Genomic DNA, 111,198 nt, shown 5'->3' with positions numbered 1-111,198 from the left:
TAATAGCTGGTCTTGGTGCCTGTGCGCTCCCATTTCGTGCGGACATAGATGGTCAGGCGCTTGCCGGTGATCGGGTGCGTCCATTGACGCGGCCCGCGGATGCGGCGGGGGCCGACAGCGCGGTTGACGGCTTGTCCGAAGCGCGCGCCCGGCACCCCGGCCCAGAGGCCGAATTCGAGATTGGCCGCGCTGCTTGGCGAGAGCGACACCGGCATGTCGGGGACGCAGCCGGCAAGGGCCGTGACCGCGCCTGCGGCGGCGGTGGTCAGGACGAAACGCCGTGTGAGATGCGGGGGTGAGAAACGCTGGGTTGTCATGATCGGGTCCTTTTCGCTGCGCGGGAGTGTCGTGGCGTGATCGCTGGCCTGACAACGCACCGGCCCCGGCGAAAATTCCCCGGGTTCAAGGATTTCAAGACAAAGCTATGATAAGTAACGACAATATTTTTCGGGATAGGACCCACGCGCCGCGCTGTCAGGCCGGGGCGATCGGCGGAGCCGCTCTCTCAGCGCTTGCGGCGCAGGCGGATGACAACGTCGACGCTGGCGATTTCGGCGCCTTCGGGGGCGCGGGGCAGGCGGGCGATCTCCAGATCCTCCGCGGGCGCGTCGGTCAGCCGGTTCTCGTCTTCCCAGTAGAAATGCGGGTGGTCGTGGGTGTTGGTGTCGAAATGGCTCTTGGTGCCGTCGACCGTGATCTCCTGCAAGAGACCCGCGTGGCAGAACGCCTTGAGCGTGTTGTAGACCGTGGCGAGCGACACGCTTTCGCCGGACGCGCGGGCGCGGGCGAAAAGGCTCTCTGCGGTGACATGGCGGTGTTGTCCGTCGCCCACCAGAAGCCGCGCCAGCGCCACGCGCTGCCGGGTGGGCCGCAGCCCGACCGAGCCGAGCCAGTCCGAGGCGATCTCAGATGCGATCTTGGTGGAACGCGATGCGCTGTGCACGGTCATGACAGATCCTTCCGTCTCATTGACTGCATATTAAGGCGGCAGGGCACCGGATTTCAAACAAAAACCTCTGTCGCGAAAGATGCGCGCAGATGCGGCGCAGGGTTGCAACGGGGAATTGCCCGGTGTTACAGGGTTTGAAATATTAGCCCTCTGACCTTGACCATGAAAGGGTCGCCCGAATGGCCGAATATCCGAGCAGTTTCGACCGCGATGCCCTGTTGAAATGCGCGCGCGGAGAGCTTTTCGGGCCGGGCAACGCGCAACTGCCCGAACCGCCGATGCTGATGATGGACCGGATCACCGAAATTTCCGGCGATGGTGGCGCGCATGGCAAGGGGCACGTGGTGGCCGAGTTCGACATCCGCCCTGACCTTTGGTTCTTTGGGTGTCATTTTCCCGGCAATCCGATCATGCCGGGCTGTCTGGGCCTTGATGGGCTGTGGCAGCTCACCGGCTTCAACCTTGGCTGGCGCGGCTGGCAGGGGCGGGGCTATGCGCTGGGCGTGGGCGAGGTCAAGCTGACCGGCATGGTGCGCCCGGACCGCACGATGCTGACATATCACGTGGATTTCACAAAGGCGGTGCAGACAAGGCGTCTGACCATGGGCGTGGCCGATGGCCGCGTCGAAGCCGATGGCGAAGTGATCTATCAGGTCAAGGACATGAAGGTGGCGCTCAGCGAGAACTGAGCCACCATGGCAATGAAGGAGGGGGCGATGCGTCGAGTCGTGGTGACCGGGCTGGGGATCGTGTCCAGCATCGGCAATAATGCCGCTGAGGTTCTGGCCTCGCTCAAGGCGGGCAAATCCGGGATCCGGTTCAACGAGGACATGGCCGAGCACGGGTTTCGCAGCCGTGTTTCGGGGATGATCGACCTCGATATCGCCGAGCATGTGGACAAGCGCGCGCTGCGCTTCATGGGCGGGGGGGCTGCCTATGCCCATATCGCCATGGGTCAGGCCATCGCCGATGCGGGCCTTGAGGAGAGCGACGTGGTCAACCCGCGCACGGGCGTGGTGGCCGGCTCGGGCGGGCCGTCGACCAGCGCGATGCTGGCGGCGCATCAGACGGCCTTGCAGACCGGATCGACCAAGCGGATCGGGCCCTTTGCCGTGCCCAAGACGATGTGTTCCACGATCTCGGCCAATCTGGCCACCGCCTACAAGATCAAGGGACTGAACTATTCGATCACCTCGGCCTGCACCACCTCGCTGCATTGCATCGGCCACGCCGCCGAGCAGATCATGTTCGGCAAGCAGGACGTGATGTTCGCGGGCGGCGGCGAGGAACTGGACTGGTCGCTGTCGTGCCTCTTTGACGCCATGGGCGCGATGTCGTCGAAATACAACGACACGCCCGAGACCGCGAGCCGCGCGTTTGACGCGGGGCGCGACGGGTTCGTGATCTCGGCCGGTGGCGGGATCGTCGTGCTGGAAGAGCTGGAGCGCGCGAAGGCGCGGGGCGCGAAGATCTATGCCGAGGTGACGGGTTACGGTGCCACCTCGGACGGGGCGGACATGGTGGCACCTTCGGGCGAGGGCGGCGAGCGGGCGATGCGCCTTGCACTCGAGACCCTGCCGGAGGGGCGAAAGGTCAGCTATATCAATGCGCATGGCACCTCGACGCCCGTCGGCGACGTGGGCGAGGTGGAGGCGGTGCGGCGCATCTTCGGGCGTGGCACCACCCCGCCGATCAGTTCCACCAAGTCTATGGCGGGTCATAGTCAGGGGGCCACCGGCGCGCAGGAGGTGATTTATTGCCTTCTGATGTTGCAGGACGATTTCATCGCGCCCTCCATCAATGTCGGAACGCTCGATCCGGCGCTCGATCCGGCCGAGATTGCCACTGCCCGTGTGGATAATGCGGGGCTTGATGTGGTGATGACCAACAGTTTCGGGTTCGGCGGCACCAACGGCTCGATGCTGCTGAGCAAATATCGGGGATGAAACGCAAATGACACTCTCGATGCAGGGCAAGCGCGGGCTGATCATGGGCGTGGCCAATGACCGCTCGATCGCATGGGGCATTGCCCGCGCGATGCGCGCGGCGGGGGCCGATCTGGCCTTCACCTATCAGGGCGAGGCCTTTGGCAAGCGCGTGGCACCGCTGGCCGAGAGCCTCGGTTCGGATCTTCTGATCGATGCGGATGTGACCGACGATGCCTCGCTCGACGCAGGATTTGCCGCGCTGGCGCAGCGCTGGCCGACGATCGATTTCGTCGTCCATGCCATCGCCTATTCGGACAAGTCCGAACTGACGGGTCGGTTCCTCAACACCAGCCGCGCAAATTTCAAACATTCGCTGGATATATCGGCCTATTCCCTGATCGAGGTGGCGCGCCGCGCCTATCCGATGATGAAGGCGGAGGGCGGCACGCTTCTGACGCTGACCTATCAGGGATCGAACAAGGTGGTGCCGAATTACAACGTGATGGGCGTGGCCAAGGCGGCGCTCGAATCGGTGACCCGCTATCTGGCCAATGACCTTGGTCCCGACGGGATCCGCGTCAACGCGATCAGCCCCGGCCCGATGAAGACGCTGGCGGGCGCGGCCATCGGCGGCGCGCGCAAGACCTTTCGCCACACCGAGTTGAACGCGCCGCTGCGCGCCAACGCGACGCTCGAGGCCATCGGCGGCACCGCCGTCTGGCTGGCCTCGGATGCCGGGGCCCGCACCAGCGGCGAGGTGATCCATGTTGATGGCGGGTATCACATCCTCGGGATGCCGCAGGCCGAAAACCTCTGACGCCGCAACGCGGCCCGGATTGCGCCGCATTTCCGCCATGTGCGGGCAATAGCCTGCCGCAATGTCCATGATCCACGCCCCCCGCACTCCGCGAGAGGAGATTTATGCCGCCCGCGCGCGCAAGGCGCGGGGCTGGGCGTGGAGTGTGCGCCTGATGCTGGTGGCCTGTGTCGGCGTGGCAATCTGGCAAGAGCCGCAAATCTGGCCCGAGGCCCACGCCACCATGCAGCGCGGCGCAGAGACCGTGGCCGGGATGATCGACGAAAATGACAAGCTGCGCGGTGTGATTGCCCGATGGACCGGCGAGCACACGGGCGGCAGCAGGGAAGGCTATGCCGACAAACTTGCGGGTGTGCTGTCGCGCTGAGGACATGCCGCGCTACTCATCCTCGCAACACCCCGGTTGATGTCCCTACCGCTCGACCCTTGCCACGATTCTCAGCCCTATCATCGGTCCAACCAGATCGGCAAAGCCCGACGCACCGAAATCGTGGCGGTCGATCGCGCCGGTCAGCAGCACCGTCAGGCTGTCGAGCGTGGCCGGATCGGTGTCCGGCGTGCGGTAGAGCGCGGCGGTGAGGGTGACGGGGCGGGTGACGCCACGGGCGCTCAGCAGCCCCTCGATCCGGGCGGCGCGGGGCGTGCCGGTTATCGCGGTGGAGCGGAAGGTGATCGCGGGGTGGTTCGCGGTATCGAGCACCTGCGGCCCCTGCATCGCCTGCGTGGCGAGGAAGAATCCTGCCCGTGCGCCGCGCGCGTCGAGCGTCACCGTGACCGTGCTTGCGGTGATGTCGCGCAGATCGAGGCGGATATCGGCGGCAGCCACGGGCATGGTGCCGCGATTGTCCGCGCTGGCGAGATCATAGGTGAAACCGACGGAAGAGGCCGCGACATCAAGCCGCCAGGCCTCGGGCGCGGCGGTGGCGGGCGGGGCCAGAAGGCACAGGGCGAGGGCAAGGCAGCGCATCATATGTCAGGATACGCGCCGCGCGGGCAAACGGATGTCACGTTTGCTTGAGCGCCCAGTCGCCGGGCCGGCCCGAGAGGTGCCAGTCGGCGGGGGGCGCGCTGCGGTCGCGGCGGCGCGCGAGATGCCAGCGGTCGGCCTGCGGCGTGTGGTCGGGGGCCATGTGCCAGCGGCTCTCGACCCCCGGCGCGCCGCCCTCACCGGGGGTGAGCAACAGGCCGAGGGGGGGATGAGGCGCGCGCGCCGCACCTTCCCCGGCGGCCAGATGCAGGCGACGCACCGGGGTGAGGCCGGGCGGCGCGGGCAGGTCGGCCACGACAAGCGGCACCGCGCCGCTGCGCAGCGCCTCCTCCATGCACCAAAGCAGGTCCGTGGCCCGATCCGGGGCGGCGAAGAGAAAGCGCTCTGGTCCCGCGAAGGGGCGGATGCCGTCAGGATGGGGCCGGTCGCAAAGCCAGCGCGGCGCAATCCAGAGCACCGGTCCGGCAAGCGCGCCCGCAATGAGCATCGCGAACGTATGGCGCGCGGGGCCGCACCCCTCATGCACCCGCCCGAGCGTGAGCGGCACTGCGCCGACAAGCGGCAGCGTGGCGCGTGGCGCGCGGGCGAGAAGCGGGGCGTTCATGGCGGCAAGCATAGAGTGTTCACTAAATGTTCTCAAGTGGCGCAAGATTGCCCTGCCGATGATTTCCACACACTTTCCCCCGTGCAATCCGGCGCGGGGGTGCTTATCTGAGCGGCATGAGACATATGCGATACCTGATGGTTCCCGTCCTGTGGGCGGCGATGGCCCTCCCGGCGGCGGCGGAAAAGCTCTCGCTCGGGGAAATCTCGACCTATCTCAACGGTCTGCGCACCGCTCAGGGGCAGTTCACGCAGGTGAACGAGGATGGGTCGGTCAGCACCGGTCGCATCCTGCTCAAGCGTCCCGGTCGGGTGCGGTTCGAGTATGACCCGCCCGAGTCGGCGCTGGTGGTGGCCGATGGCGACACGGTCGGAATCGTCGATCCGCGCTCGAACGAGCGGCAGGGCTATCCGCTGCACCGCACGCCGCTCAAGATCATCCTGGAGCGCAACGTCAATCTGGGGCGTGCGAAGATGGTGACCGGCCATGTCAGCGACGGCACCACCACGACAGTGCGCGCGCAGGACCCCGACAACCCGGATTACGGCAGCATCGACCTCGTGTTCACCGCCGATCCGGTCGAATTGCGGCAATGGATCATCAACGACGCCAATGGCGGGCGCACCACGGTGATTCTTGGCGATCTGGCCAAGAATGTGAGCCTTGCAGACGAGAACTTTGTCATCCCCGGCAAGGACCGGATGCGGATCGACCGCTGATCACACGAGGCCGCGCCCCGCGCGGCAGGTGCCAAGCTGCGCGCGGTAGCGTTGCGCGCGCGCGTCCACCTCGGCCGAGACCCGCACAAGCCAGGGCTTGGCATTGTAGCTGCCGCGCGCAAAGCCGCTGCGCCCCTCGTGATAGGCCAGATACTGGCTGCGCGCATCGTCGGGGGAAATTCCCAACCGTTCGGTGGATTGGGCCATGTACCAGCCGATGAAATCCGCCGCGTCGTGGATATCCGTGCGCTGCGCGCCGAAACGCCCGCTGGCGGCAAGGTATTCCTCCCATGTGCCGTCAAGCGCCTGACTGTAGCCATAGGCCGAACTGATCCGCCCCGTGGGGATCACACCGAGCGACCAGCGATAGGGCGTGCGCGCATCCGAGATGAACTTGCTCTCCTGATAGATCGTCGCCATCTGGACATGCGCGGGCACGCCCCAGCGGCGCTCGGAGGCGCGGAAGGCGCGGGCATATTCGGGCCGCTCGTCCAGAATCGCACAGGCATTGTCAAGATCGCGCGGCGAGGTGCCATAGCCCGAGCCGCCGCCACAGGAGGACAACACGAAAAGCACCAGAACGGTGCGAAAAATCCTGCTCATCTGCCTCTCGCTTTCGCGTTTGTTTTGGTAAAGTCTAACGGATTTGTCGCTTGGGGGAAATCACGAATCCGTCCCGGCGGCTATTTCGGGGCTGTCACGCCCGCGTTCACAGACTGTTTCCGGCGGTGTTGCGAGCGGCATTGGACAAACCCGGCTTGCAGCGGTAAATATCTGTGCTAGGGCAATGCAAATGATCAAGACACACGCAAAATACGGTCTGGGCCAGGTGGTGCGCCATCGGAAACACCCTTTTCGGGGGGTGATCTTCGATGTCGATCCGCAGTTTTCCAACACCGAGGAATGGTATGCCGCCATCCCCGAGGAGAGCCGCCCCGAGCGTGAACAGCCGTTCTATCACCTTCTGGCCGAGAACGAGCAGAGCTATTACGTGGCCTATGTCAGCGAACAGAACCTTGTCGCCGACTATTCAGGAGAGCCGGTTGATCACCCCGATATCCCCGATCTCTTCGGTCCGTTCGAGGACGGGCATTACCCGCTGCATTTCCAGTTGAACTGAGGCGGGGTTTCCCCCGCCCCTCTGGTCAGTAGCCGAGCGCGCAGCCGTCCTTGCGCGCGTCGCTGCCACCCTCGAGCAACCCGTTTTGGTGGATGCGGATCGCCTGTGCGCCGCCAAGCGGTTCGGGCGGGACGATCACCTCATGGCCGAGATCAGCGAGGGCCTGTGCCACCTCGGGGGCAAAGCCGCGCTCGAGCTTGAGCCCCGCCGGATCGGCGAAGGCGCGCGGCGCGTCGATGGCCGTCTGCACATCCATGCCGAAATCGACGATGTTCGAGACAAGCCGCGCGTGCCCCGTGGACTGGTAGGAGCCGCCCATGACACCGAAGGGCAGGATCACGCGGCCATTTTCCGCCAGCATGCCGGGAATGATCGTGTGCATGGGCCGTTTGCCGCCTGCCAGCTCGTTGGGGTGGCCTGCCTCCAGCGTGAAGCCCGCGCCGCGGTTTTGCAGCAGGATGCCGAATTTTTCCGACGCGATGCCCGAGCCGAAGCCGTGGAAGATCGAATAGATGAACGACACCGCCATGCGGTCGCGGTCCACCACGGTGATATAGATCGTGTCGCGATGCACCGCCTCGGTGAGCGGTTGCGCCGCCGCCATGGCGCGTTTCGGGTCGATGAGGGCGGCAAGGCGCGCCGCCGTCTCGGGCGAGAGCATGTGATCCAGCCGCGTCATGTGGTCCGGGTCGGCGATGAAGCGGTTGCGCGCGTCATAGGCAAGCTTGGTGGCCTCGGCCTCGATATGGAGACGTTCAGCCCCGAGCGGATCCATGGCGGCCAGATCGAAATGCCCCAGGATGTTCAGCAGCAGAATCGCCGTCGCCCCCTGGCCGTTGGGCGGATGCTCGACCAGCGTCGCGGTCTTGTAATCGCCGCTCACCGGGTCGGTGTAATCGCTCTCGGCGGCGGCGAAATCGGCGGCCTCATGCACGCCGCCAAGTGCGCCCAGCGCGGCAAGCATGTCCTCGGCCACCTCGCCCTCGTAAAAGGCGGCGCGCCCGTCTTTGGCAATGCGGCGCAGCACCTCGGCCTGACCGGGGGCGCGGAAAATCTCGCCCGTGGCGATCGGTTTGCCACCCCGGCTGAAATGGCTGAGCCCGTGGCCTTGCAGCGCCTCTCCCGCGCGCGGCCAGTCGAAGGCCACCCGCGGCGCGACCGGCACCCCCTCTTCGGCATAGCGGATCGCAGGGGCCAGCAGCGCGTCGAGGCCAAGCCGCCCGTGATCGGCGGCAAGCCTGCAAAAGGCGTCTATCGCGCACGGAACGGTGACGGCGTGGGCGCTGTGGAGCGGCACGGTCGCGTGCCCCGCCGCGCGCAGCGCTTCGGCGGAGGCGGCGGCGGGCGCGCGGCCCGAGCCGTTGAGCGCGCGGATCGTGTCAGAACCGGGCGTGGTGAAAAGCGCAAAGCAATCGCCGCCGATGCCCGTCATCTGTGGCTCGCAGAGGCCCAGCAGCACGGCCCCCGCGATCGCCGCATCCATGGCATTGCCGCCCCGTTCGAGAATGTCGATGGCGGTCTTCGCGGCGAGCGGGTGCGAGGTGGCGCACATCCCGTTCGTCGCATAGGTGCCCGATCGCCCCGGCCTGTGAAAATCGCGCATGGTCTCGTCTCCCGTAATCCCGTTTCGGAGCGCACGTTAGGACGGCGCTCGGGGAATGCCAATGCGGTGTGGAGAGGTTTTCGGACCGGGGGAAGGACCTCGACGCCGCGCACTGGGTGGGGGCAATGACGCGCGACGCCGAGGGAAGCCATATGCAGCTACAGGCACGCTTATGGCGGTGCTCTGCGGCGGCTCTGCGGTGCCAATATGGTCTTTTCTGGACGGGCACACGCGAGGGTTGAAAGATGCGTCTCAGGGGTTGCGTTCCGCCTTGTTTTCGGGGGCAAACCGGAGCGACAGGTGATTTTCCCCGCCCTCGCGCGCGTAGTGCAGCCCGCACGTCAGCGTGCGAATCAGGAACCAGCCGAATCCCCCCTCGGGCAGGGTATCGCGGTCCCCGGCGAGGGGCGGCGGATCGCCCCGGGGCGGTGTCAGTCCGGGCAGGGGCGCGCCGCGATCGCGCAGGTCCACCCCGACACCGTCCGGTGCGAGCGTCATGTCGAGTGCGATCTCGTCCTTTGGGTCCAGACTGGCGTGCTCGACCACGTTGTTGAGCGCCTCGGCCAGGACAATCTCGATCTTGCCACATGCGGCATCGTCGAGACCCCGTCCAGAGAGCCAGCCGCGTATCTCGGCCAGCAGGGCGCGCACGGCCATGCCGTCAGCCGCGATCCGCCGGTGAAACGCCTCCGCCATCTGTCTCCCCTCTTGCGTGGATGCGCCGCGCTCAGCCCGTGGCGCGGCGCAGCGGGGCCTCGGCATCCTCGTGGATGACAAAGACCGTGTCCATGCGCGTGAGCCGGAACACCTTGGCCACATCGGGCGTGAGCCCCGCCAGATCGAGCCTGCGCCCGGCCCCCATCTGTTTCATCGCCGCGACAATCGCGCCAAGCCCGCTCGAATCGACAAAGCGCACCTGCCCGAGGTCGAGCACGACATGATCGGGCCCGTCGGTGGTGGCCGCGCGCATCGCCTCCTTGAACCTGAGTGCGCCGACGGCGTCGATGCGCGGCTCCGGCACCGTGATGATGCGCACCTTTTCGTGACTGGTTACCTCGAGTTTCATCCTGCCTCCGCTACGTAGTAATACAAGGAAGGCTAGACCCGATTCCTTTCCATCCGGTAAGCACGGGCCAGGTTTTCACAAGGAGGGGCAAGAATGCGGGAAGTGGTGATCGCGGGGGCGGCGCGCACGCCCATGGGCGGCTTTCAGGGCGATTTCGACGGGGTGCCGGCGGCGGAACTGGGCGGTGCGGCGATCCGGGCGGCGCTGAGGGATGCGCGCGCCGCTACGGTGGATGAGGTCCTGATGGGCTGCGTGCTGCCTGCGGGGCAGGGACAGGCCCCGGCGCGGCAGGCCGGATTTCTGGCCGGATTGGGCGAGGAGGTGCCCGCCACCACGCTCAACAAGATGTGCGGCTCAGGCATGAAGGCGGCGATGATGGCCTTTGATCAGATCGCGCTGGGCCAGGCAGACACGATGATCGCGGGCGGCATGGAATCGATGTCGAACGCGCCATACCTCTTGCCCAAGATGCGCGGCGGGGCGCGGCTGGGCCATGCCGCAGTGATCGACCACATGTTTCTCGACGGGCTGGAGGATGCCTATGACAAGGGCCGCCTGATGGGCACCTTCGCCGAGGATTGCGCCGAGAAATACCAGTTCACGCGTGAGGCGCAGGACGCCTATGCGCTCGGCTCGCTGGAAGGGGCTCTTGCAGCGGAGAGATCGGGCGCGTTCGAGGGAGAGATCGCGCCGGTGACGATTCGCACGCGCAAGGGCGAGGTGACGATCAGCACCGATGAGCAGCCCGCCAAGGCGCGCCCCGAGAAGATCCCGCAGCTCAGACCGGCGTTCCGCGAGGGCGGCACGGTCACGGCGGCCAATTCCAGCTCGATCAGCGACGGCGCGGCGGCGCTGGTCATCGCCGCGCGCGAGACGGCAGAGGCGCGCGGCCTCACTATCCGCGCGCGCATCCTCGGCCATGCCAGCCACGGACAGGCGCCGGGCTGGTTCACCACCGCGCCGGTTCCGGCGGCGCAAAAACTGCTCAAGCGCCTCGGCTGGGGCGTGGGCGATGTCGATCTCTGGGAGGTGAACGAGGCCTTTGCCGTGGTGCCCATGGCCTTCATGCACGAAATGGGGCTGCCGCGCGAGAAGGTGAACGTCAATGGCGGGGCCTGCGCGCTTGGCCATCCCATCGGGGCCTCGGGGGCGCGGATCATGGTGACGCTGCTCAACGCGCTGGAAAAGCGGGTGCTGAAACGCGGCGTTGCCGCCATCTGCATCGGTGGCGGCGAGGGCACGGCGATTGCCATCGAACGGGTCTGAGTTTCTTCTGGCCTGAAATATCCCGGGGGTGTGGGGGCTGGCCCCCACTTGACCCTGCGTGTGGGGGCTGGCCTCCACGCCCACTTCGAGAGGAGCGCGCCGATGCGTATCGACTACCCCGCCACCACCCGCGCGATCCTGTCGCTGACCGAGGGCGAGAGCGACGAGGTCGCGCTCATGGCCACGGTGGTGTGCGAGTTGCACCATGCCGATGACCGGTTCGACTGGACCGGGTTCTACCGGGTGACCGGGCCGGAAATGCTCAAGATCGGGCCGTATCAGGGCGGGCATGGTTGCCTTGTGATCCCGTTCTCGCGGGGCGTCTGCGGGGCGGCGGCGCGCACGGGCGAGGTGCAACTCGTCGATGACGTGGAGGCGTTCGCGGGCCATATCGCCTGTGCTGCGTCCACGCGCTCGGAAATCGTGTTGCCGGTGTGGAATGCGGCGGGGGCGCTGATCGGTGTGCTCGATATCGACAGCGACCAGCCTGCGGCCTTCGACGGGCGGGACGTGGCCGGGCTGTCAGAGATCCTGCGATCGGTGTTCGGGATGCGTCAGGGCAGTGATCCACGCGCGGCCGATGTCCCGGCTGCGGGACGCGGGGGGATGGGCGAGGATACCGGATAGGACCGGCGGCGCGTCACGTCGCGCCTTGGTCCGCGTGACCGGGATCAGGCGCGTGCAGGTGCTGTCGATCCCTGTGCCGGATCATCGGTATCCGTCGCGCCCGTGAAAGGGGCGCAGAGGGCCGAGTTGCCGTCCGGTGTTCTGACCCCATATCACAAACGTGTAGGATGCCCTACCGCAGGGCGGATAGTTGCGGTAACTTCAGACGGCACTGGCCGGTGGACCCTGACGTGCGCTGAATGGTCTCGGCGCGTGGTGTCGGTCGGATAAGGAAACCAACCATGTCGTGTCACCGCCTTGCCCTTGCCAGACCTCACCGGGTCTTTCTGGTGGGTCATGGCCGTGCTCGCCACTCTGTCCAAAGCCCGTCGGCCTGAATGATCAGGGGGTCGATTTATGCTGCGGTCGTGGCCATTGTGCTGTCGTTGCTTCTGCACGGCCTGGGGCTGCGCGTCACCTCCAGCGAGGATCAGGCGGCCCCGGAAGACGGTGCCGGTTCGGAACTGGCCGATGTCGGCAGCGCCTTCGAGGATCTGGCCGAACCCACGGCTGCGTCTCCCGCGCCGGAGCCTGCCCCGGTGCCCGACCCACCCGAGGTGACGCCACCCGAACCGGTGACCGAGGACCCCCCCACGACCCAGGCGCTGGTGGCCTCCGACAATCCCCAGGATGTCCTCGCGCCCGATACCGGGTCGGTCGATGTGGTGGAACCGGACGCTGCCGATCCGTCCGGGAGCGATGAGCCCGTGTCAGAGACCGCACCCGACACCGCAGAGCCAGCGGGCGGCGAGGATGACACCGTCGCGGATGCGCCGGTCCTCACGCCGCCCGAGGCCGAGACGCAGGCAGATGCACCCGAAGGGACAGAGGTGGAAACTCCCGATCCGGCGGAGCCGATGGACAGCGACGCAGCCCCCCTGTCAACCGCCGAAACCGTGCAGCCCGTCGCGCCCGCGCCCGCCCCGTCCGCAAGCCCCGCGCTCATCCCGGAACCCGAGGTGCTACGGCCCGATCAGTCGGAGATTGCGGTCGCCCCCGCGCCCGAGACCCCCGAGACCCTGACCGCCGAGGACAGCGAGGAAGAAACGGGCCCGGTTGTCACAACGTCCTTGCGCCCGCCAAAGGAGCGGCCGTCCATGGCGACCGCAGGTGTGAGGGATGGCGCGCAAAGCGGGCGCCTGAACCGGACGATCGAATCCCCGCTGACCAGCTACAGGCGCACCGGCATTGATCCGTTTGCCGCCGGTCGCGGGGCCGCGCGGTCCGGGGCGACCGGCTTCAGCGGGTCGCGCAACCCCGGCAATGCAATCTCGGGCAATTACGCCGGTCAGATTCTGGTTCAGCTCAACCGCTTTCCGGCCGTCGATCCCTCGGCGCGCGGGTCGGCGCAGGTGTCATTCGGGATCAATCCCGACGGCTCTGTGGCCTGGGTCAATATCCTGAGCAGTTCCGGCCCTCCGAACATCAGGCGTGCCGCTGCCGCTCAGGTCAGGCGCGCCGCCCCGTTCCCGCCAACGCCGGATGGCACCAGCCAGACAATGGTTTTCTCGTATCAAAGAAGGTGATCTCATGGACGGATTCACAAGTCCCGGACGCTCCGGGCACCAAACCGGCGCCGCGCGCAAGGGGCGATTCCGGTCGCGGCGGGTGGCCCGCAGACCCGAGCTTGACATGCCAACCGCCGCGCCTCTCAACTGGTCGGGGCGGTGCGATCACATGAGGAAGATGCAGATGAAGATGATGCGACTGGCGGGCGTGGCGCTTGGTGCCGGCCTTTGCTTTGCCACCGGAGCGGTGGCACAGGACGCGGGGGCGGGCGCGGCTGTCGCGATCGAGTTGAATGCGGTGAAGTCCAATGAGGGCAGTTGCACGCTGAGTTTTCTGGTGACCAACGGACATGCCGGACCGATCGAAAAGGCGGTGTATGAAACCGTGCTGTTCGACAGCGCCGGTCAGGTGGAGCGGCTGACCCTGTTCGATTTCGGCGCGCTGCCGTCCGGTCGCCCCCGGGTGCGTCAGTTCACCATCACGGGTGTCACCTGCGACGGCCTGAGCCGCGTCCTGATCAACGGGGCCAACACCTGTCAGGCCCCGGATCTGGCCGCGAACGCCTGCGAGGCGGGGCTGATCCTCGGGACGCGCACCGGGATCGAGGTGATCGGATGACACAGGTTCTTGAAGGCCTGCGTCGGGTCGCCGATCTCGGCGGGCCGGTCGTGATGATCCTGCTGGCGGTCTCGGTCGTGACCCTGGCGACCATCCTCTACAAGCTATGGCAGTTTTTCGCGGTCGGGGTGGGGCGGCACCGGGCCCTGAAAGAGGCCGTCAACGCCTGGGACCGGGGCGACCGGAGCGCCGCCCTGCGCGCGCTCAGGCAATCCAGAAGCTACCTTGCGCCTGTGGTCGAGATGGCCTTTTCCTCGGAGCCGCAAGACGCCAAGCGGCTGGAGGCGGAAGCCGAGGTGCGCTTCGCCCGGCTGGAGGGCGGGTTTCGCCTGCTGGACAGCGTGGCACAGCTTGCCCCGCTTCTGGGGCTTTTCGGCACGGTTCTGGGCATGATCGACGCGTTCCAGTCGCTTCAGGAGGCCGGGGCGCAGGTCGATCCGTCGCTTCTGGCGGGCGGTATCTGGGTGGCGCTGCTGACCACGGCGGCGGGCCTTGCGGTGGCAATGCCCACGGCCATGGTGCTCAGTTGGTTCGAGGGGCGCATGGATGCCGAGCGCGTGACTGCCGAACGGGCGATTGCCGCCGTCCTGCACCCGCAGGGTCAGCGTGGGGCCGACCGACAAGCCGCGATGGAGCCCGCCCATGCGTAGGCAGGCCCGGCGGCGGCGCCTGTCCATGACATCGTTGATCGATGTCATTTTCCTCTTGCTGCTGTTTTTCATGCTGTCCTCGACCTTCTCGCGCTTTGCCGAGGTGGAGTTGTCCTCCGCCAATGCGGGCGGTGCCGACAAGGCCGACGTGCGGCGGAGCTTTCTTCAACTGGGGCAGGAGAGCCTGCGCGTGAACGGTCAGGAGGTCGGGCTGGGGGCCCTGAAGGACCAATTCGCCGACATGGCCCCCGACGCGGACGGCTTGCAGGTGATCGTCAGCCTGGCTGTCGATGTGACGGCGCAGAGGCTGACCGATGTTCTTGTCATCCTGCGCGGCATTGACCGGCTCAGCATCAGCGTGTTGGGGTCGTGATGCGCAGACCCAGACATCGCTCGCGGATCGAGCCCACGATTGCCCTGATCAATGTGGTTTTCCTGATGCTGGTCTTTTTCATGGTCGCAAGCACCATTGCGCCGCCGATGGACCGGGATCTGAGGCTCGTGAGCACGTCCGATCTCGATGGCCGTGCGCCGCCCGATACGCTTGTCGTGCACCCCGACGGCCGGCTGACCTATCGGGGCGCGCCCGTCGCCTCGGCGCAGGCCTTCCACGCCGCACGCCCCGAGGAAGAGCGCGACGTGGTGCGGATCGTGCCCGACAAGGCCTTGTCTGCGATCACCCTGGTCGATCTGGCACGCGACCTGCGCGCGTCAGGGGCCTCGCGCGTCATGATCGTCACCGAACGCGGGCTGGACTGATCCCCGTCAGGTGCGGCAGGTTTGCGCGCAACTGACAAGACATGCGGCGGTCAGAACCATTGGCCCGGTTCCATCAGCCCCAGATCGAGCAATTGCCGGGAATGCCACTCGAACGGCACGGAATTGTGCCATTTGAAACTGTGGATATCGAAGGTGGAGCCGGGATTGCGCTTGAGCGCCTTGGCGGTGCGGAACGAGACCAGCGCAGCGGTCAGGTTGTTGTGCCATTGGCAGGCATAGGTGTTGTATTCCTCGTCCGAGAACGTGTCATCGTCGCGCAGGCGCAGCCCCGGTGCGGCCCGGAAAAGGGCGATGCGGTCGATCTTGCGCCGGTGTGCGGGGATATGTTCCTCGTAGCGCCAGCGCAGCCCGCCGAAGAAATCAAGCTGCCGCTCGCGGGGGTGGTTGTGGTTGGCCGGATCGGGACGGCCAAGCGCATAGTAGCCCGAGCGGTCCATATGCGCCTCTTCGAGGCAGACCGCGTTGCGGTGGCGGTCAAGGTCGGGGGCGTAGAGGTCGATCACGTAGGTGAGCATCGCGGCGCGCCGTTCCTCTGTGTGAAAGGCCAGCAATTCGCCCACGGTGCGCGTCTCGCAGAACGGGTAGAACAGGTATTCGGCGTTGTAGCAGTAATAGAGCCAGAGGCCGGGGGCCTTGTCGATCACGGCGTTGACCGCCTCGGTGACCGTGCCGCCCGCCGCAAGATCGTGGCGGATGCGGGTTAGTCTCGGATCCCCGGCCACATCCGGGGCCACGTCGAAAACGTCCGGCGCAAGGAACAGCACCGATTTGAACCCCAGGTCGAGGTGGTGGCGCAGCGTCGAGTCAAGCTCGGTCGTGTCCTCCGCAAAGACCATGGCCACCGGTCCCTTGGCGAGCGCCGTGCCGGGTTGCGCGAGAAACGCGGTGAGCGTCGGTGCCGTCATGTGATCCGTCCTGACCGGTTTGCCGCAGAATCGCCAATCCCGGCGGGCATTGCAAGAGGGGGCGGGCGTGATGTAGGAACGCGACCTGAACCCAAGGCCGGGAGGCGGGCGCATGGCGGCTCCGAAGAAGCTTTATATCAAGACCTATGGCTGTCAGATGAACGTCTATGACAGCGAGCGCATGGCCGAGGCCATGGGCGGCGCGGGCTATGTGGAAACAACGGATCCGGCGGATGCCGACATGATCCTGCTGAACACGTGCCATATCCGCGAGAAGGCCGCCGAGAAGGTCTATTCGGAACTGGGCCGGTTCCGCGCGCTGAAGGACGAAAAGCCCGATCTGAAAATCGGCGTCGCGGGGTGCGTGGCGCAGGCGGAGGGGGCGGAAATCATGCGCCGCCAGCCGCTCGTGGATCTGGTGGTGGGGCCGCAAAGCTATCACCGCCTGCCGCAGATGGAGGCGCGGCTGCGCGCGGGGGAAAAGGCGCTCGACACCGATTTCCCGCTGGAGGACAAGTTCGACACCCTGCGCCACCGACCAAAGGCCGCGCGCGGCCCGACCGCGTTCCTGACCGTGCAGGAGGGCTGTGACAAGTTCTGCGCCTTCTGCGTGGTGCCCTATACCCGCGGGGCCGAGGTGAGCCGCCCGGCCGCGCGCGTGCTGGAAGAGGCGCGCGATCTGGTGGAACGGGGCGTGCGCGAGATCACCCTGCTGGGGCAGAATGTGAATGCTTATCACGGGGCGGGCGAGGGGGGCGACTGGAGCCTCGCGCGGCTCATCTGGGCCTTGAATGACATCGACGGGCTGGAGCGCATCCGCTTCACCACCAGTCACCCCAATGACATGAGCGATGACCTGATCGAGGCGCATGGCACATGCCCCAAGCTCATGCCCTATCTGCATCTGCCGGTGCAGTCCGGTTCTGATCGCATCCTGAAACGGATGAACCGCAAGCACACCGCCGAGGGCTATCTGCGGCTGATCGAGCGCATCCGCGCGGCGCGGCCCGATATCCTCATTTCGGGCGATTTCATCGTGGGCTTCCCCGAAGAGACCGAGGCCGATTTCCAGGCCACGCTCGATCTGATCGAGGCCGTGGGCTACGGGCAGGCGTTCTCGTTCAAATATTCCACCCGCCCCGGCACCCCGGCGGCGGAGCGCGCGCAGGTGGATGAGGCCGAGAAATCCGAGCGGCTGCACCGGTTGCAGGCGCTGATCACCCGCCAGCAACGCGCCATTCAGGATGCGATGGTGGGGCGTCGCGTGGGGGTCCTTTTCGAAAAGCCGGGTCGGATGCCGGGGCAGATGGTGGGCAAATCCGACCATCTGCACGCAGTGCATGTGACAGGCGGAAACCTGAACGTGGGTGATCTGATGCAGGTGGAAATTGTCGAGAGCGGGCCAAACTCGCTTGGCGGCCGAATCCCCGCCGCCTGAGACGGCCAATTGGGGCAAATTTGCGGCGCGCTAGAGATTGTTTCCTCTCTCGCCACAATATCTGGTGGAATTTGCTTCACTTCGAAGGCAAATTTGTTAAACTTGGCCTGCATTTGATATAACGATGATCCGAAAGGGAATATCGTTCAAGAAGTGGGGGACGGGGATAGTGACTAAGAAACGGTCTGATATTCTGCACAGTCTTGTCGGCGCGGCTGTCATCGGGGCGCTTGCGCTTTCGGCGGTTGCCAGCACGGCGCAGGCGCAGGAGCAGCGGCAACGCACCGTGGTGGGTGAGCGCTATATCCCGACGATCTGGATCGATCCGGACGGCTGTGAACACTGGGTCATGGATGACGGGGCCGAAGGCTACATGAGCCCGCATGTCACCCGTCAGGGCATTCCGGTCTGCCGCGAGGTGAACCTGTGCGGGGTGGTCAATACCGACCAGCTTTTTGCCACCGACAGCGCGCGGATCAGCCCCTCGGGACAACAGCGGTTGCGAGAGTTCTTCCAGTCTGCCGGGGCCGTGTCCTATACCATCGTCGGACATACCGACAGCCGCGCCTCGGATGAATACAACATGGGCCTGTCGCTGCGCCGCGCAAATGCCGTGGCGTCGGTCGCGCGCAGCACCGGTGCCAGCATCTCGGACGTGCGCGGCTACGGTGAGCGGATGCCCAGAGCGACGAACAATACCGCCGCGGGCATGGCGGAAAACCGCCGTGTCGAAATCATGTGCTGGCGCTGAGGGGTCCCTGCTATGAGCATTGTCAAAATCGTTTTTGCCCTGCCCGTTGTCGGGCTTCTGGCGGCCTGCACAGGTGGGCACGGCACCGTCGGTCCCGACAAGAGCCTCGACCGGGGCACCGACCGCAAGCACCTGAGCCAGCTTCGGGCCGGTATCTGGGTCGATCCCAACGGGTGCGATCACTGGATCATCGATGACGGGGTCGAGGGATATCTTTCGGCACGGATGGACCGCTACGGCAAGCCGGTCTGCTCGGGCATCGCCCCGCCCACTGTGGCGACCGGGCCGTTCAAGAAGGGCAGCCGGATCGCCGATACGCTCTGAGAATGGCATGGCGAGGGATGACGAGAACGGGGCGCAGGCGCGCCCCGTTCTTTTTCCGCTCCCACGCTTGCGCCGCGCGGCGCATATTGGCACTGTGGGACAGACATCCGACTCTGGGAGATTTGTTTGGGAACCAGCGCACCGCCCCCCGCCCCCGACATGACCGCGATGCATCAGGCTGCGGTCGAGTTTCCCGATAACAAGCTCCTGATCGACCTGTGCGGCGAATATGACCGCAACCTTGCCGAGATCGAGCGCGTCCTGGCGGTTCAGATCGTGCGGCGTGGCAATCAGCTTGCGGTGCTGGGTGAGGACGGCGCGGTTCAGGCGGCGGTGGCGGTTCTGGAGGCGCTTTATGCGCGGCTCGAGGCCGGCAAATCGGTGGAGCGCGGCGATGTGGACCGTGAATTGCGCATGGGCGGAGGTGAGGACACAGGCACCCTTGACGGTGATCAGCTTGAGATGTTTCGCGGCTCCTCGGTCGAGATCAAGACACGCAAGAAGCTCGTGGAGCCGCGCACCGAGGCGCAGAAAGCCTATGTCAAATCGCTCTTCGCGCATGAACTGGCCTTTGGCATCGGGCCTGCGGGCACCGGCAAGACCTATCTGGCCGTGGCGGTCGGCGTGAACATGTTCATCGAGGGCCATGTCGACCGGATCATCCTCAGCCGTCCGGCGGTGGAGGCGGGCGAGAAACTGGGCTATCTGCCCGGCGACATGAAGGACAAGGTCGATCCCTACATGCAGCCGCTCTATGATGCCCTGAACGATTTCCTGCCCGGCAAGCAGGTGCAGAAGCTGATCGAGGAAAAGCGCATCGAGATCGCGCCCCTGGCCTTCATGCGCGGGCGCACGCTGGCCAATGCCTTTGTCGTGCTCGACGAGGCGCAGAACGCGACATCCATGCAGATGAAGATGTTTCTCACCCGTCTGGGCGAAGGCTCGCGCATGGTCATCACCGGCGACCGCACGCAGATTGATTTGCCGCGCGGGGTGCCCTCGGGGCTGGCGGATGCCGAGCGGCTTTTGACGCATATCCCGCAGATCAGTTTCAATTATTTCACCGCGAAGGACGTTGTGCGCCACCCGCTGGTGGCCGCGATCATCGAGGCATATGAGGCGGATGGCTAGGCCATGCCCGTCGAGGTGATGATCGAGGACGAACGCTGGCGGGCGGCGGGGCTGGAGGCGCTGGCGGCGCGCGCGGCAGAGGCGACACTGGCGCATCTGGGTCTGGTGCCCGGCGACTGGGAAATCAGCCTTCTGGCCTGCGATGACACCCGCATTGCCACGCTCAACGCCGAGTTCCGGGGCAAGCCCGCGCCCACCAATGTATTGAGTTGGCCCGCCGAGGATCTGTCGCCCGCGCGCGCAGGCGACAGACCTGTGCCGCCGGAGCCGGGGGAGGATGGCTTTCTCGGTGATATTGCCATATCCCATGACACCTGCGCGCGTGAAGCGGCGGAGGCGGGATGTCCATTCGCCGATCATGTCACGCATCTGACCGTTCACGCGGTGCTGCATCTGCTGGGCTATGACCACATCCGTGACCCGGATGCCACGCTGATGGAGGCAACCGAGGTGGCGATACTTGGCAAACTGGGTGTTCGTGACCCATATTAGCACATGATGGGGCAGGACCCCGGCACCTGAGAAGAGATGGATGGGCGAGAGTAGCGACGGATCTCCTACTGCGGCGCAACGCGCGCAGCCGGAGGACATGACCGGGACCGAGGAAACGGGCGGGTTTTTCCGCCGGGTTTTCGGCATCTTCAACCCGCAGGATGACAGCGAGGACGGGGCGGGCACGTTTGGCAGCCCCGTGCCCGGCATGGGCAATCTGCGCGACATGGCCGTGGAGGATGTGGCCATCCCCACCGCCGAGATTGTCGCCGTTCCGGTCGATATCGGGATCGACGATCTGGTGCAGGTGTTCCGCGAGAGCGGCATGACGCGCCTGCCGGTCTACGAGGGCACCCTCGATTCGCCGCTTGGCATGATCCACCTCAAGGATTTCGCGCTCAAGCACGGGTTCAACGGCAAGGGGGCGGGTTTTGCGCTGCGCAAGATGTTGCGACCGCTGCTGTTTGTGCCCCCGTCCATGCCCATCGGGGTTCTGTTGCAGAAAATGCAGGCAGAGCGGCGGCATATGGCGCTGGTGATCGACGAATATGGCGGGGTGGACGGGCTTGTGACCATCGAGGACCTGATCGAACAAGTGGTGGGCCAGATCGAGGACGAGCACGACACCGACGAGGATGCGCTCTGGACCGAGGAGGCGCCGGGCTGTTACGTGGCGCTGGCGCGCACGCCGCTCGATCAGTTCGAGGCCGAGATCGGCCTGTCGCTGACAGAAGCCGACGAGGTGGACGAGGAAGAAATCGACACGCTGGGCGGGCTGGTCTTCATGCTGCTGGGGCGGGTGCCGGTGCGCGGCGAGGTGATCGAGCATCCCGCCGGGCCGACCATCGAGGTGGTCGAGGCCGATCCGCGCCGCATCAAGCGTGTGCGTGTGCGGCTCAAGGCCCCGGCGCATGGCTGAGGCGGTGCTGGCGCGGGCAGCGCGCTGGTCCTGGCCGGGACGCCTGACGCTCTACTGGGGTTTGGGGGCGCTGGCGGCGCTTGGGCAGGCCCCGTGGGGCCTTTGGCCGCTGACGGTTGTCGGGATGGCTGCTTTTTACGGACTTTACCGGCGGGCGCAGGGTTGGCGCGGGGCGGCGGTGCTTGGCTGGATGGTGGGCACGGGGCATTTCCTGCTGGCGCTGCACTGGATCACCGAGCCGTTCATGGTCGATGCCGCGCGCCATGGCTGGATGGCGCCGTTCGCGCTTCTGGGGCTGGCAGCGGGCATGGCGCTTTTCTGGGGGGCGGGGCTGGCCCTCGCCCGCGCCTTGGGCGGAGGAGCGGCAGGTTTCGTGGCCGGACTGGGTCTGGCCGAGATAGCGCGCGGCTGGCTTTTCACAGGGTTTCCCTGGGCGCAGGCGGGTCACGCGCTGATCGACACGCCGCTGTTGCACTGGGCGTCGTATCTGGGCGCGCCGGGGCTGCTCGTGCTCGTTCTGGGGGCGGGGGTTGCGCTCTGGCACGTGGTGGCGGGGCAACGGGGGCGCGGCGCGCTGGCGCTTGGCGGGCTGGCCGCGCTCTGGCCGTTGGGGGCCGCGCTCACGCCTGAAGCGGGGGCAGAGGCGGGCGCGCGGGTGGTGCGCCTCATCCAGCCCAATGCCGCGCAGCACGAGAAATGGGACCCCGACAAGGTTCAGCTTTTCTTTGACCGCCAACGCGCCTTTACGGCGGCGGGCGCTGTGCCCGATCTGGTGGTCTGGCCGGAAACGGCGGTGCCGGTCTGGCTCGAGAACGCGGGCGAGACGCTTGAGGCGGTGGCGGCCTCTGCGCGGGGCGCGCCGGTGGTGCTGGGGATCCAACGCTCGGAAGGGCGGCGGGTTTTCAACTCACTGGCGGTGATCGAGCCCGGTGGCGTGGTCAGCGAAGTCTACGACAAGCACCATCTCGTGCCCTTTGGCGAGTTCATGCCTTTCGGGGATTTTCTCGGCAGTCTGGGTATCTACGGTCTCGCGTCGAATGAGGGGCAGGGCTATTCCTCGGGTCCGGGCGCGCGGCTTCTCGATCTCGGGCCGCTTGGGCGGGCGCTGCCGCTCATTTGCTACGAAAGCGTGTTCGCGCGCGATCTGCGGGCAGCGCCGGGGCGGGCGGATATGATCCTGCTCATAACCAACGATGCCTGGTTCGGGAAGGTTTCCGGGCCGTATCAACACCTTGCCCAGGCGCGTTTGCGCAGCGCCGAAATGGGCCTGCCGATGATCCGGGTCGCCAATACCGGCGTTTCGGCGATGATCGACGCGACCGGCAAGCTTACCGAGTGGATCCCGCTGGGAGAGGCGGGCTGGCGCGACGCAGCCCTGCCGCCGCCTTTGCCCGAGACGGTCTATGCGCGGCTTGGGGACGCTCCGATGCTGGTTTTCCATGTTCTTTTGCTGGCATTGTCACTCTGGCGCAACAGGCGGCGCGCGCGCACAGTTGGCGATTGACGCGCGGGGTGCGTGGGCGTATCGAGCGCCAATCCCGTCACAACGGCTTCCTGGCGTGACGGATGTATCCAACGGAGCGTTTTCATGGCACGACAGAACTATCTTTTCACCTCCGAATCCGTTTCGGAGGGGCACCCGGACAAGGTCTGTGACCGGATTTCGGATGCGGTCCTCGACGCATTTCTGAGCGAAGAGGCCAATGCGCGGGTCGCCTGCGAGACGTTCGCCACCACCAATTGCGTGGTGGTGGGCGGCGAGGTCGGGCTGTCCGACAAGTCGCGCCTTGCGGAATTCATGGGCCGGATCGACGGGATCGTGCGGGAGTGCGTTCGTGACATCGGCTATGAACAGAAAGAATTTCACTGGAATACCTTGCAGTTGCACAACATGCTTCATCCTCAGTCGGCGCATATCGCCCAAGGGGTGGACCGCGACGGGGCGGGCGATCAGGGGATCATGTTCGGCTATGCGGTCGATGAGACGCCCGAACTCATGCCCGCGCCGATCCTCTATGCCCACGCCATTCTCAAGCGGTTGGCCGAGGTGAGAAAATCGGGTATCGAAAAGACGTTGGGACCCGATGCCAAATCACAGCTGACGCTGCGCTACGAGGGTGGCAAGCCGGTCGAGGTGACGCAACTCGTGCTCTCGACGCAACACTCGGACGAGGCGCAGACGAGCGACGACATCCGCGCCATCGTCGAGCCGTATATTCGGGAAGTGTTGCCGAAAGAATGGCTTACGGAGCATACCGAATGGCATGTGAACCCGACGGGGACTTTTGTCATCGGCGGACCGGACGGCGATGCGGGCCTCACGGGGCGCAAGATCATCGTAGACACATATGGTGGCGCGGCCCCGCATGGCGGCGGCGCGTTTTCGGGCAAGGATCCGACAAAGGTCGACCGATCAGCGGCTTACGCGGCACGCTATCTCGCCAAGAACGTGGTGGCGGCGGGGCTGGCGCAACGTTGCACGCTTCAGGTCAGCTATGCGATCGGCGTGGCCAAGCCGCTCTCGATCTATGTGGATACGCACGGGACCGGGCAAGTGGATGAATCCGCGATTGAAAAAGCGGTGGCCGACTGCATGGACCTGACCCCGCGCGGCATTCGCGAGCATCTGGACCTCAACAAACCGATCTACGCGCGCACCGCCGCCTATGGCCATTTCGGGCGCGCGCCGGAGGCCGATGGCGGGTTTTCGTGGGAGCGGACCGATCTTGTCGAAGCTTTGAAAAAAGCCGTCTGATCAAGGTTTTGGCGCGCGAACTTCGCGCGCCACTTTAGGTATCATGAGTGATCGCAAGCACCCCACCGGCGCGCCCTGGCGCAATTTTCACGGGCGGTTCAAGGGCAAGACCCTGAAGCCACGCCAAGCGGCGTGGCTGGACGAGGACCTCTGTGCGCTCTCGCCCGGTGCGGTTGATTGGGACGTCAATCCCGACCGAAATCCCATTGATCTGAAAGAGTATTTCGGAGACCGGGAGATATGGCTCGAGATCGGGTTCGGCGGTGGCGAGCATATGGTGCATCAGGCCGTGACCAACCCCGATGTGGGGATCATCGGCTGCGAACCCTACATCAACGGGGTGGCGATGCTCCTCGGCAAGATCCGGGCCTCGGGGGCGAAAAACATAGCGGTTTATCCCGGCGATGTCCGCAACATGTTCGATGTCCTGCCCGAGGGATCGATCTCGCGCAGCTTTCTGCTCTACCCGGATCCATGGCCGAAAAAGCGCCATCACAAGCGGCGTTTCGTCACCGGGGGTTATTTGACTCCGCTTTCCAGGATCATGAAAAAAAGAGGTATTCTTCGGGTGGCCACGGATATTCCCGACTATGTGCGCCAGACCCTCGAAGAGGTGCCGCGCCACGGGTTCGAATGGCTGGCAGAGGGGCCTGCCGATTGGCGCGCTCCGTGGAGTGACTGGATTTCAACGCGCTATGAGCAAAAAGCCCTGCAAGAGGGCCGCGCGCCGCAGTACCTGACCTTCCGCAAAACCTGAGACTGGCGGGCGCGTCACGCTGCCAGCTTGTCTCCAAGCCGTCCCAGCATGTCGAGACAGTGCTGCAACTGGTCGAGCGCCACGTATTCGTCGGGCTTGTGCGCCTGGTCGATGGAGCCGGGGCCGCAGACCACCGCCGACATGCCGTAGCTCTGGAAAAGCCCCGCCTCGGTGCCGAAGGGCACGAGATCGGCCCCGTTCGCGCCGGTGAGTTCCAGCAGGATATCGCGGGCCTCGTTGAGGGTGGTCGGCTCCAGCCCGTCCACTTCGCCGATCACCTCGGTCACAATCTCGGCTTCGGGGCAGATGGCGCGCATCCGCGGCAGCAGCATTTCCTCGCAATAGCGGCGCAGGTCCTCCTTGACGAACGCCGCATCAACAGCCTGCACCGGGCGCATTTCCCATTCCACGGCGGCGTTGGAGGCGATGACGTTATGGGCCACGCCCCCCTTGAGCGAGCCGGTGTTGATCGTGGTCCAGGGCGGATCGAACCGGCTGCTGGCGGGCGCACGGGCGCGCAGCGCCTCGGCCAGTTCCAGCAAGCGGTTGACATAGCGCACCGCGTATTCGACCGCGTTCACGCCCCGGTCGGGGGCAGAGCCGTGGCCCGCCTGACCGTGAAACCGGGTGGTGTATTCATAGCAGCCCTTGTGCCCCTCGATCACGCGCATCATGGTCGGCTCGCCGATGATCGCCACGCCGGGGCGCAGGCCACGGGCGCGCAGGCTCTCGACCAGGGCCTGCGCGCCGAAACAGCCCACTTCCTCGTCATAGGTGAAGGCAAAATGGACGGGGCGCGCGCGCACCTTCTCGGCGAAGAGCGGGGCCATGGCCACGGCGGCGGCGATGAAGCCCTTCATGTCGCAGGTGCCGCGCCCGTAGAGCCGCCCGCCCTCCTCGGCCAGCTCGAACGGGTGGGTGGCCCAGTCCTGTTCGGCCACCGGCACCACGTCGGAATGACCCGAGAGCACGATACCGCCATCCACCTCGGGGCCGATGGTGGCGAAGAGGTTGGCCTTGTGGCCGATCTCGTCGTGAAAGATATCGACCCGCGCGCCGCAGCTTTCGAGCCGGTGCGCAAGATAGGCGATCATGTCGAGATTGCTGACCTCCGAGATGGTCGGGAAGGCGATGAGGTCGCGCAGGAGCGAGACGGTATCGGCAAGATGCGTGCGCATGGACCCTCGGGACATTGATGACTGTCGCAGAGTGGAAAGCCGGGGCGGCCACGTCAAGAGGCGCGCGCGGCACCCTGTTGCAAAATGGACTCAGGTTAGCGGCCCTGGCGGCACCAAACGACAACCAGAGCGCGAAAAACGCGAAAATGGTTCAGACGACGAACAAAACTCTGGCGAGATCGGGCAAATATGGCTATTTTGAGCCCACATAAAAAGCGCGAAATTGCGCGTGTATCTGAGGCAAGAGTGGTGGTGTCATGAAGGCGATTGATTATGTCGTCCGCACAAATGCGGGCATTTCAAGCCATGGTTCGGTTCCGGGGCAGGACGGTGTGACCGTCATTCCCGCCGGGAGCGGCCAGGAAATTTCCCTGAATCTTCGGCAGACGGAAATCGGTGGCTACAGCCGCGATGGCCAGAACCTCGTGATTTCGCTCTCGGACGGGCGGATCGTGGTGCTGGAGGGGTATTATGGTGCGGGCGGGCAGGCGGAGAGCCGGCTTTTCATCAGCGCCGACGGCTATCTCAACGAGGTGACGCTGATCGAGGGGGTCGATGGGGCCGTCTATGCGCAGTATGGACCGACGGCGCAATGGGGCAAGTGGAGCCCTGATGACGAGCTGATTTTCCTTGGCGGCAGCGATGTGGCGGCGGTGACATCGGATCAGGACGTGTCGATGCTGGGCGCGGCGCTCCTGGGCGGGGGCGGTCTCTTGGGGGCCGGTGCGGCGGGGGCCGCGGGCCTTGGGGCGGCGGCGCTGGTTGGCGGCGGCGGTGGCGGCGGCGGCGGCGGCGGGCGTGAGCGGATCGAGCCGTCGGTGAATGAGCCGGGGCCGATCGTCATCGGCGGTGACGAGGTTGTTGACCCTTCGGTCACGATCACCGGGCGGGCCGAGCCCGACTCCGAGGTTGTGGTGACGGTCGGCGACCGTGAGGTGACGGTGGCGGCCGATGAGAATGGCGACTGGGTTGCGGAGTTTTCGGGCGGAAATTTCCCGTCCGACGGGCTGCATGATGTCACGGTGATTGTGACCGAGCCGGACGGCCGCGAGACGGTGCTCGATGGCCCGGCGGTGGAGATCGACCTGACCCCGCCTGCGGTCAGCGTGGATGAGGGGACGGCGGCGAGCGGACATGTCGTCAATCTGGTGGATCACGGCGATGGCGTCGAGATCGGCGGCACCGGCGAGGCGGGTGCCGCGATCACCGTGGTCATCGAGGGCGCGCGCGCCGAGACGGTGGTGGGGGCCGATGGCCGCTGGCAGGTGGTGTTCGACCCCGCCGACGTGCCGGGAGGCGAGCGTGACGTCTCGGTCGAGGTCACGGCGCGCGACAGTTTCGGCAACTCCACGGTGGTGACCGAACAAGTGATCATCGACACGGTGCCGCACCCGATCACGATCAACGGTGGCGCGGTCGGTGGCGATGGCGTGGTGAATTTCACCGAGGCCGCAGGCGGGGTGTCGGTCACCGGCACATCGACGCCGGGCGCGGTGGTGACGGTCCGCGTCGAGGGCGTGGCGCGTGAGGTCACGACCGGCGCGGATGGCACCTGGACGGCGATCTACGAGGCGGGCAGCCTGCCTGCGGGCGAGTATCTTGCCACGGTGACGGCGCATACGGTCGATGCCGCCGGAAACGAGAGCAGCACAAGCGGCAGTTTCAACGTCGATACGCTGGTCAACCGCTTCGAGATGGTTGGCAATCCGGGTGGTGCGGATGCCGTGATCAACGCCGCCGAGCAGCCCGAGGGCTTTGTCATGTCGGGCCGGGTGGAGCCGGGATCGAACGTGGTGGTGAGCTTTGCGGGGTCGCAGGTGACTGCCGTGGTGAGCGCCGATGGCACCTGGACGGCGACGTTCGGGGCGGGCCAGATCCCGCTTGGCACCTATGGCGGCGAGGTGGTCGCGGTGGCGACCGACGCGGCCGGCAACGTCAGCGAGTTGCGGCAGGCGGTGTCGGTGGATACCGACCCCAATGCGCTTGGCCTCAACGCGGGCGCGGTCGGCGGCGACGGGGTCGTGAACCTTGCCGAGACGGGCGGCTCTGTGGCCGTGACCGGCACCTCCGAACCGGGGGCGGTGGTCGAGGTGAGCTTTGCAGGGATGACCCGCACGGTGGTCACCGATGACGCGGGCAACTGGACCGCCGGTTTCGACGGTAGCCGGATCGCGCGGGGCGAATATGATGCGCCGGTTCGGGCCATGACCGTGGACGCGGCAGGCAACCGCAGCGAGGTCAATGGCACGGTGCGGATCGATACCGAGGTGCGCGATTTCACCTTGCAAGGCACGCCGGGTGGCGCGGACGGCGTGATCAACGCCGCCGAACAGGGCGGCGGCTTTACGCTCAACGGGCGGGTCGAGCCGGGATCGAGCGTGGTGGTGAGCTTTGCCGGATCGCAGGTCAATGCCGTGGTGAGTGCCGATGGCACCTGGAGCGCCACGTTCACCGGCGCGCAGATCCCCGGCGGCACCTATGGCCAGGATGCGGTTGCGGTGGCCACGGACGCGGCGGGCAACACGTCCGAGTTGCGCCTGCCGATCCTCGTGGATACCGAAGCCGGGCATCTCACGCTCAACGCCGCCTCGATCGGCGGGGACGGGGTGATCAACGCCGCCGAAGCGGATGCGGGCGTGCGCGTCACCGGCGAGGCCGATCCGGGCGCGCGTGTCATCGTAAGCCTGGACGGGGTGGAGCATACGGTCATCGCCGATGGCGCGGGCCGGTGGCAGAGCACCTATGCCAGCGGCGAGATCACACGCGGCACCCATGATCCGGTCGTGACTGCGCGCACCGTCGATGCGGCGGGCAACGAGGCGCGGGTCGAGGGCACGGCGCACGTCGATACGGTGGTCGAGAACCTGAGCCTGCGTGATCTCAATATCGCCATCGGGGCGGATGGGCGCGACGTGATCAACAACGACATCGCCACCGGCGGTTTCAACGTGACCGGCACCATAGAGCCCGGCAGCCGGGTGTTCATCACCATCGACGGGGTGCGCCATGAGGCCGTTGTCGATGCGGCGGGCAACTGGACCGCGCGGTTCGGGCCGGGTGAAATCGCGTCGGGCGAGCGGGTGGCGGGCCTTCTGGTGGAGGTCACGGACCGCGCGGGCAACACCGCGACGCTGAGCGATACGGTGCAGGTCGATACGCTGGTGAACCGGCTTGACCATGCCGGGCCGGTGACAGCGGATAATGTCGTGAACCTCTCCGAGGCGGCATCGGGTCTGACGCTCACGGGGCGCGTGGAGGCGGGATCGACCGCACAGGTCGCGGTCTTTGGCGGGCTCTATGATGCGGTGGTGGATGGTGTCGGCAACTGGTCATTGGTGGTGCCCGCGGGCGAGGTGCCGGTGACCGAGGGCTCGGTCGGGATGGTCGTGACCGCGACCGACTGGGCCGGGAATACGGCGGTGATCAATGACGGGTTCACGCTCGACATGATCGCGCCGGACACGCCGGGGATCGTTGGTTATTTCCGGCAGGGCAACGGCTATCGCAATGCCACGGTCGAGACCGGCGATGACGCGATTTCCATCCACCGGGTCGATGCGGGCGGGGCGGTGAACGAGCTTGACCTTGGCGTGCAGGACAACCCGTTCACCGGCGAGACGGATTATTTCTTTCTCGACGGTGCCGGGCGGCCGCAGGCCATCCCGGACGGCTCGCAGCTTGTGGTGACGGCGACGGATGCTGGGGGCAACGCCGCCTCGACCTATGTGGTGCTTGATGAGACCGCGACGCAGGTGGTCAATGTCGCCAACCCCAATCTGGGCGCGTTCAATATCGAGACCATCGACCTTCGGTTCGGGGATCAGGCGCAATTGACCCTGACCGAGGCGCAGATCCGGGCGCTGTCGGAGAATGGCGATACCGTGCTGGTGCAGGGCGGGGCGGATGACCGCGTGACGATCACCGGCGCGCAGGCGCAGGGCGCGACCACGGTGGATGGCCAGAGCTTTGACATCTACACGCTGGGCAACGATGCCACGGTGGTTGTGGACAGCGACATCCAGGTTGTCACCTGAGACGATACCGGGGCGCGCCGTGCGGATGGGCGGCGCGCCTCCAATGACAGGCCCGAAGCGGTCAGGGGGCAGGGTATGGTGAGGGTTGCAAGAGGTCTGGCGGCGGCGGGCACATGCCTGATGCTGGCGGGCTGTCTTGGGGCAGGCAGCGGCGGTGGCGCGGAGGTCTCGCGCTTTGGTGCGGGCCCGGACAGCGTGCGCGCCCTGCAAGGCGAGGCCTCACCGCTCATCAACGATCTGCGGGCACGGCGCTCGGCCTTGCCCGAGGGCGGCAGTTTCCACGAGGTGGCGCGCGCGGTGCTCGACGGCTACAGCCGCAGCGCCGAATCCGATCTCCTGAGCGCGCGCCTGCGTGCCGAGGCCGCATCCAAGAACTGGCTGCCCAGGATCGGGCCCAATATCAGCCTCACCAGCCTGAGCGACGTGGTGGGCCAGCTCATTATCGAGCAGGTCCTTTTTGACAATGGACGCAAGAAGGCCGAGCGCGCCTTTGCCGCCGCGGATGTGGAGGTGGCGGCGGTGACGCTGTCGCAGGATGTGAACAACCGTGTTCTGTCGGGCCTCACGCTGTATCTCGAGGCCGAGCAGGCACGCGAGCGCCGCGCGCTTGAGGCGCAGACGCTTGAGGATATGGCGCATTTCGAATGGATCATGTCCGAGCGCGTCAAGGGCGGCGTGTCGGATGTCTCGGACCTGACGGTGCTGCGCACGCGGCTGGCCGAGATCCGCGAGGTGATGGCCGCGCAAGCCGAGGCCGAGCGCACGGCGCTGGCCGAACTGGCGGCGATGGCGGCGCGGCCCATGGACGGGGTGCGCGGGCTGAGCGAGGTGCGCGTGGCCGAGGGGCCGGTTGCGCTGTCGGTCCTGCGCGCCGAGGCCGAGGCCGAGCGCGATGTGGCCGAAGCGATGGTGGCGCGGGCGGGGTTCCTGCCCGGCGTGGTCGCGGGCGGCACGGTGGGCGGCGGCAGCACGGATTTCGCGGTGCGGCTGCGCACCGAACAGCTTTGGGGCCTCGGCACCGGCGCGGAGTTGCGCGCGCTCGAGGCCGAAAAGGAGGCCGCCACGCGGCGGAGCGCGCAGGCCGCAGAGGACAGCGACCGGGTGGTGCGGCGTCTGGATGCGCGGCTTGACGCGCTGACGCGGCAGGCCATCGAGGCGGGCGCGTTGCGCGATCAGGCGCGCGCCAACCTGGACCTCTTCCAGCGGCAATATGACGGCGGGCAGCGGCAGGTGATGGATGTGGTCGGCGTTTATGAAACCTTTGCCGAGCGGCAGGCGCGGGCGCTGGCGCTGAAATACGAACTGGCGCGCGCGCGGCTGGAGCTTGCGGCGCATCTGGGGGTTCTGGCGGACGGGAGCCGGATGTGACCGACGCGCCCGCCAATCTGAGCGTGATGCCGGGGGGCGGCGCGGGCAGGCCCCTCGCCACGCCCGGGGGCGGGCGGCTCGGGGCGCGCGTGCGCCTGGCAAGCGCGCACGTGACCCTTCTGGGGCAGCGCGCTGTCGAGGTCGATCTGCGCGAGGCCATGGCCGGGATTGACCCCGCGCCCGAGGCGCTGGCGGCGGGGCTGCGCGCGGCGGGGCTGAGCGTGCACGAAACGCGTGTCGCGGCCCCGGCACCGGACCTGTGGCCCGCGCTGGCCGAGATGACCGGCGGGCGGCTGGTTCTGGTGCTGGAACAGGCGCGCGGGATCGTCACGGTCCACGAGCCGGAGGCACCTGATGCCCGCGCGGAGGTGCCCGAGGCCGAATTCAGGCGCCATTTCGCGGGCCGGGTGCTGCGGGCCGAGGCCCCGGCGGCCTCGCTCGATCTGCCTGACGCGCCGAAGCACTGGTTCTGGGGCGAGTTCGGCGCGCTCAGGCGCCATGTCGCGGAAATAGCTCTGGGGTCTTTCGTGGCCAATCTGCTGGCCGTGGCGGTCGCGCTCTTTGCGCTTCAGGTCTATGACCGGGTGATCCCGCACCAGTCGGAGGCGACGCTGTGGGTGCTGGCGGGCGGTGCCGCGCTGGCGCTGCTTTTCGAGGGCGCGCTCAAGACCGCGCGCGCGCAGATCCTTGACGGGGCCGGACGGCAGGTGGAATTGAACGTGCAGCGCCTGCTGATGGATCGCATCCTGGGGATGCGTTCGGAGCTGGCGGGCAAGGGGCCGTCGCAGCTCTTCAGCGCGATGCGCGAATTCGGTTCGGTGCGCGAGTTCTTTACCGCCGCCACCATCGGAACGCTGACCGATCTGCCCTTTGTGGTGCTGTTTTTGTTGCTGGTCGCCGGGATCGCGGGACCGGTGGTCTGGGTGTTGATTGCCGGCGCGGTCGTGATGGTGCTGCCGGGTCTGCTGATGCAGCGGCGAATGATGCGCCTGACCGAGGAGATGCAGGGCGCGGGCGTGCGCAGCGCGCGCCTTCTGCACGAGGCGGTGTTCGAGCTTGACACCCTCAAGACGCAGCGCGCCGAAGACCGGTTTCGCAGACTCTGGGCCGAGTTGACGGCGCTTCAGGCGCTGAAATCGAGCGAGCAGCGACGGCTGGGGTCGGCCCTGACGGCCTGGTCGCAGGGGATGCAACAGGCCACCTATATCGCGGCGGTGATCGCCGGGACCTATCTGGTCTTTGCCGGTCAGTTCACGGTCGGCACGCTGATTGCGGTGGGGATCCTGTCGGGGCGCACGCTGGGGCCGTTGACACAGCTTTCGGGCACGCTGGCGCGGTGGTCGAATGTGCGCACGGCGCTGACGGGTCTGGACCGGATCGCGCTGGCCGAGCAGGATCAGGCCGAGGGGCGCAGCTATCTGCGGCGCGCGCGGCTTGACGGGGGCTATCAGCTTCACGAGGTGCAGTTCAGCTATGAGGAGGGCGCGGCCCCGGTGCTCGATATCGCGGGGCTGGCGATCCAGCCCGGTCAGCGGGTGGCCGTGCTGGGCACCAACGGATCGGGCAAATCGACCTTTCTCAAGCTGCTGTCGGGGCTTTATGCGCCGACACGGGGGCGCATCCTGATCGACGGCACGGATATGGGTCAGATCGCCCCGCGCGACCTGCGTCGCGGCATCGGCTATCTGGGGCAGGATGTGCGGCTCTTCGCGGGCACATTGCGCGACAATCTCAACCTGACATTGATGGAGCGTGACGATGACCGGCTGATGGCCGCGCTCGATTTCGCGGGGTTGGGGCTCTTCGTGCGCGGCCATGCCAAGGGGCTTGATCTGGAGATCCTCGATGGCGGGCAGGGCCTGAGCCAGGGACAGAGGCAGTCGATCGGCTGGGCGCGGCTGTGGTTGCAGGATCCGCGCGTGTGCCTGCTCGACGAGCCGACGGCGGCGCTTGACCAGACGCTCGAGCGCACGCTGGTGAGCCGGCTCGAGACATGGCTGGAGGGGCGCACGGCGGTGATCGCCACGCACCGGATGCCGATCCTGAGCCTGACCACGCGGACGCTGATATTGCAGGCGGGGCGCATGGCGGTGGACGGGCCGCGCGATCAGGTTCTGGCGCATCTGGCGCAGGCGGGCGCAGGGGGGGCGAGATGAGCGACGCGGGCGGACAGACGCGCAGCGCCACCGGCATGATCGCCGATCTGAATGCGCGGATGGGGGGGCCGAGCCTGACCATCTGGCTTTGCGCGCTGGCGGTGTGGGCCTTTGTCCTCTGGGCGTCGCTTGCCTGGGTGGACGAGATCGTGCGTGCGCCGGGTGTGTTCATCTCGAACTCGCGGCCGCAGATCATCCAGAACCTCGAAGGCGGGATATTGGCCGAACTCCGGGTGCGCGAGGGCGATGTCGTCGAGCGCGGGCAGGTTCTGGCGCGGCTCCATGACACGCGGTTCATGACCGAGGTCGAGGACCTGCGCGCACAGATCGCGGGGCTGGAGGTGCGCCAGTTGCGGCTGGAGGCCGAGCTTGCGGGGCAATACGATGTAACGGTGCCTGCGGCCCTGGCCGCGCGGGTGCCCGAGATGGTGGCCTCGGAGCGCACGCTCCTGAAGGCGCGGCAGGAGGATTTCGTCCAGCGCAGTGAGGGGGCCAAGCGCGTGCTGGAACAGGCGGCGGAGGAAAAGCGCCTGCTGGAACGGCTGCTCGATCAGAAGATCGTGGCGCTGATCGAGGTGACGCGGGCGCGCAAATCCCATGCCGACGCCGCCAAACGCTATGAGGAGATCGTCACGCAGGCCGAGCTTGAGCGCGCCGAGGCCTATGCCGAGACGTTGCGCGAGCTGGCGACGCTGCGGCAGACCCTGCGCGCCAGTCAGGATCAGTTGGACCGCACGGTTCTGCTGAGCCCGATGCGCGGCGTGGTCAACACGGTAAAGATCACCACGATCGGCGGCGTGGTGCGGCCCGGCGAGGAGATATTGGAGATCATCCCGCTTGACGAGGCGCTGCATGTCGAGGCGCGCGTCGCCCCGCGCGACATCGCAAACATAAGGCGCGGTCAGGAGGCGACGATCAAGCTCACTGCCTATGATTACACGATCTGGGGCACGTTGAAGGGGCGGGTGGATTTCATCTCGGCGGACACGTTCAAGGATGAGCGCGCGCGCGACCCCGATGGCGATCCGCATTACAAGGTGACGCTGCGGGTGGACATGGACGCGCTCACCCCCCGGCAGGCGGGGATAGAGATCAGGCCGGGGATGCAGGCGGAGGCGGAATTGCACACCGGCGAAAAGACGGTCCTGCAATACCTGCTCAAGCCGCTTTACAAGAGCCAGCAGGCGCTGCGCGAACCTTGACGCCTTGGGGCCTTAAGCTTGCCGGATTCGCAGGCTAAGGTGCGCGCATGGACGGGTTTGCGACAGACAGCGGCACGAGGCGGCACGGGGGCGGATCATGAGCGTCGTTCGCCGCCGCCGCGTGTTCTATATCCCCGGCTATGACCCGATCCCGCCGCGCCGCTACCGCGAGCTTTACCGCAAGGAGGCCGCCGCGCAGGCACAGGTTTCGGGCCACGAGATCGCGCTTGCGCCCGCGCAGGGCAATGCGCGGTTCGGCTGGGAGGTGCGCGCGCGGATCGAGGGACTGCCGGTCGAGGCCCGCGTCGAGGTGCTGGTCTGGTCCGACATCGTCAAGGGCAGCATGGATCAGGGGATCCTGGCCACCTATCTGCAACTTTTGCGCACGGCGGCGGCCTATATCGGCACCGGCGCGCTCTTTCGGCTGATGCGGCTGCGCAAGGGGCCGGTGATTGCGGCGCTCTATCCGGTGGGATTCCTGCTTGTGCAACTGGGGCTGGCGCTCTTGGCCGCGTGGCTGGCGGGCCGCGCGCTGGCGCTCTGGCATCCGTGGGCGGCTTGGGCTGGTCTCATGGCCGTGCCGCTGGTGCTGGAGGGGTTCCGGCGGCTCGATGGCCGGTTCTTTGCCTGGTATCTCATGCACGACTACGCTTATTCCGCGCGCTATCTGGGGGCCAATCCGCCCGAGCTTGAGGCGCGGCTGGCCGCGTTCGGCGACGCCATCGCCGAGGCGCTCTCGGGCGAGAGCGACGAGGTGCTTCTGGTGGGGCATTCGTCGGGGGCGCATCTGGCGGTCTCGGTGCTGGCCGATCTCATTCGCGCGGGGCGCGTGCCCGACAAAGGCCCCGCGCTCGGCTTCCTGAGTCTCGGGCAGGTGGTGCCGATGGTCTCGTTCCTGCCGCGTGCCTGGCGGCTCCGGGCCGATCTGGAATTTCTGAGCACGCGCGACGAGGTGTTCTGGCTCGATGTGACCGCCCCCGGCGATGGCTGCGCCTTTGCGCTGTGCGATCCGGTGGCGGTGTCGGGCGTGGCCCCTGCGGGCAAACGCTGGCCGCTGGTCATCTCGGCGGCCTTCACCCGGACGCTGAGCGCGGAGCGGTGGCGCGCCTTGCGGTGGCGGTTCTTCCGGCTGCATTTCCAGTATCTGTGCGCCTTCGATCACCCCAACGGTTACGATTATTTCGCGGTCACGGCGGGGCCGCAGACGCTGGCCGCGCGGTTTGCGGGGCGCGCGCCCTCGCCTGCGCGGATCGAGCGGGCAGTGTCGGGCTATCGGAGCGTGGCGCCATGATCCCGCCCAAACCGCCCGCGCGCGCGGCGCGGGTGTCGCTCTGGCGTTACATGCGCCTCTTTCGGGACGATATCCTCTCGGCGCAGCCCGCACGCCTCTACCGGGCCTGGATGGCCGAGTTCCGCACGCCGTTCTTCCGCTCTTACCTCTGCAACGATCCGGCGCTGATTGATCTGGTGCTGAAGGAACGGCCCGGCGACTTTCCCAAGTCGGAACGGGTATCCGAGGGGTTGCGCCCGCTCCTGGGGCGGTCGGTTTTCGTCACCAACGGCGCGGAGTGGCGGCGGCAGCGGCGCATCATCGACCCGGCGTTCGAGGGCGGGCGGCTGCGCGACACCTTCCCGGCGATGGTCGCGGCGGGGCAGGGGGCGGTGGCGCGACTGGCGGGCCGCGCGGATGGCGCGCCGGTAGAGATCGAGGAACATACCAGCCACGCGGCGGCCGATGTGATCTTTCGCACGCTTTTTTCGCTCCCGATCGAGAACGCGACGGCGGCGCAGGTCTTTGCCGAGTTCAAGGCGCATCAGCGCACGCAGCCGGTGCTGAACCTTGCCGCCTTCGTGCCGCTGCCGCGCTGGTTTCCGCGCTTTCACCGGCGCAAGACGGTGGCGACGGCGCGGCGCATCCGCGCGCTGATCGAGGGGCTGGTGGCGCAGCGCATGGCCGAGATCGCGGCAGGGTGCGCGCCCGACGATCTGGCGACCAAGATCATGACCACGCCCGACCCCGAAACCGGCGCGCGGTTCGATACCGCCGAAATGGTCGATCAGGTGGCGATCTTCTTTCTGGCGGGGCATGAAACAAGTGCCTCCGCGCTCGCCTGGGCGCTCTATCTGCTGGCGCTTTTCCCCGATTGGCAGGAACGGGTGGCAGCGGAGGCCGAAGCCGTGTTCGGCCCGCGCGCGCCCGAGTTCGCCGATATGGGGCGGCTCAGGCGCGCGCGGGACGTGTTCCGCGAGACGTTGCGCCTCTATCCGCCGGTGCCGATGATGGTGCGCGAGGCGGCCTGCCGCGAACAGTTTCGCGGGCGCGACGTGGCGCGCGGCGCGCAGGTCGTGCTCAGCCCCTGGCACCTGCACCGGCACGAGCGGCTGTGGGAGCGGCCCGACGAGTTTGATCCGGCGCGCTACGCCACCGAGAACGGGCGGGACTGTCTGCGCCGCGCCTATATGCCGTTCTCGGCGGGGCCGCGCGTCTGCACCGGGGCGGGGTTTGCCATGATCGAGGGGCCGCTTTTGCTGGCGATGCTGGTGCGCGGCTTCCGGTTCGAGGTGGTCAAGGGTCGTCCGGCGATGCCGGTGGCGCATCTGACGGTGCGCGGGCGCGACGGGATATGGTTGTCGATTTCGCCGCGCTGACCCCTAGCCAAGCGGGCGGGATGCCCCTATATTCCCAGTGTTCCCGGCAACGGGGACTATGGACATAAACGCGCTCGTAATACGCGGATCGGACCCGGGGGCGGTACCCGGCGACTCCACCAGACATCCTTCATTTGGGGATCATGGGGTCGAAACAGGATCGACGAACGTCTAAAGGGGTTATGCTTTGTCCCGGTGAGGTACCACCGTTATCGGTCCGAAACGTACAGTTGCAAATGACAACCGTGCTCCGGTGGCCGTTGCTGCGTAAGCAGTAACCAAACCGAAAACTGAAGCCCTTGCCTCTAGCAAGGTAAGGCGGGGTTCGCAGGCACCTGGCAACAGAAGCCTGCACTTTCATTTGCGACCGACAAGTGACTGAATCGCTGTAATCTTTTGCTTTTCATATTCCCAGATCGCTACCTGCGCTTGGCCGATTTGTTCGCGCAGTCGCTTTCGCGGGTAACGCGGCCGTGGGGCAAGGCAACGCATTGCACATCGCTGCTTTCCGTCATCTCCCGACACTTGTATAGGCCGGGAACCCGGCCGCTATCGCATCTGCTTCATTGGTATATGTTACGCAAGTCCGCCATTTTTGGCGATACCATTGCGCCCGCGCCGACAAGCGCGGGGACAATCGTCAGGGCAGGCGCTTCTCGCATGTCGTCCGTGTTTGGCTTGAAGGTCACGCGGAGAATGAGAATCCGTTTTCCGTTCACGGTGCCGCCACACAAGTCCATGATTTTATCGAGCATGCGCCGCTTGACGGCGTCATTGACCAGCATGACCGTCTCGGTGATGCGCATCGGCATTCCGTGCTCTTGTCCGATGCGCGCAAGTGCGGACGTGTCTTTTGGAAAGCAGGACCCGCCGTATCCCGGACCTGCATGAAGAAACTTGTTTCCGATGCGTCCGTCCATCCCCATGACCGTCGTCTCGACTATGCGGCAAGACTTGGCTTCCCCGTGCCACCACGCTTGCCCGATCTCCTCCATCTCCCGAACGCGGGCTATATCCGCCTGACGCGTGGCTCCGCCGTGCTGATCGCCGATCTGGCCCGGATCGGGCCGGACTATCTGCCCGGCCATGCCCATGCCGACCCCCTTTGTTTTGAGCTGTCCCTGCATGGGGGGCGGGTGTATGAAGATCGATGAGGTCGCCAAAGGTCTGGAGGCGGGAGACGGACGACTTGTTCGGCGCCAGCCCCTGATCCACCCGGGTCTCCGCTCGGGCAGGGCCCAGCGATGGGCGTCGTCGCGGCTTCGGGCCGTCTCGCTCGCGTGAGCCACCCTTTCGTCTGATCTGGACCAAGGTCAGGCACCGGAGGGGAGCGTGGGTAGATGGAGGCCATTTTCGTGTGCGGCTCATGTGTGCAATGAGTCGTGAGACGGGGCAAATTCGGGGATATTGGGGCGTAGTCCAGCGTAGCAGCATCTGCCGCCAACAGTTTGAAGATACAAAAAATGCAAATAAATCAACATGCAAGATTGTCTGCGGCGCCCATGATGGACTGGACCGACCGGCATTGCCGGTATCTGCACCGCCTGCTCAGCCGTCACACCCTTCTCTATACCGAGATGGTCACCGCGCCCGCGCTGGTGCGGGGCGGGGCGGTGCATTTGCTCGATCACAGCCCCGAGGAGCACCCCGTGGCGCTGCAACTGGGCGGGTCGGACCCGGAGGAACTGGCGCGGGCCGCTCGGCTGGGGGCGGAGGCGGGCTATGCCGAGATCAACCTCAATTGCGGCTGCCCCAGCGACCGGGTGCAGTCGGGCACCTTCGGCGCCGTGCTCATGCGCACGCCCGATCTGGTGGCCGAGTGCTGTGCCGCGATGATCGCGGCGCAACCGCGCGAGGTCACGGTCAAGTGCCGCATCGGCGTTGACGAGCAGGACCCGGAGGCGGTCTTGCCGGAGTTTCTCGCGCGGATCGTGGCGGCGGGGGTGACGCGGGTGATCATCCATGCGCGCAAGGCCTGGCTGGACGGGCTCAGCCCGAAGGACAACCGCGAAATCCCGCCGCTCGATTACGGGTTGGTGCAGCGGATGAAGATGTTTTTTCCGAACCTGCATATCTCGATCAATGGGGGTATTACCTCGCTTGACGCGGCCGAGGCGCTCTTGGCCTCGGGGCTTGACGGGGTCATGGTGGGGCGCGCGGCCTATCATCAGCCTGCCGATATCCTGTGCGCCGCCGACCGGCGGATATTCGGCGCGCCGGGGCCGGATGCGACGCCCGAGGGCGCGGTGCGCGCGATGCTGCCCTATATCGAGGCGCATCTTGTGGCGGGCGGGCGGCTCCACCAGATCACGCGGCACATGCTGGGCCTCTTTGCGGGCCGTCCCGGGGCGCGGGGCTGGCGGCGGATGCTATCGGAGGGGGCGGTGCGGCCCGGCGCGGGGCCGGAACTCGTTGAGGCAGCGCTGGGGCAGGTGGCGCGCGCGGCGGCGTGAGTTTAGTGTTCGACACCTGACAGGTGTTGCCCAATGATGATCCGGCCTGCCATGCTGCGCAATCTGGTGCGGGCGGCGTCATGAACGGCCTGACAGGAACGTTGAGGGAGCCGCGCGGTGCCCGACCGCGGGTGGGCGCTGCACCGGTCTTGGTGGGCGCTTTATGGTGCCAAATACTGGAACGATTGTGCGGGTGTGCGGCGTTGCAGAAGCGCCCGCCCGGGGGGCGGTCGGGCGCTCGCGCGGCGGCGTGCAAGCACGCCTTGAGTCCGCGCAAGGGGACTGCACCTTGACTGTTCGCTCAAGGCCAGCAACGTTCCCCGTCAGCATCAGGCACGTTTTGTCAGGTGTCGAACACTAGCCGTGCCGGTCGATCAGGCGGCGCGCGGTGGCGGCGAGCGTGACATCGCTCAGGTCGGGCAGGGTAAGCGTGGCATCCGCGCCGGTGCGGGACATGCGCGTGTAGCGCGGGTCGTAATGGGTGCGGATCAGGTCCTCCACCAGGGCGGCGAAGGCCCCGTCGGTTGCCAGCGCGCGCCACGCTTCGACCTGCGCATGGCCATGATAACGCACCAGCCGGGTCAGGATGCCATCGAGCCGATCGGGATCGGCAATCAGATCCGCATATTCGCTGAGAATATGGCCGACGCGGGCGGTCATCGGCGCGGCGATGCGCAGGCTTTGGGCGCATTTCATCGCGGTGGTGAGCGCGGGTGGCAGGGTGATGCGCCCGATGCGCGCGCTTTCGGCCTCGACAAAGACCGGGCGGGCCGGGTCGAGCGCGGCCACACGCGCCGCAAGCGTGCTCTCGAACGCCTTTTGCGAGGGTTGCGCCGCGCCCATGAGACCAAAGAGCGAGCCGCGATGCCCCGCCAGCGCCTCGAGATCGAGCACCTGCGCGCCCGCCGCCTCGAGATGGGCCAGAAGCCGTGTCTTGGCGGTGCCTGTGCCGCCGTCGATCAGCACGACCGGGCAGGGCAGGGGGCTGTCGTAGAGGGCTGCGACCACAAGGCGGCGATAGCTGCGATATCCACCCTCGATCACATCCGCCCGCCAGCCGATCTGTTGCAGGATCGAGGTGAACGAGCCGGACCGCTGCCCGCCGCGCCAGCAATAGACCAGCGGACGCCAGCCGCCCGGACGATCCGCAAGCGGGCCTTCGAGATGGGCGGCGGCATTGCGCGCGACCAGCGCGGCACCGATCTTGCGCGCAAGAAAGCGGTCCTGCTGGACATAGATCGTGCCGACGCGGGCGCGCTCGGCATCCGACAGGACCGGCAGGCTGATTGCGCCGGGGATGTGATCCTCGGCATATTCCGACGGCGCGCGCACGTCGATGACCTCGTCAAAGGGCAGGGCGGCGAGCTCTGGAAGGCTGCTGAGACGGACGGGCATGGGCGGGACTTTGCAATGGATATGCGCCTTCCATGCCCGCCGCGCGCACCGGGCGCAAGGGGCCGTGGCGGCCTTGCTGCCGTCACCGCGCTTGTCCCGGCGCGTGGCCCTCCTATCTTGAGGCCAAAGACGCGGGCGGGGCGGCAGGCGCGCCCGACATGGCGCGGCCCTGACATCGCCCGGACTTCCTTGACGTGAAGGAGACACAGAGATGGTCATGATCACACCCACCCGCCGGACCGTCCTTGCCGGGGCGGCGGCGCTCGCGGCCACCGGCCTCATGGTGCCCGCTCAGGCCAAGGGGCTGGCCCCCACGCGGACCATGCGGGGCGGGGCCAACAACTATCTGCCCGGCGCGCCCATTGTCGAGCGGATCGGCGGCGGCGGCTTCTGGATGAGCGGGACCGTGCGGCGTGCAGGCGACGGCGCGCCCTTGCCCGGCCAGCGCATCCAGATCTGGGCGCACACCACCGAGGGGCACGAGCGCGACCCCCACAGCCACGGCGCGACGCTGACCGATGCGAATGGCGTCTTTCGCCTCGAGATGCCGCAGATCGTGCCGGCCTTCGGCCAGCCTCACGCGCATCTGGCCTATGACAGCGGCGCGTTCGAAACGGTGTTCCTGCGCCCGGTCATGGCCAGCGCGCGCGACACGAGCCTGACGGCGGATTTCGTGCTCATGCCTGTCTGAGGCGATGGCGGCGGGTCGGGCAGTCCTGATCTGGGCGGCACTGGTCGTGGCGGTGGCGGCACCGATCGCGGTGACCGCGACAAGCCCGCTGCTGGCCTGGCGCGATCCGGTCTATGTCGCGGCGGGCTTTGCCGGGGTGGTGGCCATGGCGCTCATGTTGCTGCAACCGCTCCTGGCGGGGGGCTATCTTCCGGGGCTTGGGCCGGGGCGCGGGCGGCGGGTGCACCGGCTGATCGGCGTGGCGCTGCTGGTCGCGGTGATCGGCCATGTGGTCGGCCTCTGGATCACAAGCCCGCCCGATGCGATCGACGCGCTGCTTCTGCGCTCGCCCGCGCCCTTCGCGCCCTGGGGGGTGATTGCCATGTGGGGGGTGTTTGCCGCCGCGCTGCTGGCGCTGGTGCGCACGCGGTTGCGCCCTCGGGTCTGGCGGCTTGGCCATGGCGGCATCGTGGCGCTTGTCGTGGTCACAAGCGCGGCCCACGCCCTGCTCATCGAGGGGACCATGGGCACCGTGACCAAGGCCGTTCTCTGCGCTCTCACCGTTGTCGCCACCGCCAAGGTGCTGAGCGATCTGCGTATATGGCGGCTGCTGCGGCGCCGGGGCGCATGACCGGGGGGCCTTCGGCCCCCCGTGTCCGCGTCAGGCGCGGCGGCGGCGGCTTCCGGCGCGGCCACCGGTGCGGGCCTCTTCACCCGGCTTGGGGGGGGCCTTGTTGAACTTGATCCAGTTGCCGCCGTGGGGATCGTTGTTCATCAGGAAATTGGCGGCCATGATCGCCTCCATCTCCTTGCCCGGGCGCGCCTTGGTGCTGCCCAGACCGAAAAGCTGGCAGAAGGTCTCGTCATCCATGTCCTCGGGCAGGATCAGACCGGTCGCCGCCACTTCGGCCTTTTTCGCGGCAATCTCGGCCTGTTTCACCGGCAGGGCGATGGGGTTCATGATGGCGCTTGTCATGCCCGCGCCGATTGCCATGGGCAGGAAGGCGTTGTTGATGCCGTGGCGATTGGGCAGCCCGAAAGACACGTTCGACGCCCCGCAGGTGGTGTTGACGCCCAGTTCCTCGCGCAGGCGGCGCACCAGCGTGAACACCTGAAGCCCCGCCGTCGCCATCGCCCCCACCGGCATGACCAATGGGTCGACCACGATATCATGGGCCGGGATGCCGAAATCGGCGGCGCGCTCGACGATCTTTTTTGCCACGGCAAAGCGCACGTCCGGGTCCTCGGAAATGCCGGTGTCGTCGTTGGAAATCGCCACCACCGGCACGTTGTATTTCTTCACCAGCGGCAGCACGTATTCAAGCCGCTCCTCCTCTCCCGTCACCGAGTTGAGCAGTGGACGGCCATGCGCGGCCTTCAGCCCCGCCTCCAGCGCCGCGGGCACGGAACTGTCGATGCAGAGCGGCAGATCGACCAGCCCCTGCACCAGCTCGATCATCCGCGTCATCAAGGGCGGTTCGGTCTCGTTGGGGTTGGGGTTGGAGTTGTAGACCACGCCCGCGTTGATATCGAGCACGGTCGCGCCAGCGGCAGCCTGCGCGATGGCATCCGACTCCACGGTCGAGAAATCCCCCGCCTCCAGTTCGGCCGCGAGCTTCTTGCGCCCCGTGGGGTTGATGCGCTCGCCAATCACGCAGAACGGCTCGTCAAAGCCGATGATCGCGGTCCTGGTCTTGCTCTCGACGATGGTGCGGGTCATGGTCTATCCTTGTTTGCTGGCGGGCACACCGGAGGCGCCGCCGTTGTCGATGGCCCATTGGGCATTGGCCTTGATCCCGCCAAGCGGGAAGAAATGCACGCGCTCGATCAGGCTCTCGGGGTTGTCGGCCTTGTGCGCGGCAAGCGCCGTCAGAACCTCGGTCGGCTCATAGGGTAGAAGCAGCTTGGAGACATCCATGGCGCGCTTCTGGAGCACCTTGAGCGACGGCCCCACACCGCAGGCAATAGCGAATTTGATCAGCGTCTGCAATTTCGCAGGCCCCGCGATGCCGATATGGATGGGCAGGCGGATACCGGCCGCGCGCAGGCCTTCGGCCCATTTGACAATGGGTCCGGCCTCGAACGCGAATTGCGTGGCCAGCGCCATCTCGGCATCGGTCGTTTCCGAGAATTTCTGTTTCCAGTGCAGCGCGTCCTCGACGTTTTTCATGCCGCCATCGGGGTCGATATCGCGGTTGCCCTCGGGGTGGCCCGCGACGTGCAGCCGCTTGAAGCCGGCCTTCCCGAACTCACCCGACTCCAGAAGCTGCATGGAGGAATGGAAATCGCCATGCGGCGTGGCCACGCCACCTGCCAGAAGCAGCGCCTGCTCGACCCCCGCCTCGCCCTGATAGCGCGCGATCCAGTCCCGGAGGGTGGCCGCGTCCTTGATGATGCGCGCCGGGAAATGCGGCATGACAGGATAGCCCTCGCGCGAAAGGCGCTTGGCGGTGGCGACCATGTCCTCGATCGGCGTGCCCTCGATATGGGCGATATAGACGCGGGTGCCGCGCGGCAGCAGCTCGCGGAAATCCTCGACCTTCTCGGCGGTGCGCGGCATCACCTCGATGGAATAGCCCTCGAGAAAGGCCTCCACCTGCCCGTTCGCCGGGGTCGTCGTCTCACGCCGTCTGAAATTCAAAAGTGCCATCGCGGCCTCCCATAGCGATCCGGGGCGCATTCATGCCCAGCCATCATTGGCGATCAGCGCCTTGAGGCGGTCCTGATCGTAGTGGGCATCGATCCTTGCGGCCTCGGCACGGGCCACCTCGTCCTGATCCCCTTCGACGGCATAGGGCTCGGCCTTGCGCCACTCCGCAAGATAGGCGTCGGTGTCCGCCGCGCCCGTCTTCATCGCGGCACGGTCGATGGCCTGCTCGAAACGCTCGGGCAGTTGCACCTTGGCGCCACGGCGCCCCTTGCCGACGATGACCTGCGCGGGAATATCCCGCCAGTAGACGATAGTGACATCAACCATGGCCGATTCCTTTTCCGTGCCCCTCAGTAATCCACCACCCGACGCGCGCGGTGTCGGATTTCGACGCAAAGGGATCAAGCAGCGACGCGGGCAATCTAACCGCGCTGCGCGGGCGGGGCCATGGCGCGGGATCGGAAAATTTCTCAAGATCATCATGGGCGGCGCGTTTCTTCTGCGCGCGCAATGAAAAACCGGACAAGGCGGTCTGCCTTGCCCGGTTTGTCCTGTCGTTTGGGGGGCTCAGGCCTCTTCGGCCTCGCCCTCATCCTCGTCCTCGCCCTGCGAGCGCAGCGCCGAGGGGGCGGAAATGTTGCAGATCACGAAATCGCGGTCCTTGATCACCGGCTCGGCCCCTTCGGGCAGATCGATCATGCTGATCGTGACCACATCGCCGACCCGCTCGATCTTGGACAGGTCCACGGTCAGGTGATCGGGGATGTCGCCCGCCAGCACGTTCAGTTCGACCTCTGGGCGCACCACGGTCAGCACGCCGCCCTTGCGCAGGGCCTTGCAGTCCTCCGCGTTGATGAAATCGACATGGATGAACAGGTTGATCCGCGTGGTGCGGCGCAGGCGCATGAAATCGACATGCGTCGGCAGGTCCTTGACCACGTCGCGCTGCACGTCGCGGCAGATCACGCGCACATCCTCGTGGCCATCGACCTTGAGGTTGAAGAGCGTCGATTTGAACCGCCCCTTCCTCAGCCGCTTGAGCAGCACGTTGAACGGCATTTCGATCGGCAGCGGGTCGCGGTCCCCGCCATAGACGACACCCGGAACCATGTTCGCACGACGTGCTGCCCGAGCGGCGCCCTTGCCCGTCCCCGTGCGTTCCTGGGCGTGAAGATCAGGAATTTCTCCAGCCATGTTTTCTCTCCTTGGCAAAAGCGGGATGCCTCCAAGGCTGTCACCCCGCATGAAGCCGTGCGCATACCCCAAGCCCGCCCGCTTGGAAAGGGGCAAAATACCCGTGGCCCGGCTTCATCGTTCCATAAATACTCACTTTGCGCCGCTTGTGGCACTCACGCCCAGTCGCCGATGAAGCCCTTGGGGATGAGCAGCACATCGCGGTCCAGATCATGCACGTCGCGCCGCCCGCAAAGCCCCATCGTGGTATCGAGTTCCTTCCGGATCACCTCAAGCGCGCGGGTCACACCCGCCTCGCCCATGGCACCGAGGCCATAGACAAAGGAGCGCCCGATATAGGTGGCCTTGGCACCGAGGCTCAGCGCCTTGAGCACGTCCTGGCCCGAGCGGATGCCGCTGTCGAAATGCACCTCGATCCTGTCGCCCACGGCCTCGGCAATCTCGGGCAGGGCGCGGATGGCCGAAAGCGCGCCGTCAAGCTGCCGCCCGCCATGGTTGGAGACGATGATCGCATCCGCGCCGACGTTGAGCGCCTCGCGCGCGTCGCGCACATCCATGATGCCCTTGATGATGAGCGGGCCGTCCCACATCTTGCGAAAGACTCGGATGCGGTCCCAGTCGAGCGCCTGATCGAAGGCCTCCGCCGTCCAGGAGGAGAGCGAGGAGGGATCTGTCACGCCCTTCGCATGACCCACGATATTGCCGAAGCTGCGCCGCTTCGTGCCCAGCATGCCAAGGCCCCAGTGCACCTTGGTCATCATGTTGGCGATGGATTTCACGGTCAGCTTGGGCGGGGCGGAAAGCCCGTTCTTGAGGTCCTTGTGCCGCTGCCCGAGCATTTGAAGATCGACCGTGATCATCGCCGCCGAGCAGTTGGCGGCCTTCGCGCGGTCAAAGAGGCGCTGCATGAAATCGTCGTCCTTGAGCGTGTAGACCTGGAACCAGAACGGCTTTTCGGTGTTCTCCGCCACGTCCTCGATGGAGCAGATCGACATCGTCGAGAGGGTAAACGGCACACCGAATTTTTCCGCCGCGCGCGCCGCCTTGATCTCGCCATCAGCGTGCTGCATGCCCGTGAGGCCCACGGGCGCAAGGCCCACCGGCATCGTCACCTGCTGCCCGATCATCGTGGTTGCCAGATTGCGGCCCGTCATGTCGATGGCCACGCGCTGTTTCAGCCGCAATTGCGCGAAATCACCGGTGTTCTCGCGGAAGGTCTGTTCGGTCCAACTGCCCGATTCCGCGTAGTCGTAGAACATCTTCGGCACGCGGCGGCGATAGATCTTCTTGAGATCGTCGATATTGGTGATGACGGGCATGGACGGCACTCCGGACATTGGCAAGACGGGCTTATCAGCGCCGGGGCGCGCGCGCAATCTCGGGTGCACGGGCGGGGAGCGTGCCTGTTCTCAACTCCCCAGAAGCGGTTGCGCTTCGCGCAGGGCAGTATAGGTCAGAAGCGCCATGCCGATCGGGGGGGCCTGGAGGGTCAGTGTCAGCCCCAGCGTCACGATCGTCAGCCGCATCGGCACGGAGGCGACGGCCGGCAGTTTACCCGCGTCCATGGCCCCTGCCGCCCAGCCGCCGCCCGCGGCGCGCGCGCGACGCTCCCGCGCAGCCGCCATGACCTCTTCCGAGAGGGTCGGCGCGCTTGCCCCGAGCAGGTCGAAACAGCGATCCATGAGGGTGCTGCCCACCGGGCGAGATGCCGGACCGCGCAGGATTGCATCATAGGGCAGATAGGCTTTCACTCGCTCCACGGCGCGGTTCAGCAGCACCGAATAGGCCACGGCATCAAACCCGGGGGTCTTCTTGCGGGCAGGCGGTCCCACGGCGATGACGAGGTAATAAGGATGATCCGCGCGCGCGGGCGGCAACCAGCCAAGTGCGATGCGCACGCGCTCGCGGTCGATGAGCGCGACATCGTTCCCGTCCCAGGTCAGGCGCCGCACCTGTGTGGCCAACTCGCGCGAGGCGATGTCGAATTCCTCGACGATGTCGGGAAAGTCCATGTCCGGGGGGGCGTGGTATTCAAGCGCGGCGATCTCGCCAAATTCCTGCCTGATCATGGTTCTTGGCCTCTTGGCTGATGTGCTCGTTGCTCGATGACATTTTGTTCAACCGTTTACAGACCAGACTTGGTGACACTCTTGCTGTCGGCGCCACTCAGCGCCGGTCGATCTGCGCCGCCATGATGGCGATTGCCTTCTGATAGACACCGGCGGCATTCCATTGCTGGATCGCCGCGAAATTCGGCTCGCCTTCCTGATAGCCCTGACCGGGCTGCCAGCCCTTCTGGCGCAGGAAATTCGCGGTCGAGGCCAAGGCATCGGCGAGGTTGTAGAAATCCACCCGCCCGTCGCCATCGGCATCGACCCCGTAGCGCAGCGCATTGCCGGGCAGGAACTGGGTATGTCCCAACTCGCCGTGGCGCGCGCCCTTGGTCGCCCCGGTGATCGCGCCCTGATCCACCAGTTTCAGCGCGCCGATGGCATGGGGACGGAAGAAATCAGAGCGGCGGCAATCATAGGTCAGCGTCACGATGGCCGAGACCACGGAGGTGTCGCCCATGAATCCCCCGAACGCGGTCTCCATCCCGTGAATGGCGATGAGCACGCCGGCGGGCACGCCGTATTGCCGTTCCAGCGCGTCGTAGAAAGCAGCGTCGCGCGCGCGCCGCTTGCGCCCCTGCGCCACGATGGTCGAGGCCCCGCGCACCTCCATGAACTTGTCGAGGCTGTAGCGAAAGCTCTTCTGATTGCGGTCCGCCGAGATGGTGCGATGCGCGTATTGCGCGGCTTGCAGCGCTGCGAGGCCCTGCGCGCCGACACCCTCGGCTGCCGCCTCGCTTGCGAACACGGCCCGCCAGGCATCGAAGCCCTGCGCCGTGTCCCCGCAGGGCGCGGCCTGCGCCGCCCCTGCCGCGAGCACGAACAAGGCCAGAATGCCGGATCGTCCGCCTCTGCCCAACCCGATGAACATGAAAAATCTCCCCTTACCCCTCAACGCGCGATCAGTGTAACGCCATGGCCCCTGCGGGCAAGCGCCATTGCCCGTCCGCACCGGGAACGCATGGGTGCCTGCGCGGTCATGGCAATATGGTCTGCACAACGCCGGCCGCCTGAGCGATCTGACCCGTGGCGCTCAGCACCATGAACGTCCCGGTGAGCGCCGTCATCTGCGAGGCCAGCCGCAGGTTCTCGCCGCGCAGCAGGTTCACGATGGCCAATCCCACCGCCACGGGCAGCGCAAAGAGCCCCAGCGTGATCGTCATCATCCAGACGGCAAGACGCATGGGCGCGGTTTTTTCCCGAATGGACTCATGCTCGTCGAGGATCGCCGGATCCGGCTCGGGGTCGCGGAACGCCGCGCGCAGCGCGTCGAGGCGCGAGGGGTCCTCGTCCGACGACGAGCCACGGGGCATGGTCTGCCGCAGCGCGGCATAGGCGGTTTCCACATCCGGCAGCCGCTTGGCCCGCCGCCGAACCACGGGTGCCACGCGCGCGGGAACGGGCAGGGCAGCGGTTCCCGCCACCGCCGCACGGAACTCTGCGCGGGTCAGCACCGCGTCCGGGTCGGTCCACTGCACGAAATCGGGTGCAAGAACGCCCTGCATATCCGCCAGAAGATGGGCAATCACCGCCTGCATGCGCTTGGGGTCCGGGGGCGGAAGCCCCTTGTCGCGCAAGAGCGTCAACAAAATCCGTTGCTGGGCCGGCGTGTCGGTGCGCGCCACATGGCACGGGCCTGCGATCTTCAGCCGACAATCGAAATCCCCGGTGCGGATCACCGCAAGCTCTTCGGTGAGACAGCGCCGTTCGAGCACGCGCGCGCCGAGCCGCTCAAGCGTTTCTCCCACGCGGCACACCATCGCCGCCATGTCGAATGTCCTGCTACCCAGGAATACTAGCCCAGCCGTAACCGTGTGAATGGAACTGGTCATGGTGGTATCCGTTTCTGTTGATCGGTCTTCCTCGGGGATCAACCTGACCTGGAAACGGGGAACCAGTTTGTTTCAAATCGGATAACATTGGGGCAATCATCACGATACCGCGATTTTGGTTCCGCCCTGGCGACAACACAACCACCCAAGGAAAAGGCGCCCCGGTGCGGGACGCCTCATGGTTGTGCTCTGTGGCCGAAATGTGACTGTGACCGCGGGTCAGCAGCTATAATACATCCCAAACTCGACCGGATGCGGCGTGTGCTCGAACTTGTGCACCTCGTCCATCTTGAGCGCGATATAGCCTTCGATCTGCGCCTTGGTGAACACATCGCCCGCGAGCAGGAAGTCGTGATCGCGGGCCAGCGAGTCGAGCGCCTCGCGCAGGCTGCCGCAGACCGTCGGGATGTCCTTCAGCTCTTCGGCGGGCAGGTCGTAGAGGTTCTTGTCCATCGCCTCGCCCGGATCGATACGCGACTTGATCCCGTCAAGCCCCGCCATCAGAAGCGCGGCAAAGGCCAGATAGGGGTTGGCCGCCGGATCGGGGAACCGGGCCTCGACGCGCTTGGCCTTGGGGCTTTCGGTCCACGGGATGCGGATGCAGCCCGAGCGGTTGCGCGCCGAATAGGCCCGCAGAACCGGAGCCTCGAACCCCGGCACCAGCCGCTTGTAGCTGTTGGTGGTGGGGTTGGTGAAGGCGTTGAGCGTCTTGGCGTGCTTGAGGATGCCGCCGATGAACCAAAGCGCCTCCTGGCTCAGATCGGCATATTTGTCGCCCGCGAAAAGCGGCTTGCCGTCCTTCCAGATCGACATGTTCACATGCATGCCGCTGCCGTTGTCGCCATAGATGGGCTTGGGCATGAACGTCGCCGACTTGCCATAGGCATGGGCCACGTTGTGGATGACGTATTTGTATTTCTGGATCTCGTCGGCCTGCTTGACCAGCGTCCCGAAGATGAGGCCAAGCTCGTGCTGGCAGGACGCCACCTCGTGATGGTGCTTGTCCACCTTCATGCCCATGCGCTTCATGGTCGAGAGCATCTCGGCGCGCAGGTCCTGGGCGTCATCCACCGGGTTGACCGGGAAATAGCCGCCCTTGAGCCCGGGACGGTGGCCGGTATTGCCGGTCTCGAACTCGGCATCGCTGTTCCAGGAACCGTCAACGGCATCGACCTCGTAGGACACCTTGTTGATGGTGTTCGAGTAGCGCACATTGTCGAAGAGAAAGAATTCCGCCTCGGGGCCGAAATAGGCAGCATCGCCCACGCCCGACGCCTTGAGATAGGCCTCGGCCTTCTCGGCGGTGCCGCGCGGGTCGCGCTCATAGGGCTCACCGGTATCGGGCTCGACCACCGAGCAATGCACGCAGATGGTCTTTTCGGCGTAGAACGGATCGACATAGGCGCTTTCGGTGTCGGGCATAAGCTTCATGTCGCTGGCTTCGATGCTTTTCCATCCGGCGATGGAAGAGCCGTCGAACATGAACCCTTCCTCGAGGAAATCCTCATCCACCAGATCGGCCACGACCGTCACGTGTTGCAGTTTGCCACGCGGATCGGTGAAGCGGATGTCGACATAGTCGATCTCCTCGTCCTTGATCTGCTTGAGGAGCGCGTCTGTGCTCATGGAAAAATCCCTTTCTTCCTTGGGGTGTGTTCAGAGCGCGTCCGAGCCGGTCTCGCCGGTGCGGATGCGAATGGCTTGCTCGACGGGGCTGACGAATATCTTGCCATCCCCGATCTTGTCGGTGCGCGCTGCGTCGATGATCGCCTCGATCGCGCCTTCCACCTGATCGTCGTCAACCACCACGTCGATCTTGACCTTGGGCAGGAAGTCCACGACGTATTCGGCCCCGCGATAAAGCTCGGTATGGCCCTTCTGGCGGCCGAACCCCTTGACCTCGATGACCGAAAGGCCCTGGATACCGGCCTCCTGCAGGGCCTCCTTCACCTCGTCGAGCTTGAAAGGCTTGATGATCGCCTCGATCTTTTTCATCGTCCGGGCCTCCTGCGCCATGTCTTGACGTGCCTCAGACCACTTCCCGCGCGGGGCGACAATCGGCTAGGCTGATTTTCGGGCAGGGTTTTGGACGGGTGGCGAACATATGCACAATAATTATGCAATATGCCCTTCATTTGGGCAAAATGGAATCGCGGGGACAGGACCATGGCCGAATTGCTGACCGCCGCCCAGATGCGCGCCATCGAGCGCGCCGCCATCGAGTCGGGTGCGGTCACCGGGCTGGAGTTGATGGAACGCGCAGGGCGCGGTGTGCTCGGGGCCATATTCGAGCACTGGCCCACTCTGGCGCAGACCCCGCACAAGGCGGTGGTGCTCTGCGGTCCGGGCAACAATGGCGGCGACGGGTTCGTCGTGGCGCGATTGCTCAAGGAATGGGGTTGGGAGGTTTCCGTATACCTTGAAGGCGTGCCTGCAAAACTGCCGCCCGATGCGAAGGCGAATTACGAGCGGTGGGTGGCAATGGGGACCGTCGAGGACCTTGGATGCGCTCCGCGATTTGCGCATGAGGCGGATCTGTTTGTTGATGCGCTTTTTGGCACGGGCTTGCGGCGGCCTCTGGAAGGGGCGGCGCTGGCATGGGCCGCCGAGCGGGTTTCCGACCCTGACGCACAGGCAAAAACCGTGGCCGTGGATATGCCCTCTGGCCTGTGCAGTGACAGTGGACGGGACTTGCAAGCGGGCACCGGGACCGTTCTGGCGGCGCTTACCGTGACCTTCCATGCGCCCAGGCTGGGCCATTTTCTCGGCTGGGGGCCGTTCAAATGCGGTCGCATCGCGGTCGTTGACATCGGGTTGGAGAAGAGGGCGGGGGCAGAGGTCGCCCGGCTGGTTGCTGCGCCTTGTCCCGCTCTTCTGGGCAAGCCAGAGGTGGGTCACAAGTACAGTCACGGTCACGCCCTTGTCCTTTCGGGTGGGGCGGGCAAGACCGGCGCGGCGCGGCTTGCGGCGCGCGGGGCGCTTCGGATCGGCACGGGCGCTGTGACGCTCGGCGTGCCGGGGGCGGCGCAAATGGAGGTCGCGGCGCAGATCACGGCGGTGATGTTGACAAGGATCGAGGATGGCGGGGCGCTTGGCGAGGTGCTCGAGGACGCGCGCATCACCGCGCTTTGTCTGGGGCCGGGCTTGGGTGTCGGAGAGCGCGGCCGGGCATTGGTCAGGGCAGCATTGGAGCCGCGCGGGTCTCACCCACCCTGCGACGGCCGGTCGGTCGTGCTTGATGCGGATGCGCTGACGCTCATCAGTCGCGATGCGACCCTCTTCGCGATGCTCCACGAGCGTTGCGTCCTGACGCCACACGCCGGAGAGTTCGCGCGCCTTTTCCCCGATATCAGCAAGCGGCTCCGTCAGGAGCCGTCGAGCGGACCGGCCTGTTCCAAGGTGGATGCGACGCGCGAGGCCGCCAAGCGGGCGGGATGTGTCGTGCTGTTCAAGGGGGCCGATACGGTGATTGCGGCCCCATCGGGGGCGTGCAGCATGAACTCGGCCCATTATGACCGAGCGGCGCCCTGGCTTGCAACGGCGGGATCAGGCGACGTTTTGGCGGGGTTCATCGTGGGGCTTCTGGCGCGGGGCGTGTGCCCGATGCAGGCGGCGGAGGCTGCCGCCTGGCTCCACGTTGAATGTGCGCGATCCTTCGGGCCGGGTCTCATTGCCGAGGACCTGCCCGAGGCATTGCCGAAGGTGCTGCGCGATCTTTAGGCGCGCCGCCGCCGGGTGCGGCGTGCGGGGGCCGTATCGTCGCCAGTGCCGTCGCCCGCCGAGGAAAACGCGCCGAGCGCCTCGGTGATCTGATCGAGCGTCGGGCGCGGGCCGCGCGGGCGCTCTTCCAGCGCCGCGCGCATTTTCGACAGGTGTTCGGGCATGGTGCCGCAGCAGCCGCCGATGATCGTCGCCCCCGCATCGCGCGCCAGAACGGCATATTCGGCCATGAGGTCCGGCGTGCCGTCATAATGGATATGGCCGTCGTGGTATTTCGGGATACCGGCATTGCCCTTGGCGATCACGGGCCGCTCCGTGCCCTGCGCGGCAAAGCCCAAGACGGTGCGCAAGAGGTCCGACGCCCCCACGCCGCAATTGGCCCCGAAGGCCAGCGGCGGATTGGCCAGCTTCTCCACCAGCTTCGCCAGTTCCTCGGAGGTGACGCCCATCATTGTGCGCCCCGCCGTGTCGAAACTCATCGTGCCGCACCACGGCATTCCGGCCAGCGCAAACGCCTCGGCAGCGGCGCGGTATTCCTCGGGCGCGCTGATCGTCTCGAGCCAGAGCACATCGGCCCCGCCTTCCTTGAGGCCCTCGGCCTGCTCATGGAATATCTCCACCGCCAGGTCATGGGTGAGCGCGCCCATGGGTGCCATGATCTCGCCCGTCGGCCCGACGGAGCCCGCCACGATCACCGCCCGCTCGCAGGTATCGGCCACCTCGCGCCCGATCTCGGCGGAGATGCGCGACAATTCGCGCGCGCGCCTTTGCGCGCCATGCAGTTTCAACCGCGCGGCATTACCGCCAAAGGAATTGGTCAGGAACAGGTCGCTGCCTGCGTCCACCGCGCCCTTGTAGAGCGTGCGGATACGGTCGGGGTGTTCGTCATTCCACATCTCCGGCGCATCGCCCGATTGCAGCCCCATGTTGAAGAGGTTCGTTCCCGTCGCGCCGTCGGCGAGAATCCAGTCGCGGGAGGCGAGCATCTTGGTCAGCGCGTCGGTCATATCGGGGGTTCCCTGTCTCAAACAGACCTGACCCTTGCCCGCGCGCGCGGGCAAAGGCAAATGCGAAATCTTCATGTAAATGGTGAGGCGCGTTTGAATGAATCGCGCCGCAGCCCCTCAGACTTCCTTGACCAGTTGCCCCTTGGCCACCAGCAAAAGCTCTTCCATCTTGGCGCGGATCGTGTCGGCATCGGCGATATCGCCCAGATCGCCCGCCACCTTGCGCACCACATCCTCGTGACCCGCTTCCTCGAAATCGGATTTCACGACTTCAAGCGCGTAGGTATTGGCGTCCTCGCCGGTCTTGCCCAGCAATTCCGCAGCCCAGAGCCCCAGAAGCTTGTTGCGGCGGGCCTCGGCGCGGAACTTCATTTCCTCGTCATGGGCGAACTTGTTCTCGAACGCGCTTTCGCGGTCATCAAAGGTGGTCATCGGGCCGGTTCCCTTGCACTGGTTGGCATCGCCCCCGATATGCCGTCTGTGCGCCCCGAGGGCAAGGGGCAGGGCGGTCTTGCGACACCTTGCGACAGGGCGGGGCTTGCACTATGAGAGCGCATCGAGGCGGCGTGTCCGCATCCCACCCCCAGCGACGGAGTTTCCATGGCACGGCGCAAGAAAATATACGAAGGCAAGGCCAAGGTTCTCTATGAAGGGCCCGAACCGGGCACGATCATCCAGTATTTCAAGGACGACGCCACCGCCTTCAATGCCGAGAAGAAGGCCGTGATCGAGGGCAAGGGCGTGCTCAACAACATGCTCTCGGAATATTTCATGACCGGGCTGAACACCATCGGCGTGCCCACGCATTTCATCCGCCGGATGAACATGCGCGAACAGCTTGTGCGCGCCTGCGAGATCATCCCGCTGGAGGTGATCGTGCGCAACTATGCCGCCGGTTCCATGGCCAAGCGTCTGGGCATGGAGGAAGGCACGCAATTGCCGCGCCCGATCGTCGAATATTGCCTCAAGGACGACAAGCTGGGCGATCCGCTGGTGACCGAGGAACATATCGCCGCCTTCGGCTGGGCCAGCCAGCAGGACATGGACGATGTCCTCAGCCTCGCGCTGCGGGTCAATGACTTCCTGGCCGGTGTTATGTATGGCGTGGGCATCAAGCTTGTCGATTTCAAGATCGAGGTGGGCCGCGTCTACGAGGGCGATTTCCAGCGCCTGATCGTGGCCGATGAAATCAGCCCGGACAGTTGCCGCCTGTGGGACATCAAGACCGGGCAAAAGCTCGACAAGGACGTGTTCCGCCGCGATCTTGGATCGCTGACGGATGCCTATACCGAAGTGGCGACCCGCCTTGGTGTCATGCCAAAGGGTGCCACGCCGATGGCGCGTCCGACGCTGATCAACTGAAAGGAGACCGCCGATGAAAGCCCGCGTGCATGTGATGCTCAAGACCGGCGTTCTCGACCCGCAGGGCGAGGCGGTGCGCCACGCGCTTGGCCAGCTTGGTTTTGACGGCGTGCAGGGCGTGCGTCAGGGCAAGGTGATCGAGCTTGATCTGGCCGAGACCGACGCCGACAAGGCCCGCGCCACGGTCACCGCGATGTGCGAGAAGCTGCTCGCCAACACGGTGATCGAAAGCTATTCGGTGGACGTGGCGTAAGGCCGCGTGGTCGACATCTGAAAGATGGTGCCCAAGGGTGATGCGGCTTGCCATGCTGAACAAAGCGGTGTGGCAAGCGTCGCGAATGGCCTGAATCTGACATTGGTGGAGCCGCGCGAGGGCCCGACCGCGGGTGGGCGCTGCTCGGGCTTTGGTGGGCGCTTTATGGTGCCAAATACTGGAACGATTGAAGGGATTTTGACGTTGCAGAAGCGCCCGCCCGTCACGCCGGAGGCGTGCCGATTACAAGCGGCGCACCTTCGGTGCGACGGGGCGGTCGGGCGCTCGCGCGGCGGCGTGCAAGCACGCCTTGATTCCGCGCGGGGGTTACGTGACGGACGTCCCCGTCAGGCCATCAACGTTCCCCTCGCGCAGCATCGCACCCCTTGTGTCAGGCGTGAAATACTACCCCGTCAGCAGCGCCTCGGCCGCCGCGCGCGCCTCGGGGGTGATCCGCTCGCCCGAGAGCATCCGCGCGATCTCGTCCACGCGCGCAGGGCCGGTGAGGGCGCGCACGGTCGAGAGGGTGACATCCCCCTCCACCCGCTTTTCCACCCGCCAGTGATGCGCCCCGCGCGCCGCCACCTGCGGTGAATGCGTGACCACCAGCACCTGACCGTCTGCCGCGAGACGCCCGAGCCTGCGTCCGACCGCATCCGCCGTGGCACCGCCGACACCCCGGTCGATCTCGTCGAAGATCATGGTCAGGCCCGCATCCGGCCCGGCAAGACAAAGCTTGAGCGCCAAAAGGAAGCGGCTCAACTCGCCGCCCGAGGCGATGCGGCTGATCGGCCCCGAGGGCGCGCCGGGATTGGTGGCGACGGTAAAGCTTACCATGTCGCGCCCCTGCGGCCCCGGCTCGGCCCCCGTGATCTCTGTGGTAAAGATCGCGCGCTCCATCTTGAGCGGGGCAAGCTCTGCCATCACCGCGGCGTCAAGCCGCGCCGCGGCTTCATTGCGGGCCTCGGTCAGCGTCGTGGCCGCCTCGTCATAGCGCCGCGCCGCCGCGTCACGCGCCGCGTGCAGCCCCGCCAGATCGCCTTCGCTCGCATCGAGCGCCGCAAGCCGCGCGCGCAATGTGTCCGCAAAGCCCGCCAGATCATCGGGCATCACGCCATGCTTGCGCGCCAGCCCGCGAATGGCAAAGAGCCGCTCTTCGCAGCTTTCCAGATCGAGCGGGTCGAAGTCGAGCGCGTCGAGTGCCTGCGCCGTCTCGCGGCCTGCCTCGTCAAGCTCTACCAGCGCGCGCGTCAGCGCCGCAAGCGCCCCGTCAAGCCGCCCCTCGGCCTTTTCCGCCGCGCCGTCGAGCCAGCGGAGCGCCTCGCCCGCCGCGCCCTCGGCCCCCTCCGGGCCAAGCGCCTGCGCGGCGCGGACGATGTCCTCGCGGATACGTCCGGCCCCCTGCATCCGGCGGCGGCGCGTGTCGAGGTCGGCCTCCTCTCCGGGCTGCGGATCGAGCCTGTCCAGTTCTCCGACCGCGTGGCGCAGGAAGTCCTCCTCGGCGCGGATCCCGGCCAGCTCCGCCTCCGCCGTGTCGAGCGACTTCTGTGCCGCTGCGCGCGCACGCCAGGCCGCGCGCACCGCCGCGCGCGCTTCCTCCAGAGCGCCGAAGGTATCGAGCATGTCGCGATGCCCGCGCGGATCGAGCAGGCCGCGGTCATCGTGCTGGCCGTGCAGTTCCACCAGCGTCGCCGATAGCTGTCGCAGCACCTCGCCCGAGACGCGGCGATCGTTGACCCACGCGGTCTTGCGCCCGTCCGCACCGTTCACCCGGCGCAGGATCAGGTCATCCTCATCGGGAAGCCCCGCCTCGACCAGAACGGCGCGCGCCGGATGATCGGGGCCCAGCACGAATTCGGCAACCACCTCGCCTCGCTCGGCCCCGGTGCGCACCAGATCGGCCCGCCCGCGCCAGCCCAGCACGAAGCCCAGGCAATCGAGCAGGATGGACTTGCCCGCGCCGGTCTCGCCGGTCAGCACATTGAGGCCCGGCCGGAAGCCAAGCTCCAGCCGGTCTATGATGAGCATGTCGCGGATATCGAGCGCGCGCAGCATCCGGTCAATCCATGGGGCAGGGGGATCGCCCGCCCGCCCTCAGAGCCACTGGCCCTGAACGGTCTGGCGATAGATCGCCCGAAGCCAGTTGTCGCCCGTTGCCTCGAGGGTATGGCCCTGCCCGGTCAGGAGTTTGTAACTGTCCTCGTACCACGCCGTGCTGCGGAAATTGTGGCCAAGGATCGCGCCTGCCGTGCGCGCCTCGTCCACCAGCCCGAGCGAGAGATAGGATTCCACCAGCCGGTGCAGCGCCTCGGGTGTCTGGGTCGTGGTCTGGAAATCCTCCACCACCACGCGGAAACGGTTGACGGCGGCGGCGAAATTGTCACGCTTGAGGTAATACCGCCCGACCTCCATTTCCTTGGAGGCCAGATGATCGAAGGCCAGATCGAATTTCAGCATGGCCGGATTGGCATATTCGCTGTCGGGGTAACGCTCGATCACCTCGCGCAGCGATTGCAGCGCCTGAAAGGTCAGGCCCTGATCGCGCCCGACCTCGTCGATCTGGTCATAATAGCTGAGCGCGAGCAGGTATTGCGCATAGGCCGCGTCCTCATCGGCGGGGAAGAAATCGATATAGCGCTGCGCGGCGGCGCGGCTCTGTTCGTATTCCTTGTCCTGATGATGGGCAAAGGCCTGCATGATGATCGCCCGCTTGGCGAAAGCGGAATAGGGATAAAGCCGCTCGACCTCGGCAAAGCTTTGTGCCGCGAGTTTCGGCTTGCGGCGCTCGAGATCGAATTCGCCGCGCTCGAAGATCTGCTGCGCGGTGAACTGCTCATAGTCGATATTGCCGCGCTCGACGCTCACGCCGCCATCGCAGCCCGCCAGCACCAGCACCAAAAACGCCGCTCCCGCGATCCGCCCCGGACCCTTGCCGATTGTCATGCGCATTCTTCCCGTCGTGATTCAAATGAGCGGAACGCCCCGCCGTTGCCACGCTCTAACACATATGTTCGCGGTGCAAAACGTCTTTGGCAAGTGCTGTCATCACCGCGCTTCGGGGTCGTGCCCTGCATGACACGCGGCCCTTGCCCAACGCAAAGGGCCGCCCTTTTGGGCGGCCCTGCGCCTCGTCTCGCGCGGCTCAGTTGGCCTGACGGCGCAGGAAGGCCGGGATTTCGATCTGGTCTTCCTCTTCCTGCGCGCGGGGCGCGGGCTGGGGCGCGTGCGCGGTCTGGATGGTCGGTTGCTGACGCGCCGGACGCGCCGCCTCGGGTGCGGCCTGACCGGTCATCCGGTTGATGAGCGAATTGATGCCGAAGCGCGGCCGCTCTTCCGATGCCGTTGCGTGGTCTGCCGGTGGGACCGGGCGGCGCTGCTGCGGCTGTTGCTGGGTCTTGCCGACAGCGGCATGGAGGCGGCGCATCGCCTCATCCGTGGGGGTGCCGGGTGCGCGCGGACGCGGCGCGAGATAGCTGTCAAGCTCGTCCTCGATATCGGTGTCGACCGGCTCCGGCGCCACCTGCTCTTCGGCGCGGGGCTGATAGGCGGGGCGCGGCAGGCCGTCCTCGTCCTCGTCATCGGTATGGGCGGCAACCGGCGCTTCCTCGACCTGATCGAAGAGCGACGGCTCGGTTTGCGCGGGCGTTGCGGTCTGGGCCACGGCGGCAGGCGCGGCATGGACGGCCTCTTCCACCGCTTCGGGCTGCCTGAGCGGCTGCGCGAGCGAGCGGCGCGGCACCGGCAGGTCGCCGGAGGCGTCGCGCGCGTCGATGCCGGTGGCGACCACGCTCACGCGCATCCGGCCTTCCATGGCGGTATCGAGCGTCGAGCCGACGATGATGTTGGCGTCCGGGTCCACCTCTTCGCGGATACGGTTGGCGGCCTCGTCAAGTTCGAAGAGCGTCAGGTCATGCCCGCCGGTGATGTTGATGAGCACGCCGCGCGCGCCGCGCAGGCTGATCTCGTCCAGAAGCGGGTTGGCGATGGCCTTCTCGGCGGCCTGAACGGCGCGATCCTCGCCATCCGACTCGCCGGTGCCCATCATTGCCTTGCCCATCTCGTCCATCACCGCGCGCACATCGGCGAAATCGAGGTTGATGAGGCCGGGCCGCACCATCAGGTCGGTCACGCCCTTGACGCCCTGATAGAGCACGTCATCCGCCATGCTGAACGCCTCGGTGAAGGTGGTCTTTTCGTTGGCGAGGCGGAACAGGTTCTGGTTGGGGATGATGATGAGCGTATCGACCATCTTTTGCAGCGCCTCGACACCTTCCTCGGCCTGACGCATCCGCTTGGCACCCTCGAACTGGAAGGGCTTGGTGACGACGCCCACGGTCAGCACGCCCAGTTCGCGCGCGGCCTGCGCGATGATCGGGGCAGCACCCGTGCCGGTGCCGCCGCCCATGCCCGCGGTGATGAAGCACATGTGCGCGCCCGCGAGGTGATCGACGATCTGCTCGATGCTTTCTTCGGCGGCGGCGGCGCCGATGCTGGCCTTGGCACCCGCGCCAAGCCCCTCGGTCACCTTCACACCAAGCTGGATGCGGTTTTCCGCCTGGCTTTGGCTCAGGGCCTGCGCATCGGTGTTGGCCACGACGAAATCGACGCCGTCGAGCTGCTTCTCGATCATGTTGTTGACCGCGTTGCCGCCGGCACCACCGACACCGAAGACGGTGATCCGGGGCTTCAGTTCGTCATGTCCGGGCATTGAAAGATTGAGTGCCATTGCTCTGTCCGCCTGTCCTGTGGGCCGCGTTCGCGGGCCGTTTTCCGCCTGATTGCCCCCATTCTTACCGATGGTTAGGCCGATCGTCACCAAAAAAACACGTTCTGACCACCAGATATGGCCATATTTTCACCGATTTTCGCGGGATTTCGCCGAAATGCCCACATCTTGCGGTTACCAGTTGTCCCGAAACCACTTGACCGCACGCCTGAGCGAGCGCGCCGGGTAGCGGTCCACGGGGATCTCGAAATCCCACCATTCGTCCTGCGGGTTGGCCGCGAAAAGGCACATGCCGACCGCGCTGGCGAAGGCCGGGCCGGTTGCGGCCTGCGGCAGTCCATGCACGCGCAAGGGCCGCCCGAGGCGCACGCGCTGGCCCAGAATGCGGCTGGCCAACCCGTCGAGGCCGGGGATCTGGCTGCCGCCCCCGGTGAGCACGATCTGCTGGCTGGGCAGGTGATCGAACCCCGCCGCATCAAGCCGCGCGCGCACCTCCTCGAGGATCTCCTCGACGCGCGGGCGCATGATGCCGATCAGTTCGGCGCGGCTCACCTGTCGGCGGTCGCGCTCGAAATCGCCGGTATTGCCGCCGATCTCGATCATCTCGCGGTCGTCCATGCCGGTGGCGACAAGGCCGCCATAGAAGGTCTTGATCCGCTCGGCGATGGCCTGCGGCACCTGAAGGCCCATGGAAATGTCATTGGTCACATGCTCGCCGCCCATGCGGACCGAATCCGCATAGATCATGTGTTTCTTGATGAAGATCGACACGCCGGACGTGCCGCCGCCAAGGTCGATGCAGGCCGCACCCAGTTCCTGCTCGTCCTCGACCAGCGCGGCGATCCCCGCGACATAGGCCGAGCTTGCCACGCCCGCGAGTTCCAGATCGCAGCGCTTGACGCAATGGGCAAGGTTCTGGATCGCCACCGCATCGACGGTGAGCATGTGCATGTCGGTGGTGAGGGTGTTGCCGATCTGCCCGCGCGGATCGATCAGGCCGGAGCGGTGATCGAGCGCGAAATTCACCGGCTGCGCATGAAGCACCTCGCGCCCCTCGCCGATCTCGGGCACGTCGCAGGCGCTGAGCACGCGGCTGACATCCTGCTCGCTCACGGTGTGATCGGCCACCTCGACCTCGCCCGCCAGCCCATAGCTGCGCGGACCTGCCCCCGAGAAACAGGCAATGACATGGTCAACCCTGATCTGCGCCATTTTCTGCGCGGCCTGAAGCGCGGTGCGGATGGCGCGTTCGGTTTCGGCCATGGCCTCGATCTCGCCGAAACGCACCCCGCGCGAGCGTGTCGTCGCGGCCCCGATCACCCGGAACCCGGCTTGCCCCGCCATGCGCCCGACCTCCTCGGCCTCGGCAAAGCGGCCCGTGCCGTCAAAACGCAGCACCAGACAGGAAATCTTGGACGTTCCCACGTCCAGCACGGCGACCACGCCGCGCTGGATCGCCGCCTTGCGCATCGCGCGCATCGCTCTTTGGGATTCGTAAAGCTCGATCATCTGCCCGTTGCCCCCGAGGAGTTGTCTGTCGCGCCGTCGGCGCTTGTGATGCGCCACCATTCCTCGGTGGCCGCCGCGCTCAGCCGCACCGTAGGGCGCGTGCCAAGCCGCATGTCGATGGTGAGCAGATCGCGTTCCAGCATCTCGTTGGACTTGTCGAGCACGATCACCCGTTCAAGGGCGCGCACCGGCTCGGCCTCGGGCAGGAGCACCCGCTTGCCATCGCCAAGGACCAGATCCCAGCGCCGCTCGCCCATCCGCACGAGGCCGCGCACCGGGTCTTTGAGCGCCCGCGCCGCCACGAGAATGTCGAGCGCCTGCGCGACCGCGCGATCCGCCCCCGCGCCGGAGAGCACCGGCAGGTCGGGCCGCTCGGCACGGTCACGGATGCTGGCGATTACCGCGCCGGTCAGGTCGAGCACGTCGATCCCGGTCCCTGTGCGCCACAGCGCCACCGGCACCCGCTCGGTGATCTCGATCACGAGGGTGCCGCCCTGCCTTATGCGCACATTGGCGCGCGCGACGGCGGGCAGCTCCTCGACCATGGCGCGGATCGCTTGCAGGTCCAGATCAAAGGAACTGGCGGGCAGGTCATAGGGGAAAATCTCGTGGATATCCTCCTGCACCCCCGCGCTCGCGCCTTCGAGTGCCATGAGGTGCACCATGAATTCGGGGCGGGTCTCGATCTGGCGACGGAGGTCAGCAAAGCGTTCGGCCAGGTCGTCGCGCCGCTCGGCATCGGCGAGATACCCGCCCGCAAGGCCCGCGATCAGCAGGACCGGTGCCCCCAGCCGGAACAGACGACGATAGACCGGCGTCAGCCGCATCCGCTCCAGCCGGTAGCTGAGGCGCGAGGGCGCGGGATCGGTGCGCGGGATCACCGGTCGCATGACGCATCCTCCACCATCCAGCGGACCAGTTCGGGAAACGAGATTCCCATCGCCTGCGCCTGTTCGGGCACCAGCGAGGTGGGGGTCATGCCCGGCTGCGTGTTGGTCTCCAGGAGGATCAGGCCGTCAAGGCCGCGCGTCTCGTCCCAGCGGAAATCGGTCCGGCTCACCCCGCGGCAGCCAAGCGCGTTGTGCGCGCGCAGGGCATAGTCGAGGCAGGCCGCGAAAATCTCGGGCGGCAGATCGGCGGGGATGACATGGCGCGAGCCTCCGGGCTTGTATTTCGCGTCATAGTCATACCAGCCATCGGTCAATATATCGGTAACGGTCAAGGCGCGGTCACCCATCACCGTGGTGGTCAACTCGCGCCCCGGCGCGAAGGTCTCGACCATCACCACCTCGGGCATCGCGTCCGAAAGCTGCGGCGGCGCATTGGCCGCGTCATGCACGAGGTAGACACCCACCGAAGAGCCCTCGTTATTGGGCTTGACCACATAGGGCGGGGGCAGGACGTGGCGCGCGCGCACCTCGTCGCGGGGGGCCAGAACGCTGTCCACCACCGGCAGACCGGCGGCGCGATAGGCGGCCTTGGCGCGGTCCTTGTCCATGGCCAGCGCCGAGGACAGGACGCCCGAATGGGTGTAGGGGATGCGCAGCCATTCCAGCAGGCCCTGAACGCAGCCATCCTCGCCCCAGCGGCCATGGAGGGCATTGAAGACCACATCGGGGGACATCTCTTGCAGGCGCGCGCACAGATCGGACCCGGCGTCCACCTCGGCCACCTGATAACCTGCCTCCCGTAACGCCGCGATACACCCACTTGCCGTGGACAGCGACACCTCGCGTTCTGCCGAGGGACCGCCCATTATCACCGCAACCAACGGGGAAGTTCTGCCCGAACGACCCAAACCTGTGCCTCGATATCCCGAGCCTGACCGTGGCCCGTGTTGTTTTGTTTTCTGCTCGATCGCGGCTGTTTTTATGTGCCGCTGTCAGGGGCCGGTTCGCCGACCCTCATGATTTCCCACTCTAACGCTATTCCGCTGTTTTGGAAAACCCTTTTTCGCACGTCCTCGCCAAGTCCCTCCAGATCGGCGGCGGTGGCCCCGCCGGTGTTGATGAGGAAATTGGGATGTTTCTCGCTCATCTGCGCCCCCCCGCGCCGCGCGCCGCGCAGTCCGGCCGCGTCGATCACCGACCAGGCCTTGAGATCGTGCATATCGTCGGCGCGTCCCGTGCTGCTGAAGCCTGCGGGATTGCGAAAGGTGCTGCCCGCGCTGCGCTCTTTCGTGGGCTGGCTTGCGTCGCGGCGGGCGATCTGGTCTGCCATCTTCGCGGCCAGCGCCTCGGGCGCGCCCGGATGGCCCTTGAATGTGGCCTCGGTGATGACCCAGCCCTCGGGCAGGTGGCTGTGACGATAGCCGAAGGCCAGATCATCGGGGGTGAGCGTCACCACCGCGCCCGCCCGCGTCACCGCCTGCGCCCCGATCAGGTGATCGGCGACATACGCGCCGTAGCATCCTGCATTCATCCGCACGGCGCCGCCGATGCTGCCCGGAATGGTGCGCAGGAACGTAAGGTCAATGCCCGCCTCCGCCGCGCGCCGCGCCACATGCGCATCGAGCGCCGCCGCCCCGGCGGTGACGTGTCCCCCCGCCACCCGGATCGCGTTGAAGCCGCGCCCGAGCCGGATCACCACGCCGCGAATACCGCCGTCGCGCACGATGAGGTTGGAGCCGACGCCCATGGGAAAGACCGGGATATTCGCGTCAAGGGCCGAGAGAAAGCCGCACAGATCGTCCATGTCGGCAGGCTGAAACAGCCAGTCGGCAGGCCCGCCGACGCGCAGCCAGGTAAGATCGGATAGCGCGCGCGCAGGCGTCAGCGCGCCACGGGTCTGGGGCAGGGTGCTCATGCCCCGTCTTTGCCCGCGCGCGCGTCAAAGGGCAAGCCGCCTCAGTTGCGCGGCGGCACCAGCTTGCCGGGGTTCATGATGTTGTCAGGATCGAGCGCGGCCTTGATCGCCCCCATCATCGCCCAGCCGCCCCCGTGTTCGCGCGCCATATAGCCCAGCTTGCCCACGCCGATGCCATGCTCGCCCGTCGAGGTGCCGCCCATGGCCAGCGAACGCTCGACCATGCGTTCGGCGGCGGCCTTGGCGCGGGACAGCTCTTCCGCGTCGCCCTCGCGGACCAGCAGCGTGGCGTGGAAATTGCCGTCGCCGACATGGCCCAGGATCGGCCCGTGCACGCCCGATTGCGCCAGATCGGCGCGCGTCTCCTCGATCGCCTCGGCCAGACGCGAGATCGGCACGCAGATATCGGTGACGATGGCGCGCGCGCCCGGACGGCTGGCCAGCACGGCGTAATAGGCATTGTGGCGCATGGTCCAGAGCGCCTTGCGCGCCTCGGGCCTCACCGCCCAGTCGAAGCCCGAGCCGTGGTGATCGGCGGCAATCGCGCCAAAGGCCTCGGCCTGTTCGGTGACGCCCGTCGGGCTGCCGTGGAATTCCAGCAGCAGATGGGGTTTTTCGGGCAGGCGCATTTTCGCATAGGCATTGACCGCGCGCACGCTGTCCGCGTCCAGAAGCTCGATCCGTGCCATGGGAATACCGCATTGGATGGTGTCGATCACCGTCTCCACCGCGTCTGTCACGCTCTCGAAGGCGCAGACCGCCGCCGAGATCGCCTCGGGCTGGCCGCGCAACCGCAGCGTCAATTCGGTGATGAGGCCAAGCGTGCCCTCGGCACCCACGAAAAGCGCGGTGAGGTCATAGCCCGCCGAGGATTTGCGCGCCGCCGTGCCGGTGCGGATCACCTCGCCCCTCGCGGTCACGACCTCCAGCCCCAGAACATTGTCGCGCATCGTGCCATAGCGCACCGCGGTGGTGCCGCTGGCGCGGGTCGAGGCCATGCCGCCGAGCGAGGCATTGGCGCCGGGATCGACCGGGAACATCAGCCCTGTCGCGCGCAACTCCTCATTGAGCGCCTCGCGGGTCACACCGGGCTGCACGCGCGCCACCATGTCGGCCTGCGCCACCTCCAGAACCCGGTTCATGCGGCAGAAATCCACCACCACCCCGCCGGAAAACGCCTGCGCCTGCCCCTCGAGCGAGGTGCCCGTGCCCCAGCCCACCACCGGCACGCGCGCCCGCGCGCAGGCGGCGACGATGCGCGCGACCTCCTCGGTGGTCTCGGGATAGGCCACGGCATCGGGCGGACTGAGTGGGAAATAGGACTCGCTCGCGCCGTGCAGGTCCAGATCGGACTTGGAGCGGCTGAGCCGTTGGCCTAGGAAGGAGGAGAGGTCGGCAAGAGCGGTCTGCGTGTCCATGGGGCTACCTTCGGTCGTGCGTGTCGACACACCCTAGGCGAAGACGGCGCGACGCGAAAGCGGGCGCGAGAAGGTCCGGTCGGATGAAGGCGTGACGCAGGCAAGGAACAGATCGTTTGTCGCGCGCCAGCGCCGGGCGGCGATTGTCCGCCTGCGCGAGGGTTGGCGGCTGATGCGCAAGCGCGGCCCCAGCCAGTTCCAGTTCTGGGTGATCGCGCTTCTTGTCGGGATCGCGGCGGGGTTCGCGGCGGTCGCCTTCCGCAAGGGGATCGCGGCGCTGGAGGGTCTGCTCTACCAGACCGGTGACGTGGCGCGGTTGCAGTCTCTGGCCGAGCACATGCCGTGGTATTGGGTGTTGCTGATCCCCGTGGCAGGGGGGCTGGTCGTGGGGCAGATCCTGCACCGCTTCACGCCGGACGGGCGCGTGCGCTCGGTCGCCGATGTGATCGAGGGCGCGGCGCTCACCGAGGGGCGGGTGGAGCGGCGCGAGGGGCTGGCCTCGGCTGCCGCCTCGCTGATCACGCTCGGCGCGGGCGGCTCGTCGGGGCGCGAGGGGCCGGTGGTCCATCTGGCGGGCGTGATCTCGTCCTGGGTGGCCGAGCGCATCCATGCCGATGGCATCACAGGGCGCGACCTTCTGGGATGTGCCGTGGCCGCCGCCGTCTCGGCCTCGTTCAATGCGCCGATCGCGGGCGCGCTTTTCGCGCTCGAGGTGGTTTTGCGGCATTTCGCGGTTCATGCCTTCGCGCCCATCGTGATCGCCTCGGTGGCGGGCACAGTGATCAACCGCATGTTCTTTGGCGATGTGACCGAGTTCAGCCTGCCGGGGACAAGCGCGCTGGAATTCTATGTCGAACTGCCTGCCTTTCTCATCCTCGGGCTGGTCTGCGGGCTGGTGGCGGCGCTGATGATGATGGCGATCTTTCTGGCCGAGGACGCGGCGGGGCATCTGCAACTGCGCCTGCGCGTGCCGCGCTGGCTGCGGCCGGCGGGGGCGGGGCTGCTCCTTGGGGGAATGGCGATCTTTTTCCCGCATATCATCGGCGTGGGATACGAGACCACCTCCGCCGCGCTGACCGGCAAGCTGATCTGGCATGAGGCGATCATATTCGCCGTGCTCAAGGTGGTGGCGGTGGCCATCACCATCGGCGGGCGCATGGGGGGCGGCGTGTTCTCGCCTTCGCTGATGGTGGGGGCGCTGACGGGGCTGGCCTTTGGCCATGTCGCCACCTCGCTCGTGCCCGACTATTCCGGGGCCTACACACTCTATGCGCTGGCGGGGATGGGGGCGGTGGCGGCGGCGGTGCTGGGTGCGCCGATCTCGACCACGCTCATCGTGTTCGAGTTGACCGGCGACTGGCAGACAGGGCTGGCAGTGATGGTCGCGGTCTCGACCTCGACGGCGCTCGGGTCTCGGCTGGTCAAGCGGTCGTTTTTCCTTACGCAGCTCATGCGCCGGGGAATCCGGCTGGCCGCAGGACCGCAGGATTACCTGCTGGCGATGTTCCGCGTCACCCGCCTCATGCGTCCGCCCGATCACGAGCGCGCAGCGTCCGACGAGCAATGCTGGTCACTCATCGAACAGGGGCTTTATCTCGACGCCAAGGCCACGCTCGAGACGGCCATGCCCGCCTTTGACCGCGCGGGCGTGCCGTTCCTGCCGGTGGTCACCCTCTCGGGGGGCGAGGCCCCTCCCGAACTGCTCGGGGCGCTGTTCCATGTCGATGCGCTCAAGGCCTATAACCGCGCGCTGGCGGCGGTGTCGAAGGAGGAGCATGGCTGAGCGCGTGGTGGGTGATGAGAGACTCGAACTCCCGACATCTTCGGTGTAAACGAAGCGCTCTACCAACTGAGCTAATCACCCGTGCCGCGCCTCCTAGCGTAAGGTATGCGCCAGTGCAAGCGGGGAGGGCGGTTGTCTCACACCCGCTCCACCGCGACCGTATCGGTGGCGTAGAAGGCGATGTGGTCCTTGATCTCTGCCACCTCCGGTCTGGGCGCTTCATAGCTCCAGGCGGCGTTGGTCAGGGTCTGGCTTTTGGTCACGATCGAGAAATAGCGCGCGTCGCCCTTGAAGGGGCAATGGCTCATCTGCGCGCTCTCGTCGAGAAAGGCCATGGCGATATCCTCGCGCGGGAAATAGATCACGAAGGGATAGTCGCCCTCGGTCAGCTCCAGCGCGTTGCGGCTCTCGGCAAGGACCGCGCCGCCTGCGCGCACGCTCCAGGTGCCGTCTGCCTTGCGAATCGTGATCTTGGCCATCTGTCGTTCCTTCCCTATGCGGTCATGGCCCCCGGTCTGCCGCCGGAAGCTCACAGAATTATGTCAAAGAGGTTGCGTCGCGTGATCCAACCATAGCCGCGCGGGTTTGGAAAGCAGAGGGCCGATCTTGTCGCGGCAGGCGGCGTGGTAGCGATCAAGCCAGTCGCGCTCTGCCGTCGAGAGCATCCCGGCCTCGATCAGGCGGCGGTCGATGGGCGCGAAGGTGAGCGTTTCAAAGTCAAGCTGCGTCGCGCCGTCACCGCCGCTCACGGGGGCGGCCTCGCGCACCACGATCAGGTTCTCGATGCGGATGCCGAAGGCCCCCTCGCGGTAATAGCCCGGCTCGTTCGAGAGGATCATGCCGGGTGCGAGCGGCACATCCGAGACCCGCGACAGGCGCTGCGGTCCTTCATGCACGCAGGCATAGACGCCCACGCCGTGCCCGGTGCCGTGGCCGTAATCCTGATCGGCCAGCCACAGCGGATAGCGCGCCAGCGCATCGAGATCGCGCCCCGCAAGACCCTTGGGAAACCGCAGGCGGGAGATGGCGATCATGCCTTGCAGCACGCGGGTAAAGGCCGCGCGTTCCTCTTGCCCCGGCGCGCCCACGGGCAGGGTGCGGGTGATGTCGGTGGTGCCGTCCAGATATTGCCCGCCGCTGTCCAGCACCAGCAGGTCGCCATCTTGCAGGGTGCGATTGCTGGCCTCGCTGACCCGGTAATGCGGCAGTGCGCCGTTGGCGCCAGAGCCTGCGATCGTGTCGAAACTGATGTCAAGGAGTTGCCCGGTCTCGGCGCGGCAGGCCTCCAGCCGCGTCACCACGTCGATTTCGGTCAGCGTGCCGGGGGGCTGCGCGTCGAACCACGCCAGGAATTCGCACATCGCCATGCCGTCGCGCAGATGGGCCGCGCGCGTGGCCTTGATCTCGGCCGGGGTTTTCTGCGCCTTGGGCAGGATGCAGGGATCATCGCCCCAGAGAATGGGCACATTCGCGGCCTCTAGCCGGGTGACAACCCGAACCGGCACGCTCTTGCGGTCGAGCAGCACGGGGCCTTTGAGGGCGTCGAGCGCGTGCTCGAACTTGAACGGGGCACCGTGGCTGACATCCTCGCCGAAATGCGCGCGCAGGGGGGCACTGACCTTGGCGTGATCGACATAGAGCGCCACCCGCCCGTCATCGTGCAGGATGGCAAAGCCCTGCGGCACCGGGTTGCGGGGGATGTCGCTGCCCCGGATGTTGAGCAGCCAGGCAATCGAATCGCTGAGCGTGATCACTGCCGCGCGGGTGCCCCTCTTGCGCAGCCCCTCGCTCAGGCGCGCGCGTTTCTCGGCATGGGTCATCCCGGCCAGATCATCGGGCCAGGGCCGGATCGCGCCCTTGGGCGGGGCGGGGCGGTCGGGCCAGATGCTGTCGATGAGGTTGGGGCCGGGTTGCAGGCCAATACCCTCGGGCAGGGCGGCGGTCAGTTCCTCGATCTGCTCGGGCGTAAAGAGCCACGGATCGAACCCCACCGCGCCGCCCTCGGGCAGATGCTCTGCCAGCCATCCACCGGGTTTCGTCTCGGGGACATCCACCGGCGTGAAATGGTCCGTGTCCACCTGCGCGCGCGCCTGCACACGGTAGCGGCCATCGACGAACACCCCCGCCACATCACCCAGAACCACGCACAGCCCCGCCGATCCGGTGAACCCGGTGAGCCACGCCAGCCGCGCATCGCAGGCTGCGACATATTCGCCCTGATGCGCGTCGGCGCGCGGTACGAGATAGCCGGCAAGCCCCGCTTCGGCCATTGCGCGGCGCAACTGCGCGAGGCGCGGCGGGCCCTGTTCGGGGCGGGCGGTCTCGGTGAAACTCTGGAACAAGGGGCGCTCTCCTCGTGGTGCCGGGTGTGATCCAGTGCTAGAGAAGGGGCGCGGGATTGGCAATAACGGGGGCAGGGCAATGGAAAGCCGGGTGCGCGCGGGCGAAAGGCTGGTGGAGGCGGGGCCGCCCACGGATGCGGCGCTCTATTTCATCGGGCGTATCAACACGCCATGGACCGAGCGCAAGGACTGCCCCCGGCAGGGGCGCGAGGACGGCCCCGACTGCCGGGTGGAGGTGTTCGCGCCCTGGGCCGAGGCGCTTCTGGGGGTGGGCGAGTATCAGCATCTCGATCTGCTCTACTGGCTCGACCGGGCGCGGCGCGATCTGGTGGTGCAGAACCCCGGCAATGACGGGCTGCGCTATTTCGGCACCTTTGCGCTCCGCTCGCCGCAGCGGCCCAATCCGATCGGGCTCTCGCGGGTGCGGCTGGTGGCGGTGGAGGGGGATACGCTGGTGGTGCGCGGGCTGGATTGTCTCGACGGCACGCCGCTCATCGACATCAAGCCGGTGACCTGCGAATTCACCCCCAAGGCCGCGCCCAAGGGGTGAGCATCGCGGTGGTTCCAAGCGACACCTGATGATGCTAAGCCCGCCTCGATTTGTTCGGGAGCCCACCATGACCACGATCAAGCTGCACAACACCCGCACCCGCAAGAAGGAGGTGTTCGCGCCTCTCGATGACAAGAATGTGCGCATGTATGTCTGTGGGCCGACGGTCTATGACCGGGCGCATCTGGGCAATGCGCGGCCCGTGGTGGTGTTCGATGTGCTCTACCGGCTCTTGCGGCATGTCTATGGGCCCGCGCACGTCACCTATGCCCGCAATTTCACCGATGTGGATGACAAGATCAACGCGCGGGCCGCCGAGAGCGACCGCTCGATTGCCGAGATCACGGGCGAGACGACGCAGTGGTTTCTCGACGATATGGAAGCGCTGGGGGCGCTCAAGCCGGACCACATGCCGCGCGCGACCGCCTTTATCCCGCAGATGGTGGCGATGATCGAGGATTTGATCGCCAAGGGCCACGCTTACGCCGCCGAGGGCCATGTGCTTTTCGCCGTCGAGAGCTATGCCGCCTATGGCGCGCTCTCGGGGCGCACGGTCGAGGACATGATCGCGGGCGCGCGGGTGGAGGTGGCGCCCTACAAGCGCAACCCGATGGATTTCGTTTTGTGGAAGCCGTCGGGCGACGATCTGCCGGGGTGGGAAAGCCCGTGGGGGCGTGGGCGGCCCGGCTGGCATATCGAATGCTCGGCGATGAGTTATGAATTGCTGGGCGAGTCGTTTGACATTCACGGTGGCGGCAATGACCTGATCTTTCCCCACCACGAGAACGAGATCGCGCAAAGCTGCTGCGCGCATCCCGAAGGCGGGTTCGCGCAGGTCTGGATGCATAACGAGATGTTGCAGGTCGAGGGCAAGAAGATGTCCAAGTCCTTGGGCAATTTCTTCACCGTGCGGGATTTGCTGGATCAGGGCGTGCCGGGGGAGGTGATCCGGTTCGTGTTTTTGAGCACGCATTACAGGAAGCCGATGGATTGGACGGCGGAGAAGGCGCGGGAGGCGGAGCGAATTATAAAAAGCTGGGTATTTGCTTTGGTCAAGGCGCAGTACAGCGCTGATTTAGTGCATCTTTTTAAAAAACAGGGGGTTTGGAAACCTGCGCCTTCAGTTGTTGAAGCATTGGCGGAGGATTTGAACACTCCGAGCGTCATTACAGCTCTTCATCGGATGGACAAGGATGGAAGAGCGCGAGAACTCATCGGCTTTGCAGCTTCTCTGGAATGGCTGGGGCTTGTGCCAGAAGATCGGTGGGATGAACTTCATGTTTTATCAGGTTTAGGGGTTGGGTCTGCTGGTGAGTCTCCTCATCATGATTTCATAGCAGCCATGATGTTGAAACGTGATGAGGCAAAATCGGTCCGTGATTACCGGACTGCGGACGCTATCCGCGAGGCTCTGGTTGCTGCGGGTGTTATTGTGAATGACCGAAAAGGCTCGCCATCGAGTTTCACGCTCGGCCCCGACTTCGACCCCGCCAAGCTGGAGGCGTTGAAATGATGCGCCCTTTCGCACACCGCCAACCAGCCGCGCGAGGGCCCGACCGCGGGGGGGCGCTGCTCGGGCTGTGGGGGGCAGTTTATGGCGCAAAATACTTGAACGATTGTGAGGATTGCACCGGTGCAGAAGCGCCCGCCCGTCACGCCGGAGGCGTGCCGATCAAAAGCGGCGCACCTTTGGTGCGACGGGCGGTCGGGCGCTCGCGCGGCGGCGCGTGCCGCGCCTTGAGTCCGCGCGGGGTGCCGCATGACTAAAGAGCGCCTCTACCTCTACGACACCACCTTGCGCGACGGGCAGCAGACCCAAGGTGTCAGTTTCTCCACGCCGGAGAAAATCCAGATCGCCCATGCGCTCGACCGGCTTGGCGTCGATCATATCGAGGGCGGCTGGCCGGGGGCGAACCCGACGGACAGCGCGTTTTTCGACGCGGCCCCCACAACCCGCGCACGCCTTACCGCCTTTGGCATGACCAAGCGCGCGGGGCGCTCGGCGGAAAATGATGACGTGCTGGCCGCCGTCCTCAACGCGGGCACGCGCGCCGTATGCCTTGTCGGCAAGACCCATGATTTCCACGTCACCGCAGCACTCGGGATCGGGCTTGAGGAAAACACCGACAATATCGCCAAATCCATCGCCCATCTGGTGGCCGAGGGGCGCGAGGCGCTGTTCGATGCGGAGCATTTCTTTGACGGCTACACCGCCAATCCCGCCTATGCGCTGACCTGCCTGCGCGCCGCGATGAAGGCGGGCGCGCGGTGGATCGTGCTCTGCGATACCAATGGCGGCACGCTGCCCACGGAAATCGGGCGCATTGTAAGCGAGGTGATCGACGCGGGTATTCCCGGCGACCGGCTTGGCATCCACACCCATGACGATATGGGCCTTGCCGTGGCGGGCAGCCTTGCGGCGGTGGATGCAGGCGTGCGCCAGATACAAGGCACGCTCAATGGCCTTGGCGAGCGCTGCGGCAATGCCAACCTGACCACGCTCATCCCGACGCTTCTGCTCAAGGAACCCTATGCCAGCCGGTATGAGACCGGCGTCACGCGCGACGGCCTGCGCGGCCTGACCGCGATCAGCCGACAGTTGGACGAGATCCTCAACCGCGTGCCGCTGCGGCAGGCGGCCTATGTGGGGGCCTCGGCCTTTGCCCACAAGGCGGGGCTTCATGCCAGCGCGATCCTCAAGGACCCGAGCACCTATGAGCATATCGCCCCCGAACTGGTCGGCAATCAGCGCATCATCCCGATGTCCAATCAGGCCGGGCAGTCGAACCTGCGCCAGCGGCTGAGCGAGGCGGGGATTGTGGTAGAACCGGGTGATCCGGCCTTGGCGCGTCTGCTCGACACGATCAAGACACGCGAGGACGAGGGCTATACCTATGACAGCGCGCAAGCCAGTTTCGAAATCCTCGCGCGCAAGGAACTGGGGCAGATGCCCGAATTCTTCGAGGTCAAGCGCTACAAGGTCACGGTGGAGCGGCGCAAGAACAAGTATGACCGGATGGTAAGCCTGTCGGAGGCCGTCGTGGTGGTCAAGGTGGGTGGCGAGAAGAAGCTGTCGGTCTCTGAATCGATGGATGCCGAGGGCTGTGACCGGGGGCCGGTCAACGCGCTGGCCAAGGCGCTGGCCAAGGATCTGGGCCCCTATCAGGACCAGATCGCGGATATGCGGCTGGTGGATTTCAAGGTGCGCATCACCCAAGGCGGCACCGAGGCGGCGACCCGCGTCATCATCGACAGCGAGGACGGGCAGGGGCGGCGCTGGTCCACGGTGGGGGTCAGCCCGAACATCGTCGATGCCAGTTTCGAGGCGCTTCTGGATGCGATCAACTGGAAGCTGCTGCGTGTTTGATGCCGATCTGACCGCCTGCGCCGATCTGGTGCGCCGCGCCGATCCGTCCCGGTTCCGCGCCACCATGGCCGGGCCGGTGGCGGCGCGCGGGCGGCTATTCCCGATCTACGCCTTCAACGTCGAGGTGGCGCGCGCGCCCTGGGTGACGAAGGAGCCGATGATCGCCGAAATGCGGCTGCAATGGTGGCGCGATGTGCTGGCCGAGATTGCGGGCGGCGGCGCGGTGCGGCGGCACGAGGTTGCCACGCCGCTGGCGGGGGTGCTCGATGCGACGGGCGCGCGCCTGCTCGATGCGCTGATCGAGGCGCGCCGCGCGGATATAGAGCGCGCGCCCTTCGCGGATGAGGCCGCCCTTTGGACCTATCTCGATGCCACGTCGGGCAACCTCATGCGTGTGGCGGCGCGGGTGCTGGGGCCTGCGGGCGAGGAGGCGTTGCGCCCCGCCGGTCTGGCGCTCGGGTTGGCGAACTGGTTGCGGGCAATCCCGGCGCTCGAGGCGGCGGGCCGTGCGCCGCTGCCTGATGGGCGGGCGCAGGCCGTGCGGCGTTTGGCGCAAGAGGGCTTGGCGCATCTGCGCGCGGCGCGGGCGCACCGCGCCGGGGTGTCGCGCGCCGCGCGCCCCGCGCTGCTGCCGCTCTGGGAGGCGGGAATGGTGCTCTCCCGCGCGGCGCGCGATCCGGCGGCGGTGGCGGCGGGCAGGCTCGATCCCGCGCCGATCACGAGCGGCGCGCTGCTGGCCTTTCGGGCGTTTTCGGGGGGCTGGTAGGGTTCCGGCACCCTGCACAAGGCTTGAGTAATGGGCCTTGCACAGGGCACCGGAGAGACAAGCGGCGCTGGAGAGCCGCTATTCTGCTGACGAGAAGGGACAATATCCGTCAGGGTCCGTGAGTGGTGCGAAACGACGCAAGGTCACTGTTCGACATCTGGAACGATCGGTCAAATAACAACACCGTGCGCCCCCCGTGATCGGCGGCTTACCGCTCGGGCAGGTTGGCCGTCGCCACCTGCGCCGCCTTGATCTGGTCCGAGGTGCGGCGGCTGCCGTCATGGCTCCAGCCCGGCGGCTTCAGGCAGTAATTCAGCCGGTCGCGCAGGGTGATCCCCGGCTGCGTCACGTCGCGGAAAATGCCGACCCATTCGTGAAAGGCAACACGCACCGGGTTGAACGTGCCGAGATTGTGCACGAGGCCGTAATCGACGCGCTCAGCCGGGTCTTCGGGGGTGAAGGTGCCGAAAAGCTTGTCCCAGATGATGAAAACGCCCGCATAATTGCAATCGAGATAGCGCGGATTGCGCCCGTGATGGACGCGGTGATGGCTTGGCGTGTTCATGATCCACTCGAACCAGCGGGGCATCCGGCCAATGGCCTCGGTATGGATCCAGAACTGGTAGATGAGGTTGAGCCCGCCGACGAAGAGAACCATGGCCGGATGAAATCCGAGAAGGATCAGCGGCGCGCGCACGATCATCATGAAGGTGAAGGTGCCGGTCCATGTCTGGCGCAGCGCCGTGGTCAGGTTGTACTGCTGCGAGGAGTGGTGATTGACATGAGACGCCCAGACCCAGCGGATGCGATGGCCGAAGCGGTGCACCCAGTAATAGCGCAGGTCATCGAGCACGAAGCAGAGCGCGATCACCCAAACCGACTGCCCCAGATCGAGCGGCGTGATCTCCCACAGCAGCATGAAGAAGCCGTAGGCGACAAACCCCAGCACGATCCCCTCGGCCACATTGCCCGCGCCCATGATCAGCGAGGTGAGCGCGTCGCGCGTCTCGTAGCGCCCGCCGCGCCCCCGGAGCACGATCCAGAGCAGTTCCGCGAGGATGGCGGCGATGAAGAGCGGCATCGCGAGGGTCACCACGTCGGGAAAGGTCAGGGTGTCGCTCATGGTGCCTCCAGAATCGCTTGCCACTGTGCCGCCTCCTCGGGTGAGAGCCGCAGGCGGATGCGCGGCGCGGTGTAATCGGGCAGGTCGAGCGTGAGGCCGGACCCCGTAGCGGCAAGCCGGGCACCGGCAAGGGGGCGCGCCGTTGTATCGGCCCCCATTGGCCAGACCACGCCGTGCCCGCGCGCCGTCTCGATCAGCGCGGCGCTGCGCGCGCGGCAGAGCATCACACGCAGGGGCGGATCGTCGGGATATTCGCGCAGCCAGGCCAGCCGCGCGTGCGCCTCATCGGCGATCACGGCAGGTCTGGACAGCCCCAGCAGGTGCAGCAGAAGCGCGATTCCCGCGATTCCCGCAATCACCATCGGCAACAGGATGCTGAGCGGCATGGTTTCCCCTCTCCCGCCCGATTTAGGCAAGGCCGGTGCGGCCTTGTCAAAGGGGGCGTTGCGTCACATGCACCGCGCCGCTCAGGTGCCGCCGCGTGTGGCCAGCAGATCGAACGAGATGACCACCTCGAAGCCGAGCGATCCGGGGTCCTGCGTGCCCATGCCGATGGCGAAGTCGCGCCGGTCCACGGTCAGGCTGCCCTCGGCGCGCGCCGTGCCGTCCTCGATCGTGAGGGTGAAGGGCATCTCGACCGGCACGCTCTTTCCCTTGATGGTCAAGGTGCCGCGCGCCACATGGCCCTCCTCCGCCATCAGATCGGCGGCAAAGGTGGCGGTGGGGTATTCGTCTGCGTTGAAGAATTCCTTGCCCATGGCCTGCAACGTGACCGAACCAAGCGTGAGCGAGGGGATTGCCACCACCACCTCGACCGCGCCGTGACGCCCCTCTGCATCGGGGGTCTCTGCATAGGTGATGGCGGCGGTCCAGTCGGCGAAACCGCCGGTGACCTCCGATCCCATCTGGCGCACACGGATTTGCAGGCTACCCTCCTGCACGGTCCAGTCCGATTGCACGGCGGCCAGCCTCTCGTCGCTTGCGCCCGCGCGCGTCTCGAACCAGCCCAGCCCCGCCGCGCCAGCCAGCACCGCGCCCCAGAGCGCCAGCGCCGTCACCAGGGAGGCGACATGCCCCGGTTGGCGCGTCGTGGGCTGGCCCGGCGTCAGACCGGGCAGCATCCGGCGCAGGGTTGCGTCGCCATCGAGCACATGATGCTTGAGCGCGCCCGCGACATGCGCGGCCAGCGCGCCCGCGAGGGTGATCACGAACACAAGGTGAAGCGTGGCGGCGGTCTCCGACACCATCTCGGATTTCGGAACGAAAGGCAGGTCCTGCCCGAACGGCCACCAGATCGGCGCAAAGCCGGTGGTGGCGGCGTGGTGCACCCAGCCCGAGAGCGGCACCAGCACCAGCGAGCCGTAAAGCAGCCAATGCACCGTCTCCGCCGCCCAGGCCTCGAGCCTCCGGTCACCGTTCAGCAGCCCCGGCTTGGGTTGCATGAGCGCCCAGAGGATCCGCGCCAGCGCCACGAAGAACACCGCGACGCCGGTCGTCTTGTGGATCGAGAAGAGCAGCGCCGCGCGCGCGATGAGCGCATCGCCGCCGCCCGCCTGCGCCGCTTCCGCCGCCTCTGCCGCGACCCAGCCGAGCGGCAGGTTGGCAAGGATCAGAAGCGCGGTGAGCCAGTGAAAGCTCTTGGTAACAGCGCCGTAGGTGGTGGCGGAATTGGTCAGCGGCATCGCGCGCCCTCCTTGGAGATTTGGGGCGCAATGTAACCGGAACGCGTCGCGCGTCCATCGCCAGATCCGCACAAGCGCCGTGCGCGCACGCGTAAAACCGCGTTGCCTTGGGCCGCGCGGCGATGTATCGGAAGGCGCATTTCGCGGGAGGGACCAGATGAGCCGTGCATTCGTTTTTCCCGGACAGGGCGCGCAGGTGATCGGGATGGGCGCGGATCTCGCCGCCGCCTATCCGGCGGCGCGGGCCGTGTTCGACGAGGTGGACGACGCCCTTGGAGAAAAACTGTCGGCGCTGATCTGGGAGGGCGCGCAGGAGGCGCTGACCCTGACCGAGAACGCGCAGCCCGCGCTCATGGCCACCTCGCTTGCCGCGCTGCGCGCGCTGGAGGCCGAGGGCGCAGGCATCGGTGCCGCCCGCTTTGTCGCCGGTCACTCGCTTGGCGAATATTCGGCGCTGGCCGCTGCGGGGGCGCTCAGCGTGGCCGATTGCGCGCGACTGCTGCGCATCCGCGGTCGCGCCATGCAGGCGGCGGTGCCGGTGGGCGTGGGCGCGATGGCCGCCCTTCTGGGCCTCGATTTCGACACCGTCCGCGCGGTGGCCGAAGAGGCAGCACAAGGCGAGGTCTGTCAGGCGGCCAATGACAACGATCCCGCGCAGGTCGTGGTCTCGGGTCACAAGGCCGCCGTCGAGCGCGCGGTCGAGATCGCCAGGGCACGCGGCGCGAAACGCGCGGTGATCCTGCCCGTGAGCGCGCCCTTTCACTGCGCGCTGATGCAGCCCGCCGCAGAGGTCATGGCGCAGGCGCTCGGCGATGTGGCGATCACGGCCCCCGTCGTGCCGCTTGTCGCCAATGTGCGGGCCAGCGCGGTCAGCGATCCGGCGGAAATCCGCGCGCTGCTGATCGAGCAGGTCACCGGCGCTGTGCGCTGGCGCGAGTCGGTGCAATACATGAGCGGTGAGGGCGTCACCGAGATCTGGGAGATCGGCGCGGGCAAGGCGCTGTCGGGCATGGTCCGGCGCATCGACCGCGCCATCGCCTGCCGGGCCATCGGCACGGCGGCAGAGGTTCAGGAGGCCGCGGCAACGCTCGGCTGAGCGGGGCAGGGCAGAAAACGAGGGTAACATGTTCGATCTGACGGGAAAATCCGCGCTTGTCACCGGCGCGTCGGGCGGTATCGGGGCGGCCATCGCGCGCGCGCTGCACGGGGCCGGGGCCACGGTCGGGCTGTCGGGCACGCGGGTCGCCCCGCTCGAGGAACTGGCGGGCGAGTTGGGCGGTCGCGCCCACGTTCTGCCCTGCAATCTGGGCGAGGCGGCGGCGGTCGAGGCCCTGCCCAAGGAGGCCATGGCCGCCATGGGAAGCCTCGATATCCTTGTGAACAATGCAGGGATCACCCGCGATCAGCTCTTCATGCGGATGTCGGACGAGGACTGGAGCGATGTGCTCAACGTCAATCTCACTTCGGCGATGCGGCTCTGCCGAGCCGCCGTGCGCCCGATGATGAAGGCCCGCTGGGGTCGCATCGTCAATATCGGTTCGGTCGTGGGCTCGACCGGCAATCCCGGACAGGTCAACTATGCCGCCGCCAAGGCGGGGCTGGAGGGCATGACCAAATCCATCGCGCACGAGGTCGCGACTCGCGGCATCACCGCCAATGTGGTCGCCCCCGGCTTTATCGCCACGCCCATGACCGACAAGCTCACCGACGATCAGAAGGCCGCGCTCAGCGCGCGGATTCCCGCCGGACGCATGGGCACGCCCGAAGAAGTGGCCGCCGCCGCGCTCTATCTTGCCAGCCCCGAGGCGGGCTATGTCACCGGGGCCGTGCTGCATGTCAACGGCGGTCTGGCGATGCTCTGAAGGGGCGAAAGCGGCCACGATCCGACCGAGTGAAAGCATTTGCCATTGCCTTTCTCTGTGCTATAGGCCACGGCAGCTTTGACCGGAGGGGGCGCGGTTTCCTTCGGTGGCCTGAACGGATCAGGCAGGCGAAAGCCGCCCGCGACGGGCACCATCCATAGCCGCTTCCCGGCGAGGGCGGAGGCAGACCACAGGGCAGATCGCCCGCGACAATATGAGGAACGAGACATGAGCGATATCGCTGACCGCGTGAAGAAGATCGTGGTGGAACATCTGGGCGTCGAGGAAGACAAGGTCGTGGACAAGGCCTCGTTCATCGACGATCTGGGCGCAGACAGCCTTGACACGGTCGAACTGGTGATGGCGTTCGAGGAAGAGTTCGGGATCGAGATCCCCGATGACGCCGCCGACACCATCCAGACGGTCGGCGACGCGGTGAAATTCATCACCGAAGCCTCCTGATCCTCGTCTCCTGACGATGATGAAAAGGCCCCGCCCCGGCGGGGTCTTTTGCGTTTCGGGCGGGTGGGGGCGCTGCCCCCGCCGCGCCTCTGGCGCGACTCCCCCGGAGTATTTTGCGAACGATGAAGCCGCACGCGCATGACGGCGACGGGAATCGCTGCTATCATGCCGATTTGGGACCAGACCGGGCGGGCGCGGGCGGGCAAGCATGGCCCGTCCGGCGGGAAAGCCGGAAATCTCAAGGGAGCGCCCCCATGATCATCTATCCCACAATGGAAATTCTCGGCGGCAAATGCGTGAGCCTCACGCGCGGGCGGCTTGACGCGCCGGTGATCTGGCATGTCGATCCGGTCGAGACCGCGCGCGGCTTTGCCCGCGCCGGGGCCGAATGGATGCACCTGACCGATATGGACGGGCTGACCGGGGTCAATGGCAACAACGCATTGATCGAAGAGATCATCCGTGCCGCGGGCATTCCGGTGCAGCTTGGTGGCGGGTTCCGCTCGCGTGACGCCATCGCCCGCTGGATCGACAAGGGGGCCGGTCGCATCGTGGTGGGCACGCTCGCGGTGCAGGACCCCGAGACGGTGCGCGCACTGGCGAAATACCATCCCGACCAGATCGTGGTCTCGGTCGATATCTGGCGGGGGCAGCTCATGACCCATGGCTGGCAAAGCCCGAGCGCGATTTCCGCCGGGGATTTCATCGCGGCTTTCGACGGTGTGCCGCTTGCGGGCATCATCATCACCGATATCGACGCCGATATCGAGGAGAGCGACGGCAGTCTCGGGCTCATCTCCGGGCTGGCCGCCAAGACGCGCCATCCGGTGATCGCGCGCGGCACGGTGCGCCATGTCGATGACGTGGCACGCCTGCGCTACATCCCCAATATCGCCGGGGCAATGATCGGTCGCGCGCTCATGGCCCGCGATGTCGATCTGGCCGAGGCGCTCGCGGTGGCGCGCCCCGCCGCCGAGCCGACGGCGGCGTTTCTCTGATGGGCGCCGCGTCGCTCTTGCCCCTTTCCATCAAGAAAGGGTAAGAGCGGCGGAAGCGAAGCAGGGAAAGGGCAGCATGATGCGGCGTGTCGTTGTCACGGGGCTGGGTCTTGTGACCCCTCTGGCCGATGGGGTGGAGTTGAGCTGGAGCCGTCTTCTGGCGGGCAAATCCTGCGGGGGGACCATCACCCGTTTCGATCCGGTGAACGTGGTGACGAAATATGCCTGCGAGATCCCGCTTGGCGATGGCACGGGCGGCACCTTTCTGGCGGATCGCTACATGGAGCCGAAAGAGCGCCGCAAGGTCGATGATTTCATCCTCTACGGTGTGGCCGCGGCACAGCAGGCGGTCGAGGATTCGGGCTGGATGCCCGAGGATGACGCGGCGCGCGAGCGCACCGGCGTGTTCATCGGCTCAGGGATCGGCGGGCTGCGTTCCATCGAGGAGACGGCCAATCTGGTGCGCGACAAGGGTGTGCGCCGCGTCTCGCCCTTCTTCATTCCGGGCGCGCTGATCAACCTCATATCGGGGCAGGTCAGCATCCGGCACGGGTTCAAGGGGCCGAACCATTCGGTGGTGACCGCCTGCGCCACCGGCGCGCATGCCATCGGTGACGCGGCGCGGCTGATCATGTTCGGCGATGCCGATGTGATGGTGGCCGGGGGGGCCGAGGCCTCGATCTGCGAACTGGGCATTGCCGGGTTCAACGCCTGCAAGGCGCTCTCGACCAAGCGCGCCGACACGCCCCATGCCGCGAGCCGTCCCTATGACGCGGATCGCGACGGGTTCGTGATGGGCGAGGGGGCGGGCGTCGTGGTGCTCGAGGAATACGAGCACGCCAAGGCGCGGGGCGCGAAGATCTATGCCGAGATCCTGGGCTATGGTCTTTCGGGCGACGCCTTCCACATCACCGCGCCCGCCGAGGACGGCGACGGCGGCTTGCGCGCCATGCGCGCGGCGCTGCGCAACGCGGGGCTGGAGCCGTCGGCGATCGACTATGTCAACGCGCACGGCACCTCGACCATGGCCGATGTGATCGAATTGCGCGCGGTCGAGCGGCTTCTGGGCGACCACGCGGGAGAGGTCACCATGTCCTCGACCAAATCCTCGACCGGGCACCTGCTTGGGGCCGCGGGCGCGGTCGAGGCGATCTTTTCGATCCTCGCGGTCCGCGATCAGGTGGCCCCGCCGACCATCAACCTCGACAACCCGGCGGTGGAGACGGTGATCGACCTTGCCCCCAACGCCAAGCGGGCGCGCAAGATCGACGTGGCGCTCTCCAACAGCTTTGGCTTCGGCGGGACCAACGCGGCGCTTGTGGTGGGCAAGGTGCGCTGATGTGGCGCCACATCGTCTCCAATGTCCTGACGCTGCTGGTGGTGGTGATGTTCCTGCTGGGCGGCGCGATCCTCTGGGGGCAGTCGCAATATACCGCGCAGGGCCCGCATGACGAGGCAATCTGCCTCCGCGTTGCCCCCGGCAGCACCATGCGCCGCGTGTCGCGGCAGTTGGAAGACGAGGGCGCGGTCTCGAGCGGTGCGATCTTTCGCGTCGGAGCCGATTACGGCGAGCGCCATGACGATCTGAAGGCCGGAAGCTGGCTCATCCCCGAGGGGGCGAGCATGGCCGAGATCACCGATATCATCACCCGCGGCGGCGCGAGCACCTGCGGCACCGAGATCGTCTGGCGCATCGGTGTGACCGCCATGGACGTCACCGTGCGCGAGCTTGACCCGGCCACGGGCCGCTTTGTCGAGCGGGCGCGCTTTGATCCCACAGGCGACGAGGCTGCGCCGGAGGTTTATGCGACCATGCGCGCGCGCGCCGATACGCGCTACCGCGTGGGCTTTGCCGAGGGGCTGACAAGCTGGCAGGCGGTCGAGGGATTGAAGGCCGTCGAGGTGCTGAGCGGCGAGGTGTCCGGGATCCCGCCCGAGGGCAGTCTTGCGCCCGACAGCTATGAGGTGCGCGCAGGTGATGACCGCGAGAGCGTGCTGGCGCGGATGGCGGCGGCGCAGGAGGTCATCCTGGCCGCTGCGTGGGAGGGGCGTGTCGAGGGGCTGCCGCTCGACAGTCCCGAGGAGGCGCTGATCCTCGCCTCGATCATCGAAAAGGAAACCGGCGTGCCCGAGGAGCGGCGTCAGGTGGCGAGCGTCTTCGTCAACCGGCTGCGTCAGGGGATGCGGCTTCAGACCGACCCGACGGTGATCTATGGCGTGACCGAGGGGCGCGGCGTGCTGGGGCGCGGTCTGCGGCAGAGCGAATTGCGCGGTGCCACGCCGTGGAACACCTATGTGATCGACGGGCTGCCGCCCACGCCCATTGCCAATCCGGGCCGTGCGAGCATCGAGGCGGCGCTCAACCCCGAGCAGACGGATTTCATCTTCTTCGTGGCCGATGGAAGTGGCGGACATGCCTTTGCCGAAACGCTCGACGAACACAACCGCAACGTCGCCCGCTGGCGGCAGATCGAGGCGGAGCGCGCCGGGAACTGAGCGGCGCGCGGATGGACGGGCCGAAAAGGTGAGTATTTCTGGAACGATGAAGGAGCAGGCGCGATGAGGCTACCCTGTCCGCTTTGCGGTGCGCGCGATATCCGGGAATTCAGCTATCTGGGCGCGTCGCTGATGCGGCCTGCGGGCGACGACTGGGGCCCCGGTTGGGACGATTACCTGCACAACCGCGACAACCCGGCAGGCGAGACCGACGAGCTTTGGTATCACGGGCAGGGGTGCGGGGCCTGGCTGCGGGTCACGCGCGACACGGTGAGCCATGGTGTTGTTTCGGCGCGGCTTGCGCGCGGGGAGGCGGGGGCATGAGGATCGAGGGCCGGGGGCGCGGGATCGACCGGGGCCGCGCGTTGCGGTTTTCCTTCGACGGGCAGGGATATGAGGGGTTTGCGGGCGACACGCTGGCCTCGGCGCTGCTGGCCAATGGCGTGCGTATGGTGGCGCGGTCCTTCAAGTATCACCGCCCGCGCGGGGTGATGACGGCAGGCAGCGAGGAACCCAATGCGCTGGTGACCGTGGGTCGCGGCGCGGCGCAGGCCCCCAATCAGCGCGCGACGGTGGTGGAGGTGAGCGAGGGGCTGGAGGTGCTGAGCCAGAACCGCTGGCCCTCGCTCGGGTTCGATGTGCTGGCGGTCAACGATCTGCTGGCGCCCTTTCTGGGCGCGGGCTTCTATTACAAGACCTTCATGTGGCCCCGCGCCTTCTGGGAACGGCTTTACGAGCCTGCGATCCGGCGCGCGGCGGGTCTGGGGGCCCTGTCGGGCGTGGCGGCCGAGGACGGCTATGAGCGCGCCCATGCCCATTGTGATCTCCTGGTGATCGGGGCGGGACCTGCGGGGCTGATGGCGGCTTGGGCGGCAGCCGAGGCGGGGGCGGATGTGATCCTCGCCGAGGAGGATACGGCCCCCGGCGGGCGGCTTCTGGCCGAGCGCGAGGAGGTGGACGGGCAGGCGGGCGCGGATTGGGCGGCCGGGCTGGCGGCACGGCTGGCGGCCATGCCCAATGTGCGGATCATGACGCGCACCGCTGTCACCGGGGCCTATGACGGTGGCACGTATGGCGCGTTCGAGCGCAGCGGGCCGGATCTCGCGGCACAGCCCGGCGCGCCACGGGGCTGTTTCTGGCGGATCGTCGCGCGGCGCGCGGTGCTGGCGGCGGGGGCGCTGGAGCGGCCCGTGGCCTTCGCCGACAATGATCGGCCCGGTGTGATGATGGCAGGCGCGGTGCGCGCCTATCTCAACCGCTGGGGCGTGGCACCGGGGCAATCGGCCGTGGTCTTCGGCAATAACGACGGCGCGCATCGCACCGTGGCCGATCTTCAGGGCGCGGGCGTGCATGTGGCGGCGCTTGTTGAGGCGCGCACCGGGGTGGCCTGTGCGCTCGATGTGCCGGTCTACGAGGGCGCGCGGGTCTGCGGCACAGCCGGACGGCGCGGGCTCGAGGCGGTGACGCTCGCCACGGCCAAGGGCGAGGTGCGGCTCGCCGCCGATTGTCTGGCGGTGTCGGGCGGCTGGAACCCGACGGTGCATCTGGCCTGTCACATGGGCGCGCGGCCGGTCTGGGACGAGGGGCGTGCCGCGTTCCTTGCCCCCGAGGGGGCAGTGCCGGGGCTCTGCGTCGCGGGGGCGGCGGCGGGGCATTTCAACACCCGTGCCTGTCTTGAGAGCGGGCTTGCCGAGGGGCGGCGCGCGGCCGAGGCGCTGGGCCTCAGCCCGCCGGGTCTTGATCTGCCCGCCGCAGAGGACGGGCGCTATGACATCCTGCCGCTCTGGCATGTGCCGGGGCGGGGTCGGGCCTGGCTCGATTTTCAGAACGATGTGACGGTCAAGGATGTGGAGCAGGCGGCTGCCGAGAATTTCCGCTCGGTCGAGCATATGAAACGCTACACCACGCAAGGAATGGCCCCCGATCAGGGCAAGAATTCCAACGTGGCGGCACTCGCGGTGCTGGCCGAGGCCACGGGGCGCACGATCCCCGAGACCGGCACGACCACCTTTCGCCCGCCTTACGTGCCCGTTCCGATTGCCGCCATGGGGGCGGGCGCGACGGGCAAGAGCTTTGCGCCCGAGCGGCTGACCACCTCGCACGGTGCCACCGTCGCGCGTGGTGCGCCGATGATCGAGGCGGGGTTGTGGTATCGCCCAAGCTATTTCCCGCGCAAGGGCGAGAGCCATTGGCGCGAAAGCTGCGACCGCGAGGTGGCGATGGTCCGGCAGGCGGTGGGGGTCTGCGATGTCTCGACCCTTGGCAAGATCGATGTGCAAGGCCCTGATGCGGCACGGTTCCTCGATTTCGTCTATACCAACGCCATGTCGAAGCTGGCCGAGGGGCGGGTGCGCTATGGTCTCATGCTGCGCGAGGACGGGCATGTGATGGATGACGGCACCTGCGCGCGACTGGGTGCGGCGCATTACCTTGTGACCACCACCACGGCGGCGGCGGGGCAGGTGATGAAGCACCTTGATTTCGCGGCTCAGGTGCTGCGGCCCGATCTCGATGCGCGGGTGATTTCTGTCACGGAAGCGTGGGCGCAATTCGCCGTCGCGGGACCCAAGGCGCGCGAGATGCTGGCGGGTGTTCTGGAGGCGATGCCCGACCTGCCGTTCATGGGCTGTGCGCCGGTGCGGATCGGGGGCATTGCGGCGCGGCTCTTCCGTATCTCGTTCTCCGGCGAGATGGGCTATGAGATCGCCGTGCCCGCGCGCTTTGGCGCCGCCCTGTTCGACCGGCTGGTGGCGGGGGCCGAGGCGCTGGGCGGCGGGGCCTACGGGATGGAGGCGCTCAACGTGCTGCGGATCGAGAAGGGGTTCATCACCCATGCCGAAATCCATGGCCGGGTCACGGCTTTTGACATCGGGATGCAGGGCATGATGAGCAAGGCCAAGGACTTCATCGGTCGCGCGGCGGCCTCCCGTCCGGGGCTGATCGAGGAGGGGCGCGAGCAACTGGTGGGGCTGAAACCCGTGGGCGAGGTGCGCGAGATCCTTGCCGGGGCGCATCTTTTCGACGAGGGGGCCGAGGCGGTGAGTGCCAACGATCGGGGCTATGTGACCTCGACCTGCTATTCGCCCACGCTGGGGCATGCGATTGCGCTCGGGTTTCTTGCGCGGGGGCGGGCGCGGATCGGCGAACGGGTGCGCGCGGTCGATCATCTGCGCGGCTCTGCCACGGTCTGCGAGGTCTGCGCGCCCGGCTGGGTCGATCCCGAGGGAGGGCGGATGCGTGGCTGATCTGGTGGAGAGAAGCCCTTGCGCGGGGCTGGTGCCGGTCACGGCGGGCGCGCTGCGCCTCTCGGAGGTTGCCTTGGGGCCGATCACATCCGTCGCGCCCTTCAAGGGGCAGGCGGCTGCGGTTGACGGGATGCTGCGCGCGCAGGGGCTGGGCTGGCCCGCGCCGGGGCAGGTGATCGGTCAAGGGGCGTCGCGGGTGCAGTGGTTCGGCCTCGATCTGGCGCTGCTCATCGGGGTTGCGCCGGGGGCGGGGCTGGCGGAGCACGCGGCGCTCGGCGATCAGTCCGACGGCTGGGCGGTGCTGCGGCTGGACGGGGCCGGGGCGGGCGATGTGCTGGCGCGCCTGACCCCGCTCGATCTGCGCGAGAGCGTTTTCGGCGTGGGGCAGACGGCGCGCAGCGATCTGGGTCACATGGCGGCGGCGATCACGCGGGTCGAGCGGCAGGCGTTTGAAATCATGGGTTTCCGATCCATGGCCGGAACGCTGGTGCATGAGATTTCCATCGCCATGGCACGGGTCGCGGCGCGGCGAAATTCCCCTGTCCTTGGGCGCTGACACGGCCGCTGATCTGGCCTAGACTGCGCCCGGATCAATGCCGGAGACCCATCATGCGCGCCCTCTTCGCCTGCCTTCTCATCGCCTTGCCCCTGGCCGCCACGGCGCAAAACCCGATCTGCGCGCCCACGGGCGAGATCGTCGCCGCCGCCGTCGCGGCGCGCAAGGCGGGGCAGGGCGCAGAGGCCGCCAAGGCCGGGATCACCGCCGATCTGGGCGCGGCGAAAGCGGCCTACGCGCCTGCGGTGCCGCCCATTGTGGACTGGGTCTTTGATCTGCCCGAGGCCGATCTGCAAAAGGATGTGGCCGGGTCCTGGGTCACGCAATGCGAGGCGCAGTGACCCACTGGACAGTCGCGCACCCGAGGCCGATATATAGGGCATGAGCCTGCCACCGGGATTCCTCGACGAATTGCAATCGCGCCTGTCCATCACGCAGGTCGTGGGCCGCAAGGTCCTGTGGGACAACCGCAAATCCAACCCGGCCAAGGGTGACATGTGGGCACCGTGCCCCTTTCACCAGGAAAAAACCGCGTCTTTTCATGTGGATGACCGAAAGGGGTTTTACTATTGCTTTGGCTGCCACGCCAAGGGCGACGCGATCTCCTTTGTCCGTGAGACCGAGAATGTCGATTTCATCGAAGCGGTGCGCATTCTGGCCTCCGAGGCCGGGATGCCGATGCCCGAGCGCGACCCGCAGGCGCAAGCCAAGGCCGACCGGCGCGGGCAGTTGGCCGAGGTGATGGAGCAGGCCGTCAAATATTTCGGCCTGCAATTGCGCAGCGGGGCGGGGGCGGCTGCGCGTGATTATCTGAAGGGCCGCGCGCTGGCACCGCAGGTGCAGGAGCGGTTCGAGCTTGGCTTTGCCCCGGGTGGCTGGCAGGGGCTCTGGGATCACCTGACGGGCAAGGGCGTGCCCCCTGACCTCATCCTCGCCTGCGGGCTGGCGAAGGAAAGCGACAGGGGCAGCAAACCCTATGACGTGTTTCGCAACCGCATCATGTTTCCGATCCGTGACGCGCGCGGGCGCTGCATCGCCTTTGGCGGGCGCGCGATGGACCCCGGTGACACCGCCAAGTATCTGAATTCCCCCGAAACCGAGCTTTTCGACAAATCCCGCACGCTTTATAACCACGGCCCTGCGCGCGAGGCGGCGGGCAAGGGGCAGCCGCTGATCGTGGCCGAGGGCTATATGGACGTGATCGCGCTGGTGGCGGACGGGTTCGAGGCGGCGGTGGCCCCTTTGGGCACTGCCGTGACCGAGCATCAGATGCAGATGCTGTGGCGTATCGCCGATGAGCCGCTCATTGCGCTTGATGGCGACAAGGCCGGGCTGCGCGCCGCGCTTCGCGTGGTCGATCTGGCGCTGCCGCTGCTCGAGGTCGGGAAATCGCTGCGCTTCGTGCTCATGCCCGAGGGCAAGGACCCGGACGATCTCTTGCGCGCGGGCGGCGCGCGGGCGATGCAGACGCTGATCGACGGCGCACAGCCAATGGTGCAGCTTTTGTGGCGGCGCGAGACCGAGGGACGCCGCTTTGACAGCCCCGAGCGCAAGGCGGCGCTGGAACGGGTCTGCCTTGAGGCGACCGGGCGGATACGCGATCCCTCCGTTCGGGGCTTTTACGAGCGTGAACTCAAGGATCTGCGCTGGCAGTTGTTCAACCCGCGCCGCGCGCCCCGTGCCCCGCAACACGGTGCACGCAAGGGCCGGTGGCAGCCGCCCGAAAACGCCCGTGCCAGCACGATATCGTCGGCTCTGGTCTCTGCCGATGCCACCGAGGCGGTGCGGTTGCGCGAGGCGGTGATTCTTGCCGCGCTCATGTCCTGTCCCGAGATGGCCGAGGAGTTCGAGCCGCAGATCGAACGGATGGACTGCCGCGACCCCGAGCACGCCGCACTTCGGGCGGCGATCCTGCGCCATGCCCATGCCGGGGCCGAGACCTTGCGCGCGCAGATCACGGCGGAAATCGGGGACGGTCCTCTTGAAAAGCTGATGCGCCTGCCCCACGTCGCCATTTCACCGCCGGTGCGCCATCCCAATGATGCCGAGCGCGCCGCGCTGACGCTGCGCGAGGAATTTGCCAAGCTGAGCGCGGTCAAGGGTGCCGAGGCGGAACTGCGCGAGGCGGTGGAGGATATCGAGGGGCTGGCCGACGAGACGGTGACGTGGCGGCTCCGGCAGGCGGCGGAGGCGCGCAACCGCGCGATTCGCAGCCAGCATGAGGACAGGACTGAATATGACACGGGTGAGAATGGCGCGCGGCTCAAACGAGAGGAACGGGCGGAATTCGCCGCCCTTCTGGACCGGCTGGGCATGGGCAAACCGCCACGCTGAGAAATTTTCGTGAGGAAGACAAGGGAAATACCGGGTAGACGGGTGTGCGAATCACCTTACCGCGCTATTGATTCGCGTTAACGAATCACCCCGCCCGCAGAAGCCAAGGAGATGCGCATGGCCGCCAAGGATACCGACGACCAGAAGCCCGACGATCAGGACGCCGAAGTTTCGCTCGATATGTCGCAGGCTGCGGTCAAACGGATGATCGCCGAGGCGCGCGAACGGGGTTTCATCACCTACGATCAGCTCAATCAGGTCCTGCCGCCCGATCAGGTGAGCTCGGAGCAGATCGAGGATGTGATGTCGATGCTCTCGGAGATGGGTATCAACATCATCGAGGAAGAAGAGGCCGAGGAAGAAGACGGCAAGACCACCGCCATCGCCGAAATCGGGCGGCGCGGCGAGATCACGCTCGGCTCGGGCAAGGAAGAAAAGCTCGACCGCACGGACGATCCGGTGCGCATGTATCTGCGCGAGATGGGCAGCGTCGAACTGCTCAGCCGCGAAGGCGAGATCGCCATCGCCAAGCGCATCGAGGCCGGGCGCAACACGATGATCGCGGGCCTGTGCGAAAGCCCGCTGACCTTTCAGGCGATCACCATCTGGCGTGATGAACTTCTGGGCGAAGACATCCTGCTGCGCGATGTGATCGATCTCGAGGCGACCTTCGGCAACCAGCTTGGTGACGAGGACGGGGCCGAGCCGGTGGTGGCCGCCAATGTGAGCGCCCCGCCGTCGCAAGGCTTGCGGGACGGGGGGCAGGACGAGGTCGATGCCGACGGCAACCCGATCCAGCGCGAGGATGACGAGGAAGACGACGAGCAGGCCAATATGAGCCTTGCCGCGATGGAGGCCGCGCTCAAGCCGCGCGTGCTCGAGACGCTCGACCGCATCGCCGAGGATTTCGCGCAGTTGAGCGACATGCAGGACAGCCGGATTTCGGCCACGCTCAACGAGGACGGGTCGTTCTCCTCCGATCAGGAGGCGATCTATCAGACGCTGCGCTCGGAGATCGTCGAACTGGTCAACTCGATGCATCTGCACAACAACCGCATCGATGCGCTGATCGACCAGCTTTACGGCATCAACCGCCGGATCATGCAGATCGATTCGGCCATGGTGAAGCTGGCCGATCAGGCGCGCATCAACCGCGCCGAGTTCATCGAGGCCTATCGTGGACGCGAGCTTGATCCGAACTGGCTCGAGGATATGGCCACGCGACCGGGGCGCGGCTGGCAGATGTTCATGGAGCGCAGCGAAGACAAGGTGCAGGAACTGCGCGCCGACATGGCGCAGGTCGGGCAATATGTCGGCCTCGACATCTCCGAGTTCCGCCGCATCGTCAATCAGGTCCAGAAGGGCGAGAAAGAGGCGCGGCAGGCCAAGAAGGAAATGGTCGAGGCCAACCTGCGGCTGGTCATCTCGATTGCCAAGAAATACACCAACCGCGGGCTGCAATTCCTTGATCTCATTCAGGAAGGCAATATCGGCCTGATGAAGGCGGTGGACAAGTTCGAGTATCGTCGGGGCTACAAGTTCTCGACCTATGCGACGTGGTGGATCCGTCAGGCGATCACGCGCAGCATCGCCGATCAGGCGCGCACCATCCGCATCCCCGTCCACATGATCGAGACGATCAACAAGCTGGTGCGCACGGGCCGCCAGATGCTGCACGAGATCGGCCGCGAACCGACGCCCGAGGAACTGGCCGAAAAGCTGCAAATGCCGCTCGAAAAGGTCCGCAAGGTGATGAAGATCGCCAAGGAGCCGATCTCGCTCGAGACGCCCATCGGGGACGAGGAAGACAGCCAGCTTGGCGATTTCATCGAGGACAAGAACGTCATCCTGCCGCTCGATAGCGCCATTCAGGACAACCTCAAGGAAACCACGACCCGCGTTCTGGCCTCCCTCACCCCGCGCGAGGAACGCGTGTTGCGGATGCGCTTCGGCATCGGCATGAACACCGATCACACGCTGGAAGAGGTGGGCCAGCAGTTTTCCGTCACCCGCGAACGCATCCGCCAGATCGAGGCAAAGGCGCTGCGGAAGCTGAAGCATCCCTCGCGGTCACGGAAGTTGCGGAGTTTTCTGGATCAGTGAGGCGATTTGTTTTGGCCTGAGTGAGTTGCCGAGGCTGCGTGAAATGTCGACCGCGCACGCAAAATACCGCCCCGCAAATGATCCGCTTTGTCGCTTTGAGCGTAACAAACTACGTGAATGGCAATCACGGGGGAAACGGCTTATGTTTCCTTCGTGACGAGCGGACAGGGAAATTTCCGAATGAACATGCACCCCTCTGACATGGTGCCCGCCCCCGACCGGGACGAGGCCAAGGAAGCCCTCGCGCGGCTCAGGGCGTGGGCGGCCTCGGCCACCCCCGAAGAAGTGGCCGATCTCGACCCGGCCATCGCGCGGCTTCTGCCCGGTGGCGAGGTGTCGAACTATCCCACGCTTGCCCGCACCTACCCGCAGGATTTTGCGGTGGACGACGCCTATCGCGCGACACTGCCCGATCTTCAGAACGGTCCCTCCTCGCTGATCCGGGGCACCAGGCAGCAATTGCAGCATGTGGGCATTTCCAATTTCCGCCTGCCCATCCGCTTTCACACCCGCGACAATGGCGATCTGACGCTCGAGACCTCGGTCACCGGCACGGTCAGCCTCGAGGCGGGCAAGAAGGGCATCAACATGTCCCGGATCATGCGCAGTTTCTACAAGCACGCGGAAAAAACCTTCAGTTTCGAGGTGATGGCGGCGGCGCTCGCTGATTACCTGAATGATCTCGACACGCTCGACGCGCGATTGCAGATGCGGCTTTCGTATCCGGCCAGGGTGCGCTCGCTGCGTTCGGGGCTGGAGGGGTATCAATATTACGATATTGCGCTGGAACTGGTGAGTCAGAACGGCGTTCAGCGCAAGTTCATGCATCTCGATTACGTCTATTCCTCCACCTGCCCCTGTTCGCTGGAACTGAGCGAGCATGCGCGCACCGCGCGCGGGCAACTCGCCACGCCGCATTCGCAACGCTCGGTGGCGCGGCTCTCGGTGGAAGTGGTCGAGGGCGATTGCCTGTGGTTCGAGGACCTGATCGAGCTTGCCCGCCGCGCCGTGCCGACCGAGACGCAAGTGATGGTCAAGCGCGAGGATGAGCAGGCCTTCGCCGAGTTGAACGCGGCCAATCCGATCTTTGTCGAGGATGCGGCGCGGCTCTTCTGCGAGCAATTGCTGGCCGACCCGCGGATCGGCGATTTTCGCGTGGTGGCCAGCCATCAGGAGAGCCTGCACAGCCATGACGCGGTGAGCGTGCTGACCGAAGGCGAGACATTCGCCGCAGCTAGCCTTGGGCCGCGGTTGTTTCAGACGCTGGTGCATGGGGCCTGATTGTTGACTGCCCGGTTTCCGGGCAGGCGGCTGCGGCAATAAGCGGCAAATTGCTGCAAGTGCGAAATGTGAGTTGACCTGACGGCGTTTTGCTGCAACGCAGCGCGTGACATGCGTTACGCATGTGTCATCTGCGTGCCGCATCATGGCGGTCACCTGACAAAGAGGATCACAGAACATGCTTGCACCCGATCTGCCGCTCAAGCTGTCTGCCGCCAGCATCCGGTTGACTGGCTATCTGGTCGAAAGCCAGTTGCGCATTGCCCGCATCGTGACCGAGGCGGGGCTGCGCGCAACGCCGTTCGGCCCGTTCCTGAAGGCAGCCGAGGCACCGGCCAAACGCGCCACGCCCCCGGCCAAGCCGCGCGCCGCACGTCCCGCCGCGACACCCACCGCAAAGACGGACGCCCCGGTAAAACCGGCGGTGAAACTGGTGGAGACAGAGACCCCGGCGGCTCCGGCACCCACGCCCGTGCCCGAGGCAAAAGTCGCGCCTGCGCCCAAGCCCGCCCCGGAAGCGAAGGCTGCGCCGGTGAGCGCGCCTGCGCCCAAGCCGGTCGAGGTCGAAGCCAAGGCGGCGCCCAAGCCCACCCCCGCGCCGAAGCCCGAGGCCGCACCGGCCGCCAAGGTTGAGAGCACCCCGAAACCGGCACCGAAACCGGCCGCCACGGCAGCACAACCGACGCCTCCCGCCACAAAGGCGAGCCCGGACGCCGAGGCTGCCAAAGCCGAGGCTGCGAAAGCAGAGGCTGCCAAGACAGAGGCCGCCGCTGCGGCCAGGCGCCCGCGTGCGCCCTCGGTTCCGCCCGCTCTGCCCGAGCGTCCGGCGAAAGCCGAAACGGAATAAGGACCTGTCTGGCCGGGTTGCGTTCCGCGCATCCCGGCCATTCTGATTTGGCGCTCGTCATGGCCGCGCCTGTAACTTATCTCAACGCTCAGGGAGGAAACGGATCACAATCGTGAGGTTTCCAAATGGCATCGACCACCACCAATATTGCCACCGCACCGCGCAAGGGTTTCTGGGCGCGTTTTCTTGATGCGATGGAGCGGAGCGCGCGGGTTCAGTCGCGCCGCGCCCGGATCGAGGCGCTTGAGGCGAAATCCGACGAGGAGCTGGCCCGCATGGGCATCCGTCGCGACGATATCGCCTATCACGTCTTCAAGGACCTGTTTTACGCCTGAAGCGCCAAGCGCCGTTGCCTCGGCCGTGTCCGCGCGTCAGGAGCGCAGGCTTTTCAGAATGCTTGTCGCCAGAAACACGAGCGCCGCGACGCAGACGATGGATGGTCCTGCGGGCGTGTCGAACGCATAAGCCGCTTGCAGGCCGATCACGGCAGACCCACTGCCAATGGTCGCGGCGGTCAGCGCCATCTGCTCGGGTGTGCGTGACAGGGGGCGGGCGGCGGCGGCGGGAATGATCAGCATGGCCGCGATCAGCAAGACGCCCACCACCTTGATCGCAACCGCGACCGTAATGGCCAGCGCCAGTGTCAGGATCAGTTGTTCCCGTTTCGGGTCGATCCCGCTGGCATGGGCAAGTTCCGCGCTGATGGTCGAGGTCAGGAGCGCCGACCAGCGCCAGCCGATCAATCCCACGACCAGTGCGGCACCGCCCCAGATCACCGCCAGATCCCCGCGCGACACGGCCAGGATATCGCCGAAGAGATAGGCCATGAGGTCGATGCGGATGCCCGACAGGAACGACACGGCCACCAGCCCGAAGGCCAGCGCGGAATGCGCCAGAACCCCCAGCAGCGTGTCCATGGCATAGCCGCGCCCGGTCAGCACGGTCACGGTCAGCGCCATCGCCAGCGCCACGGCCACGGCCCCGGCAAAAACCGAGATGTGGAGCGCCAGCGCCAGCGCGACCCCCAGAATCGCGGCATGGGCCGTCGCGTCGCCGAAATAGGCCATGCGCCGCCAGACCACGAAGCTGCCCAAAGGCGCCGCGGCAAGGGCCACGCCGACACCTGCAAGGGCGGCGCGGGTCATGAAATCATCCAGCATCATTCGGCGGCCCTCGTGTGTGGATCGGCAGGAGGCTGATCCGGCCCGTCGTCATGGGGGCAGGTTTCGTCGTGGCTGTGGTCATGCTCGTGCCGGTAGAGGGCCAGCGCGCCGCCGGTGCCGGAGCCGAAAAGCGCGCGGTATTCGGGGGCCGCCGACACGATCTCGGGTGTGCCCTCGCAGCAGACATGGCCATTGAGACAGATCACCCGGTCAGAGGCCGCCATGACCACATGCAATTCGTGGCTGATCATCAGGATGGCGCAGCCGGTTTTCTGGCGCACCTCTTCGATCTGGAGATAGAAGGCGGCGGAGCCGGGTTGATCCAGCCCCTGCGTGGCCTCGTCGAGCAACAGCAGATCGGGCTCGTTGATGAGCGCGCGCGCCAGAAGGACGCGCTGGAACTGCCCGCCCGACAGGGCCGACATCTGGCGGGGCGAGAGGTCGGGGACGCCGGCCCGTTCCAGCGCGGTGGCGCAGGCCGCGCGCGGGGTGCCGCCCGGAAGGCGCAGGAATCGCTCCACCGTGATGGGCAGGGTCGGATCGATATGCAGCTTCTGGGGAACATAACCGATGCGCAGCCCTGGCTTTTGCGTGATGCGTCCCGATTTCGGTGTTGCCGCCCCGATGAGCAGGCGCAGTAACGTGGTCTTGCCGGAGCCGTTGGGCCCGACGACGGTCACGATCTCGCCCGGCTCTATGGCAAGCGACACATTGCGCAACACCATGTTGGCTCCATAACCGACGCTGATATTCTGCGCCGCGATCAGGCTCATGTGTCTGCCTTGTCCGCACAGCCCGGACAAATACCCGTCGCCTCGACCACCGTCCGTTCGATCGTGAACCCCGTGGCGCGCGCCGCCTCGCCAAGCGCGCCACGCGCCGGGGATGACTGTGCCTCGGCCACGGACTGACAGATCCGGCAGATCATGAATGCAGGCGAATGACTGGCACCGGGATGGGCGCAGGCGATGAAGGCATTGAGCCGTTCGATCTTGTGCGCAAATCCATTGGCGACGAGAAATTCGAGCGCCCGGTAAGCCACGGGCGGTTGCGAGCCGAACCCGGCATCGCGCAACCTGTCGAGCATTTCATAGGCACCGACCGCGCGATGCGCCTGCAAGAGCAGCCCCAACGCCTTGCGTCGCACAGGCGTGAATCGCAGGCCATGCGCCCGGCAATGCGCCTCGGCCGTTGCCATTGCCTCGGTGATGCAGGCACCATGATCGTGTTTTTCAAATCCGACGGGATCGTTCGGCATGGTGTTTCCCGCACTGGCAGCACTTGTCATGTTATTTCATTTCCTGTAGCCAAGCGACAATGTTACATAATCACATGGAGCCGGACATGTCCAGAAACCTCATTCCCCTCTCGGTTGCGGCAACCCTGCTTGGCGGAACGGCCTTCGCGGAGGTGCCGCGCGTGGCCGTCGATATCGCGCCCGTTCATTCGCTGGTGGCGCGCGTCATGCAGGGGCTGGGCGCGCCCTCGCTGATCGTGGCACCGGGGGCAAGCCCGCATGAATACAGCCTGCGTCCGTCCGAGGCCGCCGCCTTGCAGGAGGCCGATCTGGTCTTCTGGATCGGCGCGGGCCTGACGCCCTGGCTGGAAAGTGCGATCGAAACACTGGCCGGAGGTGCTGCCGTCACGGAAATGCTCGAGGTCGATGGCACCATGGAATTGCCCTTCCGCGAAGGCGCGCAGTTCGAGGCGCATTCCGATGACGGCGAGGACCATGCCGGGCATGGGCATGACGGCCATGCCGAGGCTGCCAGGCATGATGATCATGCCGATAAGGGGGGGCACGATGATCATGCCGATGAGGGGGGCCACGATGGCCACGACCATGGCGCCAATGACCCCCACGCCTGGCTGTCGCCGGAAAACGGGGCGATCTGGCTGAACGCCATCGCCGCGCAACTCTCCGCGGCCGATCCGGACAATGCCGGGGCCTATTTTGCCAACGCGGTGGCCGGACGCGAAGAACTGGCCACGCTGAGCGCCGAGATCAACGGTATTCTGGAGCCGGTGCGGGGCCGCAATTTCATCGTTTTCCACGACGCCTATCAGTATTTCGAGACGGCGTTCGCGTTTCCGGCAGCGGGCGCCATATCCCTGTCCGATGCCGCCCGGCCCAGCCCGGCCCGCATTGCCGAGATCCAGGCGCGCGTTGCAGAACAGGCGATCAGTTGCGTGCTGTCAGAACCTCAGTTCGACCCCGGCATCGTGGCGACGGTCATGGACGGGTCCGAAGCGCGCAGCGGCATACTCGATCCGCTGGGCTCTGATCAGGAGCCCGGTCCGGCGCTCTACGGCAATGTCCTGCGCAACCTTGCCACGGCGCTGGCGGACTGCCTCCAGACCCCATGACCGCCACATGCGCCGCCGGGTCGGCGGCCTGTCCTGCGTCACCGCCCGGCCAGGGACCGGACGGTGACATCGACGGTGCGCGAAAAGCCCGGGATGCGAAAATCTGTCCCCGTGAACAGAAAATTGCGGCACCGCGACCGATCCGGGCTAGAATGGGGATCAGGGAGGGGACCCTTGCAAACGACGAGAAGGGCACCCGATGACCATATCCTGCGTTACCCCCCGTTTTCTGCCCGCCGGATGGCGGCGCGATCTTGACCTGTTCCTGGCCGAACGCGCGGCGGGCATGAATGGCTACATGCTCTCGCAAAGGCGCGTTGAAAGCGTCATGCGCCTGCAATCGCTGAGCGATCGCGATCTGGCCGCCATGGGGCTGCAACGCCGTGACATCCCGGCTTTCGTATTCGAGGACGTGCTGCCGGAGCCGCACTGAGGTGCCGGCGCAAGCGTCTTGACAGGCGCGAAGGCGCGCGCCAAGGCTGCGCCTTATGTTTGATATGCGCCCCGTGGGATATCTGGTCGGGCTCATGGTGATGGCGATGGGCCTGACCATGGGGCTGCCGCTTTTGGTCGATATCGCCGAGGGGCGCGACCATTGGCCGGTCTTTGCGGAAAGCATGATCGTGACCTGCCTCGCCGGGGGTTTGGTGGCGCTGTCATGCCGCAATTCGGTGGGGCGTGGCCTGAATATCCAGCAGGCCTTTCTGCTCACGACCACCGTCTGGGTGGCGTTGCCGCTCTTCGGTGCCATGCCCTTCATGCTGGGCGAAACGCAGCTTGGCTTTATCGATGCGTTCTTCGAGTCGATGTCGGGCATGACAACCACGGGAACCACCGTCATCACGGGGCTGGACGATCTGCCCAAGGGGCTGCTGTTGTGGCGCGGCATCCTGCAATGGCTGGGCGGGCTGGGGATTGTCATCGTGGCCCTTGTCTTTCTGCCTGAAATGCGGGTGGGCGGGATGCAGTTCTTTCGCTCCGAGGGGTTTGACACGCTGGGCAAGGCGCTGCCGCGCACGATCGACATTTCCAAGGGCGTGCTCAACATCTATCTGGGTCTCACGGCAGTCTTCACGCTGACCTATCTCGCGCTCGGGATGGAGGCGTTCGAGGCGACCGTGCACGCGCTCACCACCGTCTCCACCGGCGGGTTTTCCACCACGGACGCCTCTTTCGGGGCATTTCCCGGCGCGCCACAATATGCCTGCGCGCTCTTCATGGTGTTGGCCAGCCTGCCGTTCGTGCGCATGATGCAGGGGGTGCAGGGCAATCTGCGCCCGCTTCTCCAGGATACCCAGGTGCGCACCTATATCCGCTGGCTGATCTACGCCTTCGCGTTGCTGGCTGCCTATGACATCCTTGCGCTCGGCCATTTCGAGGAAGAGCGGTTGCGCGAGCGCTTGTTCAATATGGTCTCGATCTTTTCCGGCACGGGCTTTGGTGATGGCGATGTGACGGCCTATGGCAATTTTCCCTTCGCCATCCTGATTATCGTGGGCGCGATCGGCGGCTGTACCAGTTCCACCGGTTGTTCGATCAAGATTTTCCGCTATCAGATCATGCTGCGCGCGCTCGGCCAGCAGGCGCGGCGCATCTTCCATCCCTCCTCGGTGCTGGTGCTGCGCCATGAGGGGCGGCGGGTCGAGGATGAGGTGCTGCAATCGGTGATGCTGCTTTTCACCATGTATATCCTGTCGCTCGGGTTTTTCTCGGTCGCGCTGGAACTGACCGGGCTGACGCTGATGGAATCGATCACCGGGGCGTGGACAGCGATTTTCAACATCGGCCCGGCCTTCGGCCCCAGCGTGGGGCCGACCGGTTCGGTGCAGGCCTTCCCCGAGACGGCGAAGGCCCTGATGATCGCGGCGATGCTGATGGGACGGCTGGAGATCCTTGCCGTCATCGTTCTGCTTCTGCCGCGGTTCTGGCGTCCCTGAGCCGTCAATAAACGTCGCGCCCGCCACGGATGGCGATATAGGTGGGGCACTCGGGGCGCGCGGTGTTGATGATGAGATACCACACCACCTCGCCGGGGCGGCCCGTGCGCGAATACTCGCAACCCGAGGGATGCGTCCACCACTGGCCCGCGTGCGTTGCGGGCGGCATCACCTTGCTGGTGCCGCCCTTGATGGCGGTGGTGTAGCCGCCGTAATTCGGCTGTTGCTGGGCCTGCGCCACGGGTGCGACGGCGAGGGAGACAAGGGCGAGTGCGGCGATGTTCCGGGATTTGGTCATGGATCTCTCTCCGTTTTCCTGACTGCTGCCACGCGTGACGCCCCATGCGCCAGGCTGTGACCTGAACCCGATTACGCCACCCTTGGCAGGCCGGTGCGCGTCGCGTTCATGTCAGGAAAACGGCGTTTAGAGAGAATTATTCCCAACAACTCACAAGCACGGTGATCGCCGAGGCGCGGTCGCTGAGCGCTTCGGCCGAGAGAACGCCGGTCTCGCGGGTGGTCTGCGCGGTGACGCCGCCCCGCGCCAGCACCTCTTGCAGCGCGCCGTTGCCGGCGGCAAAGCTCACGCCCTCGGGCAGGCTGCGGCCTTCCGGCGCGCCGGGCACAAGCATTCCCAGCACCGCGCCGCCCGCATCGACCACCGGCCCGCCGAGATCGCCGGGCATGGCGGCAAGTGCCAGGCGCTTGAGATGGCTCTCGCCCGCCAGCCCGCCAAGCTCTGATATCTGCCCGAAGGTCACGCTTGGCGCGCCGAGAATCCCCTCATAGGAATAACCCGCGACAGCGATCGGCGACAAAAGCCGCGGTGCGGCCTCCTGAAAGCGGGCGAACGCCATGGGCGCGAGCGTCTCGCGCGGGCGCAGGATGGCGATGCCGAGATCCGCGTCGAGATGGGCGACCGTCGCGTCATGGATCTCGTCAAGCGTGATCCGTCCGCAGCCCGCGACGGCCTCCGCCGCCGTCAGGACCGCCCCGCGCGCATCCACGTAAAAGCCCGAGCGCGAGAGTTTGGGGCGGCGCACCTCAAGCCCCGCCACGAGATCCATGCGCTGCGCGCTCACCGGGGCGGCCAGAGGGGCAAGCGTGCCGGGCAGGCGGGCAAAGCTCTGCTCCATTTCCGCCAGCAGCCGCGTGCGCCGTTCCTCGTCACCCGCGGGCCAGACCAGGGTAAAGCCCTTGATCTCGCCATTCTCGAGCCAGACCCGGGTCTGCGAGACGATCCGGCTGCCCTCGCCGGTGAGGGTGAACCCGTCGCGGTCAAGCTGACGCGCGCCCGTCTCCGGGACGATGGCAAGGGTTTGCAGGATGTCGTAAAGCGCGCTCATGGTCGCGCGGTCGCCCGGCTGGCTGATCAGCAGCACCTGCGCGGGCAGATCGCCCGAGGCAGGGTAATGGGCAAAGGGTGCCTCGTGCCGGTCGAAGGCGACAACGCCAAGCGGCAGGCGCATCTCGATACCCGCCTGCGCGTCGCGCACCGTCTCGAGGCCGAGCCCCTCCAGAACGGCGTTATACTGGCGCAGGAGCATCGCGCGCTGGCGCGTGGTCAGAACGCCCGTTGCCTCCACCCCGTTCTGGCGCTGCCAGACCGCCATCGCATTGCGGGTGCCCGGCCCGAAGGCCGCGTCGATGGCCCCCTGATAGACCCCGGCCCATTCCAGCGCGACCTGAAGTGCGGCACGCTCCTCGCGGCTCAGTTGCGCCTCGCTGGCGCGGGCCTCGCGCAGGGTCTCGTCGGGTTCGGGTTCGGGTTCGGGTTCGGGGGCGGGGGCAGGGATGGGGGCCGGGGCAGGCGCGGCCACGTCGGGGGCGGTGTCGGGTTCGGGCATCGGGGCGGGCGCAGGCGTGACGCGCTCGAGCAGATTGGCCCCCACCGGCCAGAACTGCTGACCGAAATCGGAGGGCTGCGCGATGTAGCTGTCGCGCGCGATCACACCCTCGCTGCGATAGACCTGAAGCACGCGCGCGGCCTCTTCCTCGCGGTATGGTCCGAGGGCGATGGCATACCAGCCCCGCCCAAGCGAAAACCCGTTCACATCCGGCAGGCTGCGCGCGTAATCGCGCGCCCGCGCCTGTGCCTCGGCAAGGCTGGGCTGCGCCTCGATCTGGACAAAGACCAACGGTTCGGCCTCCGGGCCGGTCTGGGCAAGCGCCGCAATGGGGGTAAGCAACAACAGAACAAAAGCCGCAACAAAACGCATGATCATCATTCCCAAGTGGTCTTCGGACGGCCGGAATGGCCGGGTCTTGCCGGTTCTAGCAAAATCCCCGCCCGATGCATCCCAAATATGCGCGCCCGCGCGCCACAAGCCGCGTTGACCATGCCCGGCACCCGGCCTAGGTAAGGGCGTCAATTTCGGGGGGCCCGCGCATGACGGACAACACGGCCAAGCCGCGCAGCTTTCAGGAGATCATCCTGCGGCTTCAGACCTATTGGGCGGGGCAGGGCTGTGCGATGTTGCAGCCCTATGACATGGAGGTGGGCGCGGGCACGTTCCATCCAGCCACCACGCTGCGGTCCTTGGGGTCGCGGCACTGGGCGGCGGCCTATGTGCAGCCCTCGCGGCGGCCGACCGACGGACGCTATGGCGAGAATCCCAACCGGCTCCAGCATTATTACCAGTATCAGGTGCTGATCAAACCCTCGCCGCCCGATCTGCAAGAGCTTTATCTCGGCTCGCTCAAGGCCATCGGCATCGACCTTGCGCTGCACGACGTGCGCTTTGTCGAGGATGACTGGGAAAGCCCGACGCTGGGCGCCTGGGGGCTGGGCTGGGAGGTCTGGTGCGACGGCATGGAGGTGAGCCAGTTCACCTATTTCCAGCAGGTTGGCGGGCATGATTGCCACCCCGTGCCGGGCGAGCTGACCTATGGGCTGGAACGGCTGGCGATGTATGTGCTGGGCGTCGATCATGTGATGGACATGCCGTTCAACGACCCCGACGCGCCGATACCGCTCCGCTATGGCGACGTGTTCCGCCAGACCGAGGAGGAATATTCACGCTTCAACTTCGATGTGGCCGATACCGAGGTTCTGCTGCGGCATTTCACCGAGGCCGAGGCCGAATGCGCGGCCATCCTCGCCGCCCCTGCGCAGGACCCCAAGACGGGCAAGCGCATCGTCATGGCGCATCCCGCCTATGACCAGTGCATCAAGGCCAGCCACATCTTCAACCTGCTCGACGCGCGCGGCGTCATCTCCGTGACCGAGCGGCAGGCCTATATCGGCCGCGTGCGCGCACTGGCCAAACAATGCGCCGATGCGTTCGTGATGACCGAAGCGGGGGGGTATGCGGCGTGATCAGTGTTGACAAACAGCAACAAATCATCACATAGGAGGGTAGCGGTCGGGAGGATTGCATAGAGCGATCCGTTGGGACAAGGTTCTCACTCGGCTGCCTTTTTTCATGTATCTTCTTTACCTTGATGACGCAGGCTCAGTTAATTCGGCTCAGGAAAGGCATTTCGTCCTTTCTGGTATATGCCTATTCGAGCGTCAGGTTCATTACCTGAGCGCAGGTCTCGACCGACTTGCCAAGGAGATTTGTCCGCACGATCACGAGCGTCTCGAATTCCACGGAAGCCACATGCTCGCCGGGAAAGGGTTCTGGCGGTCGGTGAGGCCGCGTGAGCAGCGTCACACCCATATCCGACATGCACTTGCAGAGTGCAGAAAACTCATGGGAACCTGGGCGCTTTTCGGTGTGGTTGTCGATAAGCAGGCAATTTCGCCCGAAGATCCAATCGAGTTCGCGTTCGAACAGATTTGCAGCCGTTTCGACGCCTTTCTTAAACGCGAGTTTCACAAGGGAAACAAGCAACGCGGGCTTATCATCCTCGACAAATCGACCCGCGAAACCCGATTGCAGGCCTTGGCGACGGAATTTGGCAAATCTGGGCATCGCTACGGCATTCTGCACAGTCTCGCCGATGTGCCAATGTTCGTCGATTCCGCCGCGACACGCGCGATCCAGTTTGCCGATCTTGTATCATACGCGCTTTGGCAGAAATTCGAGCGTGGGGACGACCAGTTTTTCAACGTGATCGACGATACGTTTGACGCCGAGGGCGGCGTCGTGCATGGGCTTTTGCACCGCAAGGAGGCGGGCACGTTTTGCGACTGTCCGTATTGCGTCACCAGAGGGGGACGATTGATCTGATGGGCAAGATCCTGAGCATTGCCATTCTCCTCGCGGCGGCGCTTGCCGGGGGGGCGCTTTATTATCTCCAGGTCTATCACTTCTACGACGAGGTGCTGCTGACCCGGGATGGCGGCGTGGTGGAGATGAAGATCACGCTGGCGAGCGGCGATGTCATCGACCTTCCCGTGTCCGATTTCCGCGCCATCGACGCAGATAGCTCCCCCATCCGGTTCCGCGCCTGCTTTACCGCGCACCTGCCGCAGGACGTGGGCCTTGTCCCCTATCCGGGGGCGGAACCGCTCAACGCGCCCGGCTGGTTTGACTGTTTCGACGCCAAGGCGCTCGGGGCCGCCCTCGGCGAGGGACGCGCGCGCGCCTACATGGGCGAGGAAAACATCCAATACGGCATCGACCGCATCATCGCCATCGCAGAGGACGGGCGCGGCCATGCCTGGCACCAGATCAACCGCTGCGGCGAGATCGTCTTTGACGGCCAGCCCGCGCCCGCGGATTGCCCCAAGCCCCCGCAAGGAAACTGAGCCATGCCCGATCTTCTGATCGAACTCTTCTCCGAGGAAATCCCCGCCCGGATGCAGGCCCGCGCCGCCGAGGACCTGCGCGCGCGCCTGACCGAGGCGCTGGTCGAGGCCGGGCTGACCTATGCCGGTGCCGCGGCCTTTGCCACGCCCCGACGGCTCACGCTGACGGTGCAGGGGTTGCTTGCGACCAGCCCGACGATCCGAGAGGAGCGCAAGGGCCCGCGCTTGGGTGCGCCCGAGACGGCAATCGAGGGGTTTCTGCGCGGGGCCGGTGTCACCCGCGACGATCTCGAAATCCGCGACGAGAAAAAGGGCCAGTTCTATGTCGCCACCCTCACCAGGCCCGGACGCCCCGCCGCCGAGATCGTGGCCGAAGAGCTGGAAAAGCTGATCCGCAATTTCCCGTGGCCCAAGTCGATGCGCTGGGGCAGCGGTTCGCTTCGCTGGGTGCGCCCGCTGCACGGGGTCCTGTGCATCCTGACCGGCGAGGATGGCGCGGCACAGCTGGTGGAGATGGAGGTGGACGGCATCCGCGCGGGCAATACCACACGCGGGCATCGCTTCATGGCACCTGACGCGTTTTCTGTAACGTCCTTCGAGGATTACACCGCAAAGCTCAAGCGCGCGCATGTGGTGCTTGATGCCGCTGAGCGGGCCGAGGCGATCTGGCAGGAGGCCACCAATCAGGCCTTTGCCGCCGGGCTTGAGGTGGTCGAGGACCGCGCGCTTCTGGCGGAGGTGGCGGGTCTGGTGGAATGGCCCGTGGTGCTGATGGGGCGGATCGGGGACGATTTTCTCGATCTGCCGCCCGAGGTGTTGCAGACCAGTATGCGCGAGCATCAGAAGTTCTTTTCGGTGAGGAACCCCGGGACCGGCCGGATCGAACGCTTTGTCACCGTCGCCAATGTCGAGACGGCGGATCATGGCGCGACCATCCTCGCGGGCAATCAGAAGGTACTGGCGGCGCGGCTCAGTGATGCGAAATTCTTCTGGGAAAATGACCTGCGCACGGTGCGGGAGCGGGGCCTTGAAGGCATGGCCGAGGGGCTGCGCGATGTGACCTTCCACAATAAACTGGGATCACAGGCCGACCGCGTGACGCGCATCGCCGCACTCGCGCGGGAAATCGCGCCGCTGGTCGGTGCCAAGCCTGATCTGGCCGCCGAGGCCGCGCGGGTGTGCAAGGCCGATCTGCAATCCGAGATGGTCGGTGAATTCCCCGAATTGCAAGGGCTGATGGGGCGCTATTACGCGCAGGCGGCGGGCCATGACGACGGCGTGCCCGAGGCCTGCGAAGAGCATTACAAGCCGCTCGGGCCGGGCGACGCCGTGCCCTCCGCCCCCGTGTCGGTCGCCGTGGCGCTGGCCGACAAGATCGACACATTATGCGGGTTCTGGGTGATTGACGAGAAACCCACCGGGAGCAAGGACCCTTACGCGCTGCGGCGGGCGGCGTTGGGGGTGATCCGGTTGGTTTTGGGGAATGGGGTGCGGTTGGCGCTCGCACGACCTTTCGTTCAGGGAATATTTGCACAAACCGGCGCGATAACGGATATCAATGACTTGATGTCAGGGATGATGGGCCAACTTGAAGATTTAGAGCAAGATATCTTGAAGCTGCCAACATCGAGCCTTGATTACGAAGAGATGAAAAATGCGGTTTCGAAAGTTGAACGAGCTGAGAAAGGAGTTGAGCTTCTTGGGAAGCTAGGAGAAACCCGAGAAACAATCGCGACATTCATGCATATTAAGTCAATTGATCTCCTCGCCTTCCTCCACGACCGCCTCAAGGTCCACCTGCGCGACGAGGGCCTGCGCCATGACGTGATCGACGCCTGTCTTGCCATGCCCGGCAACGATGACCTCACCCTTCTCGTCCACCGCGCCCGCGCGCTCGGGGCGTTCCTGAACACGGATGATGGCGGCAACCTGTTGCAGGGCTTCAAGCGCGCCAACAACATCCTTAGCCAAGCCGAGGACAAGGACGGGGTCGAATATTCCTACGGCGCGGATGTGAAATTCGCGGAAACGGATGAGGAAAAGGCGCTCTTCGCCGCCCTCGACACCGCCGAACCGCAGATCGTGCAGGCGCTGACGGCAGAGGATTTCGCGCGCGCCATGGCCGCCATGGCCGCCCTGCGCGCGCCCATCGACGCGTTTTTCGACGCGGTGCAGGTCAATGTCGACAGTCCGGTGATCCGCCGCAACCGCCTTAACCTCCTGAGCCGTATCCGCAGCATCTGCCTGCAGGCCGCTGACCTCACGCGGCTGGAGGGGTAGGGGCCTTGCCGTCACCGGCCCGACAGCGGAGCCCAGCCCAGGCCCATCCTTGCGGTCCGGGCGGCCCCCTCGTGGTCATGCCGCTATCGGCTGAGCGCCGTCAGCGCGCGGCGCTCGCCACTTCCAGCCCGTCGAGGTAAAGGATGTGCGGGCTGTCGAAATCAAGCTGCCAGAGATCGACCTCCGCCGCGCCGACATGGGTGACAAACGCGCCATCCACAAGACGCGCGGCGGGGACCATGGCCTGATCGGTCCCGAAAAGCGCCTGCGCCCGCCAGTCGCGCACCAGGATCGGCTGGCCCGCGGGCAGGATCACGTCGCGCTCGGGCCGCGTGTGGCCGAGCGACCCGGCGCGGATACGCACCATTGCCGCGCGCGCCCGCCGCCGCGTGATCCCGCGCAGCACGGACATACCCGCGTCGCGCGTCACGATCCGGTCACCGCAGCGAATATCTTCGATCCGACGCTCGCCCTGAAGGGTGAGAAGAATGCCGCCGGTCCACAGACCGGCCTCCTGCAAAGGGTCAAGAACGGCAACTGTGCCGCCCGGACGCCCGACCGTATCCGGTTTCATGGCGTATCTCGCTCTGTTACTGCCTCAGTTTTGACCCAGAATATGGCAATATCCGGTTAATGTCGTGCCTTTTTTTCGACCCTGCCCGGCATCGCGCCGACAGTTTTTCCTCGCCACTGGCGTGACGCTTTGCTAGAGACCGGATTGCCCGCGCCAAGTGCGTGGGCATTGCGGGTGTGGCGAAACTGGTAGACGCACCAGATTTAGGTTCTGGCGCCGCAAGGCGTGGGGGTTCAAGTCCCTCCACCCGCACCAAATCTCTTTTCTGGTTGAAGAGTCCCGCCAACATCTTGAATGGAAAGGCGGTTTTTATAGGTCGATAACCGTTTTCCCGTGAGTGTCGCAGGGCTCGGGAAAAGCCTGGCCATGGGTGCAAGCGCTTCGTCACAACGATTCCAGGCGGCGGCCTTGCCCTCGATCATGAGATTCATCAGCGTCATGACTTCCATGGCGGAAAGATCTTCGCGTCCCGTCAATTCCCGGAAATCCCGTGCCACGATCCGCGCGCGGACGTCGCCAGTAAGATCGGCGCGGATCATCTCAAGGTTCGTCTTGCGGATGTCGTGGTCGGGAATGTCATCGGGAAGTTTCGCGTCTTTGAGAAATTCTCGGAGAACTTGCCCTTGGTCCTGCCGCGCGTCATGTGCGGGAAGAGACGGCTCTGGCCCTGCCGACGGCGCATCTCGACAAGCTCGAGCAGCTGCGGGTGGATCGGAATACGGCGCTGGGATTCCTCGGTCTTGATGTGGTTGGCATCGGTGCACTTGATGTCAAGGAATTGGATCCCGCGATCACTTCCGAAATCGCCCGGCGAAAGTTGCGCCCCCTCCTCTTCGCGCAACCCCATGAGCCGCCCGAAAAGCGGCAGCCAGAACAGCGGCTCGCCGGGTTCGTCGATCTCGCCCTGGAACACCGGCGAGGAGAACAGGGTATAGATCCGATCGTCCCAGACGGTCCGTGCGCGTTTTTCCTCGGAGGCCGCCATGCGCTTCTTGTCATCGTTCGAAACCGAGAGGATCTCGAACGGGTTCTTGTCCGCGAGTTGCAGCTCCATGCACATCGTGCCCACGGAGAGCAGGAACCGGCGATGCTTGATCTGCGTTTCGGAGCGCAGCCGCTTCTGCAGCGCCTTGCGCCGCGCATCTTCGCGATCCGCCTCGGTCACAGTCGTGCGCGCCGCGAGCGCCTCGAGATTGGCAACGGTATCGGATTCCTCTTCCGAGTCGATGCGTTCGACGAGCTCCTGGTAGCCGTGATCGGCCAGATATTTCGCCTGGCCCTTGCCGTGCTTGGCGGGGATGCGCGGAAGGAGGGCCAACGCGTCGCGAAGATCATTCTTTGCGATCTGCTCCACCGCGCCCGTCCCGAGGAACTCGGGCCAGAATGAGCGCGCGAACTTCGGCTTGCTGCCATTGTCACGTTCCCATTTCTTTCCGGCTGCCGGGTCCGCCACCTGTTCCCTGGTGAAATCAGAGCCATAGCCCACGCATTTGAGTTCGCAGAAGAGGTCGATGGCTTCCTCGAGCGCGATCCCGCGCGGCTTCTCGAGGGCCTTCCGGCTCTTCTCGCTCAGAACCCGCAAGTCGATGTTCTCGAGGCGCGGCGGGCGCATTTCGACGCGGCGCGCCGTGTCTGCGTCGAGACCGGTCCATCCGGCTGCCTCGTAGACCTGCGCGCCGTACGGATCGGATGCCGGGACCGAGGTCGAGGCTTTCTGCATGTCGGTCGTGGCATCGGATCGCGTCGCCGCAACCGGGGCCGGCTGGAGCGGCATCGCGGGCGCGTCTGCCGCACAGTGATGATGCGCGGCGCAGGGGTTGCCGGACGTCGAACCATCGGTGCGGCGTGCGTGCGTATCTGTGGTGAATTCCACCGTCTCGTCCTTTCCTGATGGGGTGACTGCAGATGCTGGCGCAGACGGCGCACCGCGCATGATCTCCGCCAGGGGCACCGCAGCCTGTGTCGCTGCCGCGGCAACCATCGCGCTCATGAGCGGGACAGGGGCGGTCGGCGCGAACGCGGTCCCGTAGAATTCGTTCCGAAAGGCGGCAAGGGTCGATTTCGGGTTCTTGGCCCCATTGGTGATCTTGCGGCAGAATTCGTTGCCTTGCCCGAATTCCGTGCGGACCATCTGGATGATGTCGTCGGCATGGCTGTCGGTCTTGGCGAAGATCAGCGTTTTCGGAACCTCCTTGCGCCCCGGAAAGATCTTGGGCCAGGCATCACGGTAGGTCGCGATCACGGTGCGGATCTGGTCAGGCGCGACGACAGACCGATCCAGCTGGGTTGCTGCATATTTCAGCTCGTCATCCTGCGTTTCCCAGCGGCGCGCGCGAGTCTGGCGTTCGCGCTTTTCGACCACTTGCTGGGCCTTTACACTGCCGCCACCCTTGGACATCTCGGTCTCGATCAGGAAGACCTCGTTGCCAACGTTCACCTTGTCGGCGACGGCATTCTCATGGGTGTATTCGCTGACCACGTTCTGTTGGAAGAACCCATACGTGCGCGCGTCCGGCGTGGCGGTCAGGCCGATGAGGAAGGCGTCGAAATACTCGATCACCTGGCGCCAAAGGTTGTAGATCGACCGGTGACATTCGTCGATCACGACAACATCGAAGGTCTCGGGCGGGAGTTTGGGGTTGTAGACGACGGGCAGGGGCTGCTTACGCTGCCACTTTTGCTCTTCGGGATGATCCTCTTCGGCGGCCTCATCCAACGGTTCGCCCTTGAGCGTAGCATACATGCGCTGGATCGTGGAGATGACGACCTGCGTATCACCGGCCATGGAAGGTGAGGTCAGGCGCTGGACATTGTATAGCTCGGTGAACTTGCGGTTGTCGTCGTTGGGCAGGTAGGCCATGAACTCGCCCTCGGCCTGCTCGCCAAGGTTCTTGGTGTCGACCAGAAACAGGATCCGCCACGCGCCTGCGTGTTTCAACAGGCGGTAAATCTGCGTGATCGCGGTGAATGTCTTGCCCGAGCCGGTCGCCATCTGGACAAGCGCGCGGGGTTTGCCCATCTGGAGCGAGGACTCCAGCTTGGTGATTGCCTTGATCTGGCAGTCGCGCAGGCCGTCTGCGTTGAGGTCGGGCAGGTTTTGCAGGCCAGCCCGCAGGGACAGCGGCGCGTTCACCCACGCCTTGAGGGTTTCGGGTCGGTGAAACGTGAACACCTCGCGCGAACGCGGTGCGGGATCGCGCCCGTCAGTAAACCGGGTGACGACGGATGTGCTTTCATAGATGAAGGGCAGGGGTTCGTTGTTATTGACCCATTTCAGCCTGGCTGCGGCATATCCAGATGATTGCTCCTCAACGATTGTCAGCCGCTCGCCCCAGCTGTCTGGTTTGGCCTCGACAACACCAACGGCGCGCGCATCGACAAAGAGAACGTAGTCAGCAGGTCCAGTGTCCGTCGGATATTCCCGGACCGCAACACCGAGGGCCGCGTTGGGATTCAGAGATGCCTTATCCTGCACCTGCCAGCCAGCGGCTTCGAGGCGTCTGTCGATCTGATCGCGGGCGATCTGTTCTGGGTTCTGGTTGACAGGCTGGGACACGGACACACGCAACTTTTTCGTTTGTAGCACCATGGCGTTACCAGACGCGAAGTGCAATCATGGAGAAACATTGCTAATTTGGTTTTCAACCGGACCTGAGGCCATGGCGTCGGAGACTTTTCCTTTTCGAATGGGGATCAATTTGCAGAAAAGAGATCGCTCAATGAAGATTGTGGCTATCCGAGAACCCAAGACGCTCGGTGCCAGAAAACGCAGGGAATCCGCAGCAAGTGAACTGGCCCCTTTTTCGACCGGACACTTGGGCATAACCATGGAGGCTTAGGTGTCACATCCCGGAAGGTAGTATGGCTTCTTCCTGAACAACTGCGGCTTGAGTTTGTGCCAGTCCTTCATCGCCTGCAAGGGCGACCTGCTGCC

At 66.1% G+C, this 111,198-nt stretch carries 106 protein-coding genes, 2 tRNA genes, 1 other RNA gene, 1 pseudogene and 1 riboswitch (1 of these 111 only partly in view); of the genes and pseudogenes, 64 read left to right on the top strand and 46 right to left on the bottom strand.

Annotation, left to right across the window (positions count from 1 at the left end; all coding sequences use genetic code 11):
• Together ABIE57_RS14070 and irrA are read right to left on the bottom strand one after the other, a co-directional pair.
• Positions 1-317: the 5' portion of a hypothetical protein gene (locus tag ABIE57_RS14070; RefSeq protein WP_354539659.1), read on the bottom strand. 337 nt of this gene lie to the left of the window's left edge; the window shows 317 of its 654 coding nt (coding positions 1-317); its start codon is at positions 315-317; its stop codon lies beyond the left edge, outside the window.
• 188 nt (positions 318-505) lie between these two features.
• Complete coding sequence (gene irrA / locus ABIE57_RS14065) at positions 506-949, bottom strand: iron response transcriptional regulator IrrA (protein ID WP_354539658.1); 444 nt, start codon at positions 947-949, stop codon at positions 506-508.
• A gap of 179 nt (positions 950-1,128) precedes the next feature.
• On the opposite strand from irrA, the gene fabA reads away from it, so the two are divergent.
• The 4 genes from fabA (at position 1,129) to ABIE57_RS14045 (ending at position 4,061) form a co-directional block, all read left to right on the top strand.
• Positions 1,129-1,638: a bifunctional 3-hydroxydecanoyl-ACP dehydratase/trans-2-decenoyl-ACP isomerase gene (gene fabA / locus ABIE57_RS14060; protein ID WP_354539657.1), complete on the top strand. Its 510-nt coding sequence runs from the start codon at positions 1,129-1,131 to the stop codon at positions 1,636-1,638.
• A 27-nt stretch (positions 1,639-1,665) separates the two neighbouring features.
• Positions 1,666-2,895, top strand: a complete 1,230-nt coding sequence (gene fabB / locus ABIE57_RS14055) for a beta-ketoacyl-ACP synthase I (RefSeq protein ID WP_354539656.1) — start codon at positions 1,666-1,668, stop codon at positions 2,893-2,895.
• A gap of 7 nt (positions 2,896-2,902) precedes the next feature.
• Positions 2,903-3,694, top strand: a complete 792-nt coding sequence (locus tag ABIE57_RS14050; protein WP_354539655.1) for an enoyl-ACP reductase FabI — start codon at positions 2,903-2,905, stop codon at positions 3,692-3,694.
• A gap of 67 nt (positions 3,695-3,761) precedes the next feature.
• Complete coding sequence (locus ABIE57_RS14045) at positions 3,762-4,061, top strand: hypothetical protein (RefSeq protein WP_354539654.1); 300 nt, start codon at positions 3,762-3,764, stop codon at positions 4,059-4,061.
• 45 nt (positions 4,062-4,106) lie between these two features.
• Here ABIE57_RS14045 and ABIE57_RS14040 read toward each other — a convergent pair whose 3' ends face one another.
• Together ABIE57_RS14040 and ABIE57_RS14035 are read right to left on the bottom strand one after the other, a co-directional pair.
• Complete coding sequence (locus ABIE57_RS14040) at positions 4,107-4,661, bottom strand: YceI family protein (RefSeq protein WP_354539653.1); 555 nt, start codon at positions 4,659-4,661, stop codon at positions 4,107-4,109.
• A 37-nt stretch (positions 4,662-4,698) separates the two neighbouring features.
• Positions 4,699-5,286: an ImuA family protein gene (locus ABIE57_RS14035; RefSeq protein WP_354539652.1), complete on the bottom strand. Its 588-nt coding sequence runs from the start codon at positions 5,284-5,286 to the stop codon at positions 4,699-4,701.
• 116 nt (positions 5,287-5,402) lie between these two features.
• On the opposite strand from ABIE57_RS14035, the gene ABIE57_RS14030 reads away from it, so the two are divergent.
• Complete coding sequence (locus ABIE57_RS14030; RefSeq protein ID WP_354539651.1) at positions 5,403-6,005, top strand: LolA family protein; 603 nt, start codon at positions 5,403-5,405, stop codon at positions 6,003-6,005.
• Here the strand turns inward: ABIE57_RS14030 and ABIE57_RS14025 are convergent, their stop codons facing one another.
• Positions 6,006-6,608: a transglycosylase SLT domain-containing protein gene (locus ABIE57_RS14025; RefSeq protein ID WP_354539650.1), complete on the bottom strand. Its 603-nt coding sequence runs from the start codon at positions 6,606-6,608 to the stop codon at positions 6,006-6,008. It lies immediately after the preceding gene.
• 190 nt (positions 6,609-6,798) lie between these two features.
• Between ABIE57_RS14025 and hspQ the strand changes: the two genes are divergently transcribed.
• The gene (gene hspQ / locus ABIE57_RS14020; RefSeq protein ID WP_354539649.1) at positions 6,799-7,125 is read left to right on the top strand and encodes a heat shock protein HspQ; all 327 of its coding nucleotides are present in this window, start codon (positions 6,799-6,801) and stop codon (positions 7,123-7,125) included.
• Between the two features lie 25 nt (positions 7,126-7,150).
• Here hspQ and ABIE57_RS14015 read toward each other — a convergent pair whose 3' ends face one another.
• The 3 genes from ABIE57_RS14015 to ABIE57_RS14005 form a co-directional block, all read right to left on the bottom strand.
• Positions 7,151-8,728: a gamma-glutamyltransferase family protein gene (locus ABIE57_RS14015; protein WP_354539648.1), complete on the bottom strand. Its 1,578-nt coding sequence runs from the start codon at positions 8,726-8,728 to the stop codon at positions 7,151-7,153.
• 252 nt (positions 8,729-8,980) lie between these two features.
• Positions 8,981-9,424 carry an ATP-binding protein gene (locus ABIE57_RS14010; RefSeq protein ID WP_354539647.1) on the bottom strand — a complete coding sequence of 148 codons (444 nt, stop codon included), beginning with the start codon at positions 9,422-9,424 and terminating at the stop codon, positions 8,981-8,983.
• Positions 9,425-9,455: 31 nt separating this feature from the next.
• The gene (locus tag ABIE57_RS14005; RefSeq protein ID WP_354539646.1) at positions 9,456-9,794 is read right to left on the bottom strand and encodes an STAS domain-containing protein; all 339 of its coding nucleotides are present in this window, start codon (positions 9,792-9,794) and stop codon (positions 9,456-9,458) included.
• 93 nt (positions 9,795-9,887) lie between these two features.
• On the opposite strand from ABIE57_RS14005, the gene ABIE57_RS14000 reads away from it, so the two are divergent.
• The 7 genes from ABIE57_RS14000 (at position 9,888) to ABIE57_RS13970 (ending at position 15,262) form a co-directional block, all read left to right on the top strand.
• Positions 9,888-11,060 carry a thiolase family protein gene (locus tag ABIE57_RS14000; protein ID WP_354539645.1) on the top strand — a complete coding sequence of 391 codons (1,173 nt, stop codon included), beginning with the start codon at positions 9,888-9,890 and terminating at the stop codon, positions 11,058-11,060.
• Positions 11,061-11,162: 102 nt separating this feature from the next.
• Positions 11,163-11,687 carry a free L-methionine (R)-S-oxide reductase MsrC gene (gene msrC / locus ABIE57_RS13995; RefSeq protein ID WP_354539644.1) on the top strand — a complete coding sequence of 175 codons (525 nt, stop codon included), beginning with the start codon at positions 11,163-11,165 and terminating at the stop codon, positions 11,685-11,687.
• Positions 11,688-12,064: 377 nt separating this feature from the next.
• Positions 12,065-13,252 carry a TonB family protein gene (locus ABIE57_RS13990; protein ID WP_354539643.1) on the top strand — a complete coding sequence of 396 codons (1,188 nt, stop codon included), beginning with the start codon at positions 12,065-12,067 and terminating at the stop codon, positions 13,250-13,252.
• Positions 13,253-13,418: 166 nt separating this feature from the next.
• Positions 13,419-13,853, top strand: a complete 435-nt coding sequence (locus ABIE57_RS13985) for a hypothetical protein (RefSeq protein WP_354539642.1) — start codon at positions 13,419-13,421, stop codon at positions 13,851-13,853.
• Entirely contained in the window at positions 13,850-14,503 is a 654-nt protein-coding gene (locus ABIE57_RS13980) for a MotA/TolQ/ExbB proton channel family protein (RefSeq protein ID WP_354539641.1), read from the top strand. Before ABIE57_RS13985 ends, ABIE57_RS13980 begins: the two co-directional genes overlap by 4 nt.
• A complete protein-coding gene (locus ABIE57_RS13975) occupies positions 14,496-14,876 on the top strand; it encodes a biopolymer transporter ExbD (RefSeq protein WP_354539640.1) in 381 nt (126 codons plus the stop codon). Before ABIE57_RS13980 ends, ABIE57_RS13975 begins: the two co-directional genes overlap by 8 nt.
• Positions 14,876-15,262 carry an ExbD/TolR family protein gene (locus ABIE57_RS13970; RefSeq protein WP_354539639.1) on the top strand — a complete coding sequence of 129 codons (387 nt, stop codon included), beginning with the start codon at positions 14,876-14,878 and terminating at the stop codon, positions 15,260-15,262. Before ABIE57_RS13975 ends, ABIE57_RS13970 begins: the two co-directional genes overlap by 1 nt.
• Positions 15,263-15,312: 50 nt before the next feature.
• On the opposite strand, the gene ABIE57_RS13965 is transcribed toward ABIE57_RS13970, so the two are convergent.
• Entirely contained in the window at positions 15,313-16,188 is an 876-nt protein-coding gene (locus ABIE57_RS13965; protein WP_354539638.1) for a glycosyltransferase family protein, read from the bottom strand.
• 112 nt (positions 16,189-16,300) lie between these two features.
• Between ABIE57_RS13965 and miaB the strand changes: the two genes are divergently transcribed.
• The 9 genes from miaB (at position 16,301) to trmB (ending at position 24,755) form a co-directional block, all read left to right on the top strand.
• Positions 16,301-17,626: a tRNA (N6-isopentenyl adenosine(37)-C2)-methylthiotransferase MiaB gene (gene miaB, locus ABIE57_RS13960; RefSeq protein ID WP_354539637.1), complete on the top strand. Its 1,326-nt coding sequence runs from the start codon at positions 16,301-16,303 to the stop codon at positions 17,624-17,626.
• Positions 17,627-17,795: 169 nt separating this feature from the next.
• The gene (locus ABIE57_RS13955) at positions 17,796-18,377 is read left to right on the top strand and encodes an OmpA family protein (RefSeq protein WP_454281979.1); all 582 of its coding nucleotides are present in this window, start codon (positions 17,796-17,798) and stop codon (positions 18,375-18,377) included.
• Between the two features lie 12 nt (positions 18,378-18,389).
• Positions 18,390-18,701 carry a hypothetical protein gene (locus ABIE57_RS13950; protein ID WP_354539636.1) on the top strand — a complete coding sequence of 104 codons (312 nt, stop codon included), beginning with the start codon at positions 18,390-18,392 and terminating at the stop codon, positions 18,699-18,701.
• A gap of 159 nt (positions 18,702-18,860) precedes the next feature.
• Entirely contained in the window at positions 18,861-19,832 is a 972-nt protein-coding gene (locus ABIE57_RS13945) for a PhoH family protein (protein WP_354539635.1), read from the top strand.
• A gap of 3 nt (positions 19,833-19,835) precedes the next feature.
• Positions 19,836-20,324 carry an rRNA maturation RNase YbeY gene (gene ybeY / locus ABIE57_RS13940; protein ID WP_354539634.1) on the top strand — a complete coding sequence of 163 codons (489 nt, stop codon included), beginning with the start codon at positions 19,836-19,838 and terminating at the stop codon, positions 20,322-20,324.
• A gap of 40 nt (positions 20,325-20,364) precedes the next feature.
• The gene (locus tag ABIE57_RS13935; protein ID WP_354539633.1) at positions 20,365-21,243 is read left to right on the top strand and encodes a hemolysin family protein; all 879 of its coding nucleotides are present in this window, start codon (positions 20,365-20,367) and stop codon (positions 21,241-21,243) included.
• Positions 21,236-22,747, top strand: a complete 1,512-nt coding sequence (gene lnt / locus ABIE57_RS13930) for an apolipoprotein N-acyltransferase (protein ID WP_354539632.1) — start codon at positions 21,236-21,238, stop codon at positions 22,745-22,747. Before ABIE57_RS13935 ends, lnt begins: the two co-directional genes overlap by 8 nt.
• Before the next feature lie 31 nt (positions 22,748-22,778).
• Positions 22,779-22,826, top strand: a riboswitch (SAM-SAH riboswitch).
• A 5-nt stretch (positions 22,827-22,831) separates the two neighbouring features.
• The gene (metK, locus tag ABIE57_RS13925) at positions 22,832-23,998 is read left to right on the top strand and encodes a methionine adenosyltransferase (protein WP_354539631.1); all 1,167 of its coding nucleotides are present in this window, start codon (positions 22,832-22,834) and stop codon (positions 23,996-23,998) included.
• A 43-nt stretch (positions 23,999-24,041) separates the two neighbouring features.
• Positions 24,042-24,755, top strand: a complete 714-nt coding sequence (gene trmB, locus ABIE57_RS13920; RefSeq protein WP_354539630.1) for a tRNA (guanine(46)-N(7))-methyltransferase TrmB — start codon at positions 24,042-24,044, stop codon at positions 24,753-24,755.
• Between the two features lie 14 nt (positions 24,756-24,769).
• Here the strand turns inward: trmB and argE are convergent, their stop codons facing one another.
• Positions 24,770-25,933: an acetylornithine deacetylase gene (gene argE, locus ABIE57_RS13915; protein WP_354539629.1), complete on the bottom strand. Its 1,164-nt coding sequence runs from the start codon at positions 25,931-25,933 to the stop codon at positions 24,770-24,772.
• A gap of 257 nt (positions 25,934-26,190) precedes the next feature.
• Between argE and ABIE57_RS13910 the strand changes: the two genes are divergently transcribed.
• The 7 genes from ABIE57_RS13910 (at position 26,191) to ssrA (ending at position 37,698) form a co-directional block, all read left to right on the top strand.
• Positions 26,191-29,967 (top strand): Ig-like domain-containing protein, encoded by a 3,777-nt coding sequence (locus ABIE57_RS13910; RefSeq protein ID WP_354539628.1) that lies wholly within the window; start codon positions 26,191-26,193, stop codon positions 29,965-29,967.
• 75 nt (positions 29,968-30,042) lie between these two features.
• Complete coding sequence (locus ABIE57_RS13905; RefSeq protein ID WP_354539627.1) at positions 30,043-31,335, top strand: TolC family protein; 1,293 nt, start codon at positions 30,043-30,045, stop codon at positions 31,333-31,335.
• Between the two features lie 26 nt (positions 31,336-31,361).
• Positions 31,362-33,491 carry an ATP-binding cassette domain-containing protein gene (locus ABIE57_RS13900; protein ID WP_354539681.1) on the top strand — a complete coding sequence of 710 codons (2,130 nt, stop codon included), beginning with the start codon at positions 31,362-31,364 and terminating at the stop codon, positions 33,489-33,491.
• Positions 33,488-34,693 carry an HlyD family type I secretion periplasmic adaptor subunit gene (locus ABIE57_RS13895; protein WP_354539626.1) on the top strand — a complete coding sequence of 402 codons (1,206 nt, stop codon included), beginning with the start codon at positions 33,488-33,490 and terminating at the stop codon, positions 34,691-34,693. Before ABIE57_RS13900 ends, ABIE57_RS13895 begins: the two co-directional genes overlap by 4 nt.
• A 97-nt stretch (positions 34,694-34,790) precedes the next feature.
• The gene (locus ABIE57_RS13890) at positions 34,791-35,984 is read left to right on the top strand and encodes a hypothetical protein (RefSeq protein ID WP_354539625.1); all 1,194 of its coding nucleotides are present in this window, start codon (positions 34,791-34,793) and stop codon (positions 35,982-35,984) included.
• Positions 35,981-37,342 (top strand): cytochrome P450, encoded by a 1,362-nt coding sequence (locus ABIE57_RS13885; RefSeq protein ID WP_354539624.1) that lies wholly within the window; start codon positions 35,981-35,983, stop codon positions 37,340-37,342. Before ABIE57_RS13890 ends, ABIE57_RS13885 begins: the two co-directional genes overlap by 4 nt.
• Positions 37,343-37,698, top strand: a transfer-messenger RNA (tmRNA) gene (ssrA, locus tag ABIE57_RS13880).
• Positions 37,699-37,853: 155 nt separating this feature from the next.
• Here the strand turns inward: ssrA and ABIE57_RS13875 are convergent.
• Positions 37,854-38,268: pseudogene (locus tag ABIE57_RS13875) on the bottom strand (UDP binding domain-containing protein); the annotation flags it as partial.
• Here ABIE57_RS13875 and ABIE57_RS13870 point away from each other — a divergent pair.
• Both ABIE57_RS13870 and dusA read left to right on the top strand, forming a co-directional pair.
• Complete coding sequence (locus ABIE57_RS13870) at positions 38,230-38,496, top strand: heparinase II/III domain-containing protein (RefSeq protein ID WP_354539623.1); 267 nt, start codon at positions 38,230-38,232, stop codon at positions 38,494-38,496. The pseudogene ABIE57_RS13875 and the gene ABIE57_RS13870 overlap by 39 nt on opposite strands.
• A gap of 309 nt (positions 38,497-38,805) precedes the next feature.
• The gene (gene dusA, locus ABIE57_RS13865) at positions 38,806-39,795 is read left to right on the top strand and encodes a tRNA dihydrouridine(20/20a) synthase DusA (protein WP_354539622.1); all 990 of its coding nucleotides are present in this window, start codon (positions 38,806-38,808) and stop codon (positions 39,793-39,795) included.
• A 357-nt stretch (positions 39,796-40,152) separates the two neighbouring features.
• On the opposite strand, the gene mnmH is transcribed toward dusA, so the two are convergent.
• Entirely contained in the window at positions 40,153-41,190 is a 1,038-nt protein-coding gene (gene mnmH, locus ABIE57_RS13860) for a tRNA 2-selenouridine(34) synthase MnmH (protein WP_354539621.1), read from the bottom strand.
• Between the two features lie 217 nt (positions 41,191-41,407).
• Between mnmH and ABIE57_RS13855 the strand changes: the two genes are divergently transcribed.
• Together ABIE57_RS13855 and ABIE57_RS13850 are read left to right on the top strand one after the other, a co-directional pair.
• Positions 41,408-41,881, top strand: a complete 474-nt coding sequence (locus tag ABIE57_RS13855; RefSeq protein ID WP_354539680.1) for a peptidase associated/transthyretin-like domain-containing protein — start codon at positions 41,408-41,410, stop codon at positions 41,879-41,881.
• Positions 41,882-41,885: 4 nt separating this feature from the next.
• The gene (locus ABIE57_RS13850; protein WP_354539620.1) at positions 41,886-42,491 is read left to right on the top strand and encodes a ferric reductase-like transmembrane domain-containing protein; all 606 of its coding nucleotides are present in this window, start codon (positions 41,886-41,888) and stop codon (positions 42,489-42,491) included.
• Positions 42,492-42,521: 30 nt separating this feature from the next.
• Here the strand turns inward: ABIE57_RS13850 and ABIE57_RS13845 are convergent, their stop codons facing one another.
• From ABIE57_RS13845 to ABIE57_RS13800, 10 genes are all read right to left on the bottom strand, one after another.
• Entirely contained in the window at positions 42,522-43,580 is a 1,059-nt protein-coding gene (locus ABIE57_RS13845) for a methyltetrahydrofolate cobalamin methyltransferase (protein WP_354539619.1), read from the bottom strand.
• A gap of 3 nt (positions 43,581-43,583) precedes the next feature.
• Positions 43,584-44,510: a methylenetetrahydrofolate reductase gene (locus tag ABIE57_RS13840; protein ID WP_354539618.1), complete on the bottom strand. Its 927-nt coding sequence runs from the start codon at positions 44,508-44,510 to the stop codon at positions 43,584-43,586.
• A 30-nt stretch (positions 44,511-44,540) separates the two neighbouring features.
• Complete coding sequence (locus ABIE57_RS13835; RefSeq protein WP_354539617.1) at positions 44,541-44,837, bottom strand: virulence factor; 297 nt, start codon at positions 44,835-44,837, stop codon at positions 44,541-44,543.
• A gap of 240 nt (positions 44,838-45,077) precedes the next feature.
• Positions 45,078-45,704, bottom strand: a complete 627-nt coding sequence (locus ABIE57_RS13830) for a 50S ribosomal protein L25/general stress protein Ctc (RefSeq protein WP_354539616.1) — start codon at positions 45,702-45,704, stop codon at positions 45,078-45,080.
• 155 nt (positions 45,705-45,859) lie between these two features.
• Positions 45,860-47,023, bottom strand: coding sequence for an alpha-hydroxy acid oxidase (locus ABIE57_RS13825; protein WP_354539615.1), 1,164 nt, complete (start codon positions 47,021-47,023; stop codon positions 45,860-45,862).
• Between the two features lie 90 nt (positions 47,024-47,113).
• The gene (locus ABIE57_RS13820) at positions 47,114-47,773 is read right to left on the bottom strand and encodes a hypothetical protein (RefSeq protein ID WP_354539614.1); all 660 of its coding nucleotides are present in this window, start codon (positions 47,771-47,773) and stop codon (positions 47,114-47,116) included.
• A 97-nt stretch (positions 47,774-47,870) separates the two neighbouring features.
• Positions 47,871-48,686 (bottom strand): lytic murein transglycosylase, encoded by an 816-nt coding sequence (locus ABIE57_RS13815; RefSeq protein ID WP_354539613.1) that lies wholly within the window; start codon positions 48,684-48,686, stop codon positions 47,871-47,873.
• A gap of 106 nt (positions 48,687-48,792) precedes the next feature.
• Positions 48,793-49,647: a hypothetical protein gene (locus ABIE57_RS13810; RefSeq protein ID WP_354539612.1), complete on the bottom strand. Its 855-nt coding sequence runs from the start codon at positions 49,645-49,647 to the stop codon at positions 48,793-48,795.
• Positions 49,648-49,866: 219 nt separating this feature from the next.
• On the bottom strand, positions 49,867-51,273 hold the full coding sequence (gene glnA, locus ABIE57_RS13805) for a type I glutamate--ammonia ligase (protein ID WP_354539611.1): 1,407 nt from the start codon (positions 51,271-51,273) through the stop codon (positions 49,867-49,869).
• A 30-nt stretch (positions 51,274-51,303) separates the two neighbouring features.
• A complete protein-coding gene (locus tag ABIE57_RS13800) occupies positions 51,304-51,642 on the bottom strand; it encodes a P-II family nitrogen regulator (RefSeq protein WP_354539610.1) in 339 nt (112 codons plus the stop codon).
• Positions 51,643-51,813: 171 nt separating this feature from the next.
• Between ABIE57_RS13800 and ABIE57_RS13795 the strand changes: the two genes are divergently transcribed.
• On the top strand, positions 51,814-53,367 hold the full coding sequence (locus ABIE57_RS13795; protein WP_354539609.1) for an NAD(P)H-hydrate dehydratase: 1,554 nt from the start codon (positions 51,814-51,816) through the stop codon (positions 53,365-53,367).
• Here the strand turns inward: ABIE57_RS13795 and bmt are convergent.
• A complete protein-coding gene (bmt, locus tag ABIE57_RS13790) occupies positions 53,364-54,374 on the bottom strand; it encodes a betaine--homocysteine S-methyltransferase (RefSeq protein WP_354539608.1) in 1,011 nt (336 codons plus the stop codon). The two genes, ABIE57_RS13795 and bmt, sit on opposite strands and share 4 nt — an antisense overlap.
• Positions 54,375-54,491: 117 nt before the next feature.
• Positions 54,492-54,806 carry a DUF1476 domain-containing protein gene (locus ABIE57_RS13785; protein WP_354539607.1) on the bottom strand — a complete coding sequence of 105 codons (315 nt, stop codon included), beginning with the start codon at positions 54,804-54,806 and terminating at the stop codon, positions 54,492-54,494.
• 168 nt (positions 54,807-54,974) lie between these two features.
• Between ABIE57_RS13785 and purC the strand changes: the two genes are divergently transcribed.
• Both purC and purS read left to right on the top strand, forming a co-directional pair.
• Entirely contained in the window at positions 54,975-55,736 is a 762-nt protein-coding gene (purC, locus tag ABIE57_RS13780) for a phosphoribosylaminoimidazolesuccinocarboxamide synthase (RefSeq protein ID WP_354539606.1), read from the top strand.
• 13 nt (positions 55,737-55,749) lie between these two features.
• Positions 55,750-55,989 carry a phosphoribosylformylglycinamidine synthase subunit PurS gene (purS, locus tag ABIE57_RS13775; protein WP_354539605.1) on the top strand — a complete coding sequence of 80 codons (240 nt, stop codon included), beginning with the start codon at positions 55,750-55,752 and terminating at the stop codon, positions 55,987-55,989.
• Positions 55,990-56,394: 405 nt separating this feature from the next.
• On the opposite strand, the gene recN is transcribed toward purS, so the two are convergent.
• The 8 genes from recN to ABIE57_RS13735 all read right to left on the bottom strand — a co-directional run bounded on the left by recN (position 56,395) and on the right by ABIE57_RS13735 (position 66,447).
• Complete coding sequence (gene recN / locus ABIE57_RS13770; protein WP_354539604.1) at positions 56,395-58,044, bottom strand: DNA repair protein RecN; 1,650 nt, start codon at positions 58,042-58,044, stop codon at positions 56,395-56,397.
• A 39-nt stretch (positions 58,045-58,083) separates the two neighbouring features.
• On the bottom strand, positions 58,084-58,932 hold the full coding sequence (locus ABIE57_RS13765; RefSeq protein WP_354539603.1) for an outer membrane protein assembly factor BamD: 849 nt from the start codon (positions 58,930-58,932) through the stop codon (positions 58,084-58,086).
• 199 nt (positions 58,933-59,131) lie between these two features.
• A complete protein-coding gene (gene ftsZ / locus ABIE57_RS13760; RefSeq protein WP_354539602.1) occupies positions 59,132-60,715 on the bottom strand; it encodes a cell division protein FtsZ in 1,584 nt (527 codons plus the stop codon).
• Between the two features lie 174 nt (positions 60,716-60,889).
• Positions 60,890-62,224: a cell division protein FtsA gene (gene ftsA / locus ABIE57_RS13755; RefSeq protein WP_354539601.1), complete on the bottom strand. Its 1,335-nt coding sequence runs from the start codon at positions 62,222-62,224 to the stop codon at positions 60,890-60,892.
• Entirely contained in the window at positions 62,221-63,114 is an 894-nt protein-coding gene (locus ABIE57_RS13750; protein ID WP_354539600.1) for a cell division protein FtsQ/DivIB, read from the bottom strand. The genes ftsA and ABIE57_RS13750 overlap by 4 nt, the downstream gene beginning before the upstream one ends.
• Positions 63,102-63,980 (bottom strand): D-alanine--D-alanine ligase, encoded by an 879-nt coding sequence (locus ABIE57_RS13745; protein WP_354539679.1) that lies wholly within the window; start codon positions 63,978-63,980, stop codon positions 63,102-63,104. Before ABIE57_RS13745 ends, ABIE57_RS13750 begins: the two co-directional genes overlap by 13 nt.
• Before the next feature lie 113 nt (positions 63,981-64,093).
• Positions 64,094-65,029 (bottom strand): UDP-N-acetylmuramate dehydrogenase, encoded by a 936-nt coding sequence (gene murB / locus ABIE57_RS13740; protein ID WP_354539599.1) that lies wholly within the window; start codon positions 65,027-65,029, stop codon positions 64,094-64,096.
• A gap of 41 nt (positions 65,030-65,070) precedes the next feature.
• Positions 65,071-66,447 (bottom strand): FAD-binding oxidoreductase, encoded by a 1,377-nt coding sequence (locus ABIE57_RS13735; RefSeq protein WP_354539598.1) that lies wholly within the window; start codon positions 66,445-66,447, stop codon positions 65,071-65,073.
• Between the two features lie 172 nt (positions 66,448-66,619).
• On the opposite strand from ABIE57_RS13735, the gene ABIE57_RS13730 reads away from it, so the two are divergent.
• Positions 66,620-68,230 (top strand): chloride channel protein, encoded by a 1,611-nt coding sequence (locus ABIE57_RS13730; RefSeq protein ID WP_354539678.1) that lies wholly within the window; start codon positions 66,620-66,622, stop codon positions 68,228-68,230.
• A gap of 5 nt (positions 68,231-68,235) precedes the next feature.
• Here ABIE57_RS13730 and ABIE57_RS13725 read toward each other — a convergent pair.
• The 3 genes from ABIE57_RS13725 to ABIE57_RS13715 form a co-directional block, all read right to left on the bottom strand.
• Positions 68,236-68,311 (bottom strand) — tRNA-Val (locus tag ABIE57_RS13725).
• 56 nt (positions 68,312-68,367) lie between these two features.
• Positions 68,368-68,709 carry a DUF427 domain-containing protein gene (locus ABIE57_RS13720; protein ID WP_354539597.1) on the bottom strand — a complete coding sequence of 114 codons (342 nt, stop codon included), beginning with the start codon at positions 68,707-68,709 and terminating at the stop codon, positions 68,368-68,370.
• 63 nt (positions 68,710-68,772) lie between these two features.
• On the bottom strand, positions 68,773-70,572 hold the full coding sequence (locus ABIE57_RS13715; protein WP_354539596.1) for an aminopeptidase P family protein: 1,800 nt from the start codon (positions 70,570-70,572) through the stop codon (positions 68,773-68,775).
• A 79-nt stretch (positions 70,573-70,651) separates the two neighbouring features.
• Between ABIE57_RS13715 and tsaA the strand changes: the two genes are divergently transcribed.
• The 4 genes from tsaA (at position 70,652) to ABIE57_RS13695 (ending at position 75,255) form a co-directional block, all read left to right on the top strand.
• Positions 70,652-71,122, top strand: a complete 471-nt coding sequence (gene tsaA / locus ABIE57_RS13710) for a tRNA (N6-threonylcarbamoyladenosine(37)-N6)-methyltransferase TrmO (RefSeq protein WP_354539595.1) — start codon at positions 70,652-70,654, stop codon at positions 71,120-71,122.
• A 67-nt stretch (positions 71,123-71,189) separates the two neighbouring features.
• A complete protein-coding gene (gene cysS, locus ABIE57_RS13705; RefSeq protein ID WP_354539594.1) occupies positions 71,190-72,635 on the top strand; it encodes a cysteine--tRNA ligase in 1,446 nt (481 codons plus the stop codon).
• Positions 72,636-72,881: 246 nt separating this feature from the next.
• Positions 72,882-74,489: a citramalate synthase gene (cimA, locus tag ABIE57_RS13700; RefSeq protein WP_354539593.1), complete on the top strand. Its 1,608-nt coding sequence runs from the start codon at positions 72,882-72,884 to the stop codon at positions 74,487-74,489.
• Positions 74,482-75,255 (top strand): phytoene/squalene synthase family protein, encoded by a 774-nt coding sequence (locus ABIE57_RS13695; RefSeq protein ID WP_354539592.1) that lies wholly within the window; start codon positions 74,482-74,484, stop codon positions 75,253-75,255. Before cimA ends, ABIE57_RS13695 begins: the two co-directional genes overlap by 8 nt.
• 208 nt (positions 75,256-75,463) lie before the next feature.
• On the opposite strand, the gene ABIE57_RS13690 is transcribed toward ABIE57_RS13695, so the two are convergent.
• From ABIE57_RS13690 to ABIE57_RS13680, 3 genes are all read right to left on the bottom strand, one after another.
• Positions 75,464-76,378: a sterol desaturase family protein gene (locus tag ABIE57_RS13690; RefSeq protein WP_354539591.1), complete on the bottom strand. Its 915-nt coding sequence runs from the start codon at positions 76,376-76,378 to the stop codon at positions 75,464-75,466.
• On the bottom strand, positions 76,375-76,764 hold the full coding sequence (locus ABIE57_RS13685) for a hypothetical protein (protein ID WP_354539590.1): 390 nt from the start codon (positions 76,762-76,764) through the stop codon (positions 76,375-76,377). The genes ABIE57_RS13690 and ABIE57_RS13685 overlap by 4 nt, the downstream gene beginning before the upstream one ends.
• Positions 76,765-76,845: 81 nt before the next feature.
• Complete coding sequence (locus tag ABIE57_RS13680) at positions 76,846-78,060, bottom strand: cytochrome b/b6 domain-containing protein (RefSeq protein WP_354539589.1); 1,215 nt, start codon at positions 78,058-78,060, stop codon at positions 76,846-76,848.
• Between the two features lie 157 nt (positions 78,061-78,217).
• Between ABIE57_RS13680 and fabD the strand changes: the two genes are divergently transcribed.
• The 15 genes from fabD (at position 78,218) to ABIE57_RS13605 (ending at position 94,579) form a co-directional block, all read left to right on the top strand.
• Positions 78,218-79,156, top strand: coding sequence for an ACP S-malonyltransferase (gene fabD, locus ABIE57_RS13675; protein WP_354539588.1), 939 nt, complete (start codon positions 78,218-78,220; stop codon positions 79,154-79,156).
• A 28-nt stretch (positions 79,157-79,184) separates the two neighbouring features.
• Positions 79,185-79,922: a 3-oxoacyl-[acyl-carrier-protein] reductase gene (gene fabG / locus ABIE57_RS13670; RefSeq protein ID WP_354539587.1), complete on the top strand. Its 738-nt coding sequence runs from the start codon at positions 79,185-79,187 to the stop codon at positions 79,920-79,922.
• A 228-nt stretch (positions 79,923-80,150) separates the two neighbouring features.
• Positions 80,151-80,384 carry an acyl carrier protein gene (locus ABIE57_RS13665; RefSeq protein ID WP_104017639.1) on the top strand — a complete coding sequence of 78 codons (234 nt, stop codon included), beginning with the start codon at positions 80,151-80,153 and terminating at the stop codon, positions 80,382-80,384.
• Positions 80,385-80,638: 254 nt separating this feature from the next.
• The gene (locus ABIE57_RS13660; RefSeq protein ID WP_354539586.1) at positions 80,639-81,382 is read left to right on the top strand and encodes a 1-(5-phosphoribosyl)-5-[(5-phosphoribosylamino)methylideneamino]imidazole-4-carboxamide isomerase; all 744 of its coding nucleotides are present in this window, start codon (positions 80,639-80,641) and stop codon (positions 81,380-81,382) included.
• Positions 81,383-81,461: 79 nt separating this feature from the next.
• The gene (fabF, locus tag ABIE57_RS13655) at positions 81,462-82,721 is read left to right on the top strand and encodes a beta-ketoacyl-ACP synthase II (RefSeq protein ID WP_354539677.1); all 1,260 of its coding nucleotides are present in this window, start codon (positions 81,462-81,464) and stop codon (positions 82,719-82,721) included.
• A complete protein-coding gene (gene mltG / locus ABIE57_RS13650; protein WP_354539585.1) occupies positions 82,721-83,878 on the top strand; it encodes an endolytic transglycosylase MltG in 1,158 nt (385 codons plus the stop codon). The genes fabF and mltG overlap by 1 nt, the downstream gene beginning before the upstream one ends.
• A 63-nt stretch (positions 83,879-83,941) precedes the next feature.
• Positions 83,942-84,202, top strand: coding sequence for a sarcosine oxidase subunit delta (locus ABIE57_RS13645; protein ID WP_354539584.1), 261 nt, complete (start codon positions 83,942-83,944; stop codon positions 84,200-84,202).
• Positions 84,199-87,123, top strand: a complete 2,925-nt coding sequence (locus ABIE57_RS13640; RefSeq protein ID WP_354539583.1) for a sarcosine oxidase subunit alpha family protein — start codon at positions 84,199-84,201, stop codon at positions 87,121-87,123. Before ABIE57_RS13645 ends, ABIE57_RS13640 begins: the two co-directional genes overlap by 4 nt.
• A complete protein-coding gene (locus ABIE57_RS13635) occupies positions 87,116-87,679 on the top strand; it encodes a sarcosine oxidase subunit gamma (protein WP_354539582.1) in 564 nt (187 codons plus the stop codon). Before ABIE57_RS13640 ends, ABIE57_RS13635 begins: the two co-directional genes overlap by 8 nt.
• Positions 87,680-87,732: 53 nt before the next feature.
• Positions 87,733-88,020: a DNA primase gene (locus tag ABIE57_RS13630; RefSeq protein WP_354539581.1), complete on the top strand. Its 288-nt coding sequence runs from the start codon at positions 87,733-87,735 to the stop codon at positions 88,018-88,020.
• A 40-nt stretch (positions 88,021-88,060) separates the two neighbouring features.
• Entirely contained in the window at positions 88,061-90,013 is a 1,953-nt protein-coding gene (dnaG, locus tag ABIE57_RS13625) for a DNA primase (protein ID WP_354539580.1), read from the top strand.
• Positions 90,014-90,130: 117 nt separating this feature from the next.
• A complete protein-coding gene (gene rpoD / locus ABIE57_RS13620; protein WP_354539579.1) occupies positions 90,131-92,116 on the top strand; it encodes an RNA polymerase sigma factor RpoD in 1,986 nt (661 codons plus the stop codon).
• A gap of 180 nt (positions 92,117-92,296) precedes the next feature.
• Entirely contained in the window at positions 92,297-93,397 is a 1,101-nt protein-coding gene (gene folE2 / locus ABIE57_RS13615; protein WP_354539578.1) for a GTP cyclohydrolase FolE2, read from the top strand.
• 178 nt (positions 93,398-93,575) lie between these two features.
• Positions 93,576-94,244 (top strand): hypothetical protein, encoded by a 669-nt coding sequence (locus tag ABIE57_RS13610; protein WP_354539577.1) that lies wholly within the window; start codon positions 93,576-93,578, stop codon positions 94,242-94,244.
• A gap of 125 nt (positions 94,245-94,369) precedes the next feature.
• Positions 94,370-94,579, top strand: a complete 210-nt coding sequence (locus ABIE57_RS13605; protein WP_354539576.1) for a hypothetical protein — start codon at positions 94,370-94,372, stop codon at positions 94,577-94,579.
• 36 nt (positions 94,580-94,615) lie between these two features.
• On the opposite strand, the gene ABIE57_RS13600 is transcribed toward ABIE57_RS13605, so the two are convergent.
• The 3 genes from ABIE57_RS13600 to ABIE57_RS13590 are packed head-to-tail and all read right to left on the bottom strand — an operon-like array spanning position 94,616 to position 96,695.
• Positions 94,616-95,404: a metal ABC transporter permease gene (locus ABIE57_RS13600; RefSeq protein ID WP_354539676.1), complete on the bottom strand. Its 789-nt coding sequence runs from the start codon at positions 95,402-95,404 to the stop codon at positions 94,616-94,618.
• Positions 95,404-96,180 (bottom strand): ATP-binding cassette domain-containing protein, encoded by a 777-nt coding sequence (locus tag ABIE57_RS13595; RefSeq protein ID WP_354539575.1) that lies wholly within the window; start codon positions 96,178-96,180, stop codon positions 95,404-95,406. Before ABIE57_RS13595 ends, ABIE57_RS13600 begins: the two co-directional genes overlap by 1 nt.
• The gene (locus ABIE57_RS13590) at positions 96,177-96,695 is read right to left on the bottom strand and encodes a transcriptional repressor (protein WP_354539574.1); all 519 of its coding nucleotides are present in this window, start codon (positions 96,693-96,695) and stop codon (positions 96,177-96,179) included. The genes ABIE57_RS13595 and ABIE57_RS13590 overlap by 4 nt, the downstream gene beginning before the upstream one ends.
• A gap of 56 nt (positions 96,696-96,751) precedes the next feature.
• Between ABIE57_RS13590 and ABIE57_RS13585 the strand changes: the two genes are divergently transcribed.
• The 3 genes from ABIE57_RS13585 to ABIE57_RS13575 all read left to right on the top strand — a co-directional run bounded on the left by ABIE57_RS13585 (position 96,752) and on the right by ABIE57_RS13575 (position 99,711).
• Positions 96,752-97,774 carry a zinc ABC transporter substrate-binding protein gene (locus ABIE57_RS13585; RefSeq protein WP_354539573.1) on the top strand — a complete coding sequence of 341 codons (1,023 nt, stop codon included), beginning with the start codon at positions 96,752-96,754 and terminating at the stop codon, positions 97,772-97,774.
• Positions 97,775-97,973: 199 nt separating this feature from the next.
• On the top strand, positions 97,974-98,207 hold the full coding sequence (locus tag ABIE57_RS13580; protein WP_354539572.1) for a DUF1127 domain-containing protein: 234 nt from the start codon (positions 97,974-97,976) through the stop codon (positions 98,205-98,207).
• A gap of 55 nt (positions 98,208-98,262) precedes the next feature.
• Positions 98,263-99,711, top strand: coding sequence for a TrkH family potassium uptake protein (locus ABIE57_RS13575; RefSeq protein ID WP_354539571.1), 1,449 nt, complete (start codon positions 98,263-98,265; stop codon positions 99,709-99,711).
• A 4-nt stretch (positions 99,712-99,715) separates the two neighbouring features.
• On the opposite strand, the gene ABIE57_RS13570 is transcribed toward ABIE57_RS13575, so the two are convergent.
• Positions 99,716-100,009, bottom strand: a complete 294-nt coding sequence (locus ABIE57_RS13570; protein ID WP_354539570.1) for a hypothetical protein — start codon at positions 100,007-100,009, stop codon at positions 99,716-99,718.
• Between the two features lie 136 nt (positions 100,010-100,145).
• Complete coding sequence (locus ABIE57_RS13565) at positions 100,146-101,936, bottom strand: trypsin-like peptidase domain-containing protein (protein ID WP_354539569.1); 1,791 nt, start codon at positions 101,934-101,936, stop codon at positions 100,146-100,148.
• A gap of 164 nt (positions 101,937-102,100) precedes the next feature.
• Here ABIE57_RS13565 and ABIE57_RS13560 point away from each other — a divergent pair, with 164 nt between their 5' ends.
• From ABIE57_RS13560 to glyS, 4 genes are all read left to right on the top strand, one after another.
• Positions 102,101-103,030, top strand: a complete 930-nt coding sequence (locus tag ABIE57_RS13560) for a glycine--tRNA ligase subunit alpha (RefSeq protein ID WP_354539568.1) — start codon at positions 102,101-102,103, stop codon at positions 103,028-103,030.
• Between the two features lie 106 nt (positions 103,031-103,136).
• A complete protein-coding gene (locus ABIE57_RS13555) occupies positions 103,137-103,889 on the top strand; it encodes a DUF3800 domain-containing protein (RefSeq protein WP_354539567.1) in 753 nt (250 codons plus the stop codon).
• Positions 103,889-104,410: a DUF6446 family protein gene (locus tag ABIE57_RS13550; RefSeq protein ID WP_354539566.1), complete on the top strand. Its 522-nt coding sequence runs from the start codon at positions 103,889-103,891 to the stop codon at positions 104,408-104,410. Before ABIE57_RS13555 ends, ABIE57_RS13550 begins: the two co-directional genes overlap by 1 nt.
• A 3-nt stretch (positions 104,411-104,413) precedes the next feature.
• The gene (gene glyS / locus ABIE57_RS13545; protein ID WP_354539565.1) at positions 104,414-106,690 is read left to right on the top strand and encodes a glycine--tRNA ligase subunit beta; all 2,277 of its coding nucleotides are present in this window, start codon (positions 104,414-104,416) and stop codon (positions 106,688-106,690) included.
• A gap of 100 nt (positions 106,691-106,790) precedes the next feature.
• Here glyS and ABIE57_RS13540 read toward each other — a convergent pair whose 3' ends face one another.
• A complete protein-coding gene (locus ABIE57_RS13540; protein ID WP_354539564.1) occupies positions 106,791-107,264 on the bottom strand; it encodes a Hint domain-containing protein in 474 nt (157 codons plus the stop codon).
• A 170-nt stretch (positions 107,265-107,434) separates the two neighbouring features.
• Here ABIE57_RS13540 and ABIE57_RS13535 point away from each other — a divergent pair.
• Positions 107,435-107,519 (top strand) — tRNA-Leu (locus ABIE57_RS13535).
• On the opposite strand, the gene ABIE57_RS13530 is transcribed toward ABIE57_RS13535, so the two are convergent.
• Both ABIE57_RS13530 and ABIE57_RS13525 read right to left on the bottom strand, forming a co-directional pair.
• Complete coding sequence (locus tag ABIE57_RS13530) at positions 107,498-107,803, bottom strand: hypothetical protein (RefSeq protein WP_354539563.1); 306 nt, start codon at positions 107,801-107,803, stop codon at positions 107,498-107,500. The two genes, ABIE57_RS13535 and ABIE57_RS13530, sit on opposite strands and share 22 nt — an antisense overlap.
• On the bottom strand, positions 107,800-110,877 hold the full coding sequence (locus ABIE57_RS13525) for a DEAD/DEAH box helicase family protein (protein WP_354539562.1): 3,078 nt from the start codon (positions 110,875-110,877) through the stop codon (positions 107,800-107,802). Before ABIE57_RS13525 ends, ABIE57_RS13530 begins: the two co-directional genes overlap by 4 nt.
• Positions 110,878-111,198: the final 321 nt, after the last annotated feature.

Source organism: Roseovarius sp. MBR-6 (assembly GCF_040547525.1).
Classification (GTDB): domain Bacteria; phylum Pseudomonadota; class Alphaproteobacteria; order Rhodobacterales; family Rhodobacteraceae; genus Roseovarius.
This window is presented reverse-complemented; position numbering and strand designations above follow the sequence as displayed.

Coding starts and splice junctions, on each gene's coding strand:
- irrA (WP_354539658.1), bottom strand. CDS start 949: ATGACCGTGCACAGCGCATCGCGTTCCACCAAGATCGCATCTGAGATC.
- fabA (WP_354539657.1), top strand. CDS start 1,129: ATGGCCGAATATCCGAGCAGTTTCGACCGCGATGCCCTGTTGAAATGC.
- fabB (WP_354539656.1), top strand. CDS start 1,666: ATGCGTCGAGTCGTGGTGACCGGGCTGGGGATCGTGTCCAGCATCGGC.
- ABIE57_RS14050 (WP_354539655.1), top strand. CDS start 2,903: ATGACACTCTCGATGCAGGGCAAGCGCGGGCTGATCATGGGCGTGGCC.
- ABIE57_RS14045 (WP_354539654.1), top strand. CDS start 3,762: ATGATCCACGCCCCCCGCACTCCGCGAGAGGAGATTTATGCCGCCCGC.
- ABIE57_RS14040 (WP_354539653.1), bottom strand. CDS start 4,661: ATGCGCTGCCTTGCCCTCGCCCTGTGCCTTCTGGCCCCGCCCGCCACC.
- ABIE57_RS14035 (WP_354539652.1), bottom strand. CDS start 5,286: ATGAACGCCCCGCTTCTCGCCCGCGCGCCACGCGCCACGCTGCCGCTT.
- ABIE57_RS14030 (WP_354539651.1), top strand. CDS start 5,403: ATGAGACATATGCGATACCTGATGGTTCCCGTCCTGTGGGCGGCGATG.
- ABIE57_RS14025 (WP_354539650.1), bottom strand. CDS start 6,608: ATGAGCAGGATTTTTCGCACCGTTCTGGTGCTTTTCGTGTTGTCCTCC.
- hspQ (WP_354539649.1), top strand. CDS start 6,799: ATGATCAAGACACACGCAAAATACGGTCTGGGCCAGGTGGTGCGCCAT.
- ABIE57_RS14015 (WP_354539648.1), bottom strand. CDS start 8,728: ATGCGCGATTTTCACAGGCCGGGGCGATCGGGCACCTATGCGACGAAC.
- ABIE57_RS14010 (WP_354539647.1), bottom strand. CDS start 9,424: ATGGCGGAGGCGTTTCACCGGCGGATCGCGGCTGACGGCATGGCCGTG.
- ABIE57_RS14005 (WP_354539646.1), bottom strand. CDS start 9,794: ATGAAACTCGAGGTAACCAGTCACGAAAAGGTGCGCATCATCACGGTG.
- ABIE57_RS14000 (WP_354539645.1), top strand. CDS start 9,888: ATGCGGGAAGTGGTGATCGCGGGGGCGGCGCGCACGCCCATGGGCGGC.
- msrC (WP_354539644.1), top strand. CDS start 11,163: ATGCGTATCGACTACCCCGCCACCACCCGCGCGATCCTGTCGCTGACC.
- ABIE57_RS13990 (WP_354539643.1), top strand. CDS start 12,065: ATGATCAGGGGGTCGATTTATGCTGCGGTCGTGGCCATTGTGCTGTCG.
- ABIE57_RS13985 (WP_354539642.1), top strand. CDS start 13,419: ATGAAGATGATGCGACTGGCGGGCGTGGCGCTTGGTGCCGGCCTTTGC.
- ABIE57_RS13980 (WP_354539641.1), top strand. CDS start 13,850: ATGACACAGGTTCTTGAAGGCCTGCGTCGGGTCGCCGATCTCGGCGGG.
- ABIE57_RS13975 (WP_354539640.1), top strand. CDS start 14,496: ATGCGTAGGCAGGCCCGGCGGCGGCGCCTGTCCATGACATCGTTGATC.
- ABIE57_RS13970 (WP_354539639.1), top strand. CDS start 14,876: ATGCGCAGACCCAGACATCGCTCGCGGATCGAGCCCACGATTGCCCTG.
- ABIE57_RS13965 (WP_354539638.1), bottom strand. CDS start 16,188: ATGACGGCACCGACGCTCACCGCGTTTCTCGCGCAACCCGGCACGGCG.
- miaB (WP_354539637.1), top strand. CDS start 16,301: ATGGCGGCTCCGAAGAAGCTTTATATCAAGACCTATGGCTGTCAGATG.
- ABIE57_RS13950 (WP_354539636.1), top strand. CDS start 18,390: ATGAGCATTGTCAAAATCGTTTTTGCCCTGCCCGTTGTCGGGCTTCTG.
- ABIE57_RS13945 (WP_354539635.1), top strand. CDS start 18,861: ATGACCGCGATGCATCAGGCTGCGGTCGAGTTTCCCGATAACAAGCTC.
- ybeY (WP_354539634.1), top strand. CDS start 19,836: ATGCCCGTCGAGGTGATGATCGAGGACGAACGCTGGCGGGCGGCGGGG.
- ABIE57_RS13935 (WP_354539633.1), top strand. CDS start 20,365: ATGGGCGAGAGTAGCGACGGATCTCCTACTGCGGCGCAACGCGCGCAG.
- lnt (WP_354539632.1), top strand. CDS start 21,236: ATGGCTGAGGCGGTGCTGGCGCGGGCAGCGCGCTGGTCCTGGCCGGGA.
- metK (WP_354539631.1), top strand. CDS start 22,832: ATGGCACGACAGAACTATCTTTTCACCTCCGAATCCGTTTCGGAGGGG.
- trmB (WP_354539630.1), top strand. CDS start 24,042: ATGAGTGATCGCAAGCACCCCACCGGCGCGCCCTGGCGCAATTTTCAC.
- argE (WP_354539629.1), bottom strand. CDS start 25,933: ATGCGCACGCATCTTGCCGATACCGTCTCGCTCCTGCGCGACCTCATC.
- ABIE57_RS13910 (WP_354539628.1), top strand. CDS start 26,191: ATGAAGGCGATTGATTATGTCGTCCGCACAAATGCGGGCATTTCAAGC.
- ABIE57_RS13905 (WP_354539627.1), top strand. CDS start 30,043: ATGGTGAGGGTTGCAAGAGGTCTGGCGGCGGCGGGCACATGCCTGATG.
- ABIE57_RS13900 (WP_354539681.1), top strand. CDS start 31,362: ATGCCGGGGGGCGGCGCGGGCAGGCCCCTCGCCACGCCCGGGGGCGGG.
- ABIE57_RS13895 (WP_354539626.1), top strand. CDS start 33,488: ATGAGCGACGCGGGCGGACAGACGCGCAGCGCCACCGGCATGATCGCC.
- ABIE57_RS13890 (WP_354539625.1), top strand. CDS start 34,791: ATGAGCGTCGTTCGCCGCCGCCGCGTGTTCTATATCCCCGGCTATGAC.
- ABIE57_RS13885 (WP_354539624.1), top strand. CDS start 35,981: ATGATCCCGCCCAAACCGCCCGCGCGCGCGGCGCGGGTGTCGCTCTGG.
- ABIE57_RS13870 (WP_354539623.1), top strand. CDS start 38,230: ATGAAGAAACTTGTTTCCGATGCGTCCGTCCATCCCCATGACCGTCGT.
- dusA (WP_354539622.1), top strand. CDS start 38,806: ATGCAAATAAATCAACATGCAAGATTGTCTGCGGCGCCCATGATGGAC.
- mnmH (WP_354539621.1), bottom strand. CDS start 41,190: ATGCCCGTCCGTCTCAGCAGCCTTCCAGAGCTCGCCGCCCTGCCCTTT.
- ABIE57_RS13855 (WP_354539680.1), top strand. CDS start 41,408: ATGATCACACCCACCCGCCGGACCGTCCTTGCCGGGGCGGCGGCGCTC.
- ABIE57_RS13850 (WP_354539620.1), top strand. CDS start 41,886: ATGGCGGCGGGTCGGGCAGTCCTGATCTGGGCGGCACTGGTCGTGGCG.
- ABIE57_RS13845 (WP_354539619.1), bottom strand. CDS start 43,580: ATGACCCGCACCATCGTCGAGAGCAAGACCAGGACCGCGATCATCGGC.
- ABIE57_RS13840 (WP_354539618.1), bottom strand. CDS start 44,510: ATGGCACTTTTGAATTTCAGACGGCGTGAGACGACGACCCCGGCGAAC.
- ABIE57_RS13835 (WP_354539617.1), bottom strand. CDS start 44,837: ATGGTTGATGTCACTATCGTCTACTGGCGGGATATTCCCGCGCAGGTC.
- ABIE57_RS13830 (WP_354539616.1), bottom strand. CDS start 45,704: ATGGCTGGAGAAATTCCTGATCTTCACGCCCAGGAACGCACGGGGACG.
- ABIE57_RS13825 (WP_354539615.1), bottom strand. CDS start 47,023: ATGCCCGTCATCACCAATATCGACGATCTCAAGAAGATCTATCGCCGC.
- ABIE57_RS13820 (WP_354539614.1), bottom strand. CDS start 47,773: ATGATCAGGCAGGAATTTGGCGAGATCGCCGCGCTTGAATACCACGCC.
- ABIE57_RS13815 (WP_354539613.1), bottom strand. CDS start 48,686: ATGTTCATCGGGTTGGGCAGAGGCGGACGATCCGGCATTCTGGCCTTG.
- ABIE57_RS13810 (WP_354539612.1), bottom strand. CDS start 49,647: ATGACCAGTTCCATTCACACGGTTACGGCTGGGCTAGTATTCCTGGGT.
- glnA (WP_354539611.1), bottom strand. CDS start 51,273: ATGAGCACAGACGCGCTCCTCAAGCAGATCAAGGACGAGGAGATCGAC.
- ABIE57_RS13800 (WP_354539610.1), bottom strand. CDS start 51,642: ATGAAAAAGATCGAGGCGATCATCAAGCCTTTCAAGCTCGACGAGGTG.
- ABIE57_RS13795 (WP_354539609.1), top strand. CDS start 51,814: ATGGCCGAATTGCTGACCGCCGCCCAGATGCGCGCCATCGAGCGCGCC.
- bmt (WP_354539608.1), bottom strand. CDS start 54,374: ATGACCGACGCGCTGACCAAGATGCTCGCCTCCCGCGACTGGATTCTC.
- ABIE57_RS13785 (WP_354539607.1), bottom strand. CDS start 54,806: ATGACCACCTTTGATGACCGCGAAAGCGCGTTCGAGAACAAGTTCGCC.
- purC (WP_354539606.1), top strand. CDS start 54,975: ATGGCACGGCGCAAGAAAATATACGAAGGCAAGGCCAAGGTTCTCTAT.
- purS (WP_354539605.1), top strand. CDS start 55,750: ATGAAAGCCCGCGTGCATGTGATGCTCAAGACCGGCGTTCTCGACCCG.
- recN (WP_354539604.1), bottom strand. CDS start 58,044: ATGCTGCGCGCGCTCGATATCCGCGACATGCTCATCATAGACCGGCTG.
- ABIE57_RS13765 (WP_354539603.1), bottom strand. CDS start 58,932: ATGACAATCGGCAAGGGTCCGGGGCGGATCGCGGGAGCGGCGTTTTTG.
- ftsZ (WP_354539602.1), bottom strand. CDS start 60,715: ATGGCACTCAATCTTTCAATGCCCGGACATGACGAACTGAAGCCCCGG.
- ftsA (WP_354539601.1), bottom strand. CDS start 62,224: ATGATCGAGCTTTACGAATCCCAAAGAGCGATGCGCGCGATGCGCAAG.
- ABIE57_RS13750 (WP_354539600.1), bottom strand. CDS start 63,114: ATGCGACCGGTGATCCCGCGCACCGATCCCGCGCCCTCGCGCCTCAGC.
- ABIE57_RS13745 (WP_354539679.1), bottom strand. CDS start 63,980: ATGGGCGGTCCCTCGGCAGAACGCGAGGTGTCGCTGTCCACGGCAAGT.
- murB (WP_354539599.1), bottom strand. CDS start 65,029: ATGAGCACCCTGCCCCAGACCCGTGGCGCGCTGACGCCTGCGCGCGCG.
- ABIE57_RS13735 (WP_354539598.1), bottom strand. CDS start 66,447: ATGGACACGCAGACCGCTCTTGCCGACCTCTCCTCCTTCCTAGGCCAA.
- ABIE57_RS13730 (WP_354539678.1), top strand. CDS start 66,620: ATGCGCAAGCGCGGCCCCAGCCAGTTCCAGTTCTGGGTGATCGCGCTT.
- ABIE57_RS13720 (WP_354539597.1), bottom strand. CDS start 68,709: ATGGCCAAGATCACGATTCGCAAGGCAGACGGCACCTGGAGCGTGCGC.
- tsaA (WP_354539595.1), top strand. CDS start 70,652: ATGGAAAGCCGGGTGCGCGCGGGCGAAAGGCTGGTGGAGGCGGGGCCG.
- cysS (WP_354539594.1), top strand. CDS start 71,190: ATGACCACGATCAAGCTGCACAACACCCGCACCCGCAAGAAGGAGGTG.
- cimA (WP_354539593.1), top strand. CDS start 72,882: ATGACTAAAGAGCGCCTCTACCTCTACGACACCACCTTGCGCGACGGG.
- ABIE57_RS13690 (WP_354539591.1), bottom strand. CDS start 76,378: ATGAGCGACACCCTGACCTTTCCCGACGTGGTGACCCTCGCGATGCCG.
- ABIE57_RS13685 (WP_354539590.1), bottom strand. CDS start 76,764: ATGCCGCTCAGCATCCTGTTGCCGATGGTGATTGCGGGAATCGCGGGA.
- ABIE57_RS13680 (WP_354539589.1), bottom strand. CDS start 78,060: ATGCCGCTGACCAATTCCGCCACCACCTACGGCGCTGTTACCAAGAGC.
- fabD (WP_354539588.1), top strand. CDS start 78,218: ATGAGCCGTGCATTCGTTTTTCCCGGACAGGGCGCGCAGGTGATCGGG.
- fabG (WP_354539587.1), top strand. CDS start 79,185: ATGTTCGATCTGACGGGAAAATCCGCGCTTGTCACCGGCGCGTCGGGC.
- ABIE57_RS13665 (WP_104017639.1), top strand. CDS start 80,151: ATGAGCGATATCGCTGACCGCGTGAAGAAGATCGTGGTGGAACATCTG.
- ABIE57_RS13660 (WP_354539586.1), top strand. CDS start 80,639: ATGATCATCTATCCCACAATGGAAATTCTCGGCGGCAAATGCGTGAGC.
- fabF (WP_354539677.1), top strand. CDS start 81,462: ATGCGGCGTGTCGTTGTCACGGGGCTGGGTCTTGTGACCCCTCTGGCC.
- mltG (WP_354539585.1), top strand. CDS start 82,721: ATGTGGCGCCACATCGTCTCCAATGTCCTGACGCTGCTGGTGGTGGTG.
- ABIE57_RS13645 (WP_354539584.1), top strand. CDS start 83,942: ATGAGGCTACCCTGTCCGCTTTGCGGTGCGCGCGATATCCGGGAATTC.
- ABIE57_RS13640 (WP_354539583.1), top strand. CDS start 84,199: ATGAGGATCGAGGGCCGGGGGCGCGGGATCGACCGGGGCCGCGCGTTG.
- ABIE57_RS13630 (WP_354539581.1), top strand. CDS start 87,733: ATGCGCGCCCTCTTCGCCTGCCTTCTCATCGCCTTGCCCCTGGCCGCC.
- dnaG (WP_354539580.1), top strand. CDS start 88,061: ATGAGCCTGCCACCGGGATTCCTCGACGAATTGCAATCGCGCCTGTCC.
- rpoD (WP_354539579.1), top strand. CDS start 90,131: ATGGCCGCCAAGGATACCGACGACCAGAAGCCCGACGATCAGGACGCC.
- folE2 (WP_354539578.1), top strand. CDS start 92,297: ATGAACATGCACCCCTCTGACATGGTGCCCGCCCCCGACCGGGACGAG.
- ABIE57_RS13610 (WP_354539577.1), top strand. CDS start 93,576: ATGCTTGCACCCGATCTGCCGCTCAAGCTGTCTGCCGCCAGCATCCGG.
- ABIE57_RS13605 (WP_354539576.1), top strand. CDS start 94,370: ATGGCATCGACCACCACCAATATTGCCACCGCACCGCGCAAGGGTTTC.
- ABIE57_RS13600 (WP_354539676.1), bottom strand. CDS start 95,404: ATGCTGGATGATTTCATGACCCGCGCCGCCCTTGCAGGTGTCGGCGTG.
- ABIE57_RS13595 (WP_354539575.1), bottom strand. CDS start 96,180: ATGAGCCTGATCGCGGCGCAGAATATCAGCGTCGGTTATGGAGCCAAC.
- ABIE57_RS13590 (WP_354539574.1), bottom strand. CDS start 96,695: ATGACAAGTGCTGCCAGTGCGGGAAACACCATGCCGAACGATCCCGTC.
- ABIE57_RS13585 (WP_354539573.1), top strand. CDS start 96,752: ATGTCCAGAAACCTCATTCCCCTCTCGGTTGCGGCAACCCTGCTTGGC.
- ABIE57_RS13580 (WP_354539572.1), top strand. CDS start 97,974: ATGACCATATCCTGCGTTACCCCCCGTTTTCTGCCCGCCGGATGGCGG.
- ABIE57_RS13575 (WP_354539571.1), top strand. CDS start 98,263: ATGTTTGATATGCGCCCCGTGGGATATCTGGTCGGGCTCATGGTGATG.
- ABIE57_RS13570 (WP_354539570.1), bottom strand. CDS start 100,009: ATGACCAAATCCCGGAACATCGCCGCACTCGCCCTTGTCTCCCTCGCC.
- ABIE57_RS13565 (WP_354539569.1), bottom strand. CDS start 101,936: ATGATCATGCGTTTTGTTGCGGCTTTTGTTCTGTTGTTGCTTACCCCC.
- ABIE57_RS13560 (WP_354539568.1), top strand. CDS start 102,101: ATGACGGACAACACGGCCAAGCCGCGCAGCTTTCAGGAGATCATCCTG.
- ABIE57_RS13555 (WP_354539567.1), top strand. CDS start 103,137: ATGTATCTTCTTTACCTTGATGACGCAGGCTCAGTTAATTCGGCTCAG.
- ABIE57_RS13550 (WP_354539566.1), top strand. CDS start 103,889: ATGGGCAAGATCCTGAGCATTGCCATTCTCCTCGCGGCGGCGCTTGCC.
- glyS (WP_354539565.1), top strand. CDS start 104,414: ATGCCCGATCTTCTGATCGAACTCTTCTCCGAGGAAATCCCCGCCCGG.
- ABIE57_RS13540 (WP_354539564.1), bottom strand. CDS start 107,264: ATGAAACCGGATACGGTCGGGCGTCCGGGCGGCACAGTTGCCGTTCTT.
- ABIE57_RS13530 (WP_354539563.1), bottom strand. CDS start 107,803: ATGATCCGCGCCGATCTTACTGGCGACGTCCGCGCGCGGATCGTGGCA.